The organism is Bradyrhizobium sp. SZCCHNS30572, assembly GCF_032484415.1.
Lineage (GTDB): Bacteria > Pseudomonadota > Alphaproteobacteria > Rhizobiales > Xanthobacteraceae > Bradyrhizobium.
Genome location: NZ_JAUESY010000010.1, coordinates 115,344 through 226,622, shown reverse-complemented (window position 1 = coordinate 226,622; position 111,279 = coordinate 115,344). Strand labels below are relative to the sequence as shown.

The following is a 111,279-nucleotide window of genomic DNA, read 5'->3' as shown; positions in this document are numbered from 1 at the left end:
CGCCGCGCGCCGCGATGCGCTGCGGCCAGGAGACGATGAAGGGATCGCGGATGCCGCCGCCATGGGTGTTCTGCTTGTAGCGGCGCAGCGGCGTGTTCGACGCCATCGCCCAGCCATGCGGGAAGTTCGAGTGCGTATCCGGCCCGCCGATGTCGTCGATCCGCGCGAGCTTCTCGGCGATCGGCTCCGGCTTGAAGTTGAACGGTCCCATCGCGTTGACGAAGCCGAGCGGCCCGCCCTCCTGGCTGGCGCCATTGTCCGACATGACGATCACGAGCGTATTGTCGCGCTGGCCGGTCTTGTCGAGAAAAGCGAGCAGCCGGGCCAGATGCAGGTCGGCATGATCGAGCATACCGGCGAAGGCCGATTGCAGCCGGGTGAAGACGCGCCGCTCATCCTCGGAATGGGCCTCCCAGGGCTTCACGCCATCATTGCGCGGCGGCAGGTCCGTGCTCTCCGGCACCAGCCCCATCGCCTTCTGCCGCGCCAGCCGCTGCGCGCGCTCGGCGTCCCAGCCATGGGCGAAGACCGCGTCGTAGCTCTCGATGATGTCGTGCGGCGCCTGATGCGGCGCGTGGCAGGCGCCGAGCGCGAGCCAGGTCAACCATGGCAGCTCGGGCCGGTCGGCCGTGTGGTCGGCGATGAAGCGGATCGCCTGATCGACCAGGTCGGCAGTCAGGTGATAGCCGTCGGCGTAGCTGCCGGGCGGGCTGACATGGGTGTTGTCGAGCACCAGCTCCGGCGCATATTGATCGGTCTCGGCGTCGAGGAAGCCATAGAAGCGGTCGAAGCCGCGCCCCAGCGGCCAGCCGTCGAACGGCCCGGTCGCGCCGCTCTCGGTCAAGGGCGTGACGTGCCATTTGCCGACCATGTAGTTGCGATAGGCATGGGCGCGCAGCATCTCGGCCAGCGTCCCCGCCTCGCGCGCGATCTTGCCGCGATAGCCGGGATAGCCCGAGTCGAAATTGGCAAGGCAGCCGACGCCGACTGAATGATGGTTGCGACCGGTCAGGAGTGCCGCCCGTGTGGTCGAGCACATCGCTGTGGTGTGGAAGCCCGAATAGCGCAGGCCCTGCGCGGCCAGCCCGTCGATCGCGGGGGTGCGGATCCGCGAGCCGTAGCAGCCGAAATCGGAGAAGCCGACATCGTCGAACAGCACCACCAGGATGTTGGGCGCGCCCTTCGGCGGCTGCTGCGGCGCCGGCCACCAGGGTCTGGAGCCTGCGATGGTCCTGCCGATCCTACCGCCGAATGCGGGCTCGCTCATGCCTCGTCCTCCCTCTCGCTCGCGTCCCGGCTGCGCCTCGCAGCCCGTACGAGTTTATCGTTGTGATTGCTCTGGGATCCGCGACGCCCCGGGGCTGGGTGGCACGGCCAGGCTTGCCTCGGATCATAATCATAATTATTATTATTATTCCAGATGGAGCCAGCGACATGCCGCAGCGGATCGCGCCGGACCACCTGCCCGGCGTGACCCCGTCGCGGCAGCAGCGCAGCCGCGAGACGACGCTTGCCCTGCTGATGGCCGGCGAGGAGCTGCTGCGCACGCGCAGCCTCGCGGAGCTGTCGATCAGCGACCTCTGTGCGCATATCGGGGCAACGGTCGGCGCCTTCTACAGCCGGTTCGACAGCAAGGAGGCCTACTTCAACGCCCTGCTCGCGCTCACTTTGGCGGACGGGCGGAAACAGCTCTTGAGACTCCCGCCGCCCGATCCCGTCCGCGCGGGCGACCCGCAATGCCACCTGCTGGTGCGCGGCACCGTGCTGTGGATGCGCCGTCACAAGGGCGTGCTACGCGCAGCGCTCGTGCGCAGCGAGCCCGGACCGAACCACTGGAGCGGCTTCAAGGAGCTGGCACAGGCACTGTCGGAGCGCGCGGCGCTGCTCCTGCTGCCTGCGGGCCGGCGCGCCGGCCCGGCCTCGCGCACGCGGTCGCGAACAGCGGAGGCGCGAAAGACGGTCGCGTTCGGCGTCCAGGTCGTGCTCGGCACCCTGGTGAACGCCGTCCTCAACGATCCCGGCCCGCTGTCGATCGACGATGACGAGATCGCGGAACGGCTCGGCGCCTGCCTGGTCCTGCTGCTGCGCGCCGGCCCGGACGGCGCGCCGCGAAAGCCGCAGGCCGCGAGAGGCAAGCGCTAGACCCTGCCGGCCCGTGGCGCGGCGGGGCGGCAGAGCACGTTGGAAATCCGTCATCCAGCGGCTTGCCAAAGCCTGAGACATGCGGGTAGAAGGACCCGTCGTCGCCGCCCTGCTTTGCCGGCCGGCGCGCAAAACGGTGCCAGACAGTGCGGCAATTGCTTGAAACTGCAGGGCATTCCGGTGGGGAATGGTGTAACGGTAGCACAACAGACTCTGACTCTGTTTGTCTTGGTTCGAATCCAGGTTCCCCAGCCAGCTTGATCACTGCCGCGACGGCCTGAAGCACGACAGCCTCATCCTCGTGATCTGAGAAGCATCGGGGTCGTTTTTGCCTCGGGCACGAGATCCATCTTCAAGGCGCGGACACGCTGCGGCCTCCACCACCCCTTCGGCACGCGTCCCTCGCGTTAACGTCTGCTCATTGCGAATCGGCGAGAACGGAACAACCATTGCGGGCAATGGACCGGTTCTGTGGAGGAAAACACTTGCAAAGCAGCGTCGGCTCCCGTGCCTTCCAGAACGCAAGGCTGCAAAAGCGGGCCAAGAAACAGGCGGACGTGCTGTTGCCGGCGGCGGTCAAGGCCTACCGCGAAGGCCGGCATCCGGAGGCTCAGGCCCTGTGCCGGCAGATCCTGCAGGACCTGCCGCAGCATTTCGGCGCTCTGCATCTGCTCGGCGTGTCCGAACGGGACTGCGGCCGTTTCGACCAAGCCGTGCTCGTCCTGGCACGCGCGATCGAGGTCGACCCGCGCTCGGCCGAAGCCCAGTCCGATCTCGGCCTGTCGCTGTTCCGGCTCGGCCGCTACGACGAGGCTCGCACCCGTTACGAACGCGCCATCGGACTCCAGCCGAACTTCCCGACTGCGCTCACCAATCTCGGCAATGCGCTGATGAGCCTGTCGCGTTTCGACGAGGCGATATCAGCGCACGACCGCGCCATCGCGCTGAAGCCCGGCTATGCCGACGCCCACGCCAATCGCGGGATGGCGCTACTGCTCACGGGCCGGTACGAAGACGCCGGTCAGAGCTTCGATCGCGCGCTCGCGCTGCAGCCGCGGCTGCTGACGGCCCTGTTCGGCAAGGGCCTGGTCAGCATGAACCTGCGGAACTTCGATACTGCAGTGGCCGCGCTGACGTCGGCGCTGGCGATCAATCCGACTGCGGCCCCTGCCCTCGCCCAGCGCGGGCGAGCCTATCAGGAGCAGGGCAAGTTCGACGAGGCGGAAGCCGATTTTGACGCGGCATTGGCCCTCGAACCGCTGCTGGAAGACGCCCTGCGCGGCAAGGCCACGGTTTCGCTCGTCCGCGGCAACATCGCCCTGGCGACCTCGCTCATCGACAAGATGCTGGCGCAGAACCCGAAGCAGGAGAGCGCCTGGACCCTGCTCGGGGTCTGCTCCGCGATGCAAGGCGACATCGCCACGGCGATTGCGGACTACGACCGCGCGCTCGCGATCAACCCGGACTACGAGGACGCGATCACCAAGAAGATCTTCGCGCTGGATTTCCTGCCCGACGTCGCGGTCGAACGTCTCCAGGCAGAACGGAGACACTGGTGGGAGGCGATCGGCGCGCGGTTGCCACGTCTGCCGCTCGGCGAGCGGAATCTGGACCCGGACCGGCGCCTTGTCGTCGGCTACGTGTCGTCCGATTTCCGCGAGCATTCGGCGGCGCTCGGCTTCCTGCCGATCCTTCGCCATCACGATCGCGCCAGGTTCGAAATCGTCGGCTATTCGTGTTCACCGACGAGGGACGCCAAGACGGAGCTGTGCCGTTCGCTGGTCGATCGCTGGGTCGAGGCCTGGCAGTTGACCGACGACAAGCTCGCCGAGCAGATCCGGGCCGACAAGATCGACATCCTCGTCGACCTCTCGGGACATTCCGCCGGCCACCGGCTCACGCTGTTTGCGCGCAAGCCTGCCCCGATCCAGATCTCGGCCGTCGGCAGCGTCACCGGCACCGGACTGCCCGTGATGGATTATCTGCTGGCCGATGCGGTGACGATTCCGGCCGCGGTCCGGCATCTGTTTGCCGAAAAGATCTACGATCTGCCGTCGCTGATCACGATCGAACCGCCGCCTCCAATTCCGCCGTCGGCGCTGCCGATGCTTCGCAACGGCCACGTCACCTTCGGCTCGTTCAATCGCGCCGACAAGTTTTCGGAGCCGACTCTGGCTCTATGGTCGAAGCTGATGGCTGCGACGCCGGGCTCGATGATCGTCGTCAAGAACCATGCGATGAACGATCCCCTGCTGCGCGACGGCTTGATCGCCCGCTTCGTCGCCCACGGCATCGCCGCGGAACGCGTCCGTTGCGTCGGAAAGACGTCGCGCGAGGAGCATCTTGCGATGTTCGCCGATATCGACATCGCACTCGATCCGTTCCCCCAAAATGGCGGCATCTCGACGTGGGAGGCACTGCAGATGGGCGTGCCTGTCGTCGCCAAGCTCGGCAGCACCCCCTCGGCACGGGCGGGCGGCGCGATCGTCAAGGCGGTCGGCCTCGACGCGTGGGTCGCCGATGACGACGAAGGCTATCTCGCGACAGCGCTGAAATTCTGCTCGCGGCCCGGCGAGCTTGCCGCGCTCCGTGCCGAGCTGCCCGCCAGGGTGTTGAATTCAGCCGCCGGAAACGGCGCGCTCTACACGCAGCATGTGGAACAGGGATACCGGACGTTCTGGCGTGACTATTGCGCACGAGCGACGACCGGCTAGCGCTTGAATCAGATCTCGTCCGGCCGGCACAGCGTCGCGCCCGTGCGCCGTTCGACCCATGCCGACGCTTGCGATGCATCGACGACGCAGTCCCGCCGGTCCATCGTCGGCTCGCCGGGACGATCCTTCCAGCGTGCGCCCGATCACGGAATTAACCCGTCATTCACCACGATCCTCATCCGGCCGGAACGATGCAATTTGCTTCAAATTGTCTGGCCAGGGAGACGGGACATGACCAAGCTGATGGACCTCGACGATCAGATCGAGCGGGCCGAGCGGCTCGAGCGGAGCATCACCGACGCGCTGACGATCGAGCGGCTGCGCCAATTCGCGGCCGGGTGCCGGCGCGAGCGCGAGCGGCTGTCGCAGCACCAGCAGCGCGCGGCCTGAGCAGGCGCGACGACCTGCAACGCAGCCGTGGTCAACGGGCTGCCCGCGACGGAGCTCGGCGAGCGCACGCTGTCACGAGCAGGTCGTCACCATGTTGGTGCAGAGCTGCCGGGTCCAGCCGATGCCCTTCTTGACGCGGATCTTGGCGAAGTCGCCAAAGCAGCCGAGCAGCTCGACCGACTGGTCACCGCTCGCATGCGGGTCGAGCTTCGCGCTCGACGTGGCGTGATCGCGGTAGATCGCCGCGCCGTTCTGCAGGCCGCCGGCGCCGACGATGCTCCGATGCAGGAAGCCCCTGCCCTGAAAGATCACGGTCTCCTTGCCCTGATCGACGTCGTTCAGCATGGCCCGGTCGATCTCGAACCAGTCGCCCTGCTGCGCGACGAGATGCACGACGATCCAGCCATCGCTGGTCGGATTTTTCAGGACCTTGACGATGCTGCCGCCAGGCTCGGCACGGACATTGGCACCATTCGGATCGCGGTCGGTGACGTCGGCCTCGACGTTGCAGGCTTCGCGATGCGGCGCCTGCGCAGTGGCAATGCCCGGCGCGATGAGCATTGCGGTCAGCAGCAGAATTCTCGTCAGCATTGAACGGTCACCGGCCTCCGATCCGTCCCGCATTGGTCGCGCCGCCGACGCCGCGGTTCAACACCGAGCAAATGGCGGCGACCAGCCGAGCTCACGGCGACCGCCGATCAAGTCTATCCCGAGGACATCATCGAGATGCTCGGGCATGCGGAGGTCTGGTGAGAGGCGCTACAGCCGACCGCCCGCGAGTGCGGCGGCGCGCGGCCGGCCGACGTCGTCCAGCGCCTGCGGCATCGGCGAGACCGGAAACACCGCGTTGATCTGGCCCGTCCCCGATGAGGGGAAGAACGGCGTCACCACCTCGACGCCGCGGTCGTAGTGGTTCCAGCCGAGCGCGCCCAGCAGCATGGCGGTATCGTGCATGAAGCCCTCGCCATGTCCCTTGCTGGCATATTCCGGCAGCATGTCGCAGAAATCCGGCCACTCGCCGTGCTCCCACATCTGGATCACCTCGTGGTCGAGCCGCTCCAGGAACGGGCTGAACATCCGGTCGCGATACTCGTCGGCGGTGCCGTTCTGGGCAAAGCGATGGCTCAGCGAGCCCGAGGCGAAGAAGGCCACCGTGCCGTCGTAATGATCCTCGACCGCGCGGCGGAACGCCCAGCCGAGCTTGGCGCTGTCGGCGAGATAATGCGAGGTGCACAGCGCCGAGACGGAGACGACCTTGAAGTGGCGGTCGGGGTTCATGTAGCGCATCGGCACCAAGGTGCCGTATTCCAGCGCCAGCGACGTCGCATCGTGGGCCATGGTGGCGACGCCATGGGCGTTGGCGCCCTCGGCGAGGATGTGGCCCAGCTCCGGGTTGCCGTCGTATTCATAGGTCATGTTGGCGATGAAGTGCGGCAGCTCGTTCGAGGTGTAGAGCCCCTCGAAATGCGGCGCGCAATTGATGTGGTAGCCGGCGTTGACCAGCCAATGGGTGTCGAACACGACGATGGTGTCGACGCCGGCCTCGCGGCAGCGCCGGCCGATCTCGATATGACCGTCGATCGCCGACTGTCGCTTGCCCTTGGCCGGACCATCCAGCTCGCTGAGATACATCGACGGCACGTGCGTGATCTTGGCCGCCAGTGCGAGCTTGCCCATCCTCTCGTCTCCCTTCCGGTCGTTCCCCCGGCCGGCATCGCCGACCGTTTGCTTGGAAGGCAGATTACCCCTGCAGCTCCGCGAAAAAAAGGGCCGCACGCGCGGCCCTTCCTTGGTGTCCGATCCATCGTCTGTCCCATGATCATGGGACGGACAGCCACGAGATGCGGTCACGCCGCCTTGATGTCGATGGTCTTGGCGGCCTTCTGTACCTCGGGCTTCTTCGGCAGGGTGACCTTGAGCACGCCCTGCTTGAACACAGCCTCGATCTTGTCGGTGTCGACGCCGTCGGGGATCTGGAAGGAGCGTTCGAACGAGCCGAAGCTGCGCTCACGGACGTAATAGTCCTTCTTCTTCTCCTCCTTGTCCTCCTGCTTCTCGCCCTTGATCGAGAGCACGCCGCTCGCAACCTTCACCTCGACGTTCTTCTCGTCGAGGCCGGGCAGCTCAGCGGTGACCTCGTAGGCATTGTCGTGCTCGGCGACGTCGACCGCCGGCGCCACGGCAAAGGACCGTGCGCGGGCCAGGCCCGGCAGTTGGTCGAACAGCGACGGCGTGCGCCAGATCCCGCCATGGAAGTCCTCGAACACGCGATCGATCTCGCGGCGCAGGTTCTCGAACGGCCGCCACCCCTGCATGGATGGCGCACCTGCCTTCTCGGTGTTGACGGGCAGCTTGGTAGGTTCAGCCATAACATCATCCTCCTGCTTCACGCGAGGATCGGGTCCGCAACGGCATGGGCGCGACCGATTTCGTTGATCGGCCGGCATCCGCTCCCTCGCGCTTGACGGGAAAAATATAGCCGGCACGCCCGGGTTCCAGATTGATTGCGATCAAATCGCTGAGCGGCTGGAGGTTCGGATCGGCGCGGCAGCCCCTCCAGGTTTCTTTCGGCGCCGGGGCCTCCACAGCCGAAGAGCCGTTCAGGAAGAGCCTTGGAGATGGTGAACCGGACGTTAACCCGAACGGTTCGCGCGACGCTTGAGGAAAGGATGGAGAAATCCTTACAGTGCAAGGCCTTAGGTCCCATTGAGGAGGTGCGATCGCAACGCCCCGCGCGACCCTCCGACCACCGGGCTGGGCGGGCGGCGCAGTCACAAACGTTGCCCGCTTAACAAATTTTCCAGTCCCAGCAGAGAAGGTGTCAATTCAACAATTCACCACAGGTTTCATGACCGTGACATCCTTCGGACGCGTGATCTCGGTGCGGGGCTCCCAGGCCCGCGTCGGCATTCTGTCGACACAGCAGATGAACGTCTCCGATATCCGCGCGACAGTCGGCCGTTTCATCAGCATTCGCTGCCCGAGCGCCACGATCATTGCGATCATCACCGAGGTGACCAGCGAGGACCTCTCGCGTGCCAACGAATACGTCGCGACGGCTTCGGTAGACCTGCTCGGCGAGATTCTCGGACCGGCCGAGCGGCCCAAGTTCCAGCGCGGCGTCACCCACTACCCGACCATCGGCGACGCCGTCGACATGATCACGAGCGAGGAGCTCCGCACGATCTACACGCCGACCGCCGGTGACCACATCGACATCGGCGCGCTGCAGCAGGACACCTCCGTGCGCGCCTGTGTCAATGTCGAGGAAATGCTATCGAAGCACTTCGCCGTGCTCGGTTCGACCGGCGTCGGCAAATCGACCGGCGTGTCGTTGCTGCTCAACGAGATCCTGAAGGCGCGGCCGAACCTGCGCATCTTCCTGCTCGACGTCCACAACGAATATGGCCGCTGCTTTGGTGAAAAGGCGCTGGTGCTGAACCCGCGCAACCTGAAGCTGCCGTTTTGGCTGTTCAATTTCGAGGAGATCGTCGACGTCCTGTTCGGCGGCCGACCGGGCGTGCCGGAAGAGCTCGACATCCTGGCCGAAGTGATCCCGCTGGCGAAGGGCATCTACACCCAATACCAGAACACGGACCGCATCGGGCTCAAGCGCATCGACCCGAAGACCGTCGGCTACACCGTCGATACGCCGGTGCCCTACCGCCTCGTCGACCTGATCAACCTGATCGACGAGCGCATGGGCAAGCTCGAGAACCGCTCCTCGCGCATCATCTATCACAAGCTGATCTCGCGGATCGAGACGGTACGCAACGACCCGCGCTACGCCTTCATGTTCGACAACGCCAATGTCGGCGGCGACACCATGGCCGAGGTCATCAGCCACCTGTTCCGCCTGCCGGCCAACGGCCGGCCGATGACGGTCATGCAGCTCGCCGGCTTCCCGGCCGAGGTGGTCGATTCCGTGGTCTCGGTCGTGTGCCGCATGGCGTTCGATTTCGGCCTGTGGAGCGACGGCGTCTCGCCGCTGCTGTTCGTCTGCGAGGAAGCGCACCGTTACGCCTCGGCCGACCGCTCGATCGGCTTCGGCCCGACCCGCAAGGCGATCTCGCGCATCGCCAAGGAAGGCCGGAAATACGGCGTCTATCTCGGCCTGATCACCCAGCGGCCGGCCGAGCTCGACGCCACCATCATCTCCCAGTGCAACACGCTGTTCACGATGCGGCTCGCCAACGAGCGCGACCAGTCGCTGCTGCGTTCGGCGGTGTCGGATGCCGCCGCCAACCTGCTCTCCTTCGTTCCCTCGCTCGGCACCCGCGAGGTGCTGGCGTTCGGCGAAGGCGTCGCGCTGCCGACCCGGCTGCGCTTCAAGGAGGTGCCGCTGCATCAATTGCCGCGCAGCGAGGCGACGATCGCCACCGTCCGCTCGGTCAATGCCGGACACGACATGCATTTCGTCAGTGCCGTGCTGGAGCGCTGGCGCGGAGCGACCTCGAGCCGGGACGCGTCGAGCGGCGACAGCGGCGCCGGCAACCTCGGAGACCGCGGCAGCCTGTCCGCCTCGCTGGACGCGCCAATGCTGCAGCCGTCGATGGGTCTCGACCCGGACCGCTTCTCCCTGCTGAAGAAGCCGCTGCGCTAAAGCCGGCGGCGGCCCCTCTCTAATCCCGATCGACGACGGCTGCCGAGGAGGCGTTGCGCGCACTCCGCCACTGGCGGGTGATGGACCGAGCTGGACCGTTGCGCCTGCGCCGCGATCGACTAAGGTTCGCCCCCTGCCACGCATGCCGGACCCGTTGCCATGACCCAGCCCGCCATCAGCCGCTTCCCCGTCCCCGCAATCGATGCGCTGCCGGACGACATCCGCAGCCGGCTGCTCGGCGTGCAGGAGAAGAGCGGCTTCGTGCCCAACGTGTTCCTGACACTTGCGCACCGGCCGGACGAGTTCCGCGCGTTCTTTGCGTATCACGACGCGCTGATGGAGAAGGACGGCGGGCTGACCAAGGCCGAGCGCGAGATGATCGTGGTCGCGACCTCGAGCGCCAACCAGTGCCAATATTGCGTGATCGCGCACGGCGCGATCCTGCGCATCCGCGCCAAGAATCCCCTGATCGCCGACCAGATCGCGATCAACTACCGCAAGGCCGACATCACGCCACGGCAGCGGGCGATGCTCGATTTCGCGATGAAGGTGGCGCTCGAGGCGCAAACGGTCGGGGATGCCGATTTCAAGGCGCTGGCCGGCCACGGCTTCGGCGACGACGACATCTGGGACATCGCCGCGATCGCGGCGTTCTTCGCGCTGTCGAACCGGATCGCGAATGTCACGGGCATGCGGCCCAACGACGAGTTCTACCTGATGGGGCGGCTGCCGAAGACCAAGTGAGACGATCAGTCGTCCGACGCCGGCCCGCACCAGCCGGGCAGATACACCGCGTCGTGGCTCTTTGCGGCCGCCAGCGCGTGCTCCATGGCAGCGGCGAAATGAGTCTCGACCGTCTTGCGCTTGACCTTGCGGCGCAGGAAGTCGGCCCATAGGAACTCGCTGAACGGCGTCGTGTCCTTGGCAAAGCCGCCGGCGCGGCGCAGCTCGCCGGCCAGGCTGCGGAACGGATCGTCCTTCAGATTCGCGACGGACTTCGGCAGGTCCTTGAAATGCCGCCGCTCGCCCTTGGCGTCGTAAGGATAGACCCAGCGCTTGTTGTCCATCACGCCCCAGAACGCCTCGCGATCAACCATCGAGAGGTCGCCGATCACCGTGACCAGCACGTCCTTGACGCCCTCGTCATGGAGCGCGCGGGCGAGGTGATGGTGGTCGACGACGTAGTGCCGCTCATCGGGACCAAGCACCACCGGGATCATGTGCTTGCCGAGCAGCTCGGCCTGCTTCCTCTTCGACTTGTGCTCGCGCCAGCGCTCGCGTTTCTCCTTCACCTCGCGCATGCCCACGGTCATCTGCGTCGGGCGCAGGGACAGGATCGGCACGGGATGAAGCAGCGGCTCGCGGGTATTGGCCATGGCTGGGCTCCGGGGGATGATCAGCATTATGCCACGCCTGCCGAGCCGTTCCAGCGCATCTGCCCGTAGCTGCGACGCCGTTCGGACCGGGCCGCGGCAGGTTCCAATCACCCGCGGAGCGGGCGCCGATTGGATGCATCCGAGGAGCGAGATGCTTTGCTGATGCAGCTCAATTATGGCAAAGTTTCTTTGTGAGAGGTCGGGCCCGCGTGCTAGAAAGGACCATCGGAGTCGAGGCATGAAGTCCCAGCGCCCCATTGCAGCGGAGGAAGAGCATCGCGTGGTGCCGTTCCGGCCGCGCAGCAGTCCGGTGCGGCGCGTCACCGAGGGCGGCAGTCCGCCGATTCAGCTGCATCGGGGCGAGCGGCCGACACTCGATCTCTCCCGGTATGAGCAGCCCCGCGAGGAGCCCGATGACTTCCGTCACCGCATCCTGGCCAACATCGCCGCCATCGCCTTCACGGTCGCGTTGACCGCGATCGGCATCTGGCTGGCGATGAGCATTGCCGACCTGCGCAAGACCCAGGACTGCCTGCTGACCGGACGGCGCGACTGCGCCCGCATCATCACCGAGACCTACACGCCCTGATCCCCCTGCTGGACGCGGCTGCCGCGGCCGACGGGGCATCACAATCCCGCCACAACCGCCGTGTCCGGCTCCATTGAACTCACCGCGTCGCTCCGATATACGGGCACACGACTCCCGGGCGACGGGGGTAGAAGGGCTCGCATCAGACGGCCCCGGGGGCGCGGTGTCCTCCCGTCGCCACCTACCGGATTAGCTCCAAAATATCAAAGGCTTAGTGATGTCCTCAACATTCGATCAGGTCGCCACGATCATCGCTGAAACCTGCGACATCCCGCGCGACACGATCACGCCGGATAGCCATGCCATCGACGATCTGGGCATCGACAGCCTCGATTTCCTCGACATCGCATTTGCGATCGACAAGGCCTTCGGGATCAAGCTGCCGCTCGAGAAGTGGACGCAGGAAGTCAACGACGGCAAAGCCAGCACCGAGCAGTATTTCGTGCTGAAGAACCTGTGCGCCCGCATCGACGAGCTGGTCGCCGCCAAGGGCGCGTGAGCGCCCGCCATGCAGATCGAATACTTCCTGCTCATCGACCGCATTCTCGATCTTCGGCTGGACGAGAAGACCATCACCGTCGAAGCCAAGGTCCCCACCGAAAGCACGATCTTCGAAGGACATTTCCCGGGCTATCCGATCATGCCCGGCGTTCTCCTGATCGAATCGATGGCGCAGACATCGGGCTGGCTGCTGCTCGCGCTGATGAAGTTCGAGCGGATGCCGTTCCTTGCCGCAGTCAAGGAGGCCAAGATGCGCGGCTTCGTGTCGCCGGGCGAGGTGCTGACCGTCGAGGCCAACGTGCTGCACGAGGGCTCCGGTTACGCCATGACCGAAGCGCGCGTGAAGGTCGGTGGCAAACTGCGTTCGAATGCGACCATCACTTTCAGTCACGTCCCCTTCCCCAATCCGGAGCTGCGCGGGCACATGGACGCCGTCGCCGAGCGCGTCGGCTTTCCGCAACAGGTCCTGCAGCGATGAGTGAGACGACAGCCGTGACCTCCGAACCCGTCGAAGTCTGGATCACCGGTATCGGTCTTGCGACCTCGCTTGGCGAGGGACTCGATGCGAACTGGGACGCCCTCAACTCCGGCCGGATCAACGTCGATGAGCAGGGTTTCGCGCCCTACATCGTGCATCCCTGGGCCAAGGTGAATCTGGAAGCGCAGATCCCGAAGAAGGAGCAGCGCCAGATGGAGGCGTGGCAGCGCATCGGCACCTATGCCGCCGGGCTTGCGCTGGATTCCGCCGGCCTCAAGGGCAACAAGGACATCCTGTCGCGGATGGACATGATCGTCGCCGCGGGCGGCGGTGAGCGCGACATCTCCGTCGACACCGCGATCCTCAACGCGGAAGCCCAGGGCAATTGCACGCCCGGCTTCCTGAACGATCGGCTGATGAGCGACCTGCGCCCGACCCTGTTCCTGGCGCAGTTGTCCAACCTGCTCGCCGGCAACATCGCGATCTCGCACGGCGTCTGCGGCACCTCGCGCACCTTCATGGGCGAGGAGGTTGCGGGCGTCGACGCGTTCAAGATCGCTTTGGCCCGCATCGCCGGCGGCCAGAGCGACATCGCGCTGGTCGGCGGCTCGCACAATGGCGAGCGCAAGGATCTGCTCGTGCTGTACGAGTTCGGCGACTACAATCTGAAGAACGAATTCAAGCCGGTCTGGTCCCGCAAGGACCATCCGGGCTTCGCGCTCGGATCGGCCGGCGCGTTCCTGGTGCTGGAATCCAGGCCGCATGCCGAGGCCCGCGGCGCCAAGCCGCTGGCCCGGCTCAGCAAGGTCGTCGCCGACCGCGCCCGCCGCAAGGAGGCAGGCGCGGTGACGGGAACGCTGGACCGTCTGTGGTCGGCGCTCGACGTCCACGAGGCCCCCGGCGCCATCATCACCGGCGCGACCGGCGCCGAGCCGGTGACGTCGGAGGAGCGCGCATTCCTCGACCATCACAAGGCGTTCGCGGTGCGCTCGAGCGGGACCCGCTTCGGCCATTCGATGGAGGCACAGTTCGCGCTCGGTCTCGCGCTCGCTGCGCTCTCGATCTCGCGCGGCGCCCTGTTCGCGCCGGGTGACGCCTCGGGCGTGGAGACCGACATGAAGGATGCTCCGGCCCAGATCGTGGTGGTCGGCGCCGGCCACTACCGCGGCGAAGGCATGGCCTTGGTCGAAGCAGTCAAGTGAACGCGGCACGGCCTTAAGAAGACACGACGGGGGACATCATGAGTGTACGCGACAAGTTTGGACGCCCCATCGTGGTCGTGACCGGGATGGGCATCGTCACCTCCCTTGGGGCCGGCAAGTCCGATAACTGGAACAAGCTCGTGGCCGGCGAGTCCGGAATCCGCACCATCACGCGGTTTCCGATCGACGGCTTGAAGACGACCATGGCCGGCACGGTCGATTTCGTCCCCGTGGCGCCGTTCACGTCGACGGGACTGTCCGAGCGGCTCGGTCACATGGCTGTCGAGGAAGCCATCGCGCAGGCTGGAATCGGCAGCAAGGGCGATTTTCCGGGCCCGCTGTTTCTCGCCGTGGCGCCCGTCGAGATCGAGTGGCCCCAGCGTCTGGAGCTCGCGCATGAGGTTGGCGGCACTCAGTTCACCTATGACGACCTGCTGAAGGTCTGCGGCGGCGGCAAGTTCGTCAACTATCACCACCGCTTCCTGTTCGGCTCGGTCGCCGATTCGCTGTCCGACACCTTCGGCACCAAGGGCTCGCCGATCTCGCTGTCGACCGCCTGCGCCTCCGGCGCGACCGCGATCCAGCTCGGCGTCGAAGCCATCCGACGCGGTGAGACTGACGTCGCGCTATGCGCCGCCACCGAAGGCTCGGTCAATCCGGAAGGGCTCGTGCGCTTCTCGCTGCTGTCGGCGCTGTCGACCCAGAACGACCCGCCGCAGGCCGCCTCCAAGCCGTTTTCCAAGAACCGCGATGGCTTCGTGATGGCCGAGGGCGCCGGCGCGCTGGTGCTGGAAAGCTACCACGCGGCCGTGGCGCGCGGCGCCAAGATCCTCGGCGTCGTCGCTGGCTGCGGCGAGCTGACCGACTCCTTCCACCGCACCCGTTCCTCGCCGGACGGCAAGCCGATCATCGGCTGCATCCGCAAGGCGCTCGCCGATGCCGGCATGGCCCCTGAGCAGATCGACCATATCAATGCCCACGGCACCGCCACGCCCGAGAACGACAAGATGGAATATGTCGGCGTCTCCGCCGTGTTCGGCGAGCACACCAGCAAGATTCCAGTGTCGTCGAACAAGTCGATGGTCGGCCACACGATCTCGGCAGCCGGCGCGGTCGAGGCGATCTTCTCGCTGCAGACGCTCGAGCATCAGCGCATTCCGCCGACCATCAACTACGACATTCCGGATCCCGCGATCCTGTTCGACGTCGTCGGCAACAAGGCCCGCGATGCGCGCGTCACCACCGTGATGTCGAATTCGTTCGGCTTCGGCGGCCAGAACGCCTCGCTGATCCTGACGCGCGAACCGGCCTGATCCGCCGCTGCCATCGATGAGTCTCCTGCCCCTCCGGACCAAGCTCGTGATCCGCCGAGCCGTGAAGTCGGCCGGGGCTTCCGCCGTCGGCGCGCTGACGGTCGGCATGCTCAGGACCACGCGCTATTTCGACCCGCAGAAGACGGCCGACCGCTTCGCGCGCATTGCGCAGATGATCGGGCCACGCCTGCGCGAGCAGCGCATTGGTCGCGACAATCTCACCGCGGCCTTCCCGGAGAAATCGCCCGAGGAGATCGAGAGAATCCTCGCCGGCGTGTGGGACAATCTCGGCCGCGTCGGCGCCGAGTTCGCCCATCTCGACAAGATCTGGGATTACGACGAGGCGCATCCCGAGCGCAGCCGGATCGAGCTGTCGCCGCGCACCCATGAGCTGTTTCATCAGCTCCGTCTCGACGGCAAGCCAGCCCTGATCTTTGCCAGCCATCTCGCCAATTGGGAGATGCCGGCGCTGGCGGCGGTCGCCCATAAGCTCGATACGGCGATCCTTTATCGTCGACCCAACATCGCCGCCGCCGACCGCATCATCCAGGAGATACGGCAGGTCAAGATGGGCACACTCGTCCCGGCCGGCCGCGATGCGCCGCTGCGGCTGGCACAGGCGCTCAAGAACGGCCAGCACGTCGCGATGCTGGTCGATCAGTACCTGACCGGCGGCGTGGAGGTCACCTTCTTCGGCCGCAAGACCCGCGCCAATCCGATGCTGGCCCGTCTGTTACGCCAGGTCGAATGCCCCGTGCACGGCGTCCGCATCATCCGCCTTCCCGGCAATCGCTTCCGCGCCGAAGTATCGGAGGAAGTGACGCCGGTCCGGACGGCCGACGGTCAGATCGACATCCAGGGCACGACGCAGGCGGTCACCGACGTCGTCGAGAGTTGGGTCCGCGAATATCCCGAGCAATGGCTCTGGCTGCACCGGCGCTGGCGGTAGTCGGCGCCCGGGCAAATTCCACCACGAGGAAGTGGGACTGCAGCATCTTCTACCGCTGACGGGCCATTCGAAGAAAACTCTTACCTCTTCCATCGCCGCTCGCTACCTTGGCCGCGTATCCGACGGCTGTTCGGAAGCTCCAGGGAGGACAAGCGCGAATGTTTTCGCACGTGATGATCGGCACCAACGACCTCGACAAGGCCAAGGCCTTCTACGACAAGCTGCTGGGGACGCTGGGCGTGCGCCCCGCCAGGGTCGACGGCCACCGCATTTTCTACATCACACCGACCGGCATCTTCTCGGTGTCGAAGCCGATCAACGGCCAGCCCGCGACCCCTGCCAATGGCGGCACCATCGGCTTCGCCTGCAGCTCGCCCGAACAGGCCGACGCCTGGCATGCGGCGGGGCTCGAAGCCGGCGGCACCACCTGCGAAAACCCGCCCGGTGTTCGTGAAGGTTCGGCCGGCAAGCTGTATCTCGCCTACCTGCGCGACCTCGACGGCAACAAGCTCTGCGCGATGCACCGGATGACGTGATCGATCTCAACCGATTTGTCAGATCAAATCAAGCGATCAAGTCTCGTCATTCCGGGGCGATGCGCAGCATCGAACCCGGAATCTCGAGATTCCGGGTCTGGTGCTTGCGCACCATCCCGGAATGACGGGAGTCATCACCTGCCCGTCTTCACCTTGGTCCAGAGCCGGTTGATGATCCGCTGCGTCGCCGGCTCACGTGCGGTGATGACGAACAGCTTCTTCAAGGTCGCGTCGTCCGGATAGATGTTCTTGTCGCCAAGGACCTTCGGGTCGATCAGCTTCTGGCTGGCCAGGTTGCCGTTGGCATAGGACAGGAAGTCCGAGTTCTTGGCGGCGACCTCCGGGCGGTAGAGGTAGTTGATCAGCGCATACGCCTCAGCCACGTGCGGGGCGTCGGCGGGAATCGCAAAATTGTCGAAGAACATCTGCGCCCCCTCTTTCGGGATCGCATAGCCGATCTCGGCGCCGTTCTTCGCTTCCTCGGCACGGCTCCTCGCCTGCATGATATCGCCGGACCAACCGACGACGAGGCAGATCTCGCCGGTGGCGAGCGCGCTCAGATATTCCGACGAATGAAACTTGCGCACCGATGGCGCGACCTTGCCGACCGCCTCGGCCGCCTTCTCCAGGTCGGCCTGCCTGGTCGAGTTCGGGTCGATGCCGAGATAGTTCAGCGCCGCCGGAAAGATGTCGTCGGCGGAATCCAGCATGTGGACTCCGCAATCCTTGAACTTGGCGAGGTTCTCCGGCTTGAACACCATGTCCCAGCTGTCGATCCGCGCGCCGGGACCCAGGATCTTCTCGACCGCCTTGACGTTGTAGCCGATCCCGGTCGTGCCCCACATGTAGTTGACGGCGAACTGATTGCCGGGATCGTAGGTGGCGAGACGCTCGGTCACGACAGGCCAGGCATTGGCGAGATTCGGCAGCTTCGACTTGTCGAGCGGCTGGAAGATTTTTGCCTTGATCTGGCGCTGTAGGAAGTACGCGGTCGGCACCACGACGTCGTAGCCGGATTTGCCGGCGAGCAGCCGCGTCTCCAGGGTCTCGTTGGCGTCGAACGTGTCGTAGACCACCTTGATGCCGGTCTCCTTGGTGAAGTCGTCAAGGACACCGGGCGCCATGTAGTTCGACCAGTTGTAGAAGTTGACGACGCGCTCCTCGGCGCGCCCCGCCGGTACGGAAAGCGTCAACGCCGCGACGGCCAGCGCCAGAGCCGAACCCATGCAGCCGCGCGTCATCACTTGTCTCCTAGCGCCGGTGGATGGCGTCCGACAGGCGCTCCAGCGCCGTATCCAGGGTTGCGTCCTTCTTGGCAAAGCAGAACCGCACCACGGAGGTCACGGCATCCGTCTCGTAGAACGCCGACACCGGGATGGCGGCCACCTTGTAGTCGTGGACGATACGGCGGCAGAACTGCTCGTCGGTCTCGTTGAGGCCGAGCGGCGAAAGGTCGACGGTCAGGAAGTAGGTTCCCTGCGCCTTCAGCACGGGAAAGCCCAGGCTTTCGAGACCGGCCGTGAGCCGGTCGCGGCTGCGCGCAAGCTCGCTGCGCATGTTGACGAAATAGTCGTCCGACTTGCCGAGGCCGTAGGCGACCGCGACCTGCAGGTTCGGCGCGGTCGTGAAGGTCAGGAATTGATGCACCTTGGCGGCCACGCGCAACAGATGCGGCGCGGCGCAGACGAAGCCGATCTTCCAGCCCGTCAACGAGAAGATCTTGCCTGCCGAGCCGACCTTGATGGTGCGGTCGCGCATCCCGGGAATCGCGATCAGCGGAATGTGCGCGCGGCCGTCGAACACGACGTGCTCCCACACCTCGTCGCAGATCGCGACCGCGTCGAACTCCTGGCAGAAGCGTGCCAACAGCTCGAGGTCCTCGCGCGGGTAGACCACCGCGGCCGGGTTGAGCGGGTTGTTGAACAGCACCGCCTTGGTCTTTGGCGAGAACGCCTGCCGCAGCATCTCCTCCGAGAGCCGCCAATGCGGCGGCTCGAGGCGGACGAGGCGCGGAATGCCGCCGGCCTGGCGGATGATCGGCAGATAGGAATCATAGACCGGCTGAAAGCAGATCACCTCGTCGCCCGGCTCGACCACCGACAGGATCGCCGACGTCAGCGCTTCGGTGCCGCCGGAGGTGACCATGACCTCGCTCATCGGATCGAGATCGAGCTTGTGCCAGTGCTTGTAGTGCGCGGCGATGGCCTGGCGCAGCTCCGGCAGGCCCATCATCGACGGATACTGATTGTAGCCGTTGAGGACCGCGTCGGCTGCGGCGCGGCGGATATCCTCCGGACCCGGATCGTCGGGAAAGCCCTGCCCCAGATTGATGGCGTCGTTGTCGCGCGCGAGCTGCGACATCTGCTCGAAAATGGTGACGGGCAGGTCGGCGAAGACCTTGTTCTGCGAGATCATGATCGCCTGTCAGCCGCCGGTCCTGGTCGGCAGGCCGGCCGCCTTCCAGCCGAGCATACCGCCCTGGAGATGCTTGTCGTAGGGCAGCCCGGCGGCCTGCGCGGCGAGCGATGCCGTCACCGAGCGCTTGCCGGAGCGGCAGGCGAACACGACGTCCTTGCCTTGGGGGGCCGGGATCAGCTTCGGGTCGAAGCCCGACAGCGGGACGACGACGCCGTCGGGATAGGCTTCCGCGGAAACTTCATTCGGCTCGCGCACGTCAACCAGAAGAATTCGCCCTTCCGCGATCCCCTGGGCCACGTCCTGCGGGGTCAAATCGTGCACAACAGCCACGCCCATCCTCCAAGCCTTCAGCCGGGCCGTATCGGCCCTGATCCGGCCGCCAAACTCACCCCAGACGCTACGAAAATCAAGCGCTTCGGCACGCTGACGGGATGGGTCTCGAGCTCAGATCGTGACCTGGGTGCCGACCTCCACCACCCGCCCGCTCGGGATCTGGAAATAGTCGGTCGCATCGTTGGCGGAGCGGCTCATCGAGATGAACAGGTGATCCTGCCAGCGCGGCATGCCTGAATGCGCAGCCGGCTTCAGTGCACGGCGCGACAGGAAGAACGAGGTCGACATGATGTCGAACTGCCAGCCGAGCTTGCGCGCGATCGCCAGGGCGCGCGGCACGTTGGGCGATTCCATGAAGCCGAAGCGCAACGTCACCTTGGAAAACGTCGGACTGATCTGCTCGAGGCGAACGCGTTCGGACGGCTCGATGCGCGGCGTCGGCGCGGTCTCGATCGTCAGGATCACGTTCTTTTCGTGCAGCACCTTGTAGTGCTTGAGGCTGTGCATCAGCGCGGTCGGCGCGCTCAAGGGATCGCTGGTCAGGAACACGGCCGTGCCGGCCACCCGCTGCGGCGGACGCTTCTCAAGCATGGTCACGAGATCGGCGAGCGGGAATTCGAGCTTGCGCGACTTGTCGAACAAGAGCCGGCTGCCGCGCCGCCACGTGTACATCAGCGTCATCACGAAGCCGCCCAGCGCCAGCGGCACCCAGCCGCCTTCGAACACCTTCAGGAGGTTCGCCGCCAGGAAGGTCAGGTCCAGGAACAGGAACGGCGCAATCAGCGCGGCGGCCGCGAACGGCGACCACCGCCAGACCTTCCAGATCACGACGAAGCCCATCATGGCCGTCACGACCATGGTGCCGGTGACCGAGATGCCGTAGGCCGAGGCCAGCGCGCTGGACGACTTGAACATCAGCACGAGCAGCATGACCGAGATCAGCAGCAGCTTGTTGATGCGCGGAATGTAGATCTGGCCCGAATGCGCCTCGGAGGTGTGACGGATCTCGAAGCGCGGCAGCAGGCCGAGCTGGATCGCCTGCCGGGTCAGCGAATAGGCACCGGTGATGACGGCCTGGCTCGCGATGACGGTCGCCATGGTGGCGAGCGCGACCATCGGGATCAGCGCCCAATCCGGGAACATCAGGAAGAACGGGTTCTCGATCGCCTTCGCGTCGGCGATCACCAGCGCCCCCTGCCCCAGATAGTTGAGCGCCAGCGACGGCAGCACGATGAACAGCCAGGCGGTCTGGATCGGCCGCTTGCCGAAATGGCCGAGGTCGGCATACAGCGCCTCGGCGCCGGTGACGGCCAGGAACACCGCGCCGAGCGTGATGAAGCCGATGATCCCGTGATGCAGCATGAAGGTCACGGCATGCAGCGGGTTGATCGCCCACAGCACCTCCGGATGGTGCAGGATCGGCGGCAACGCCGCGATCCCGATCACCAGGAACCAGATCAGCATGATCGGGCCGAAGAACGCCGCCACCTTGGCCGTGCCGCGCACCTGGACCGCGAACAGCATGACCAGGATGATGACCGTGAGCGGCACGACGTAGGGATCGAACGCCGCCGTCACCAGCTTGATGCCCTCGATCGCCGACAGGACGGACAGGGCCGGCGTGATCACCGCGTCGCCATAGAACAGCGCGCCGCTGACGATACCGAGCAGAACGATGACGCTGGCGCCGCGCGTGACCGCGCGCTGGGCGAGCGCCATCAGCGCCAGCGTTCCGCCCTCGCCGTGGTTGTCGGCGCGCAGCAGGATCACGACGTATTTGAGGGTCACGACGACGATGAGAGCCCACAGGATGAGCGAGATCACCCCCATCACGGCGTGAGGCGCAGGTTCGCCGCTGCTGCTCGCAGCCATGACCGCTTCGCGCAACGCGTACAGCGGGCTGGTGCCGATGTCGCCATAGACGACACCGATGCTTCCCAGTGTCAGCGCCGCGAAGCTCGCCGTGGAATGGGCGTTGCCATGCCCGTTGGTCGCCGGCGCTTCCGCGGGCGTAGCTGCGACGTCGACTGTCATGGGGTAGCCCCCTCGAGGACTCGTTAATGCTTCACTGCACAACGCGGCAGAGCGCGCGGCTTATAGCGGCAGCGCGTTGCGACGGACCTGTCGGGAATGCGCCTCAGCCATGCATTTAGGCATACATGAGACATCAGGGAAGACCAACCGATCAAATCGTTACCTGGGTACCCACCTCGACGACCCGGCCCGTGGGAATCTGGAAATAGTCCGTGGCGTCGTTGGCCGACCGGCTCAGACCAATGAAGAGATGGTCCTGCCAGGTCGGCATGCCCGACTGGGACGATGGCTTCAACGAGCGGCGCGAGACGAAGAACGACGTGGACATGATGTCGAACTGCCAGCCGAGCTTGCGCGCCACCGCGAGCGCGCGCGGCACGTTCGGGGATTCCATGAATCCGAAGCGCAGCCGCACCTTGGAAAACTTCTCGCTGATCTTCTCCATGCGCACGCGCTCCGAGACATCGACCCGCGGCGTCTGCGCGGTCTCGATGGTCAGGATCACGTTGTGCTCGTGCAGCACCTTGTTGTGCTTGAGATTGTGCAGCAATGCGGTCGGCACCGAGGTCGGATCGCTCGTGAGAAACACCGCCGTGCCCTTGACGATGTGAGGAGGCCTCTTCTCCAGGCTGGTGATCAGGTCATCCAGCGGAACCTCGATTTTGCGCGTCTTGAGCACCAAGATCGCCGAACCACGACGCCAGGTCCAGATCGTCACGACCATCGCGGCACCGAACAGCAGCGGAACCCAGGCTCCTTCGAGGAGCTTCAGCAGGTTGGCGCTGAAGAAGGTCATATCGACGATGACGAAGGGAGCGATCACGGCAGCCGCCACGGCCGCACGCAAGTTCCACAGCTTCCAGATCACCACGAAGCCCATGATGCCGTCGGCGACCATGGTGGTGGACACTGCGATGCCGTAGGCGGAGGCGAGATTGCTCGAGGTCCGGAACAGCAGGACCAGCAGCAGCACGCCGATCAGCAACAGCCGGTTGACCCGCGGCAGATAGATCTGGCCGGCATGGCTCTCCGACGTATAGCGCACCTCGAAACGCGGCAGCAGGCCGAGCTGGACCGCCTGGCTGACCAGCGAATAGGCGCCCGTGATCACGGCCTGGCTCGCGATGACAGTCGCGGCGGTGGCCAGCACCACCAGCGGCAGCAGCAACAGTTCAGGCACCATCCGGTAGAACGAATTCTCGATCGCGGCGGGATCGGACAGCACCAGGGCGCCCTGCCCGAAATAGTTGATCAGCAGCGCCGGAAGCACGAAGAACAGCCAGGCCGACTGGATCGGCTTGCGGCCGAAATGACCGAGATCTGCGTAGAGCGCCTCGCCGCCGGTGACCGCGAGGAACACCGCGCCCAGGGTGACCAGGCCGATCGTGCCGTGCGAGAGCAGGAACTGCACCGCATAATAGGGATTGATGGCCGCGAGCACCGAGGGGTCGTCGCGGATGTGGACCAGTCCCATCACGGCGAGGGCGGTGAACCACGTGACCATGACCGGGCCGAAGGCGGAGGCGACGCGCGCCGTCCCCTTGCTCTGGACCGCGAACAGCACGACCAGGATGAACACGGTCAGCGGCACGACATAATGCTCGAGCGCAGGCGCGGCGAGCTTGAGGCCTTCGACCGCCGACAACACCGAGATCGCCGGCGTGATCATCGAGTCTCCGATGAACATCGAAGCGCCGATCACGCCCAGCGACATCAGGAACAGGCTGCGCCGACCCAAAGCCCGCTGTCCGAGCGCCATCAGCGACAGCGTTCCGCCCTCGCCGTTATTGTCGGCGCGGAGCAGCAGCAGGACGTATTTGGCTGTCACCACGATGAACAGCGACCAGAGGATCAGCGAGAGCACGCCGAGCACGATGATCCGCGACACCGGGTGCCCCTGAGCAGCGCCGTGCGCGGCCTCGCGAAAGGCGTAGAGGGGCGAGGTGCCGATGTCTCCGAACACCACGCCGATGCTGCCTAGCGTCAGCCCCCAAAACCCCGACGTGCTCGCGGTGTCTTGTCCTTCGGTCGATGTCGCGCTGGCCGTCATGTGCTCGGAACGCATCTTCCCTGTTTGGCCCGGCGCGTGTGAACGTAGACCGTTCGCAGGTCAAGTCTCTACCGTAAGCAGACCTATGTTCCCAGCCCGCAACCAAACGGCACGGCTGACACAGATGTCGCATGCCGCATCGCGGCAAGTGCCTTTAGCCCAAGCACCCTGAGGCAGATGTCGGATCTGCCTCAGGCGAATCAAGTGCCTGCTGATGCTCCTCGTTGCCGTTCGCAGTCGCCCGTGCGGCAATATGATGCGGGAAGCGAAGCGTCCCGGCTACGGCTTCAGATCGGGCGGCAATGGCGGGTCTTCCCGCATCAAGGTGATCGTCACGCGGCGGTTGGCGGCCAGCGAGGGATCGTCCGGGAACAGTGGCTGGCTATCCGCCTTGCCGGAGACCGCGTAGATGTGGCTCGCCGGCAGCCCTTCCCGCTCCAGGATCTGGCGTACTGCGTTGGCGCGGTCCGCCGACAGGTCGAAACCATCATAATCGCTCCGGGCGGGAACGAAGCCGGCGGCCGTGTGCCCGGTGATCTGGACCCGAAGCGGTGTCGCCTTGAGCGGTGCGGCCAGCTTCTCGATCAGGCGTCGCGTGCGGTCGAAGGGCACCTTCGAGCCATCCGCGAACATCGACCGCCCGTCCTGGTCGACGATCTCCAGGTTGAGCCCCTGCTTGGTCTCTTCGAACATGATGTGCTTGGAGATCTCGGTCATCTCCGGCATGTCCTGCAGCGCCTGACGCAGCGAGGCAGACGCCAGCGCGAACTGGCGATCGATCTTCAGCTTGGCGCCATTGGTATGCTGGCGCTCCTCCTGCTCGGGGCTGGGCTCGCGCGCGGTCTCCTCCGGCGAGATGTGGGCGGCGTTCTTGAGCTTCGGCCGGGTCGGCAGGCCGTCGGATTCCACGATGCCCGAATAGCGCGACTCGGACTGCACGCCGAAGGCGTCGCGCATCGAGCCTGCGACGACTTTCAGCTTGTTGTTGTCCATGGTCGAGAACGCGACCAGCATCACGAAGAAGCTGACCAGAAGTCCCATCAGGTCGGCAAAGGTCACGAACCAGCCGTGACCGCCGCCATGCGCATCGCCCCTCTTCTTCTTGGCCATTGCCTACCCCACCCCGGATCGCCCCGCCGCAGCCGATCAGGCCGGCACGGGCTCGCCTTCGGCGTGGCGATGCTTCTCAGGCAGATAGGCCAGGAGCATTTCGCGGACCAGGGCGGGGCTCTTGGAGTCGCGGATCATCAGGATTCCGTCGATGATCAGCGTCCGGTTGGTTTCCTCGTCCAGCAGCTTGCCATGCAGCTTGTCGGCGATCGGCAGACAGATCAGGTTCGACACCAACGCGCCGTACAGGGTCGCGAGCAGCGCGGTCGCCATGAACGGGCCGAGCTTCGAGGGGTCGGTCATGTTGGCGAACATCTGCACCATGCCGATCAGCGTGCCGACCATGCCGAACGCCGGGGCGCAGTCGCCGATGGCGCGATAGATCTTGCTGCCTTCGTCGAGGTGCATCAGGAAATTGTCGCGGTCACGCTCGAGATTGTCGCGGATGAATTCGAGGTCGTAGCCGTCGGCCACGTAGCGGATTCCCTTGGCGAGGAACGGCTCGTCGGTCTCGACCTTTTCCAGGCCGACCGGGCCCTGCTTGCGCGCGATCTCGGCAATGCGGGCGAGCTCGTCGACGAGCTCGCGGGCCGACAGGCGGCTCATGGTGAAAGCGTACTTCATTCCAAGCGGAACGCCGTGCAGCATAACGCCCAGCGGGAAGCGAATCATGGTGGCTGCGATCGAACCGCCGAAGATGATGATTGCGGCGTGCTCGCTGACGAACATCTCGAGATCGCCGCCCAGCAGCATCATCGTCGCGATGACGATCACGCCAGCCACGAGCCCCGCACTCGTCATAATATCCATGAGTCAACTCCACCCGCGTACGCAAACCACGACCCTGCCGGACCGACGCGGTGCTTCTGGACCGCATGTCACGAGACTAGATGTCCGCCATTAAGGACGAGTTACTGAATTCGGTAGGCATAATGAAAGGTAAACAGCAGCGCCGCAGACCACGCCGACTCGCTCAAGCGGCTGAGGATCCGGACTTGAGCAGGTTCGCCGCGGCGAAGACGGCCGACTGATCGAATGATCGCTGCATCTTGTGGACCATCTCCAGCATCTGCGCCGGCTCCATCGTCGCCGATCCCACCTCGAGTTCGCGCGACAGGCGCGACAGCGCCGAGAAACCGAACGTCGCCGACGAGCTCTTGATCGAATGCGCCTCACGCCTCAGTTCGAGGCGATCCTCGAACTTGGCCGCAAGCGTGCCGAACTTTCCGGACGTATCGTCGAGGAACGTGCGCAGGACCTCCAGCGCATCCTCTTCGCCGAGCTCGGAGACCAGGATCTGATAGACGGATTCGTCGAATTGCACCCAGTCGGTCATGCGACAAGCCTTTCCTTGTGTGTAGCAGCGGCCGCGCGAAGCAGAGCGGCATTCAGTCGATCGCGCGTGACCGGCTTGGTCACGAAGTCGTTCATGCCGGCGTCCGTGCAAGCCAGATGATCCTGGCTGGTGGCGTTGGCCGTCAGGGCAACAATGTAGATGTCCTGGGCGGGCGGCGGCAGCGAGCGGATCATCCGCGTCGCCGTCAGCCCGTCCATCTCGGGCATCATCATGTCCATCAGCACGAGATCGTAGGCCTGCCTCTGCACGGCCGCGATCGCCTGGGTTCCGTTCTCGACGATGTCGTAGCGGTGACCGAGCTTGTCCAGGAGCTTCTTGATGACGAACTGATTGGTCAGATTGTCCTCGGCAACGAGGATCTTCAGCGGCTCGAGGCTGCCCGGACGTTCCTCGGCGATCGTCTCACCGACCGGCACGATGGTCGCCTCGGGCGCGCTCACCTGCTCGACGTCCGGCTGCGTCTGGACCTGGATCGAGAAGGTGAAGGTGCTTCCCTCCCCCACCTTGCTCTGCACCGTGATGTCGCCGCCCATGCAGGTGACGAGGCGCTTGCAGATTGCGAGCCCCAGACCGGTGCCGCCAAAGCGGCGCGAGATGGAATTGTCGACCTGCGAGAACTGCTTGAACAGCCGGCTGACGGCGTCTGCGGGAATGCCGACGCCGGTATCGGCGATCGAGAACACCAGCGTCAGGTGCGGCCCGGCAAGGTTCTCGGCACGGACATCGATATGGACGCCGCCCGATTCGGTGAATTTGAGCGCATTGCCGACCAGGTTGAACAGCACCTGGCGCAATCGCGCGGGATCGCCGACCACGTAGTTCGGCACTTCCGGCGCGATCGAGGTCGTCAGCTGCAGACCCTTTTCCTTGGCGCGGGACACCAGCAGCTCGGCGGTCGCCGTCACCGACCGGTGCAGGTCGAACTCGATGTGCTCGATCTCCAGACGATCGGCATCGAGCTTGGAGAAATCGAGGACGTCGTTGAGCAGCTGCAACAGATAGTCGGCCGACTCGCGCAAGGTGGTCGCGATCTTGCGCTGCTCCGGCGCGAGGTCCGCCGACAGCAAGAGATCGGCAAGGCCGATGACGCCGTTCATCGGCGTGCGTATCTCATGGCTCATCATCGCCAGGAATTCGGAGCGCGCCCGCGTACCTGCCTCGGCGGCATCACGCGAGGCGGCAAGCCCCGCCTGATAGCGCGCAATCAGGATCGTGATGATGCCGATGACCACCGTCAGCAACGCTCCGACCAGCAGATCACGATCGCGGTTGAGCTTGAAGGCGCTGAAGATCTCCTCGGAGGCCTGACCGACGATGACCACCAGCGGCAGATCCTTGATGCGCTGGAACGAGTAGATGCGCGTGACGCCGTCGATCAGACTTTTGAAGGTGTAGAAGCCGCTGCTTCTGTGCTGAATGGCGCTCATCACCGGGCTGCCGGCGAGCGAGGATCCGACGCCCCCCGGACCCGCAGAGGCCCGTGCGCGCACGATGCCGTCGAGACCGAGCAGTGTGACATTGCCCTTCTTGCCGAGATCGACCGAATTGTAGAAGCTCGACAGATATTCGGGGTCGAGCGAGACCACCACGACGCCGCCGAACGAACCGTCCGGCATGATGATGCGGCGGGTCAACTGGATCGACCATTTGTTGGAGACACGGCCGAAGATCGGCTTGCTGATGAAGAGAAAATCATCCTTGCCGTCGGCATGAACGCGGAAGTGCTCGCGGTCGCGCAGGTCGAGGCCCCGCATCTTCGGATCGATGTTGCTGGACAGCATGATGCCGTCCTTGCCGATCACGACGACCTGAAACGAGAAGTCGGACAGGAACTGGCTGTTCTTCGACCATAGCGACATGTCGAAGTTGTGCGGGTCCCTGGCATAGGAGTCGCGGACGTAGAGCAAGGTCTGATCTGCCGCGCGGATCGAGCGGATGATCTGCTCCTCGAACGCGCGGGCCAGATTGGCGCCGTTCTTAAGCGCCGACTGCTCGGTGCGCGTATACTCTTCGGAGATCGTGTAGAAGATGCCGGCCCACACCAGGGCGATCGCCGAGAGGCCGATCGCGGCGCTGCCGAAATGTCCGATCAGCCGAACCATCTTGTCGACGGTCCGGTCGAGCCGCCCGAACAACGGCCCGGATTTCGATATCAGCCTGCGCATGTCCATCGCCCTCGGGCGACATGCCTATCGGGACAGGCTAGCCATCAGGTAAAGCTTGATGGATAAAATCTTCTCAACGAGCGACGGCCGCTTAACCTTCGGCGAATTCCGGCCTGTTTGCGGGTAATTCGTCACCGTGTGCGATATTTTCGGCGGAAGGTCAGCCGTCACCCCGTAGTCATCCGGATGCGGTTGCAGCGTCGCAGTTCGGCGAGCGCCCTGCGCAAGGCCGGCGGGCCGCACCGCCGCGCGGCACGGCTCGCCCATTGGGACCGGAGCGAAGCGGCGCTCAATGAATCTCCGCCGACCGCTTCAAGGCGGCCTTGAGCTTCTCGAGCGAGAAATCCGCAGACCGCGCAATCTCCAGGATCGGCGTTTCACGGCGCGCGCACAACTCGGCCGCCTCGGGAAGCTTCGCCGCGATGTCGGCCGGGATGACGATCGCACCATGGCGATCGGAGTGGATCAGGTCGTCCGAGCGCACGGTCATCCCGGCGACGCGGACCTCGCCGCCGAAGCTCTCGGCATGCACCCACGCATGCGACGGACCGATCGAGCCCGCCAGTGCCTGGAAGCCGGCAGCCCATTGCGGGATGTCGCGGATCGATCCATCGGTGATCACGCCGAGGCAGCCGAGCGCCTTGTGGACGTTGCTCTGTACCTCGCCCCAGAATGCGCCGTAGCCGATGTCGGGGCCGTCGATATCCTGGATCACGACGATGCGGGGACCATGACCGGTGCCGACATATTCGTAGTAGTCGGTGCGCCGCCTCGCCTGCTCCTCCGCCGGCAATCCCGATTTGACGACGGACCGGATCGTCGCCGTCCGCGCGTAGCCGACCATGGGCGGCAGATCGGGAAACGGACACACCAGCGGCTTGGTCGTGTAGCCGATCAGGCGCCGCTCGGGCGCCACGATCTCCATCGCGTTGCAGATGGTCGGCGTATCGTAGCGCGCGAGCGCCTCGAGGACGGAAGCAGCGAGGGGCGCGGCGGCAATGCTTGTCACGGGCGTTTTCTCCGGATGATGCGGACGGCATTCGCGGCCGTCCTTGGCCATCCGGTATAACTGAGGCGCCCAAGCCGGCAAAGCGCGCGCCGGGTCTTGGGCCCTGCGCTCAGTGCAGCCGTTCCGGCGGCCGCTGCCCCTGCTCCACCGCTGGCGCGCCGGTCGGCGCAAAAGCCGTCGCGGATGAAGACGAGGCGTGCGACGCTGCAGCCGCGGCACCAAGGACCGCGGCGTGCCGCGCCGCCTGGTGCCGATACAGCCGCCAGCCGAACGGAAGGCTCAGGATGTAGAGGATCGATCCGGCCGACAGGATGTGCCAGGGATAGACCACCAGCAGCGCCACGAAGAACACCACCGAGGCGAACACTGGCAGTACGAGTTCGGGCGAGACGCGCATCCGCGTGGTCTTGCCGGAGAACACCGGCAGCCGCGACACCATCAGGAAGGCGATCAGCAGGGTGTAGAACGCCGTCACCAGCGCCGGCGGCCTCGGCAGGTCCAGGAACGCCAGATAGACGGGCAGCAGCACGGTGATGGCGCCGAGCGGTGCCGGCACGCCGGTGAAGAAATTGGCGGCGAAGGGCGGTTTGTTGGGATCGTCGATGCTGGCATTGAAGCGCGCCAGCCGCAGGCCACCGCTGATGGCGTACATCATGGCGGCGATCCAGCCGCCGTCGCGCAGCTCATGGAGCTGCCAGAAATACAGGATCAGGCCCGGCGCCACGCCGAAATTGACGAAATCGGCCAGGCTGTCGAGCTCGGCGCCGAACTTCGACTGGCCCTTGATCATGCGGGCGATGCGGCCATCGATGCCGTCCAGGAAGGCGGCAAAGACGATGGCGCCGACCGCGAGCTCCATCCGTCCCTCGGTCGACAGCCGGATCGCGGTCAGGCCGGCGCAGATCGCCAGCAGGGTGATCATGTTCGGCACCAGCAGCCGCACCGGGATCGGGCGGAAACGGCGGCGGCGCAGTTCGGGAGAGTTCACGTCGAAGCTCATGATCATACCACGTGTGGTTTGGGCCGGAACCTTGTGCCTGAACACAGCTCAAGGTCCCCTTAATGGGTCACCAGCGGGCAGCGACGGTTCACTGGCTCCGGAACGTCAGGCCGGGCACGGGGACGTCGAAATCGGCCAGGATCGTCTCGCCGGCAATGGCCGTCTGCCCCTCCGAGACCAGAACGTCCGTGCCGTCGGGGAGATAGACGTCGAGCCGCGAGCCGAAGCGGATCAGGCCGAAGCGCTCGCCAGCCCCAATGGTCTGCCCCTCGCGCACGAACGACACGATCCGGCGCGCCACGAGGCCTGCGATCTGGACCACGCCGATGCGGCCATGCGGCGTCGAGATCGCGAGCGAGTTGCGCTCGTTGTCCTCGCTCGCCTTGTCGAGCTCGGCATTGATGAAGGCGCCCGGACGGTAGGCGATCTTCTCGATCCGGCCGGCCACCGGGCTGCGGTTCACATGCACGTTGAACACGCTCATGAAGATCGAGACCCGCAGCAGCGGCCGGTCGCCGAGGCCGAGCTCGGCCGGCGGCAGGGCGCGCGTGATCATGGAGATGCGCCCGTCGGCCGGCGCCACCACCAGCCCTTCCCGCTGCGGCGTGACCCGGATCGGGTCGCGGAAGAACAGCGCGCACCAGACGGTGAGCAGCGTGCCGATCCAGCCGAGCGGGGTGAATATCCAGAACAGGATCAGGCTGACGAGGGCAAATCCCCCGATGAAAGGATAACCTTCCGGGTGGATCGGCGGGATCTGAGCGCGGATGGAATTGCTGATCGACATGGCCTGCTTCGTTGAGTGTTGTCGCTCTGACCTCAGAGCGGACCGCCGCCTTGACTAGGTCGATGGCCGGCGAAGGTCAAAATGAATCCTTAATGCATTCTTGAGTTCAGATCAGGGCGGTTCGCGGCATCATTCGGCGGCACTCGCCACCTGTCCGGTCCGATCGGGCCCGGCCGCGTCCGGCTCGCTCCGATCCGGCGGATTGCGGTTCGGCGCCCCCGCATCGTCGCCGATCTGCGCCAGTTTTTCGCGCGCCTCCTCAGCCTCGCGCTGCCGGTTCCACATGCCGGCATACAGCCCGCCTTTGGCCAGCAGCTCGGCATGGGTGCCGCGCTCGGCAATTCGCCCCCGGTCGAGCACGATGATCTCGTCGGCCGCCACGATGGTCGAAAGCCGGTGCGCGATCACGAGCGAGGTACGATTGCGCGACACACCATCGAGCGCCTCCTGGATCTCGTGCTCGGTATGGCTGTCCAGCGCCGAGGTCGCCTCGTCCAGCACGAGGATCGGCGGCCCCTTCAGGATGGTGCGGGCAATCGCAACGCGCTGCTTCTCGCCACCGGAGAGCTTGAGGCCGCGCTCGCCCACCTGGGTCTCGTAGCCCTTCGGCGCCATCCGGATCAGACCGTCGATCTGGGCCAGCCTCGCTGCCTCCTCGACGGCGGCGTCGTCCGCATCCCAGCGTCCGTAGCGGATGTTGTAGCGGATGGTGTCATTGAACAGCACGGTATCCTGCGGGACCATCCCGATCTGGGCGCGCAGCGACACCTGGGTAACGTCGCGGATGTCCTGGCCGTCGATCAAGATGCGGCCGCCGGAGACGTCGTAGAGCCGAAACAGCAGCCGCGAGATGGTCGACTTGCCAGCACCGGACGGCCCCACGATCGCGACCGTCTTGCCCGCCGGCACCTCGAAGCTCAGCCCCTGCAGGATCGGCCGCTCCGGCTCATAGGCGAAGCGGACATCGTCGAAGCGGACATTGCCAGAGGTGACCACCAAAGGCGTCGCTCCGGCCGCGTCCTTCACCTCGGCATCGCGCGTGAGCACGCCGAACATCTTCTCGATGTCGATGATCGCCTGCTTGATCTCGCGATAGACCATGCCCATGAAGTTCAGCGGCTGGTAGAGCTGGATCATCATGCTGTTGATCATGACGAAGTCGCCGACCGTGTTGCGTCCCTGACGCACGCCCTGGGCGCACATCAGCATGGCCACCGTCAGCCCGATCGTGAAGATCACGGCCTGCCCGGCGTTGAGCACCGCGAGCGAGGTATAGGTCTTCACGCTGGCCCGCTCGTAGCGCTCCATGGAACGGTCATAACGCTCGGCCTCGCGCGCCTCGGCGCCGAAATACTTCACTGTCTCGTAGTTGAGCAGCGAGTCGATGGCCTTGGTATTGGCATCCGTATCCGAGTCGTTCATGCGGCGCCGGATCTCGATGCGCCACTCGGTCGCAATGTAGGTGTAATAGAGATAGGCCGCGACCATGGTGAGCGTGACCAGAACGTAGCGCCAGTCGAACTGCCACAGCAGCACCGCCGTCAGCAGCGAGACCTCGACGATGGTCGGGATCAGCTGCAGGATCACCATGCGCACGATGGTCTCGATCGCGTTGCGGCCGCGCTCGAGCACGCGGGTCAGGCCGCCGGTCTTGCGCTCGAGGTGAAAGCGCAGCGACAATTCATGCATGTGGACGAAGGTGATGGTCGCGAGCTTGCGCACGGCATGCATGGCGACGCGGGCAAAAATACCGTCGCGCCACTGCGTCAGCACCGCCATCAGCACCCGAATCCCGCCGTAGCTTGCCGTCATGACGATCGGCGAGGCCACCAGCCAGAACGCCCAGTTATCGGGCGCGATCGGCGCGGTATTGGCGCCGGTCAACGCGTCGATCGCCCATTTGAAGGTGAAGGGCAGGACCAGCGTCGCGACCTTGGCCACGATCAGCAGCACCACCGACCATAGCACGCGCATCTTCAGGTCGGCGCGATCGCGCGGCCAGATGAAGGGCCACAAGTGGCGCAGCGTGCCGGCCAGCGTTCCCTGCTCGAGGGACGAAGGCTGGTTGGCGGCTGGTTCGGAGGAGGAATCGGGCGGCATCAAACGTTCTGGAGCAGCGAGTGTTTTGGCATGTTGTGATGCCGGGCGTTGCCTGCGTCATATAGAGTGTCCGGGCGCCGGATGCACCGGTACGTCGACGGAATCCGTTGCCGCGGCGCAGTATTTGCATACTTGTTTTCGGACAAATGGACCCATTCAGCCTGCATCAATCCGTGAAAGCCCGCGAATCCACGTCCTCCGCCCTCGTCTTGACGCCTTTCAACTGCAGTGTCACACCGCTCCAATGACTGAAATCCGCACCGTTTGCGTCTATTGCGGCTCCGGCCCGGGGACGAATCCCAGCTTCATCGAATCGGCGAAAGCACTCGGCAAGGCGCTTGCCGAGAACGGCGTCAGGCTCGTCTATGGCGGCGGCTCCATCGGCATGATGGGCGCGGTTGCCAAGGCCGTGCTCGACCATGGCGGCGACGTCACCGGAATCATTCCGGACTTCCTGGTGAAGAAGGAAGTCATGATGCCGCTCAAGGATCTCATCATCACGCCCGACATGCACGAGCGCAAACGGCTGATGTTCGAGCACTCCGACGCGTTCGTGGCGCTGCCCGGCGGCATCGGCACGCTCGAGGAGCTCGTCGAGCAGCTGACCTGGAAGCAGCTCGGACGCCACGCCAAGCCGGTGCTGATGGCCAATATCGACGGCTTCTGGGAACCGCTGTTCGGGCTGCTCGCGCACATGCGCGAGACCGAGTTCATCCGCCCCGGCTTCCAGATCGAGCTGCTCAGGGCCGAACGCGTCGAGGACATCCTGCCGCGCCTGCGCGAGGCCGCCGCCCGCGTCGCCAAGGAAGAGACCGAGATGGCGCCTGAGATCGCCAAACGGCTCTGAGCCCCTACTCGCTCGGGAATGTGACCGCCTCGATCCGGTTGCCATCGGGATCAAGCACAAAGGCCGCATAATAGCGCACGCGATCATGCGGCCGCAGTCCTGGCGCACCGTCGGAAACTCCGCCCGCCTCCAACGCCGCCGCGTGAAGCGCATCGACCTCCGCCGTGCTCCTGGCTCGCAGGCACACATGAGAGCCGGTGTCGGCCGGCACGCGCGCCATGGCGGGGCGTAGATTGATCCAGAATTCCGGATAGGCCTTGCCGAAGCCGATGGTCGTGGGACGCTCGATCAGCCGCGTCAGCCCGAGCGGCGCCAGCGCACGCTCATAGAACCGCGCGCTGCGGACGAGATCGCTGACACCGACGGAGACGTGGTCGATCATGCGTTTGCTCCTGGCCTCTCCAGGTCATTGCGAAGAGCGAAGCGACGAAGCAATCCGGAATCGCGCATTCAGGCCTGGATTGCTTCGCTTCGCTCGCAACGACGGATGCATCATCTCACCCCTTCGCGCCGGACTTCACCAGCTTGTAGAATACCGAATCCATCAGCGCCTGGAACGAGGCGTCGATGATGTTCGGCGAGACGCCGACCGTGGTCCAGCGCTCTCCCTTTTCGTCCTCGCTCTCGATCAGCACGCGCGTGACCGCCTCGGTGCCGCCATTGAGGATACGGACGCGGTAGTCGATCAGCTTGAGGCCGTCGATGAAGCCCTGGTACTTGCCGAGATCCTTGCGCAAGGCGACGTCGAGCGCATTGACCGGGCCGTTGCCTTCCGCCGCCGAGATCAGCCGCTCGCCAGCGACGTCCACCTTGACCACGGCCAGCGCCACCGTGACGCGTTCACCGAGCGCGTTGTAGCGCTGCTCGACATTGACGTCGAACTGCTCGACCCGGAAATACTCCGGCACCGAGCCCAGCGTACGCCGCGCCAGCAGCTCGAACGAGGCGTCGGCGGACTCGTAGGCGTAGCCCGCGGCCTCGCGCTCCTTCAGCTCCTCGACGAGGCGCGTCAACTTCGGATCGCTCTTGCTGAAGGGAATGCCGCCGCGCTCCAGCGCCGCGATGACGTTGGATCGTCCGGCCTGGTCGGAGACCAGCACCTTGCGATGATTGCCGACGCGCTCGGGCAGGACGTGCTCATAGGTCTGCGGATCCTTCAGCACGGCCGAGGCATGAATACCGGTCTTGGTGACGAAGGCGCTCTCGCCGACATAAGGCGCGTGCCGGTTCGGCGCACGGTTCAGCATGTCGTCGAGCGTGCGCGAGACCTTCATCAGGCCGGCGAGCTGCCGGTCCGATACGGCGATCTCGAACCGATCCGAGAACTCCGTCTTCAGCTTCAAGGTCGGGATCAGTGAGCACAGATTGGCATTGCCGCAGCGCTCACCGAGTCCGTTCAAGGTGCCCTGGATCTGCCGCACGCCAGCGCGGACCGCGGCAAGCGAGTTCGCCACCGCCTGCTCGGTGTCGTTATGGGCGTGGATGCCGAGGTGATCGCCCGGCACGTGCTTCACGACCTCGCCGACGATCAGCTCGATCTCGTGCGGCATGGTGCCGCCATTGGTGTCGCACAGCACGACCCAGCGCGCGCCGGCCTCATAGGCCGCGCGGGTGCAGGCCAGCGCGAACTCCGCATTCTCCTTGTAGCCGTCGAAGAAATGCTCGCAGTCGAGCATCACCTCGCGCCCCGCAGCCTTCGCGGCCGTCACGCTGTCGCGGATCGAGGCGAGATTCTCCTCGTTGGTGGTCTCCAGCGCGACGCGCACCTGGTAGGCGGATGACTTCGCGACGAAGCAGATCGCGTCCGCCTTGGCCTCCAGCAGCGCCGCCACGCCCGGATCGTTGGACACCGAGCGTCCCGCCCGGCGCGTCATCCCGAAGGCGGTGAAGCGGGCGTGGCCGAGCTTCGGCTTGGCGGCGAAGAACTCGGTGTCGAGCGGGTTGGCGCCGGGATAACCGCCCTCGACATAGTCGATGCCGAGATCGTCGAGCATGCGCGCGATGGCCTGCTTGTCGGCCAGCGTGAAATCGACACCGTTGGTCTGCGCGCCATCACGCAGGGTGGTGTCGAACAGATAAAGCCGTTCCCTGCTTGTGCCTGCCCTGCTCATGCCTGCGCTCCCCCGGAGCCGAGCGTCTTCTTCATCGTCGTGTTGGCGAGCCACTCGCCATTGATGGAGACGCTATTGCGCTGCTGCGCGACGTAGCCGCGCTTGCGAAAGAATTCGACCGCCGTGTCGCTAGCGTCGACCGACAGACCGGTCGTGCCGCGCGCGCCCGCCAACTTTTCCAGCGCGTCGCATAGCAGGGCCCCGACGCCCTGCCCGGCCGCATTCGGATGGACATAGAGCATGTCGATGTGATCGTTGCCCTTCAGCGCGGCGAAGCCGACCGGCGAGCCCTGCAGGGTCGCAATCAAGGTGAGCTCGGATGCCAGCCTCTTGCCAAAACCCGTCTCATCCTCAGCAGCGGACGCCCAGGCCTCCTGCTGCTCCTCGCTGTAGTCATCACCGGTCAATTGCTGGATGCTGGCGACGAAGATCGCGGCCAGCACCGGCGCATCAGCGGGAAGAAACGGCCGCAGCGCGGGCCTCGGGAGAGCCTGTCCCATGCGTCACCACATGCCATAGAGTTTCGTGACCAGCGCCACTGCGCCCGCGATCAGCACCAGCTTGAGCAGGATGTAGTACAGCCAGTGCCGCGGAAACGGGGTGTCGGGCTTGCTCATCGCGCAATCTCCCAGGTCGTGACCGGCTTGCCGTCGGCGCCCTTGCCGTCCTTCAATACGATACCCATCGCGGCGAGTGCGTCGCGGAGGCGATCGGACTCCTTGAAGTCCTTGCGCGCCCGGGCCGCGGTACGCTCGGCGATCAGGGTTTCGACCTTGGCGGCGTCGACGCCTTTGGCCTGCTGCTTTCGCGCTTCCCATCGCGCGACGGTGTCCGACAGGAAGCCCGCAAAGCGGAGCGAGCCGGCAAAGGCCGCGCGGTCCGTCTCGCCGCCGGACGCCGCACGGCTCCGCAACGCGTGCAGCTCTGCGATCATCAGCGGCGTGTTGAGGTCGTCGACGAGGGCGGCGATGATCTCGGGCCCCGGCTGCTCACCCGGCGCATCGGCCACGACGCGATACCAGTCGTCGAGCGTCTTCGCGCTCTCCTCCAGGCCCTTGACGGTCCAATCGGCCGGCGAGCGATAATGCATCTTGAGCATGTTGAGGCGCAGCACCTCGCCAGGCCAGTCCGCCAGCAGGTCGCGGATGGTGACGAAATTGCCGAGGCTCTTCGACATCTTCGCGCCCTCGACCTGGACGAACTCATTGTGCAGCCAGTAGTTCGCCATCACCGACGTGCCGTGCGCGCAGCGCGACTGCGCGATCTCGTTCTCATGATGCGGGAAGATCAGATCGAGTCCGCCGCCATGGATGTCGAAGACCTCGCCGAGATAGGCTGCGCTCATCGCCGAGCACTCGATGTGCCAGCCCGGCCGGCCGCGGCCCCACGGGCTGTCCCAGCCCGGCTCGTCCTCCGACGACTGCTTCCACAGCACGAAGTCGGCAGGATTCTTCTTGTGCGCATCGACGGCCACGCGCGCGCCGGCGAGTTGCTCGTCGAGCCTGCGGCCCGACAGCGCGCCGTAGTCCGGCATCGACCGGGTGTCGAACAACACCTCGCCGCCCGCCTCATAGGCGTGGCCACGCGCGATCAGTTGCTTGATCAGGCTCACCATATCCGCCTTGCCATCAGGGCGCGGCAGCACGAACTCGGTGGCGCGTGGCTCGAAGGTCGGCGGCAGGCTGCCGAGCGCAGCCGCGTCGCTGCGGAACTGATTGGCCGTCAGCTCCGTCACCTTCCGGATCGCCTCGTTCAGCGGCAGCCCGGGAAAGTCGCGCGCGGCGCGGGCGTTGATCTTGTCGTCGACGTCCGTGATGTTGCGGACATAAGTGACGTGATCCTTGCCATAGAGATGCCGCAGCAGCCGGAACAGCACGTCGAAGACGATCACGGGCCGCGCATTGCCGATATGGGCGAAGTCGTAGACCGTCGGTCCGCAGACATACATGCGGACATTGTTGGGATCGAGCGGCACGAAGGGGCGCTTCTCCCGCGACGCGGTGTCGTACAAACGCAAGTCCATGGTCCGTCCCCGAATGCCCTGTGCTCACCGCCCCGCCGGACCGACAGTCCATGACGAAGCGAAACGGGTGTCCTACGCCGCACGACCGCCCGCGAGCGGGCCGCCACGGCACGAATCACACTTCCGACCTGCCGGCCGGGCGTCCTGATCATCTCTGTTGAGAAAAGACGGCCTCAGCCAGCGAATCGCTAGCGCGTAATCTCGCGGCAAATGCAGCAGATGGCGAGGAAACCGTTCATGAAACTCACCATGCTGCAGCAGACTGTCTCCGTCAAGAGCCGCAAAACGGCCGTTTTCACTGCCCAAATGCTCGCGCCCCGCCTCATGGTTAATCATTTTTAAGCTTTTGGGCCTAACCATGAGTTGTCTCCTACACCCACCGGTGCACCATGCGAATCTCCCCGGCGCTGCTCGCCTGCTGTGTTCTCCTCGCCGCCGCGACCACCGCCACGGCGGAGAGCCGCATCTTCATCATCGCCAACGAAGCCGACGGCTACGGCGTCGACCAGTGCCTCGCCAAGGGCGACCGATGCGGCGCCTCGGCCGCGCGGTCGTACTGCCAATCACGGGATTTTGCACAGGCCTCCTCCTATCGCCGCGTCGACCCCGATGAAATCACCGGATCGGTGCCGAAAGCCGGCGCAAACTGCGCCCGTGGCGGCTGCAGCGACTTCGTCGCGATCACCTGCCAGCGCTGAGACGGCCGGGAACGGCGGTTCCCGCCACCCCGGCGCCCTGGAAACGACGTGACGATGCCCGACAAAGCGGCTATGGGATGCCCGCCGCTGCCGCGATTTTTCCGAATTCTGTGCTAGTCCCGCGGCTGCACCCATGGACCGGAATACCGCATCTTGATCGCATCCCTGTCTCCGCGCCTGCTGGCCGTGTCTGCGCTGCTCGGACTGACCCTGACCGGCTCGCTCGCCCTCGCGCAATCCAGCTCCGATTCCTATGCGCAGATGCCGCCGGGCCCGCCCGGACCGCAGGCCGGCGTCAATCCGATCTGTCCGCGCCTGGAGGCGCAGCTCGCCACGATCGATCGCGGTGGCGGCGATCCCGCGCGTGAGGACCAGATCCGGCGCTATCAGGATGCTGCCGCCAAGCAGCAAGGCGAGCTCGACCGCGTCAGCATGCAGGCCAAGCGCATGGGCTGCGACAGCCCGGGCTTCTTCTCGATCTTCAACGGCCGCTCGGCCGAATGCGCCCCGGTGAACAACCAGATCCAGCAGATGCGGTCCAACCTGGACCAGATCATGAGCAGCCTGGAGCGGCTCCGTGGCGGCGGGTTCGGCGGCGAGCGCGACAACCAGCGCCGCTCGGTGCTGGCAGCCCTCGGCCAGAACAATTGCGGCCCGCAATATCAGCAGTACGCTAACGCCAATCGCGGCGGCGGCGGCGGCAACTTCCTGACCAGCCTGTTCGGCGGCGGTGCCGACAGCAATCCCGCCGCATCGCTGCCGCCGCCGAGCGCCGATCTCGCGGCGCCGCAGGGCACCTACCGGACCGTGTGCGTGCGTAGCTGCGACGGCGCCTATTTCCCGATCTCGTTTGCCACCGTTCCCGGCCGCTTCGCCGACGACGAGCGCGCCTGCAAGGCGCAATGCCCCGCCGCCGACGCGACGCTGTTCACCTATCGCAATCCCGGCGAGGACATGAACCAGGCGGTCTCGGTCAACGGCCAGCCCTACACCGCGCTGCCGAACGCCTTCAAGTATCGCACCGAGTTCAACCCGAGCTGTTCCTGCAAGGCGCCCGGCCAGACCTGGGCCGATGCGCTGAAATCGATCGACGACCGGGCCACGGCCGCCGAGCAGGGCGACATCATCGTCACCGAGGAGAGCGCCAAGCGGATGCAGCAGCGCCAGACCGGCAAGCCGCCGGCGAACGCCGCCCGCAAAGGCGCTGCGCCGGCCGATGCGGCAGCGCCCGCGACCGCGGACGCCACGACGGGCGCCGGTGGCGACAAGCAGATCCGCACGGTCGGACCGACCTTCATTCCGGCGCGTTGAGCGAGATCGCCGGGCCATCGGGTCATCCTTCGAACGCATCTGAGGACGCGCGGCCAGCGAGATCGGGCGACATAACTTCGCCCGACGGTCCCAGCGCGTTCGCAGGCTTCCAACGATTGCGCAGCGCTGCGAGACGAACGATCTCGGCCTGGGACACGCCGTCGACGAGAGTGGCACCGCCAGTCGCGTCACCGATCTCGCAGCCATGCAGGTCCGACGTCTTGCGAGGCACGACCGCGAGCCCACCGGAGAGGCTCGCCAAGGCCAGCAGCAGCGAGCCGCGCACGCGCGCCAAAAGAGCGTGACGGGCGTTGCCCGCCAGCGGACCGGGCAGAACCGCCTCGAAGCCTGCCACTGCCGGTGCGATCGGCAACGTCTCGGCGGTGACGCCGAAGCGCGCCGCGACTGCAATAGCCGGCGATTCCTGCGGCAGGTCGAGCCCGGACAGCACCACGCCGCGTACCCTCGCAGCTCCGAGCGCATCGACGGCCATCGCCAATGACAGCGCGGATTCGATGCCTCCGGTCAGAGCCAGCACGATGCCGGTGAAGCCATGCTTCTCGACGTGGTCGCGCAGGCCGAGCACGCGGGCCGCGTAGTCCGCCTCATCGCCCTCGCTCGGCGTGGTGACCGGTCCCCGGCACTGCCAGCCGTCGTCTCCCCTGCTCCATGCCAAGGTCGTGACTTGATCGACGAAGCCCGGGAGCTGTGCCGCCACCGAGAGATCGGCGTTCAGCGCAAAGGACGCGCCATCGAACACCGCGCCATCCTGACCGCCGACCTGATTGAGCCAGACGAGCGGCAGATCGCTTTCGGTGACGCGGGCCACGGCGGCCGAGAGGCGCCGGTCGCCGCCGCTGCGCAGGTAGCATGAGCGGCTCGGCACGACGATGAGTTCGGCCCCGGTTTCCGCCAGCGTCTCGATGACGTTTTCGGAGTTCGAGGATTCTTCGGGCGAAATGTCTTCGCCGATCGCGACGCCGATGCGGACGCCCCGCACGCTGAGCGGGCCGGCCACCGGGCCGCGCATGAACACGCGCTTCTGATCACTATCGGCCAGGTTGGCCTTGAAGCGCGTCGCGACGATGCGGCCGGTGTCGAGCAGCACGCAGGCATTGTAGAGCTTGCCGTCGTCGATCCAGGGCGTGCCGATCAGCACAGCCGGCCCGCCATCGGCGGTCTCGCGCGCGAGAGCCTCGATCGCGGCCCGGCACGCGGCCTGAAATGCCGGCTTCAGCAACAGGTCCTGGGATGGATGCCCCGCCAGGAACAGCTCCGGCAGCACCACGAGATCAGCGCCGTCGGCCGCCGCCCTCGCCCGCGCCTCGCGCGCCTTCGCGGCATTTCCCGCGATGTCGCCGACCGTCGGGTTGAGCTGGGCCAGCGTGATCCTGAAGATGTCAGCGGCCATCGCTCAACTCATTCAAAGCAGCCCGAGCCGCTCGGCGATCGCGAACAGCCAGAAGCAGCCCGACATCAGCAGCGCGACGCCGACGGCGGCCGAGCCGAGATCCTTGACCCGGCCGATCTGCAGATCGTGCTCGGTGGTGAGGCGGTCGGCGAGCTTCTCGATCGCGGTGTTGAGCAGCTCGACGACCAGCACCAGCACCACCGCGCAGACCAGCTCGACGCTTCGCATCGGCGTGACGCCGATGACATAGGCCAGCGGCAGCGCCAGCAGGAATGCGACGACCTCCTCGCGCACCGCCTGCTCGGAGCGCAGCGCGAAGGCCAGGCCGTTGCGCGAGTTGACCGTCGCGCGCCACAGACGCAGCATCAGAAGCCCGCGACGGCCGGCATCGGTGCGGTCTTGCCGCCGCGCTGCTGCTTCAGCAGCTCGGCGATCAGGAACGCCATGTCGATCGACTGCTCGGCGTTCAGCCGGGGATCGCACACCGTGTGATAGCGGTCGTTGAGATCCTCGTCCGTGATCGCGCGCGCGCCGCCGATACATTCGGTGACGTCCTTGCCGGTCATCTCGAGATGGATGCCGCCGGCATGGGTGCCCTCCGCGGCATGCACCGCGAAGAACGCCCGCACCTCGGATACGATGCGATCGAACGGCCGCGTCTTGTAGCCCGAGGTCGAGGTGATGGTGTTGCCGTGCATCGGATCGCACGACCACACCACCTTGCGCCCTTCCCGCTGCACCGCGCGGATCAGTCCCGGCAGATGATCGCCGACCTTGTCGGCGCCGAAGCGGTTGATCAGGGTCAGCCGGCCCGGCTCGTTGTCGGGATTGAGGATGTCGATCAGCTTCAGCAGCTCGTCCGGCTTCAGCGACGGGCCGCATTTCAGGCCGATCGGGTTCTTGATGCCGCGGAAATATTCGACATGGCCGTGGTCGAGCTGGCGGGTGCGGTCGCCGATCCAGATGAAATGGCCCGAGGTCGCGTACCAGTCGCCGGTGGTGGAATCGACCCGGGTGAAGGCCTGCTCATAGCCGAGCAGCAGCGCCTCGTGGCTGGTGTAGAAGTCGGTGGCGCGCAGCTCCGGATGGCTCTCGAGGTCGAGGCCGCAGGCGCGCATGAAGTTGAGCGCGTCCGAGATGCGGTCGGCCAGCTCCTTGTAGCGCCGCGACTGCGGGGAATCCTTGACGAAGCCGAGCATCCACTGATGCACGCTGCCGAGATTGGCGAAGCCGCCGGTGGCGAACGCGCGCAGCAGGTTCAAGGTCGCCGCCGACTGCCGGTAGGCGTCGAGCTGGCGCTGCGGATTGGGGATGCGCGCCTCGGGCGTGAAGGCGGTGTCGTTGACGATGTCGCCGCGATAGCTCGGCAGCTCGACGCCATTGATCTTCTCCGTCGGCGACGAGCGTGGCTTGGCGAACTGGCCGGCGATGCGGCCGACCTTCACCACCGGCACCGCGCCGGCATAGGTCATGACCACGGCCATCTGCAGCAGTACGCGGAAGAAGTCGCGGATGTTGTTGGCGCCGTGCTCGGCGAAGCTCTCGGCGCAGTCGCCGCCCTGCAACAGGAATGCCTCGCCCGCCGCCACCCGCGCCAGCGCCTTCTTCAGGTTGCGCGCCTCGCCGGCGAACACCAGCGGAGGGAAGGTCGCAAGCTGCGCCTCGACCTCGGCGAGCGCCTTCTGGTCGGGATAGTCAGGCACCTGCTGCACCGGCTTGGACCGCCAGCTCTCCGGGCTCCAGCGCTCGGTCATGGCTCTCTACTCCCTCTCGGCAACTGCACGCCAAATTCCCCGCGCGGCGGCGCGCGCCTTATACACAGCCTGCCCCCGTGCCGCCACTTGGAATTTAGGGCGCCGACACAAGGGCTTGCACCACCACCCGAATTTGACTTTGCTGCGGAAGGGCAAGTGATGGGAGGACGAGGCGTGGGTGAGACGGGATCCGACGGTGTTTCGAGCGAGGATCTGACCCTTCCGGCCGTCGATGGCTTTGCGCTCGCGGGCACCCTGTTCATGCCGCGCGGCACGCCGGCGCATGCCGTGCTGATCAATTCCGGGGCAGCGATCCCGCGCCGGATCTATCGCGGCTTCGCTGCTCATCTTGCCCAGCAGGGTTGCGCGGTTCTGACTTACGACTATCGCGGGATCGGCGGCAGCCGTCCCCGCTCCCTGAAGGGCTTTGCGGCCTCGATGACCGACTGGGCCGCACTCGACATCACCGGCGCGGTCGGTTGGATGCGTGCGCGCTACGGTGCGCTGCCGCTGCGCTATGTCGGCCACTCCTTCGGCGGCCAGACGCTCGGCCTGCTCGCCAACAACACCGAGGTGTCGCGCGCCCTCTTCATCGCCTCGCAGGCCGGCTATTGGAAGCTGATGGCCCCGGGCGAACGCTGGCGCGTGGCGACGATGCTCAACGGCGTTGGCGTCCCGCTGACTCATGCGCTGGGTTACACGCCGGGCTGGAGTGGCGTCGGCGAGGACCTGCCGAAGGGTGTCTTCCTGCAATGGGTGCGCTGGATCATGAGCCCGCGCTATCTGTTCGATGACGCATCGCTGCCGCTTGCCAACTACGCCAACTTCAAGAGTCCCGTCCGGGCGCTGTGCCTCGCCGACGATCCCTGGGCCACGCGGCCCGCGGTTGAGCTGCTGTGCGCTGGTTATACGGGCACGACGCCGGAGCTGCTCGGCATCGCGCCGCAGGACGTCGGGGCGTCCGCAATCGGCCATATGGGCTTCTTCCGCGCGGCGCATCGCGACACGCTGTGGCGCAGCGCGACGGAGTGGCTGCTCGAAAGCTGACGCGATCGGTTCGTCATAGCCCATGAGCGAGCGCTCCCGCGGCAGATGCTGCCCGAGCTGTGCTGATGTCGTTCACCCTCATCACGTCGGAGGGCGCAGGGAAGGCCAGGCGTCGGCTGACGCCTGCGGCCCGCCTGCGAAAAAAATGCAGGCGGCAGGTACCACAGGTGCAGCCGAGAACGCCCGGCCTTCCCTGCGCGACGGTCTTAACGCTTATACGCAGTCTGCCTGGTGCGCCGTGCTTGTTGGCCACCATTCGCGACAATGCTTGCGCATTGCGCGGGACACCAGCATCGGGGTGTCAGCACGCTGCGACTTCACGTCCGCGCCATGCCGTTCGTCGGCGCGTCCGAAGACACGCTGCGGCACAAGCGCGGCCATCGCTCCCCGCCTCGCGTGTCGTGACGATCGCGCGCAACGCCCCTCCGAGTGAGGCGGGATGCGCGCATCAAAACACGATTTCTGAATTTCGTAAAGCAGATTCTGCCCGACGGGCCGTTTGCGCAAGGCACATCTGGGGGGGTCCTGCCTCGAGCCGGCGGGTGCAGAAGCCGGACCGATTGCGCTGGTCGAGCTCGGCCGGACCGCTCGGAGGTCGACCTACACCCCGACCATGCGTGCCAGGACGGCACGACGGAACGAACCGCGTGACCGGCCGTTGCCCCTGCGCTGCATCATTTCTCGGATCCTCCGGGTGTCGTGCACGCCTTTCCATGAGGGCAGATGATGACCGCAGCCCGGACCACAGCGCGCGCGCTCGCGGCGTCGACGCCCAGCCGCCTGACCAACTCGACACCCTCCCTCCAGCCGCTGGCGCGTCGCAGCCGGTCGCTGGCGAAGACTCATCCATTTCTTCTGGCGGCAGCGGCGGCCACGGCCGTTCTGGCCGTCACAGCACTGATCAATCGCCGCCTCGCCAAGTCTGCCGAGCGGGCCAATCCTCCTGCCGGCCAGTTCATGGACGTCGACGGCGTCCGGCTGCACTATGTCGAGCGCGGCACCGGCGTGCCGCTGGTGCTGCTGCACGGCAACGGCAGCATGATCCAGGACTTCGCCTCCAGCGGCCTGATCGATCTGGCGGCGCAGAACTACCGTGTCATTGCGTTCGACCGGCCGGGCTTCGGCCACAGCGACCGGCCGTGCAACGTCGTGTGGACGCCGACGGCGCAGGCCGGGCTGATCAAGAGCGCGCTCGATCGCCTGGGCGTCTCGGAGGCCTTCGTCCTGGGTCACTCCTGGGGCGCATCCGTCGCCGTCGCGCTCGCCCTCGAACATCCGGCCATGGTCAAGGGCATGGTGCTCGCCTCTGGCTATTACTATCCGACCTTCCGGTCCGACGTGGTGGCCGGATCGGCTCCGGCCATTCCCTTGCTGGGCGATATCCTGCGCTACACCATCTCCCCTCTGATCAACCGGATGATGTGGCCGCTGCTAATGGCCAAGCTGTTCGGCCCGCGATCGGTTCCGGCGAAGTTTGCCGGCTTCCCCAAGGAAATGGCGGTTCGCCCGTCGCAGATCCGCGCCTCCGCCGCGGAGGCCGCGCTGATGATTCCCGATGCTTTCCGCTTCAGGAGAGCGTACGGTGAGCTGAAGATGCCGGTCGTGATCGTTGCCGGTGATCAGGATCGCCTGATCGACATCGACGCCCAGTCCAGACGGCTTCATCACGACGTCAGCCACAGCACCTTTCGCCGCGTGCGCGGCGCCGGCCACATGGTGCATCAGACGGCGACCGAGGCCGTCATGTCCTCGATCGACGAAGTCGCAGCGGCGGCGTAGTCGGAGGGCGAACATGGCTGCGGCTGCCGGATTGCGGGATCCGTAGCCTGCAGAGCGGCGAAGAAAGCGGGGACCGAACTCATGGCGGCCGAGGACGCGTGCATGCCGATCTGGCACGAAAAGCATCTGCGCGCTGCCACCAAAGCTGCCGGCGTGGCCCTGTGGTCGTGGAACGTCGACACCGACGCGATCACGATGGACGAGCGCGCCTATGAGCTGTGGGAGGTGCCCAAGACCAAGAGCAGGATCACGTTCGAGGTGCTCTCCCAGAACATTCACCCCGCCGATCTCGAACGGGTGAGATCGGCGTTTTCAGCGACACGGGCGATCGTCGGCGCTTATGAGATCGATTTTCGCATTCTCGCGGATGGCGAAATCCGCTGGATCTCCGCCCGCGGCCAAGGTGACGATGCCGACATCGCCGAGCGGCTGATGTTCGGCATCTTCCTCGACGTGACCCAGCGCAAGCAGGCCGAAGAAGCCAACGAGCTGCTGGCGGGCGAGATGAGCCATCGGGTCAAGAACCTGCTGACGATCGCCACCGCGCTGACGCAGATGACGTCGCGCACGGCGGCGACAAAGGAGGACATGGCCCACGAGCTCGCCAGCCGGTTGATCGCGCTGGGCCGTGCCCAGGATCTGATACGTCCGCGGCCGGGCGGGACGAACCAAGCAGCCCTGCTCGGCGATCTCGTCTCGGTGCTGCTTGCCCCCTATGACGAGAAAGGCGCCAGCGTCCGCATCCGCGTGTCGGTGCCCAAGATGAATGTCGGAGAACGCTCGAGCACGACATTGGCACTGGTCATCCACGAGCTCGCGACCAACTCGGCGAAATACGGCTCGCTGTCGGTTTCGAGCGGCACGCTGGACGTGTCGTGCAGCGCGCATGACGACGAAGTGGTGATCATGTGGACCGAGCGCGGCGGGCCGCCGAAGTCGGCCGACACCACCGAAGGCTTCGGCAGCAAACTGATCCATCGCAGCATGAACGCCCAGCTCGGCGGCACCATCGCCTTCGACTGGTCCGCCGAAGGCCTGGTCGTGACGCTGCGCATGAGCCGGGAGCGGATGGCGAACTGACACGGCGGAGGCGGAAGCTGGCACCGATCGCATGATGGTGGGCACGGCGATTGCGTGCCTTTACGATGGCCGCCGGACTAGCGTGCGCAGAGGCCGGACCAATTGCCTTCCGTGAGATCGGGCTGGGCTGCCCGGATGTCGACCGGCGCGTCCGACGACCATGGAAAGTGTCCGTCGCGATCGGGATAGACCAATTGCAGACATTCGAAACCGTTACCGCCGTAGAACCAGCGGCTCCAGCCGAGATGATTGCGATAGTGCTGTTGCGCGACGGGTAGCAACACGGCGGGGATGTTCTTGAACACATCGCCGGACTCACTGCCGATGGGGATACGCCGTCCCGCTTCGAGTTCATGATACAGATGCCAGAAGACATCCTGAGCGATTTGTCCCCGCAGCGAGAAGACAATCAACTCGGGATGGCCAAACTTCAACCAGAAGCCGGTTGTGTAGGCGAAGCCAGGCCCTTCAGCGTCGGCTCCGACACGAACCGCGAACCAGCCGTGCTCACGAATATTGGCGACGAACTTCCGCTCATGCTCGTCAAGCTTCTCCGGATCAGCATCGAGCGCAGTGTGCATCGGTTGTGCCTCTTACGTTCGTCCAGACGATTCCATCCTGCGAGCTGTCCGTGAGCGCCGGCATTGCGAGCGAAGCGAAGCAATCCAAGGCATCACGCGGACTCTGGATTGCTTCGTCGCTCCGCTCCTCGCAATGACGGAGAGGCCAAGCCTTACTCCGCCGCCATCTGCCTTGGCGCGGGCGGTGGATTGGCGAGGTCGGCGGCGAGCTGGGCGTAGCGCGCCTTGGCGTCCTGCACCGCCTTCTCCTTGACCGGGCCGTAGCCGCGGATCTTGTCCGGCAGCGACAGGAATTCGACGGCGATGTCGACGTTGGCAGGCGACAGCAGGTTCAGCACGGTGGCGACGTCTTTCTCATAGCCGGCGATCAGGTCGCGCTCCATCTTGCGTTCGGCCGCGTAGCCGAAGACGTCCAGTGGTGTGCCGCGCAGGCCCTTCAGTTTTGCCAGCAGGCGGAACATCTTCATCATGCCCGGCCCGAAGCTGCGCTTCTTCGGCCTCCCTTGCGGATCGAGGCCGGAATTGAGGATGGGCGGTGCGAGGTTGAAGCTGATCTTGTAGTCGCCCTCGAACGCGTCATGGAGCTGCTTCTCGAAGCTGCCGTCGGAGAACAACCGCGCCACCTCGTACTCATCCTTGTAGGCGAGCAGCTTGGCATAGTTGATCGCCACTGCGCGCGGCAGCGCCTCGCCGTAGCCGCCCTTGTCGGCGGCTTCGCGCACCTGATCGACCAGCTTGCGGTAGCGCTTGGCGAGCCGCGCATTCTGATAGCCGGTAAGGTACGCCATGCGGTGGGCGATGATCTCGTCGAGCGTCATCGCCTCAAGCGATTTCGGCGGCACCGCCTCGTCCTTGCCGGTCATCATGTCGGCGAGCCGCTCCGGGTTGACCACCGCGAGGCGGCCGAGCCGGAACGCCTCGGTGTTCATCTTGACCGCGACGCCGTTGATCGCGATCGCCTTCTCGATCGCCTCGGCCGACAGCGGCAGCAGGCCCTTCTGGTAAGCGTAGCCCATCATCATCATGTTGGTGGCGATGCTGTCGCCAAGCAGCGCCTCGGCCGGCTTGGTGAAATCGAGGAAGGTCGAGTCCTTGTGCAGCGCCGTTTCCAGCAGGCTCGTCACCTTGCGGTTCTGGAAATTGAAGTCGCGGTTGAGCACGAAATCGGCGGTCGGAATCAGATGGCTGTTGATGACGCCATGGGTGCGCTCGGCATCGCACAGCGTGATCGTCTCCTTGGCACCCGCCACCACCTCGTCGGCGGCGATGACGAGGTCGGCGGTCCCCGTGACGATGCGCGAGCAGGTCACGTCAGCCGTATTCTCGGAGAGGCGCACATGGCTGAGCACCGCGCCGCCTTTCTGCGCGAGGCCCGACATGTCGAGGATCATCGAGGCCTTGCCCTCGATGTGCGCGGCCATGCCGAGCAGCGCGCCGATCGTCAGCACGCCGGTGCCGCCGACGCCGCCGACGGCGACGTTGTAGGGCCGCTCCAGTGACGGCTTGGTCAGCGGTTCCGGCATCTCGCCGATGTCGCCGAGCTCAGCTGGCGCGCGGCTGCGCGGCTTGCCGCCATCGATGGTGACGAAGGACGGGCAGAAGCCCTTCACGCAGGAATAGTCCTTGTTGCAGGACGACTGGTTGATGACGCGCTTGCGGCCGAGCTCGGTCTCCAGCGGCTCGACCGAGATGCAGTTCGACTGCACCGAGCAGTCACCGCAGCCTTCGCAGACGGCCGGATTGATGAAGACGCGGCGCTGCGGATCCTCCATCGTGCCGCGCTTGCGGCGGCGGCGCTTCTCGGCGGCGCAGGTCTGCACGAACACGATGGCCGAGGCGCCCTTGGTCTCGCGCAGCGTCTTCATGACGTTTTCGAGCTCGTCGCGGTGCGCGAGCTTGACGCCGGGCGCGATCGTTTCGGCCGGATAGGCGTCTGGATTCTCCGAGACCAGGTAGATCTCGCGGATGCCCTCGGCATGGAGCTGGAAGGTGATCTGCTGCGGCGACAAATCGCCGTCATGGCGCTGGCCGCCGGTCATCGCGACCGCGTCGTTGTAGAGGATCTTGTAGGTGATGTTGGCCTTGGAGGCGATCGACTGGCGGATCGCGAGGCTGCCGGAATGGAAATAGGTGCCGTCGCCGAGATTGGCGAAGATGTGCTTCTCGTCGGTGAACGGCGCGATGCCGACCCACGGCACGCCCTCGCCGCCCATATGGGTGAAGGTCTCGGTGTTGCGGTTCATCCACAACGACATGAAGTGGCAGCCGATGCCGGCCAGTGCGCGGCTGCCCTCGGGCACCTTGGTCGAGGTGTTGTGCGGGCAGCCCGAGCAGAAATACGGCGTGCGCGCCACCGGCGAGACCAGTTGCATCTGCGAGGCGTCGCGGCCGTTGAACCAGTCGGCCTTGGCGCGCAGCATCGCCTTGATCTCGGGGTTGAGGTCGAGGCGGAGAAGACGCTCGGTGAGCGATGTCGCGAGCGAGGCGACGGAGAGCTCGGTGGCAAACGGCAGGAAGCGCTTGTCGTGGTCGTCCATCTTGCCGACGATGCGCGGGCGGACGTCGTCGCGCCAGTTGAACAGCTCCTGCTTGACCTGGTTCTCGACGATCTCGCGACGCTCCTCGATGATGAAGATCTCCTCGAGGCCGACCGCGAACTGCCGCACGCCTTCCGGCTCCAGTGGCCAGGGCATGCCGATCTTGTAGAGGCGAAGCCCGATCCTGGCGGCGACCTCCTCGGTGATCCCGAGCTCGCGTAGCGCCTGGCGGATGTCCTCGTAGCTCTTGCCCGACGCCATGATGCCGTAGCGGGCGTTCGGTGAGTCCATCGTGATGCGGTTGACCTTGTTGGCGCGGGCAAAGGCGATCGCGGCAAAGCCCTTGTAGTCCTGCAGCCGCCGGTCCTGCTCGAAGCGGTCATCCGGCCAGCGCAGATTGAGGCCGCCCGGCGGCATCTCGAAATCGGCGGGGATGACGAACGGCGTCATCTCGTCGTTGAGGTTGATCTCGGCGGTCGTCTCCACCGTCTCGGTGATCACCTTCATTCCGACCCAGCAGCCGGAATAGCGCGACATCGCGATGCCGAGCAGGCCCATCTCGATCATCTCGTGGATCGAGGACGGATAGAGATAGGGCATCAGCGCCGAGATGAAGGCATGGTCGGACTGATGCGGCACGGTCGAGGATTTGGCGCCGTGGTCATCGCCGGCGAGACAGAGCACGCCGCCGTTCTTGGCGGAGCCGGCGGCATTGCCGTGGCGAAACACGTCGCCGCAGCGGTCGACGCCGGGGCCCTTGCCGTACCAGATGCCGACGACACCGTCATACCTGCCGCCGGGCGACAGTGCGAGTTGCTGCGAGCCCCAGATCGCGGTCGCCGCGAGGTCCTCATTCACGCCGGGCTGGAACTTGATGTTGTACTGCTCGAGATGCTTGCGGGCCGAGAACAGCTGCTGGTCGTAGCCGCCGAGCGGCGAGCCGCGATAGCCGGAGATGAAGCCGGCGGTATGGAGGCCGGCGGCGCGGTCGCGCCGGATCTGGGCCATCGGCAGCCGCACCAGCGCCTGGATGCCGGTCAGGAAGATGTGGCCGGAGCTTGCGGTGTATTTCTGGTCGAGATTGATCTCGCTCTCGTTGAGTCCCATTCCGCCCTCTTGCCGTGCCTTGTCGGGGTGCGCGGCTGCCGCCGGCCGGCGGAAGCGCGCGTTCTGCCAATCATTTATGTCTGCTTTTGAAGAATGCGCATCACAAATCTCGTCTGCGCAGGGCAGCCAACCGAAATCGCAATTTCGTGGCGGGAGCCGGCTGCGGCTTTTGCGGTTTGTGTCGAAAACGGCCACTGCCGCGAAATGGGATGATGCGCACCATGGCTTTGGCGGCTCGGCGGACGGTTAGTGAACCGTTGTGGCCGGCACGATTCTGGCCCGAAACGAATTGTGCGATGCGACAAGACCGCGGTCGTTCATCCCCGATCGTCGCCCGCGAATACGAAGCGCGGCATGTTCCATTTGTAGCGGATCGCGAGCAGCCGGAACGACAGTCCGAGCGCGAAGGTCAGCGCCGTCCACCATCCGCTGGCGATGCCGAGCGACAAGCCGGTCGCATAGACCAGGCCCGTGACGAGGGACACGCTGGCGTAGAGCTCGGCGCGAAACAGCAATGGCACGTCATTGCACAGGATGTCGCGCAGCACGCCGCCGGCGCAGCCCGTGATCATCCCGGCGACGATGACGATGCCGATCGGCACGTTCATCTGCCAGGCGATGTCGCAGCCCGTCATCGTGAACACGACGAGGCCGACCGCATCGAGAACGAGGAACGCCATGGTCAGCCTGTGAACCAGGCGCGCCATGGCGATCGTCACGAACGGCGCCAGCACGGTCAGCAGCAGCAAGGACGGCTGCTCGACCCAGGCAAGCGGATAGTGGCCGAGCAGCACGTCGCGCAAGGTGCCGCCGCCGAGCGCGGTGATCGCCCCCAACAAGCAGACGCCCATCCAGTCCATACTGCGGCGTCCCGCCGCCAGCGCGGCCGTCATCGCCTGCGCCGCCAGCGCCACCCAGGTCAACAGATGCAACACGCTGTCACCGGGCGGCAGGTTCCACATCGAAGGCTCCAACAACAGGACGGAGAATCGCAGTGCACGCGAGGCACCTTAGCGCGCGGTGCAACGGATCGACTGGGGAATTCGTAAGGTTTCGCGGAACAGAGCCGGGGCCCGACTGGTTGTCGGGTGACAATCGCAAGGAGGACATCATGGCCAACGAACGGCTCCCGAACGAACGCTATCCCGACGGCATGAACCGGCCGGACATGACGACGCGGCCCGGCATGCCCGGTGCCGACATGACCGGCGCCGACTACGAGCGCGCGGCGCGGACGGACAGCCAGCTGCAGCCCGATCCCGAGTTGAGGGAAGGCTCCGCCTCGACCGGCCGGATCGCAGCGTACGCCCTGGGCATCGCGATCCTGCTCGGCGCCGTGTTCTACGGGCTGAACAACATGTCGATGCGCAACGATCAGGCGAGCACTACGCCGGCCTCGCAATCCGCCTCGACCACCAAAGATAACACCTCGCCCGGCGTGACGACCGGCGCCGCGGGAGATCGCACCACACCGCCGCCGGCGGCCCCGAGCGACAAGCCCAACGCCGTCAAATAATCTCGCGGACGGCAATCAGCGGTCCCACTCCTGGGCGGCGGGTGAACAATCGCCCGCCGCCGTTTTTTGGCGAGTCCTCCAACAAATTACGCGGCGCGTGCGAGGGCCGCCATGGAACCATAGCAGCGCGAACCGATTGGCTCATTGACACTCTCACCCAGGAGATACGTAATGAAAGCTCTCTCCATAGCTATCGCAGCCGCGGCAAGCACGCTGGCCGTGACCGCCGCTTCGGCGGCACCGATCTCTCCCGTAGCCTCGGCGGTCCCGCAACGAGACATCCAGAACGTCCGGATGGTCTGTAACGAGGAAGGCCGCTGTTGGCGCGAGCGCAGTGAACGCCGCGTCATCATTCAAGGCGAAGATCGCGATTCCTACGCGTACGCTCCGCGTGAGCGCTACATCGAACGGCGCGGCTACGAAGACCGCGGCGGCATCGGCTTCCGCGCCCCGGGCGTCAGCGTCGGCATCGGAACGGATCGCTACTAAGCGATTTCAGCAAATCAGACTGAAAAGCCGCGGCAGAGTCCGCGGCTTTTCTACAGGCGGATGAGATCAGAATCTGCGGGAGGACGGGCGCGCAGCCTGATCTCAACCGAAGAGCTTGTTCAGCTCGCCCCCGGGATAGCCATTGGCCAGTTCGGTGAAGGTGCCCTGCTCGGCCATCTCCTTGGCCGCCCGGACGAAGCCGGCCCAGGCCACCCGCGCCAGCGAACCGCCGACGCTGATGCGGCGCACGCCGAGCTCGGCGGCCTGGCTCAATGACAGACCCGACGCGCCGATCAGCAGGTTCACAGGCTTGGGCGCCACCGCGTTGACGACAGCCGTGATCTCCTCGACCGTCTTGATCCCCGGAGCGTACAGACAATCCGCGCCGGCCTCGGCATAGGCCGCGAGGCGGTCGGTCACGAGCTTGAGGTCGGGCTTGCCCCAGAGAAACGCCTCGCAGCGGCCGGTCAGCAGCACGTCCCCACCGCTTGCATCGATCGCCTGACGTGCGGCGCGGATGCGCGTAACCGCCAGTTCGCGCGCGTAGAGCGGATCATCCTTGTCACCCGTGGAGTCCTCGATCGACAGACCGGCGACGCCGGTGGCGACCGCGCGCGTGACGTTGGCGGCCACGCCCTCGGGGGCATCGGCGAAGCCGCCCTCGAAATCGGCGTTGACGGGAATGTCGACCGCCGCGGACAGCGCCGCCAGATGCGCGAGCATCTCGTCGAGCGTCGTGCCGGTGTCGGCCTTGCCGATCGACCACGCGAAGCCGGCGCTGGTCGAGGCGACCGCGTTGAAGCCGAGATGTTGCAGCATTTTGGCCGTGCCGGCATCGAACGGGTTCGGCAGCACGAAGCAGCCGGCCTCGTGCAGCTTGCGAAAGGCCGCGCGCTTGTCCGCCGTGTTGATCAACGTCATGTCATCCTCCCATGCATCCTCGCGTTGCGGCAGCATAGAGCCGCGATCATTGCGCCGCCAAGACGTTGCGCAAGAATGTTCGCTCTTCGCCCAGAATGAGCTTGTGCTCCTCGGCCAGCGCAAAGTTCGCCCGGCCCTCAGCATCGCCGCGCAAGGCTGTACGATAGCGCTCGTAAGCTGCGAGACTGTCGAATGAAATCAGGCCGTAGGCGATGTCGTTGGTGCCTTCATGAGGCATGAAATAGCCGATCAGGTCGCCGCCGCAACGGGGGATGATCGACAGCCAGCGCCTGGCATAGGCCTCGAACACGTCGCGCTTGAACGGATCGATGCGATAGCGGATGAAGACGGTGATGGTCATGACAACCTCCGGTGAGTTCTGTATCGTCGACACTATCCGCTTGCCGGGCGAGAATGCTTCGGCTAGCATCGAAGTATGAAATCAGGTCCGGACATTGCGATGGTGGCGGCGCTGGTCGGCGATCCCGCCCGCGCCAACATGCTGACTGCGCTGCTCTCGGGCCGTGCGCTGACCGCGACCGAGCTCGCCCAGGAAGCGGGCGTGACGCCGCAGACGGCGAGCTCGCATCTTGCCAAGCTCGAAGGCGGCGGCCTGGTCGAGCCGGAGAAGCAGGGCCGCCACCGCTACTACCGGCTCGCCGATCCCGATGTCGCCGACGTGCTGGAGAAGCTCGCCGGCCTTGCCGCGCGCGCCGGCCACATGCGGGTGCGCACCGGGCCGAAGGAGCCGGAGCTGCGGCGAGCACGCATCTGCTACGACCATCTCGCCGGCGATCTCGGCGTGCAGATGCTCGACAGCATGACGCGGCAGAAGCTGGTCCGCCGGCGCAAGCAGGAGATCGTGCTGACCGAGGACGGCAAACATTTCCTGTCGCAGCATTTGCGGATCTCGCCGGAAATGCTGGCGCATCCGCGCCGGCCCGTGTGCAAGGCCTGCCTCGACTGGAGCGCGCGGCGGCATCATCTCGCCGGCACGCTCGGCGCAGCGTTGATGAAGCGCTTCACCGAGCTGAAATGGGCGGCGCGCGATGCCACCCCAGGCAGTCGCGTGGTCAATTTCAGCCGCGCCGGCGAAAAGCATTTCGCGGCGCTGTTCGGTCCGGCCGAAGACTGACGATCACGCGCTCTTTATCGCAGCGTGGCCCTCGTGCCTTGCGGCCAAGGCGAACGCGGGGCACGGCGTGACGGTTGACGACCATCTCGTCACGTCCGTCGTGGAGTGTTCATGTCGCGTTTCGCTGTCGCCTTCTGTGCCGCCCTGCTCGCCCTCGCCCCGACTGTCGCCCCGGCGGCGGAGGCACCGCGCGAGCCCTATGGCATCAATCTCGAAGGTTTCCCCTATCCGTATCCGGTCGGCCTGCTGCCCCTGGTCAATGACGGCGAGCAGCTGCGCATGGCCTATATGGATGTGGCGCCGGCGCAGCCGAACGGCCGCGTTGCCCTGCTGCTGCACGGCCGCAACTTCCCCTCGAGCTACTGGGCGCCCGTGATCAAGACACTGACCGACGCCGGCTTCCGCGTCGTGGTGCCCGACCAGGTCGGCTTCGGCAAATCATCCAAGCCTGCAGGCGAGCTGCATTTCGACACGCTGGCGCGCAACACCATGACGCTGCTCGATCACCTCGGCATCGCCAAGGCGGATATCGTCGCGCATTCGATGGGCGGCATGCTGGCCGTGCGCATCGCCCGCGCCTATCCCGACCGCGTCGCACATCTCGTGCTGACCGCGCCGATCGGGCTCGAGGACTATCGCGTCTACGTGCCGCCGATCCCGTCGGAAAAGATCATCGAGAGTGAGGACCGGCTGACGGCGGACGGCTATCGCAAGCAGTTGGAGACCAACTACGCGCTGAAGCTGCCGCCGGAGCAGGTCACGCCGTTCATCGATGCACGCTTCAACCTGAAGCAAAGCGCCGACTATTCGCGCTGGCTGAAGAGCTTCGTCAGCTCCTATCAGATGATCTACCGCGAGCCGGTGGTGCACGAGATCCCGCTGCTGACGCAGCCGACGCTGTTCATCATGGGCGCGGACGATCACAACGCGCCGGGACGGCCCAACGCGCCCGAGGCCTCGAGAGCGAAGATGGGCCAGAACGCCGAGCTGGCAAAGGGCCTAGCCAGCCGGATGGGCGATGCGCGCGCCGAGGTGGTCGCCAATGCCGGCCACCTCGTCTTCCTCGATGCGCCGCAGACGTACGACCGGCTGCTGCTGGACTTCCTCGGCAGGTGAAAGCAAACAATGAGCGACAGGGATCGCGCCACGCCGACCCCTGCCGTGTTGCGGTCACACGCCAGAAACTGCGCTTTCTCGCAATGCGGCTGCGCCGATCACCAATGGTGGCGGCGATGCCAATGGCGGTGCCAGTGCCGATGATGGTGGCGCCAGCCCCAATGACGGCGCCGCCAACCCCAATGCCGCCGGCGCCAGCCCCAATGGTGGCCGTGACCATGGTGTCCGTGATGATGACCGTGATGCCCCCAGCGAACCTGCTCCGGCGCGAGCCGGTCGGCCTCATCCTGCGAACCGACCGCGGGCTCGACGTGCTGATCCCTGGCTGAAGGCGCCGCCTCGTTCAGCGGCAATGGCGAGAGCGGCGCAGCGACTGCATCGGTGGTGCGGAGCACGGCGCCGGCCGCCGCCGCGCAGCCGAACCCCAATGCCAGCTTGAGGAAGTTCCGTCGTTCCATCGCACGCCTCCATGATGCACGAGCCAGGGCATGAAGGGAGTATTCGACCGATCACCTGAACGTGAGCTGAACTTAGTCGATCACGGCCAAATGGCGCGCACATGATACCATCGACACGTCGTCCCCGTGATCCGAAAGGGCCTCTACCGGCGGCACCGATCATGGGTCGACCGTCTGCGCCAGCACGACCTCGCGCGCATACGCATCGCACCCGGCCGATCGCGATTGAAGTCCGCGATCAGCCGCGACATCTCGCGCCGCCGATCGCGCGCTCCACCGCGGCGCCATCGTCGAGCGGCGCGGCTGACGGCGGTGCAGCGGCCGACGGGGTTGCAACGAGTGCGACGCTTGCGGCGACCATACACCCCAATGCCATAGCCACGTGCAGCAAGCCCCGACGTTCAATGTTGCCGACTACGATTCAGGACGACGCTTGTGAGTGAACGCTTGAATAGGCGGAGAACTACGCGTTCGGATGACCAGCACGTAACGATCGGACATGGCGCAGCAATAGTGATCCGGCCTCGGGAGAAGCGTACGCGGTCCAGGTCGAGTATGGCTTGATCAGCCGCTGGCGAGCGGATTAGACTGAGCACCCGAATTGAAGAAACATTCAGAGCAAGCAGTGTTTTATCGTGCCATTACCTTGGTATTGTTGAGCTCCCTAGCCTCAGCCGTCGGCGCTCAGGCGCAGGGCGATCCAACCCAGATTTTCAACGGCGTGTGGGTGGCAGTTAACCCGCCGGGACCGCACGTCGTGTTTAATACGATCAGCCTGGGTCAAAGAGAGGCTAGTTTGCCGATACTAGGCCAAGCCACGATAGGTCCATCCAATGGAGAAGACGGATCAAATTTCCGAATCTCGGGCCCAGGGTTCACCTGCTTCTACCTAATACTCACCACCAACCAGCGGACAAGAATGGTCTGGGAGCTGAAGAGCGGTGGGGACATCTGTTTCAAATCAGCTGCTTTCGAGCAAGCCGATAGCCCGGTACCAGTACCGGTACCGGCACCGGCACCGACACCGTTACCGCCACCTCCACCGCCTCGCACCCCCGTCTCTCCGAGCTTCTCCTGCTCCGCGCGCTTGAATGAGGCGGAACGAACTGTCTGTTCAGACAGCGGCCTAGCTCAGCTCGATCAAAATCTTGACGCTTTGTATACATCGGCTCAGGCTTACGCTCGCAGCAACGGTGACGCAGCCAGCTCTTCACGACTGGCTGCAACCGAGAAGAGTTGGTTGTCCAACGATCGAAATGCCTGTGCTACGAATATAACTTGCTTGGCGAGCGCCTACTCGAGGCGGATTTCCCAGTTGAAAGCCTGCTTATCTCGGCTTCGCAGTGGTGACGGCTGCTAACAGTTCCCTCGAACAACCGTATGATTGATCGGATCGGTCTCCATCGGCAAGTGCATTAGAAGCGGTGCTTTGGACCGGGGCCTCCATGCGAGCATTATCTTGCCTTCGAGCTGTCCTTCTCGCGAGCAGCCTTAGCAGTATCGCTCCGATACCGACCGCAGCATCACAGTCAGCGTCTGTGCCGCACTGCACATCGATCGCGAAGGTTATGCTGGACGTCGGCCACACGCCTGAGCAACCCGGAGCGACTAGCGCGCGCGGCGTGCCGGAGTTTGAGTTCAACCTCAACCTCGCTCGCAGGGTTTCATTGGAACTTGCAAGGTCGGGGTACCTTGTGAGCGTGCTGGTCATACACGGCATAGGTCAAGAACAGCTACTCAACCGCGTCGCCCAGGCAAAACGCTATTCTCCAACTCTATTTATCTCCATTCATCACGATTCAGTTCAGCCGTTATTCATCCATGAATGGAGCTTCGCCGGACGAGCAAACCATTACAGCGACGAATTTTCCGGCTTTTCGATCTTCCTGTCCGAGCTCACTCCTAAGTTTTCCGAAAGCTTAGCGGCTGCCCAGATTTTGGCAGATGAACTGATCAGGCAAGGACTGCGGCCTTCGTTGCACCATGCGATGAAGATTCCCGGTGAAGGGCGAAAACTCATTGATCGGCAGCGCGGGATCTATCTGAATGATCGGTTAGCCGTACTGAAGGAAGCTTTCTATCCGGCTCTGCTCCTTGAGGCGGGCGTGATCGTCAACCGAGCGGACGAAATCAATCTTCAAACGGAGACAATGCAGGCTCAAATAGCTCAAGCAATCACTCAAACCGTCAGCAGACGTTTTTGCGGGACCAGTGGATCAAAAGCCCCGCCGGGACTGCTCGATGGACACGATTCAGAACGGAAGTAGCCCCGGTCGCTTAGGGCTCCACCCGCCGGTAATCGCCTGCCGCGGCTCTACAGGCCACGTCCGGCCCACCTGTACGGAACGAGAGATTTAGTCCTTCACCGGCAAAAGCATACCGGTAGGCACACCTAAAGCGCGGCCCGACCAGGCAAATATTCGCGCCGCCATCGGCACACCTCTCGACCGATCCGACTCCGTTGAAAACGGTTGCCGCCCCGGAAAACGAAATGTTCAAATCACCATTTGACAGAAAGCGAATATTGTCTCCGGATCCACTCTTGAGCCAGTTGCCGAGCAACCGACCATCGAGAAGGCCTTGAGTTTGCGCTTGGGCTTGAGGCAGGAAAAAGGCTGCGCAGAGGCCGGCCACCAGAAGCTTCGAAGAGAAATCACTCTTCCATACCCTAACTATCAACATACTATCCCCCTCTGCCCTTATTCCGTGCTCAGTCCGGGCCTCGTCAAAACACTGGAAATCCTAATGCAGTGGTTGTAGCCTTGGCAATGCCGCGCATACGGCTTTTTGACCTTAGTATATTAACCTGAAGGGGAAGCGCAATGCGCTGTTTTTTGATAGCTCTTGGGTACCTCCTTGTTTTTGCAACCGCTAACGCTCGGGCGGACGCGCTGGACATTTTCAACGGCGTTTGGGTTTCGGTCAATCCGCCCGGTCCGCACTTCATCTTCAACAAGGTGGGCCTCAACTCTCGTGAAGCCAGCCTTCCTGTCTTAGGACAGGCGGCCATCCGAGTTTCAAACGGCGAGAACGGGTCGAACTTCCTAGTCTCCGGCGAGGGCTTTTCGTGTCAATACTTCGTCGGCAAGATAAACAATAGCGAGATGACCTGGGAACTCAAAGGTGGCTCCTCGGTGTGTTTCCCATCTGCGCATTTCAAGAAAGATCCTCCCTAGCGCGGAGCAGTGAGCGATGCGCGTTCCCGTCTTTCTCGTTGCCGGGGTGACGAGCGTATCATTGGCTTTCTCGACAAATGCGCTCGCCGACGATGCCTTACAAATGTTCGATGGCGTGTGGGTTTCGATCAGTCCGCCTGGACCGCACATCGTCTTCAACAAGATTGGTCAGACGCGCGAAGCTAGCTTACCCAATCTCGGTCAGGCCTCCATCACGAGTTCAAGGGGCGAGAGCGGATCGAACTATCAGATCGCTGGCGCTGGATTTACCTGTTACTACCTCATTCTTACTACGAATGCTCAAGCCAAGATGGTATGGGAGTTGAAGAGTGGCTCAAGCCCTTGCTTCGCAAATGCCGTCTTTGAAAGGGCCGACTCTGAAAATGAGAAGGCCAACTCGAGTGCCCGACCTGCAACGGCGATGGCACCCGCTGCTCTTCAGGCGCCCAACGCAGCTTTAGCACCCAGCCCTACGCAGCCGAACCCGCCCTCAGAAGGGGGCCGCAGGTGCGGCTACTACGCGATAGCATATTGTTCCGAAGATCTGAGTGTCGCCCGCGGAATCAGCGGTGCGCTTCAAGCACAACTCATCGACACAAATGCTCGTAATTACTATCCTAACTTCCGCGCCGGCTGGTACTGTGTCGGAGTCGGCCCGCTGAACAGGGACACAGCCCAGAGCGCCGCACAAGGATACAAGCAGCGCGGCTATCCAACAGCATACTTTAAGAATAGCTGCTGAAGCGCGCCTAACTTTGGTGCCGATCGTCCAGCTTGGGCCGCCCTGACCATTTTCTAGGCACTCCTAATAGCATCCGGATACGCTCTATTCGACTTCAGACCCGAAGGAATGGCCATGGGGAAGCAGCTCGTTTTGTTACTCGCCCTCGCTGCAACCCTTTCGAATTGCAGCGCGACCAGTACCGAGCGGTCCTTTGCTGACCGAAACCCCGATGTTCAGGGCGCGCAGCCGGAGATCGTGCCGCGCGAACAATGGGGAGCGAAACCGGCAAATGGTGGAATGACAGCCCAGACTGTCATTGGCATAATTATACATCATACGGGCGTTCGCAGTAACATCTCGACGAGCATCGAGGCGAAGATGCGCGGCTTGCAGGCATTCTCGCAATCGCCAGGTCGAGTCTCACCATCAAAGTCAAAACCATCCTGGCCCGATGTACCTTATCATTTCTACATCGACGCAAGGGGCTCCATCGCTGAGGGACGGGATGTAAGGTTCGCCGGTGACACTAATACGGGCTACGATCCTAGAGGTTACATTCAGATTGCTGTCGAGGGTGACTTCGAACATGAAGTGGTACGCCCAGGGCAAAGAGAAGCATTGCGAGGCCTAGTGAAGTGGCTCTTAATTCGTTGGAATCTTCCAACGTCCAGCGTCACCATCCACAAACTTCATGCCCCTACCGACTGTCCCGGGCGGAACTTGATACCCGAAATAGAAGCAATCCTGAAGGAGATATAGACCGGTTGAAGATTTTGCCGGCGGGCCTCGACCGCGTGAGACCATCATTTCCGAAAGCGCCGAGAGCATCCAGCACCGGCCTTACGAGTTGGGTGAAATACGCTATTGTCCAAGTGCGCATTGTCCGATTGCTTAGGAACTGCGCAAAATGCGTTTCTTCGTCTTGGCTGAATTGTGCTTAGCTGCTCTTCTGGCCTCAGCCAAAGTGACGCCGTACGAGCGACACCTGCTCGGCCATTGTGCGGATGCTGAAGAAAATTCATCTCCGATTGCGAGCATTTGGTGGCCACTTGCGAATTGATGGCTACCCCAGCTCGATGAGAATGCACCCAAAGTCAAGAATCAACTGGAAATCCGTCCGCCAGTACGAAGCTCTCGCGCGTCCGCGTCACGTCGGGCCAGTCGCGATTGAAGTCGGCGATCAGGCGCTTCATCTCGTCGCCGCCGACGGCGCGCTCCATCGCGTCGATGGCATCGAACTGATACACCGCCTGATGCACCGCCGGATCAGCGAGGCTCCAGACCCGCCACGCCTTGCGCACGCCAAAACTCCTGATCGCGTCGGGCAGATGAACGTCGCGATACCAGCGATCGAACTCATCGCGCCGGGCGGGATCAGGCAGGGTCGCGCGAACGACGAAGATGGCTGACGGCATCGAGTTTCCTCCGAACCATGTTGGTGTTGCCGCGGAGTCTACCTGCAATCGGCCGCTCAGCGAAACCCTGCGGCCAGGCCGACCACCTCCCCGTCGAGCCCGTTGAAGCCGTGATGGCCGCGCGCCTGACAGGGATCCCCCGCCTCCGCGCCGCCCGACAGCCACTTCACCCGCGCGCGGCCGCCCGACCATCTGATGAATGGATCGACGCCCGCCGGCAGCGTGAACTTGCAGCCGTCACTGGTGTGATGAATGACCAGCGTCCGCGGCAAGGCGGAGGGCGAGCCAAGGATCGACATCACGTTCGAGGAGCTGCCGGACTCCGGGCTGAGGAAGCCCGAAGTCAGCACCAGCGCATCCGGCCGGGCACCGCGGGCAATACCTTCCGCGGCGCGCAACGTGCCTCGGCTGGTCCCGATCACCGTCACCGGCCGCTTGATCGCGGCCATGTAGTCCACCGCGGCCTTCAAATCGGTGCTGGCGTCCGCGACCATGACGGCGAGCCCGCGGGCGGCATAGGCGTTGCGCGTGCGCACCAGCTGGTTGCCGAGCAGGCCGTGAATGTCGCCGCGATCGCCGACATTGATGGCGCCGTCGCCGCCGGGCAGCAGGATCACGCTGGCGCGCACCAAGGCCGGCCTGATCAGGGCGACGCGGGAGCCGCCGATCGTCACGGTCTCATCGGCGCCGGCGGCTTGAGCGGCGGCGGCCGATATCATCAGCGCCATGCAGATGCGCACGATCAAAAAACGCGACCTCGCCGTCGTCTCGATCATTGGAGCCTCCCCCGCGCCGACTCGCGCGATGACGGGAGACTATCAGAATCAACGAGGCCCGGAGTGCCTAGGAGTCCGGGCCTCGTCACCTCGCGACCTCGCGCGAGCGAGGCCGGTCGGTATTTGATGAAATCTAGCGCCGGTTCACACGGGTCGCATTGAGCTGGCTCAAAACGTCAGTAGCAGCGGGTGATCGTGACGGAGTGATCGCCGCCGCGGCGTCCCGGCACCGTCACGGTCTGCATCGGGCAGCTCGACACATAGGGGCGATCCGACGGCACGACGTTCGGCGGAAAGCGGTGGACCCAGTCCCACGGGACGTCGTAGGTATAGGTGTAGCGCACATCGGCCGATGTGTGCTCGGGGATCTGCTGCGGCACGGGCTCGCCATAGCCGCCATAGGCGAACGCGCCGGCAGCCGGCAGATAGGAACGATAGCCGCGGTGGTGGTGACGGACGAAGGGCCGCACGCCAGGCGCCGGCGGGACGACTTGGCTTGCCCCCGCCTGACCGGCGGCCACGGGCGCAGCCACGGCAACGCCAGACCGGGCCGACGCGGCCTCGGAGGAGAACACCAGCGCGGCGGCGGCCGCGCAGACGACCAGAACTCTGGAATTCCGATATGCCGATGTTCTAACAGCCATGATACGCGACCCTACTCTTCTGACCCATCAGCGATCGACAAAGGCTAGGCCAGCGGCCCAGTTCCCGCAAACCCTTCGTTAAAGGTTAGTTAAGCCGTAAGCTTAACGCCAGGGGCGAAAACGGCGCAGATTGCCGCGCCGATCCGGCGGAAGCGCGCGGCGGCCGCCAGACTTCGTCAAATACGACGGCGACCCGCCGGTGCGCCGCCCTCCCTGCTCTTCAACCGCCGCTCACAGCGGCAGATTGTCGTGCTTCTTGGCCGGCATCTCCATCTTCTTGTCACGCAGCATGGCGAGCGCACGGGCGATGCGGCGGCGGGTGGAGTGGGGCATGATGACGTCGTCGATGTAGCCACGCTCGGCAGCGATGAACGGCGACAGGAAGCGGTCCTCGTATTCCTTGGTGCGCGCGGCGATCTTCTCCGGATCCGCCATGTCGGCGCGGAAGATGATCTCGACGGCGCCCTTGGCGCCCATCACCGCAATCTGCGCCGTCGGCCAGGCGTAGTTCATGTCGGCGCCGATCTCCTTGGACGCCATGACGTCGAAGGCGCCGCCATAGGCCTTGCGGGTGATCACGGTGACGAGCGGCACCGTGCATTGCGAGTACGCGAACAACAGCTTGGCGCCATGCTTGATCAGGCCGCCATATTCCTGCGCGGTGCCCGGCAGGAAGCCCGGCACGTCGACGAAGGTGACGATCGGGATGTTGAAGGCGTCGCAGAAGCGGACGAAGCGCGCGGCCTTGCGCGAGGCGTCGCTGTCGAGCACGCCGGCCAGCACCATCGGCTGGTTGGCGACGAAGCCCACGGTGCGGCCGGCAATGCGGCCGAAGCCGGTGACGATGTTCTTGGCGAAGCCTTCCGCGATCTCGAAGAAGTCGCCCTCGTCGACGACCTTCAGGATCAGCTCCTTCATGTCGTAGGGCTTGTTCGGATTGTCCGGGATCAGCGTGTCGAGCGACATGTCGACACGCTCGATGTCGTCGAAGCTCGGCCATTCCGGCACCCCGTCGGAGTTGTTCGACGGCAGGAAGTCGATGAGGCGGCGCATCTGCAGCAGCGTCTCGACGTCGTTGTCGAAGGCGCCGTCGGCGATCGAGGAGCGCGTCGCATGCACCGAGGCGCCGCCGAGCTCCTCCGCGGTCACGACCTCGTTGGTGACGGTCTTCACGACATCCGGGCCGGTCACGAACATGTAGCTGGTGTTCTTCACCATGAAGATGAAGTCGGTCATCGCCGGCGAATACACGTCGCCCCCGGCGCACGGGCCCATGATCACCGAGATCTGCGGGATCACGCCGGACGCCAGCACGTTGCGGCGGAACACGTAGGAATAGCCCGCGAGCGCCGCGACGCCCTCCTGGATGCGGGCGCCGCCGGCGTCATAGAGGCCGATGATCGGCGCCCTCGCCTTCATCGCCATGTCCTGCAGCTTGGTGATCTTCAGCGCGTGGGTCTCGGACAAAGAGCCGCCGAACACGGTGAAGTCCTTGGCGAACACAAAAGTCTTGCGGCCGTTGACGGTGCCCCAGCCGGTGACGACGCCATCGCCCGGGACCTTGGTCTTCTCCATGCCGAACTCGGTCGAACGGTGCTCGACGAACATGTCGAACTCCTCGAACGAGCCCTTGTCGAGCAGCAGCTCGATGCGCTCCCGCGCCGTCAGCTTGCCGCGTGCGTGCTGCGCCTCGATGCGCTTCTCGCCGCCGCCGAGCTTGGCGCCTTTGCGGCGCTCCTCGAGGGTGTCCAGGATGTCCTTCATGCGCTTCCCGCCCGTTCCCGATGTCGTGACTGTTGGCGGCCTTCTATCACGGCTATTTCGGAGCCGGAAAGCCGCTTTCGGCCGTGCCGCCCCTCCTCCCACAGTTCGGAATTGGAAGCAGAATCATGGATATGGCCGCTCAACCGGATCTGGTCACTGAGCCTTCCGGCACATCCCATGGCGCCGTCCATGGCGGCCCGCGCCTGCTGCTGCGGCTCGAAGGGCTGGCGCTGGCCGCCGGCGCAGCCGCCTTCTATGCCCACCAGGGCGGGTCGTGGTGGCTGTTCGCGGCGCTGTTTCTGGCTCCGGACACCAGCTTCGCGGCCTATCTCGGCGGACCGCGCGTCGGCGCGGTCGTCTACAATGCCGTCCACAGCACGCTGGCGCCCGCCGCCCTGCTCGCCCTCGGACTGCTGGCCGGACAACCGCTGGTCACGGCGATCGCGACCGTCTGGCTTGCCCATGTCGGCGTCGACCGCCTCGCCGGCTACGGTTTGAAATACGCCGACGGCTTCGGCTTCACCCATCTCGGCCGGATCGGCCGGGCCGCAGCCTGATCGGACGGCGCGTCCCCTGCACGCCCCGGATCAGTGCGCGGCCGACGGCAGCTCCCGGTTCGGCGTCGCCGCGGCCGGCTTGTCGCGGGTGAAGAACCGGATCACCACGACGAAGAACACCGGTACCCAGAGCACCGCGAGGAAGGTCGCCGTGATCATGCCGCCGAGCACGCCCGTGCCCAGCGCCTGCTGGCTCGCGCCACTCGCCCCCGTGGCGATCACCAGCGGCACGACACCGAGGATGAAGGCCAGCGACGTCATGATGATCGGCCGGAAGCGCAGCTCGCAGGCGGTGACGGTCGCCTCGATCAGGGGCATCCCGCGCGCCCGCAGGTCCTTGGCGAACTCGATGATCAGGATCGCGTTCTTCGCCGACAGGCCGATGATGGTGATGACGCCGACGGTGAAATAGACGTCGTTCGGCAGGCCGCGCAGCCAGGCCGCGGCGACCGAGCCGATCAGGCCGAGCGGCACGGCGAGCATGACCGCGAACGGGATCGCCCAGCTCTCGTACAGCGCGGCGAGGCAGAGGAAGACGAACAGGATCGACAGCCCGAGCAGGAACGCGGCCTGCGATCCCGCAAGCTTCTCCTGCAGCGACTGGCCGGTCCAGGCGTAGCCGAAGCCCTTCGGCAAGGTGCCCATCAGCCGCTCCATCTCGGCGATCGCGTCGCCGGAGGTGTAGCCCGGCTTGGGATTGCCGGTGACGCGGACCGACGGGTAGCCGTCGAAGCCGACGACCTGGGTCGGCCCGACCACCCATGACAGGCGGGCGAAGGAGGAGAACGGCACCATCTCGCCGGCCGTGTTGCGCACGCTGTAGGTCAGCAGGTCCTCCGGCTTGAGGCGCTTGTCCTCATTGGCTTGCACGATCACGCGCTGCATGCGGCCGAGATTGAGGAAGTCGTTGATGTAGCTCGAGCCGAGGCTCGTCGACAGCGCGCCGTTGATGGCCGCGAAGGTGACGCCGAGCGCGGCCGCCTTGGGACGGTCGATCTCGAGACGGACCGAGGGCGCTGGCGGCAGCCCCTCGACGCTCAGCTTGCCGAGCACGGGCGAGTTCGCCGCAGCCGCAAACAGCGTATCCTTGGCCGCCATCAGCGCATCATAGCCGCGCTGCGAGCGATCCTGCAGGCGGAAACTGAAGCCGGAGGTGTTGCCGAGATTGTCGATCGGCGGCGGCGCCAGCACCGACACCTCGGCATCACGGATTTTCGCGAACTCCGGATTGAGCTTGGCGATCAGGGCGTCCGCGCTCTGGGCCTTGTTGCGCTCCGACCAGTCCTTCAGCGTCACGAAGGCCTGCGCGGTGTTGGCGCCCTGGCCGTAGAAGCTGAAGCCGGCGACGAACGACACCGTGTCGATGCCGGGCGTCGCGACCAGCTTCTCGTTGACCTCCTGCAAGATGTCGAGGGTCCGGTTGGCGCTGGCATCGGCGGGCGCCAGCACGTCGACCATGACGAAGCCCTGGTCGTCTACCGGCAGGAAGCCGCCGGGCATGCGCCAGAACGAATAGCCGAGCCCCGCCAGGATCAGTGCATAAACGATCATGAAGCGTCCGGCGCGCGCCACGATCCAGCGCGTCGCCTGGCTGTAGCGGTTGGTCGCCGCGGCAAAGCGGCGGTTGAACCAGCCGAAGAAGCCGCGTGCGGCGTGGCCGTGCCCCTTCTCGATCGGCTTCAGCAGGGTCGCGCACAGCGCGGGCGTCAGCGACAGCGCGAGGAACGCCGAGAAGCCGATCGACACCACCATGGCGGCGGAGAACTGCTGATACATGATGCCGACCGAGCCCGGGAAGAAGGCCATCGGCACGAACACGGCCATCAGCACCAGCGTGATGCCGATCACCGCGCCGGTGATCTGATCCATCGCCTTGTCCGTCGCCTCGCGCGGCGGCAGCCCCTCTTCCGCCATGATGCGTTCGACGTTCTCGACCACGACGATGGCGTCGTCCACGAGGATGCCGATCGCGAGCACCATGCCGAACATCGTCAGCACGTTGATGGAGAAGCCGAGCGCGAGCAGCACGCCGCAGGTGCCGAGCAGCGCAATCGGCACCACGATGGTCGGGATCAACGTGTAGCGGATGTTCTGCAGGAACAGGAACATCACCAGGAACACCAGCACGACGGCCTCGCCCAGCGTCATCAGCACCTTCTTGACGGAGGCCGCGATCACCGGGGTCACGTCGTAGGAGACTTCGTACTTCACGCCCGGGGGAAAGAACGCGGCAAGCTCCTCCATCCGCGCCTTGACCGCCTTGGAGGTGGCGAGCGCATTGCCGGCCGGCGCCAGTTGCACCGCGACCGAGGCGGCGGGCTTCCCGTTGAGCCAGGACGAGAACGCATAGGAGAGACCGCCGACCTCGATGCGCGCGACGTCCGCAAGCCGCACGGCCGAGCCATTCAGGTTGGCGCGCAGCACAATGTTGCCGAACTCCTCCGGCGACTCGAGCTGGCCCTTCACCAGCACGGTGTTCTGCACCCGCTGGCGGGTCGGCGACGGCTGCACGCCGAGCTGGCCGGAGGCGACCTGCGCGTTCTGCGCCGCGATCGCCTGATCGACGTCCTGCGGCGTGAGGCCGAGGCCGAGCAGCTTGTCGGGATCGAGCCAGATGCGCATCGCGCGCTCGGTGGCGAACAGCCGCGCACGGCCGACGCCGGGCAGCCGGCGCAGCTCGGGCAGCACGTAGCGCGTCGCGACGTCGCCGAGCCCGATCTCGTCGAGACTGCCGTCGGTCGAGGTCAAGGTGACGAATTGCAGGATGGCGCTGCTCGCCTCGAGAATGACGATGCCCTGCTGCCGCACCGCCTCGGGCAGGCGCGGCTCGATGCGCTTGATGCGGTTCTGGACGTCGACGGAGGCGAGGTCGATGTCGGTCCCCGGCTTGAACGAAGCGAGGATCTCGACCTCGCCGGTGGTGTCGCTGGTCGATTCGTAGTTCAGGATGCCGGCGGCGCCGTTCAGCTCCTCCTCGATCAGGCGCGTGACACTGTAATACAGGTTCTCGGTCGACGCGCCGGGATAGGCGGTCGAAATCGAGATCGAGGGCGGCGCGATGATCGGATACTGCGCCACGGGCAGGAACGGAATCGACAGCACGCCGGCCAGGCAGATGAAGATCGCCACGACCCAGGCAAAGATCGGACGTGCGATGAAGAAGCGCGACATGACAACCTCCGGGCCGTGACTGCGTCAGTTCGAGGCGGACGGCTTGTCGGAGCCGGAAACCTTCCAGGGCACGGCTGTGACGGCACTGCCGGGCGCCACCTTCTGGACGCCGTCGACGACGACGCGCCAGCCGGGCTTGAGGCCATCCTCGATCAGGACGCCGGAGGCGAGCGTGCGCCCGGAACGTACCGGCTGAAGGGTGGCGCGGCCTTCGTCATTGACGACATAGACGGCGCTGCTGCCCGACGTCGTGCGCTGCACAGCCTGCGCCGGGACCACGATGCCGTTGGTATCGATCGCCTCCTCGATCTGCACCCGGACATACATACCGGGCAGCAGCTCGCCTTCGGGATTCGGAAACTCGCCGCGCAACGTCACCTTGGCGGTGCCCGGATCGACGCTGACGTCGGAGAACAGCAGGCGCCCTGCATGCTTGTAGATTGAGCCGTCGTCCAACACGAGGCGGACGCGCGCCGCGTCAGGCGCAACGCTCTTCAGCCGCCCTTCCGCGAGATCGCGCCGCAGTTCGTTCAGCTCGGCAACCGACTGGGTGAAGTCGGCATAGACCGGATCGAGCTGCTGGATGGTGGCGAGATGAGTCGTCTCGTTGGGATTGACCAGCGCGCCTTCGGTGACCAGCGCACGGCCGATGCGGCCGCTGATCGGCGCGCGCACCGTCGCCCAATCAAGATTGAGCTGCGCCTGCGCGACCGCGGCCTTCTGGGCCGCAACGTCGGCCTCGGCCTGGCGCTCGGAGGCAACCGCGAGCTCGTACTGCGCCTGGGACGTGGCCTGGCCGGTCAACAAGGTCTTGAGGCGGTCTTCCTGGCGATCGGCCTGATAGAGCACGGCCTCCGCCTTGGCGAGCGCAGCGCGAGCCTTGTCGAGCTCGACTTGGAACGGCGCCGGATCGATCCGGTACAGCACGGCGCCTGCCTCGACGAGCGCACCCTGCTCGAAGCTGCGCTCGACCACGATGCCGCTGACGCGCGGCCGCACCTCGGCGATCCGCATCGACGTGATCCGCCCCGGCAGGTTCTTGGTCAACGTCACCGGCGCCGCTTCGACCGTGATCACGCCGACCTCGGGCGGGCTCGACGCTTGGGAGGCACCGGAGCCGTCACGGTCGATGCATGCTGCAAGCGTGAGAAACGAGACCGCACAGATCGTCGCGCCCGCCGAACGGATCAATTGCTCTCTCAGCATGAAGTCCATCTTGTTACGTCGCCGGCGCGCATGGATGCTGGACGATTATCGAGGACATCGGATCGCCGAGGATCCGCCGCCCGTCTTCCAGATCGTCGCTCACCAACTCGGCGCGTCGTATGCCACCGTCGCGAGCCGGCGAACGTTCGTGCGCTCCTCATAGGCGAACTGATAGCTGCAATCCAGAATTTTTCCGCAACATGCGGCGACTGCGACAACTGCGCACCATGTATCATCGCAGAAGTCTGCAAGGATGCTGGGCGATATGTCGCGCTTTGCTTCCCGGGCGTTGATGCGGAGTCCGAAAGGCACGAAGAATCCGCAACGACACCGAAAGGATAATGGATCACCCGCAAGTCGGATCACGCGACGCTGACGGTCGATGATCGCCTCGTCCTGATCACGTTACCGGGCGCAGAGGCCGCGATCGCCAAACGGTCGCACCAGCGCCGCGTGATCAGCATACCGCTCTCCGCCGGGCTGCCCGCCCGAGCAACGCACATGCCCCCTCGATCCGTTGTCCACCATGCATCTCACGGGATGGTTTGACAGCGCCATGATCGCTCGTTCTACTTGGTTGCAAAGCCGCGCCACAAGCGGCGAGCCAGGAGGACGGTCATGGAGCGACACCATGGTAGCGCGCCGTTGGTGCTTGCCGCGCGCGCCTGTTTCTGTCTCAGACGCGTATCGCAGACCACCGCTGGACCAGCGCGGCGTTCGGCAGCAACGGCGGTGGTCATGATGCTGCTCGCTGCACTCGGTCCTGGGCTCGGCGGCAGCGCAAGCGCGCAAGGCATCACCAAGGACGTGCCGGCCCGGGTCGAGATGTATCCGATCCCCTCGCTCACGCTATCTGACCGGCAGTTCCTCTCCGGCGACGACGGCGGCAAGCCGGTCACCGTCGTCGGCGAAATGCGCGTGGCGCAGGGCAGCGGCAGGCTGCCGGTGGTGGTGCTGATGCACGGCTCGGGCGGCGTCGGCGCCAACATCGCAGCCTGGAGCCGCACCTTCAATGCAATGGGGATCTCGACCTTCGCGATCGACGGCTTCACCGGGCGCGGCATCACCGCGACCAGCACCAACCAGGCCCAGCTCGGCCGGCTGAACCTGATCATGGACATCTATCGTGCGCTGGACGTGCTGGCGAAGCATCCGCGCGTCGATCCCGAGCGCATCGTGCTGATGGGCTTTTCACGCGGCGGACAGGCGGCGCTGTATGCGAGCCTCCAGCGCTTCCACAAGCGCTGGAACAATTCCGGGCTGCAATTTGCCGCCTACATCCCGTTCTATCCGGACTGCTCGACGACCTATCTCGGTGAGACCGACGTCGTGGCGCGGCCGATCCGGATCTTTCACGGCGGACCGGACGACTACAATCCGGTGCGGACCTGCAAGGCCTATGTCGAGCGGCTGAAGGCAGCGGGCCGCGACGTCGCGCTGACCGAATATCCGGACTCGCCGCACGGCTTCGATCTCGGCCTGCTCGGCGCCAACATGCTCGCCGTCGCGCCGAAGGCGCAGACCGTGCGCAACTGCCGCATCAAGGAGAGCGATGGCGGGATGCTGATCAATGCCGACACGCAGCAGCCCTTCACCTATCAGGACGCCTGCGTCGAGTTCGATCCGCATGTCGGCGGCAATCCGGCCACGGCCGAGGCGGCCCGCCAGGCGGTGACGGATTTCCTGCGCGCACTGTTCAAACTGTCGTGAGCAAAAATAGAACGATTTGGATCAATTCTTGAGGTGACAGGTCGAACGCATCGGGTCTTGCTGCGTTGTCGCTCACTTTTCGACGATGAAACGGAGCCCGATGATGCGCGCCTCTCGCCTTGCGATCCCAACTTTGCTGACCGCCCTCGCCTTGGGCGGCGCGGCCCATGCGGCGCCTGCCGCGCCGTTCCGGGGGCTGGAGGGCTCCTGGACCGGCGGCGGCGTGATCAGCATGTCCGACGGCAACCAGGAGCGGCTGCGCTGCCGCGCGGCCTATGACGTCGGCGGCGCCGGCGAGCAGCTCCGGCTCAACATCCGCTGCGCGAGCGACAGCTACAACATCGACCTCTCCAGCGACGTCGCCTATCGCGGCGGCGAGATCTCGGGGCAATGGAGCGAATCGAGCCACAACGCATCCGGCACGATCGAGGGCCGCGCGGTCGGCAACCGCATCGAAGCCCAGGCGCGCGGGCAGACGTTTTCCGCCGGGCTGTCGCTGACGACGCAGGGACGCCGGCAGACCGTGTCGATCCGCCCGGCGGGCACGGAGATCAGGGGCGTCGACCTGGAGCTGGCGCGGAGATAGGCCACCAACATTTCCGCGTCATTGCGCGCGAAGCGGCGAAGCGAAGCGATCCCGAGTCCCTCGATGACTCTGGATTGCTTCGTCGCTTCGCTCTTCGCAATGACGACAGTGTCCTGGTCTTCGAGGAACTCACGTTCGCTGGTCCCGGATATCGCTGCGCCCATCCGGGCTACGCCACGACACCACGGCAGTTCGATTCACACCGCGCCGATGTCCTTCAGGCACGCCTGCGCCAGCGTCATCCGAGCCTCGACGTGGCGCGGCTCCGGACAGTCCATGTTGAGCGCGAACACGGTCGGCTGGTCTCCCTTGTCGACCCAGCCGACCATCCAGCCGAGCGCCCCCTGTTCCTTGCCGAGCAGTCCGGACTTGAAGTGAATGACGGCATCGCCGACCTTGGTCACGGGGATGATGTCGCGGGTCAGATCCTGGCTGCGCTTGGAGACCTGAAGCGCGCCACGCCTGAGGCGATCGATGAAATCGACCTGCTCGACGGGATCGATGCGAAGCGCGCCTGTCAGCCAGAACTGGTCGATGCCGCCGCCGATGTCGTGATTGCCGTAGTCGAGCTCCTCGAGATATTTCTGCATCCGCTCAGCGCCGATGCGGCGCGCGATCTCCTGATAGACCGGCACGGCGGAGACCGCGATCGCGCTGCGCAAGGTGTGATCCTTGTTCCAGGCCTCGATCGATCTCGTGACGCCATCCCATTTGAACACATCCTTGTCGGGATCCTCGACAACGCCCGTCTCCAGCGCGATCAGCGAGTTCGCGATCTTGAAGGTCGAGGCCGGCAGCCTTGCCTCGCCGGAGCGATCGGTGTCGCTGGCGATGACGAGATATTCCTCGACCTTGTAGGCCAGGAAAGTCCCCTTGGTGCCTTCGTCGGTGAAGCGCTTGGCGAGATCGCCGCGGATCTCGTTGCGCGGCGGCGCGACATGCGCGAATGAACGTGTGGGCAGCAGGCTGGCGCCGGTCATCAGGGCGAGCACGTGGCGGCGACTCATCATGGGCATCGCGAATTTCTCCGTCGTCGTCGGCTCCTCCCTATCACAGGGCGGTGACGACCGACGCATGACGGAGATCACAAATGCGACGCGCTCAGCGCATCGGCCGCGACAGGTTGAGCACGAACACCAGCACCTCGGCGACGGCCTTGTAGAGCTCCTCCGGGATCTCGTCGCCGAGTTCGACGTTGGAGAGCGCGCCGGCCAGCACCTCGTTCTCCTCGATCGGGATGTCGTGCGCCTTCGCGACCTCGATGATCTTGGCGCCGATCGTGCCCTTGCCCTTGGCGACGACGCGCGGCGCGCCCTGGCCCTTGTCATAGTGCAAGGCGACGGCGAGCTGGGTCTTGTTGGCGGCCTTCACCTCGATGCTCATAGCGCGCGATCCAGGAAATGGCCGGCCCTGGGCGGCATCGCCGCCGGCGGCGCGCCGTCCTGCACCACGAGATCGCCCGGCGAGAGCTCGGCACGGCTGAGGGCCTGGCTCAGTTCGGAGAGACCGGCGCGCAAGCGCGCGGCGGTGACCGGACGCTCGGCCCACATCCGCACGGAGGTGCGCTCGGCGCTGAAGCTGATCATCGCATGCACCGGGCCGGCCGGCTCGACGTCGAGCGAGAAGCGCGCCCGCCAGACGCGCTTGGCGGCGTCCGGCGATTGCGTGCCGCCGTCGCGCGAGATCTCGAACTGCGCCATGGCCGTGCCCTGCGGGGTAGCGAAGGGAATCTCGAAGTTCCAGCGCGGCGGCGCGGGATCGGTGCGCGCGGTCGAGGCGTCCGGACGATCCGGCAGCGAGGCGACCTGCAGCAGGGTCTGGCGCGACAGCGCCTGGTCGGTCTCGTCGAGCAGGCGGTGCGCGATCGCCGGCAGCGGCGTGTCCGGGCCGAGCGTCGGCGCCGCCACGGCCTGCGGCATCGGTGCAGCCCCGCGGAACGGCGGCGGCGGCGTGTTGGTGCGCACGACCATATCGGCGCGACCATTGGCGTTGCGTCCGGGAACGAGGCCGGCGGCGCGCGGAATCTGCTGCTGCGCTTCCTGCAGCACGGCCAGCACCGTGCCGGGCGTGAGCGACTGCGCCTTGGCGCCCGTCAGGGCCTCGATCAGCGCCGAGCCGGTGAAGCCGGCAGACGCGGCGTCGGGCCGCCCCATTCCCGTGGCCCAGGGCTGGGGCGGCAGCTCGATCTCGATGTCGGGCACCAGCGGGGGTGCGCCGCTCTGTTGCTGCGCGGCGGCGGCGCGGCCGGCCTCGGACAGCACCGAGGCGTAGGAGCCACCGGGCGACGGCTGCGTGGACGCCGCCATGCCGGGCTCGGCGGTCTGCAGCACCGTCGCCAGCGTCTGGCGCAGCACGATCAGCGCCGCCTTCAGGTCGGGCGTGCCGGCACCGGCGGCGCCATTGGCGAGCGAGGATTCCAGGAACAGGCCGGAATGCTGCACGGCGCTCTGCACATCCTCCGCGGTCAGCGCCGGCGATAGCTGGGTCTGCTGTGCCAGCACCTGGGCCACGGCGGCGCGCAAGGCCGGTGGAAGGTTCGGCGAGTCGGCGACGGCCTGGAGATCGGCGAACAATTGGCCCTGGCTGCCCTGACGGGTCGCCGCCTCCTCGCTGGCAATCGACAATGCGAGCCGCTCCAGCCCGGTCAGCGGATCCGGCGGCGGAGGCAACGCCGGCGCCAGCCGGCCGGTGACGTCGACGACGGTGGCGGCCGGCGTCGGGGTGCCGGTGGTGCCAGCGGCAGCGCTGCCGCCTTGCCCGACGATGGCGAGCTGCAGCCCTTGCGCGGTCTGCGACACGGCGACCTGCACCGTCTGGCCGGCCTGCAGCGGCAGCTCGCTCGCGAGCTCCATCGACAGGTTTCCGATCGCGACTTGGACCAGATTCTCGGCGAGCACCTGCTGCACCCTGGCGCTGACCAGTGCGCCGGCCTGCAGCGTGGTTGCTGCCGCCACCGTGGATCCGGCCGGCGAGCTGCCGACGCCGCGGACGGCGCTCACGGAAGGCGGCGGGGTGACACTCTGGACCATGCGCGTACTCGGGTTACGCGCACAGCCTAGCGGTTGCCCCTAAACCCGGCGTTAACCGGCCTCAGAGCGCGGCGTCGACCGCCTGGAGGATGCGGACGGCGGCCTCGTAGTCGATCTGCTTGGCGGCGCGGCGGCTCATCGCCTCCTCGTCGGCCCCCCATTGCGCGACGTTCCAGTCCTCGTCGACATGGGCTGCCGCCCAGATCTGGCCAGGGTCGCGCACCCCATGAACCAGCGCCAGCGCCAGCAGCGCCGAGCCGGTCAGTGTGGTGACGACATGCGCCGCCGCCACCGTCCACGGGCCGGTCGGCAGCGCACCGCGCGCCGCCTGCACCGCAGCCTCCGGTTGGGTCACATGCATGATGCCTTCGGACAGGATGAAATGCGCGCCGAGACTATCGCGGGCCCAGTCCAGCACCGGGTCCCAATGCTCGGCCTCGCGCGCGACCAGCCCCTCAGGATGACCGGCCCGGTAGAACAACAGGTCGGATTGGAGATATTTGGCAATGTCCTCGCGCACGTCATCGGTGCGGTCGACCACCGACTGCACGACGCTGTTGGCGAACCGCGTCAGCGGCATCGTGGCGGGATCGATGTTCTCACCCTGGGCCTGCCACTCGGCGGCCACGGCCGCCGCCAGCTCCCCGGCGGGAACGATGACGACGCGCCCCGACGGCGTGCGGATCGGCCGGCCGTCGAGGGTCACGTTGAAGCCGCCCTCGGCGGCGGCGGTCCCGGCCTCCTTGTAGAAGCGCTTGCGCAGCGGCGTCCGCATCGCCTGGCGCGCCGATTCCTGCGGATCGAGCGGCGACCGGCCGACGACGTCGTCAAACAGTTCACGCATCAGAATTCCAGCCCTCTCGCGGGATGATCACACGGGATCCGTTGTTTTCGCGGTAGATAAGCCCTGTCCGCCCGAAATGCGAGCTGCCGATGCGTCCCCTGCTCTCCGCTCTCGTCCTGCTCGGCAGCACCGTCCCAGCCGCGGCCGGCTTCCGCACGCCGGAATCGCTGGTGCGCAACGTCTATGCGCATTACGGCCGGGGCGCGCCGGAGCTCTCCGCCGGGCTGCCGCGGACGGCCGAGGTCGCACGGCAGTTCTTCGATCCGAGCCTCGCCAGGGCCTGGACGGCGCCGCGGCGTGAGCCCTACGATTTCCTGGTGCAGAGCCCGCGCTGGAAGCTCGGCCCGGTCGCGATCTCGATTGTGCGCAGGCAGTTCGACAAGACCTATGTCGCCGCCAGCTTCGACAACCAGGGCCACCGCGTGACGATGAACTTCATCGTGGTCAAGGGGCCGGACGGCTGGGTCATCCTCGATGTCGAAACCCCGCACGATTCGCTCACACTGTTCCTGGAGCAGTTCCGGAACTGAAGGCCGCAGCGGAAACCGATTCTCCTCCCCTTAAGCAGAGGCTGCAAAGAGGAGGACGACCATGAACATGCCGGAGATCGTTCGCCGGCTGATCGCGATGAGCGAGCAGGATGGCAAGATCACCTTCGACGAGTTGAACGCGCTGTGCGGATGGGACATGCCGCCCGAGGATATCGAAAACATCTTCTGCGCGCTGCGGGACGCGGGCATTCAACTCGTCGAACAGAGAGGCTGAGCGCTCCGGAGCCGCTCACTCCTCCGGCGCGTTCTCGATCGGGTCGAAGCGGTCATGCTCGAGGCCGAGCAGGTTCCACGACTGCAGCATGTGCGGCGGCAGCGGCGCGGTGGCGTCGATGAACCCGCCGCGCGGATGCGGGATGACGATGCGGCGCGCCAAGAGATGCAGCCGGTTCTGCAGGCCGCCGGGCAGCGCCCAGTTCTCGATGTTGAAATATTTGGGATCGCCGACGATGGGGTGGCCGATATGGGCCATGTGCGCGCGCAACTGATGGGTGCGCCCCGTCACCGGCTTCAAGGAAACCCAGGCGAGCTTGTTGGCCGAGGCCTCGACCACGGCGTAGTAGGTCACGGCGTGGCTGGCGCCCTCGTCGCCATGCGCGGCGACGCGCATGATGGTGTCGTCCTCGCTCTCCTCCTTGGCAAGATACGTGGAGATGCGGCCCTGCTTGGGCTTGGGCACGCCCGCCACCAGCGCCCAGTAGATCTTGCGCGCGGAACGGCTGCGAAAGGCGCCGGTCAGATGCGTGGCGGCGAAGCGGGTCTTGGCGATCAGGAGGCAGCCGGAGGTCTCGCGGTCGATGCGGTGCACGAGCCGCGGCTTCTGGCCCTTGGCGTCGCGCATCACCTCCAGCATCTGGTCGATGTGGCGGGTCATGCCGGAGCCGCCCTGCACCGCGAGTCCCGCGGGCTTGTTGAGGACGAGCACGTCGTCATCCTCATACAGCGTCATCGCCTTGAGGCTCTCCAGCGTCTTTCGCTCGCCCTCGGAGAGGCCGGCGCGCTCCTTCGGCGCATCGAGCTTGAGCGGCGGAATGCGGACGCTCTGGCCTTCCTTCAGGCGGTCCTTGGAGTCGGCGCGCTTGCCATCGACGCGTAGCTCGCCTTTGCGGACGATGCGCTGGATGTGGGAGAACGACAGACCGGGGAAGCGCGCCTCGAGGAAGCGGTCGACGCGCATGTTGTTCTCGTCGGCGGTGACGACGACGGTCTGCACCTTCGTCGGCAGCAGCGGCGTCTCCGGCTCGACCTTCTTCGGCGGCGGCGCCGCAGGCCTGCGCTCGGCATGCTCCGAGCTGAACCGCGCCGGCTTGCCGGCGCCGGCGCGCTTGGCCGGCGGCTGTTTGCGCGGCGCGAAGCTGTCGCGGCGATCCTCTCCCTCGGCGCGCGGCGCACGGCTGCGCTCGGCTTTACCGCGCCCGAAATCGCCGCGCGGTGCCGCCTCGCGGTCACCGGCAAAACGGTCGCGCCGCGGCCGCTCGGCATCGGGACGCTTCGCAGACTCACGCTTGGCCGCGGCGCCTTGGCTGCGGGCCGCCTCGGCCTTCGGCCGCTCGTTGCGGCGATCGGTCGGGCGATCGGATCGGGTCTGGGTTCGCTTGATACGGCGGCTCATGGCAGGTTGCGTATCTCAAAAGCCACTGCCAGTCACGGCGAAATCGCGATAAATCCGCTTGTGAGTCGGCCCCTTGGGCCATCGATACTGATCGGAGCGAATCGAATGACGCTCACGCGACTGGGCCTGGCGATCCTGGCAGCCACGCTGGCGACGACCGCCACGCAGGCGCAGCAGAGCCCGATGCCCGACGACATCGCCTGGAAGCTGATCGAGATCGGCCGGGTCATCGCCCCGCCGAAGACCGCCGCGATCTACGCACCGCTGCAGGCCAAGGAACCCTACACCGGCGTCAAGGTGCAGCGCGATGTGAGATACGGCACGGCCGAACGCAATCTGCTCGACGTCTTCACACCGGATGCCGCGGCCCCGCCCCGGCCCATGCTGATCTTCGTGCATGGCGGCGCCTTCATCGGTGGCAACAAGCGCACCACGCCGGACGGCCCGTTCTACGACAACATCATGCTATGGGCGGTGAAGAGCGGCTTCGTCGGCGTCGACATCACCTACCGCCTCGCGCCGAAATTCCCCTGGCCTGCCGGCGTCGAGGACGTCGCCAGCGCGGTGCAATGGGTGGTCGCCCACGCCGCCGAGAACGGCGGCGATCCCGCGCGCATCTATCTGATGGGCCATTCGGCCGGCGCGGTGCACGTCGCGACCTATGTGGCGCATCCCGAATTCCACAAGGTCGCCGGCGGCGGCCTTGCGGGCGCGATCATGGCCTCGGGCGTCTACGACCTCACCGCGACGCCGCTCGGCGACCAGGAGATGGCCTATTTCGGCACCGATCCCTCGCGCTTCAAGGAGCGCTCGTCGCTATCAGGCCTGCAAGCCTCGAGTCTGCCGCTGATGATCGTCTCCGCCGAGCTCGACCCGCCGCGCTTCGTCGAGCAGTTCGACCTGTTGAAGCAGGCCGCCTGCAAACGGCCATCCGGCTGCGCCCGCGCGGTGATGCTGCCGCAGCACAGCCACATGTCCGAGGTGTATGCGATCAATACCGAGGACGACCGACTGACGCGGGAGATCGCGGAGTTCGTACAGACGGGCAAGTAGTTGATGGTCACTTGGCATAGCGGTCTCCGAGTCAGGCGTCCGCAGGAGAGCTCGGTGTTTCCCGGCAAGCGGGCCGAGGTGAACCGAGCAAGCCGCAAGGTCAGCGATGCTACCCGCCCCGCTCCTTCCTCAGCTTCGCCCAATAATCCAGCCGTTTCCTGATCTCGCGCTCGAAGCCGCGCTCGGGGGGATCGTAGAACTGCTGGCGGCCGAGGGCGTCGGGGAAGTAGTCCTGCCCCGAAAACGCGTCGGGCGTGTCGTGGTCGTACTGATAGCCGGTGCCGTAGCCTTCGCTCTGCATCAGCTTGGTCGGGGCATTCAAGATGTGCTTGGGCGGCAGCAGCGAGCCGCCCTCCTTCGCCACGCGCTTGGCGGCGCCGAACGCCTTGTAGGCGGCGTTGGATTTCGGCGCGGTCGCCACATAGATCACGGCCTGCGCGATCGCGAGCTCGCCTTCGGGCGAGCCCAGGAAATCATAGGCGTCCTTGGCGGCGTTGGCGATGACCAGCGCCTGGGGATCGGCGAGGCCGATGTCCTCCACGGCCATGCGCACGATGCGGCGGGCGAGGAACAGCGGGTCCTCGCCGGCGTCGAGCATGCGGGCGAAGTAGTACAGCGCGGCATCGGGATCCGAGCCGCGCACCGATTTGTGCATGGCCGAGATCAGGTTGTAGTGGCCGTCGGCGGACTTGTCGTAGATCGGCGCGCGGCGCTGCAGGATGTCCTGCAGCTGCACCGCGTTGAAGATCTCGTCCTTGCGCGCCGAGCGCCAGACCTCCTCGGCGAGCGTCAGCGCGGCGCGGCCGTCGCCGTCGGCCATGCGGATCAGCACGGCGCGCGCCTCGTCATCGAGCGGCAGCTTGCGGCCCTCGACCGCCTCTGCGTTGCTGTAGAGCTTCTCGATCGCGGCGGCATCGAGCGAGTGGAACACCAGCACGCGCGAACGCGACAGCAGAGCGGCGTTGAGCTCGAAGGACGGGTTCTCCGTGGTCGCGCCGACCAGCACGACGGTGCCATCCTCCATCACCGGCAGGAAGGAATCCTGCTGAGCGCGGTTGAAGCGATGCACCTCGTCGACGAACAGCAGCGTGCCCTGCCCGGTCTCGCGCCGCGCGCGCGCCGCGTCGAACACCTTCTTCAAATCGGCGACGCCGGAGAACACCGCCGAGATCTGCTCGAAATGCAACTCCGTGGCGTCGGCCAACAGCCGCGCCACGGTGGTCTTGCCGGTGCCGGGCGGGCCCCAGAAGATCAGCGAGCCTAGCGTGCGCGTCTCCAGCATGCGCGTCAGCGCGCCGTCCGGCCCGAGGATATGATCCTGCCCGACGACGTCGGACAGCTTGTGCGGGCGCAGCCGCTCCGGCAGCGGCCGTGGCGCATCGTGCTCCATCCCCGCCGCAGCGAAGAGGCTCGGGCCTCCCTGCTGGGGACGCTTCGGGCTCATCCGCCGAGCGTGACGTTGATCTGCTGGCCGCCGCGCAGCACGGTGATGCGCCAGATGCGGGCGGCCTCGCGCGAGGCCTTGTCGAGATCGGCGGTCTTGGCGATCTTCTGGTTGTTCACGGCCATGATGACGTCGCCCTTCTGGAAGCCGACATTGGCGGCGGTGGTGCCGTCGCCCGGCTCGAGCACCACCACGCCCTCGGTGTCGGCATCGAGGTGCAGCTCGTCGGCGACCGCCGGCGAGATGTTGGCGACCTTCGCGCCCTGGAATGGCGAGCGGCCGTTGATGACCATCTCGTTGCGCCCGGTGTCCGGTGCGGTCTCCAGCGCGACCGCGACCTTCACCGGCTTGCCGCCGCGTTGCACCTCGATCTGCGCAGTGCCGCCGAGCGGACGGGTCGCAAAACGGTAGTCGAACGCGTTGGGATCATCGACGGGCTGGCCGTCGATCGACACGATCAGGTCCGACGACTTGATGCCCGCCTTCGCCGCCGGGCTGTTCGCGACCACCGAGGCGACCAGCGCGCCGGTCGGCGAGCGCAGGCCGAGGCTCTCGGCGATCTCGGGCGTCACCGCCTGCAGCCGCGCGCCGAGCCAGGGGCGCTTCACCGCCTTGCCGCCGCTCTTGGCCGAGGCCACGACGACGCGCACCATGTTCGCAGGAATGGCAAAGCCGATGCCCTGCGAGCCGCCGGATTTGGAATAGATCGCGGTGTTGATGCCGACGAGACGGCCGTTGATATCGACCAACGCACCGCCCGAATTACCGGGATTGATCGCGGCATCGGTCTGGATGAAGAACTGATAGTCGGTGATGCCGACCTGTGTGCGCGCCAGCGCCGAGACGATGCCGTGCGTCACGGTCTGGCCGACGCCGAACGGATTGCCGATCGCCAGCACGATGTCGCCGACCAGCAGATCGTCGGAATTGGCGAGGTCGAGCGTCGGAAACTGCTCCTTGGTGCCCTTCAGCTTGAGCACGGCGAGATCGGTACGGCTGTCCTTCAGCACGATCTCGGCCTCGAACTCGCGCTTGTCGGCGAGCGAAACCTTCACCTCGTCGGCGCCCTCGATCACATGCACGTTGGTGACGACGAGACCCGACGCATCGATCATCACGCCCGAGCCGAGCGAGCGCTGCATCTGCTCCTGCGGCCCGCCCTGCAGACCGAAGAAGCGACGGAAGATCGGATCGTCGAGAAAGGGATTGCGGTTCTGCACCACCTTGGCGGCGTAGACGTTGACGACCGCCGGCTGCACGCGCTGCACGATCGGCGCATACGACAGCCGCAGCTCGGCCTGGGACTGCGGCACGCGCCGGTCCTGCGCCGCGAGCGGGGACGCGGCCAGCAGGGACAGCAGCAGGACCAGTGTGGAGCGAATCAACGACATGCGAACAATCCTGAAAAATGGCGGTTTCGATATAAGCGGAACGGCCGGTGCGGCCAAGCTCAGGCGGTCTGATGCGGCGTTTTGATGGTCTCTGCAACATCAGCGCAGGACAGCCGTTCCTGGTGCCGCTCGCCCCAGCTTCTGAGAACCTCGATCACCGGCCGCAGGCTCTCGCCGACCTCGGACAGGCTGTATTCGACGCGCGGCGGCACCTCGGCATAGACCTTGCGAACCACCAGCCCGTCGTCCTCGAGCGCCCGCAGCTGCTTGGTCAACATGCGCTGAGTGATTCCGGGCATCAGCCGGCGCAGCTCGCCGAAGCGCTGGCTGCCACCCTGCAGGTGGTAGAGGATCACGCCCTTCCACTTGCCGTCGATCAGATCGAGCGTGGCTTCGACCGCGCAGCCGGGACGGCGGGTGAAATTCTTCCGTTTCATCGCGTTTTGGTCCAATAGTATCCAAACGGGGACTAGTTCCCCATTTTTACAGTACTTGCTGAAGTGACGCCAGCAGGACAAACAGATCCTATTGCCAAGCCAACCAGGAGGCTGTTCATGAAGGCCGTCGGATACCAGCAGTCGCTGCCCATCACCGAGGACCGCGCGCTGTTCGATTTCGAGACCGCCAAACCCGAGCCGAAGGGACGCGACATCCGCGTCGCCGTGAAAGCGGTCTCGGTCAATCCAGTCGACACCAAGGTGCGCAAGCGCGCCGCACCGCCCGCCGGCGAAACCAAGATCCTGGGCTATGACGCCGCTGGCGTGGTCGAGGCTATCGGCCCGGACGTGAGCCTGTTCAAGCCCGGTGACGAGGTGTTCTACGCCGGCTCGATCCTGCGCCAGGGCACCAATGCCGAATTCCATCTGGTCGACGAGCGCATCGTCGGCCGCAAACCGAAGAGCCTGTCGTTCGCCGAAGCCGCCGCCCTGCCCCTGACCTCGATCACGGCCTGGGAGCTCTTGTTCGACAGGCTCGGCGCAATCCCCGGCAGGAGCCTCGACGACCGCACTTTGCTGATCACCGGCGCGGCCGGCGGCGTCGGCTCGATCCTGATTCAGCTCGCGCGCCGGCTCACCGGGCTGACCGTGCTCGCCACCGCGACGCGACCGGAGTCGCGCGACTGGTGCCTGAAGCTCGGCGCCCATGCCGTGATCGATCATGGCAAGCCGATGAAAGAGCAGATCGACGCGCTGAAGCTGCCGCCGGTCAGCCTCATCGCCAGCCTCACCCACACCGAGCAGCACTACAAGGCGATCGCCGACTTCATGACGCCGCAGGGCAAGTTCGGCCTGATCGACGATCCCGCCGAGTTCTCGCTCGCCGCCTTCAAGGGCAAGGCGATCTCGATCCACTGGGAGTCGATGTTCACGCGCTCATCTTTCACGACACCCGACATGATCGCGCAGCACCATCTGCTCAACGACGTGTCCGACCTGATCGACAAGGGCGTGATCCGCACCACCCTCGGCGACAATTACGGCACCATCAACGCGGCCAACCTCAAGCGCGCGCACGCGTTGATAGAGAGCAACACCTCCCGCGGCAAGATCGTGCTGGAGGGATGGAGCTAACTAACAGGCAACAATGGGCAAAGGCGTACCCGCGGTCTCCCCGCGCGCGAGATCGCGGTGGCGCCGTGCCCCACCATCCCGCCGATCGAAAGCATGAGATGGCCGGCAGCCGACGCGCGGTCCGATCAGCGGCCATGAGCGACTGAGACTGGCCGACGGTCCCGTTTCCCCTTAACGAAAGCCGATAGGAACCTCCTCGCGACTGGAACGAACGTCCGTGAGCAGCCTGAAGTCCGCGACCAACCCGCCCGCCGATCACGGCGGGCGCTCCGGATCTCCGCTCGAGGTTCTGCGGATCTTCTTCACGCTCGGCCTGACCTGCTTCGGCGGTCCGATCGCCCATATCGGCTATTTCCGCGACGAGTTCGTCGTCAGGCGGAAGTGGATCGACGAGCATGCCTATGCCGATCTGGTCGGGCTGTGCCAGTTCCTCCCCGGCCCCGCCAGCAGCCAGGTCGGCTTCTCCATCGGGCTGATGCGGGCCGGCTATCTCGGCGCGCTCGCCGCCTGGACCGGCTTCACCCTGCCGTCGGCCGCCATGCTCGTCCTGTTCGCCTATGGTGCGGGCCGATTGAGCGGACCGATCGGCAGCGGCCTGCTGCACGGGCTGAAGCTGACCGCGGTCGCCATCGTCGCGCAGGCGGTCTGGGGCATGGCGCGCTCGCTGTGTCCGGATCGTGCGCGCGCCTCGATCGCGGTCGCCGCAACGCTCATCATCCTGTCGAGTACGGCCTCGGTCGTGCAGATCGGAGCGATCGTCCTCGGCGGGCTGGCCGGCCTCTGGCTCTGCCGCGGCGAGGCGGCGCCGTCGGGACACGTCGCGATCCCCGTCTCGCGGAGCGTGGGGCTGATCGCGCTCGCGCTGTTCGTCATCCTGTTGGCGGGACTTCCGCTGCTGCGCGGCGTGACGGGATCGACCGGCGTCGCCTTGTTCGATGCCTTCTATCGCTCCGGCGCGCTCGTGTTCGGCGGTGGACATGTCGTGCTGCCGCTGCTGCGCGAGGCCTTCGTCGGACCTGGCTGGCTGAGCGACGACGCCTTTCTCGCCGGCTACGGTGCGGCGCAGGCCGTCCCGGGCCCGCTCTTCACCTTCGCCGCCTATCTCGGCACCGTCGTCGCTCCGGAGCCGCATGGGATCGTCGGGGTCGCGCTCGGTCTCCTCGGCATCTTCCTGCCGGGCATGCTGGTCCTGCTCGCCGCGCTACCGTTCTGGGACTCGTTCCGCAAACGCGCCGGCGCCCAGGCGATGATGCGGGGTGTCAACGCTGCGGTCGTCGGTGTGCTGGGAGCGGCCCTATACGACCCGGTCTGGACGACCACCGTCCACAACGCCGCGGATTTTGGCATCGCGCTGGTCGGTTTTGTCCTCTTGGTCGCCTGGCGCGCGCCGCCGCTCGTCGTGGTCACGTTCAGCGCCCTAGCCGGCGTCGCAGCCGCGCTGGTGTGAGCGGCGGCGGCGCCGCATCACGTGGTGGCAAAGCGCCGCCGAAGCGGCGCTTTGCCACCAGCGAGCTGCCGTGCGCGGCTAATTGTGCTTCTTCCAGAAGATGCGCGCGCCCTGCACGGATTGCGCGACGTTGATGCGGGCACGCTCGAACGGCGTCACCACGCCGTCCGCCTTGGCCTTGTTTTCCAGCTTCTGGACGTGGATCTGACCGCGGACGAGTTGCTGCGCCTCCGGATAGGTCAGCCGTCCGCTCGCGATGCCGTTGTAGATGCGATGTGACTGGTTGTGCTGCCGTGCATCGATCAGCGGCGTGCCCGCAAGGCTTGCGCCCGACGTCAACGCGAGCAGCAACGCAGCGGCCATGATGGACTTCATTTCACTCTCCTGTGGTTGCTGTCCACTGGCGTGAAGACCTCATTGTCCGCACTTCTCCAGCGAACGGCCGCCAGGATGCACGCGATCCGTGGTGTCAACCGTGCCTGCGCTCACACTGCAGCCCGTGTCGGCTGGTGAAGACGAATGCTGCCGCGAGCCGCATTCCACTGCCGCGAGGGGCGTCCGAAAAAAATTGCGGACTGCGTGAGCTGCCGATCTTGCAAATCTCACCTTTGGGTGCATGTTCGCCGCGCACTACTTTTGAATGAATCATTTTTAACAATCATTTGCGACGCATGGCGGCGACCATCGGCCCGCCCCAGCGCGCACATCAATGGAGACCGGCCATGAAGACGATTCAGTGGCTCATGCTCACTTTCGCGACGACCGTCACCGCGAGCGGCCTTGCCGGCGCTCTCAACCCCGCCAGCGCTGCTCCGCCGCCGCCGGCGAAGAACTGCCCGGCCTTCGGCTGGTCGGAGGGACTGGGCAATTATCTCAAGCCGGACGCCGCCTTCCCCACCTCCGACACCAAGACCATCCCGACGCCGGACTGCAATTTCCATCAATGGTCGTGGGAGGCGTTCGTCTGGGCGACAGCGCTGGTGAAGGACTCGGGCTCCGGCGCCGCCGTGCCGCGGTTCATGACCTTGGCGACGCCCGACGAGCTGCTCGGCAACGCCGAGAATGCCGGCGCACCACGGCCGCGCCCGCTGACGCTGGCGGCCCGTGCCCAGGTCTTCCACGGCACGGCCGGCTTCACCGAAGGCGCCGGCGCCATCGTCGAAGCCGACGGCAACATGCTGGTCGCGCAGAACGGCTATCCCGTCTACGCCTCGGTCCACATGAACCAGGGCTATTTCAACACGGCGCGCAAGAACCTGATCGCGACCGGCGGCTACCAGAGCCAGCCGGCGGATTCATCCTTCGCCGTGGGCGATGCGGTGTTCAAGGCGACGTGGCTGCGGCTCGACCCCGGGCAGGCACCGCCTGCGGGCGCCTATACGACCCAGGCACAGGTGCCGGTGCTGGAGAACAACGTCACCCCCGGCCTGATCACGATCCGCCCGACGCCCGGCAAGTTCGTCACGGTGACCGTGGCCCTGATCGGCTTGCACGTGGTCGGCTACACCGAGAACCACCCCGAATTCCTGTGGGGCACGTTCGAGCTGAAGAACAACTCGCCGCAGACGCCGGACAACACCTTTGCGCCATCGGCGAGCCGCTCGGATCCGAAGAGCTACACGCTCTACAAGGGCCGTACACCGTTCTCGCAGGTCAACATCGCGGCGCTGCCCGGCGCCAACCGGCCGCAACTGCGGCTCGATCCGGCGACCCAGAAGCTGACGCCGGTGACCAACGTCGTGCTCGAGAACCAGACCGGCGGCGAGAACCAGCCCAACGGCGTCGGCAACATCTTCGCGATCACGGCGCAAGCCCAGGGCTTTCTCTCCGGCCTGAAGGGCCCGCAATCGACCTTCGCGAGCTACAGCCTCGACGGCACCGTCTGGATGCTCCCCAACTCGTACAATCTGAACAGCAACCAGACCAGCGCAGTCGGATCGGTCAATCTCGCCAACGCCACCGCCGAGACCTTCGTGCAGAACGCCGACAACACGCCGATCAAGAACGTGCTGAACTGCTTCCTGTGCCACAACCCGACGTCCTATTCGTTCCAAACACCGCCGCCGGCCAAGCTGCCGAACCGGCTGATCGCGCTGAGCCACGTGCTGTCGATCGGCTCGCCCTACGAGGTGCCGAACTCGATCTCCGGCCGGCTCCTGATGCGGCCGGATCCGTTCAGGAAGTAGGCCGACGAACCTTGCGCGGCGGCGCCGGCAACGGGGCCGCCGGCAGCCCTTTCGAGCCGATGGCAGATCTCAGGATCTGCCATCAAGCGATTGAACCGACAGCCGTTATCGGCGCGCTCCGAACATGGTGGATGAGCGCTTGGTCAGGACGGCGCTGTGGCCTGCTTCGACTCCTGCGCGGCCTCAGCCTTGGTCTCAGCTCGGGCGACGAAGCCCTTGGCGAGAGCGTGATAGAGCCCCTCCTCGCAGATCAGACGCGAGGTGCCGTAGGCGATCAGCGAGGCCATCATCAGCGGCACCACCATGGCGTGGTTGTCGGTCATCTCGGTGACGATGACGAAGGCGGTGATCGGCGCCTGCACCACGCCGGCGAAATAGGCGACCATGCCGAGCAGCATGATCGGCGCCAGTAGCGACTGCTGGAACAGGCTGGCGACGTTGGCGCCGATCCCCGCCCCGACTGCGAGCGACGGCGCGAAGATGCCGCCAGGAATGCCGCTGATCGCGGCAAAGGTGGTGGCGAGGAATTTCAGCACGCCGAAATCGCCCGGCAGCGGCGTGCCGGTCTCCAGCGCCCCTTTCACCTGGGCATAGCCGGTGCCGTAGATGGTATCGCCTGACGCCAGCCCGCACAGCGCGACGGCAAAGCCGCAGGCGAGCGCGAACGGCAGCGGGTGGCGCTTGAGGAGCCGGCCGGATGCCCCGGGCAGCCCGCGCGCCATCGTGATCAGGATGCGGCTGAACAGGCCGCCGGCGGCGCCGCCCAAGACCCCGCAGACGGGCACCGCCAGCCAGTCGATGCCCTTGCCGAGCGCGATCGGCGTCGTGCCGAAATAGGCGTAATTGCCCATCAGGGCTAGCGAGGTCAGGCCAGCGGCGATCACGGTGGCGATGACGAGGCTCGAGGTCCGCGTCTCGAAGGCACGGCTCATCTCCTCGATGCCGAACACGATGCCGGCCAGCGGCGTGTTGAAGGCGGCCGCGACCCCGGCGGCGGCGCCGGCCAGGATCAAGCCCGGCTGCCGCCGCGGCGACAGCCGGCCGAGCGCGAACATGATGGAGGCGCCGACCTGCACGGTCGGCCCCTCGCGGCCGACCGAGCCGCCGCACAGCAGCCCGAGCAGGGTCAGCAGCACCTTGCCGATGGCGATGCGGATCGACACCAGCGGGCTGCGCGCGCTCGTGTCCGTCAGGTGGCGCGCGGCGATGGCCTGCGGGATGCCGCTGCCTTGCGCGTTCGGGAAGAAGCGCTGGGTCAGATAGACCGACAGCGCGAAGCCGGCGGGCGTCACGATCAGTGAGGCGTAGCGTGATTTCGACAACAGCCAGTTGAAGGCGAGCTGGGCCAGGTCGGCGAGCTCCGCCAGCGCCACCGCCGCCGCGCCCACCACCAGGCCGCCGGCCACGAACAGCACCCGCCGCTGCCACCGCGCCGAGGTCAGCTTGAGCCAACGCCTGCGGCGGGGGGTGATGGTCAGCATGGGCGCAACAGAGTCCGTTCTCTACGCAGGTGCAGCACCCTCGACGAAAATCAGCCGGCGGTCCAGCACCTTCCAGCGCTCGCCCAGGGCGTCGGCGTATTCGGCCGACGCATACCATTCTCGCAGCCGGGCCATCGACGGGAACTCGACGATAATGAGGGTCTTGGCCGGCGGGCCGCCTTCGACCGTCTCGGAGGTCCCGCCGCGGACCAGATAGCGCCCGCCATATTGCGCGATCGAGTGCGCCGCGCGGGTGCGATAGCGTTCCATCGCCTCGATGTCGCGCACCTCGACCTCGGAGATGACGTAAGCCGCCATGGCCGGCCTCAGGCGATAGTGTCGAGGATGCCGCCCTCGGCGCGCAGCGCGGCGCCGTTCGTGGCGGAGGCCTGCTTGGAGGCGGCGTAGACGACCATGTTGGCGATCTCGTCAACGCCGGCGAAGCGCTGCAGCAGCGAGGCCGGCCGGTGCTGCTTGACGAAAGACGAGGCCGCCTCCTCCTCCGACTGGCCGTTCTGACGGGCGAGATCCTTGACGAAGGTCTCGACGCCTTCCGACATCGTCGGTCCCGGCAGCACTGCATTGACGGTCACGCCGGTGCCGCGGGTCAGTTTGGCGAGGCCGCGGGAGACCGCGAGCTGCGCGGTCTTGGTCATGCCGTAATGGATCATCTCGGTCGGGATGTTGACCGCCGACTCCGAGGAGATGAAGATGATGCGCCCCCAGTTGCGCTTCAGCATGCCCTGCATGTAGGCGCGCGCCATGCGCACGCCGGACATGACGTTGATCTCGAAGAAGCGGCTCCAGTCCTCGTCGGGAATGTCGAAGAACTCCTTCGGCTCGAAGATGCCGGCATTGTTGACGAGGATGTCGACCTCGGGCAGCGCGGTGACGATGGCGTTGCAGCCGCCGATCTGAGCGACATCGCCGGCGACGCCGCGCAGCTTCGCCGCCGGAACCGCCTGCTTCAGCTTCGCGACGGCCGCATCGACACGGGCCTGGCTGCGACCATTGACGACGACCTCCGCGCCGGACGCAGCAAGCCCCTTGGCGATGGCAAAACCGATGCCGGCGGTCGAACCGGTGACGAGCGCGGTCTTTCCCGAGAGGTCGATGTGCATGAGCAGCTCTCCGTTGTGCTGGAGGAAAGGATGTGGGGCGTCATCGCGCCAACGCAACGCGCGGCATGCAGCGCTGATCCCTTATGATCAATCGTAGCCCGGATGAGCGAAGCGATATCCGGTGCCACACCGGCTGTGCAAGGCGAACCCGGATGTCGCTTCGGTCATCCGGGTTGCAGAACCTCAAAATGAAAACGGCGCCCGAAGGCGCCGTTTTGAACGTCGGGTCGGAGCTGCGCTTACGCGGCTTCCGAGGTCTCCTGGACCGGACCCGAGTCCAGGCCCTTGGCATCGACGTCGCGATCGACGAACTCGATCACGGCCATCGCGGCGTTGTCGCCGTAGCGGAAGCCGGCCTTGATGATGCGGGTGTAGCCGCCGTTGCGGTCCTTGTAGCGGGGTGCCAGGACGTCGAACAGCTTCTTGACCTGGTCGACATCGCGCATCTCGGCGATCGCCTGCCGACGCAAAGCGAGACCGCCCTTCTTGCCGAGGGTGACGAGCTTCTCGACGATCGGCCGCAGCTCCTTGGCCTTCGGCAGCGTGGTGACGATCTGCTCGTGCTTGATCAGCGCGGCGCACATGTTGGCGAACATCGCCTTGCGATGCTCGGCGGTGCGGTTGAGCTTCCGATGAACCTTGCCGTGACGCATTGTCTTAGTCCTTCATTTCTATCTGCCGCGACGGTTCGTCGGACATGTTGCTCAGGTGGGCTGCCTGCGTTCGCCCGAGTGGTGGACGTCATTCCGGGGCGATGCGCAGCATCGAACCCGGAATGACGAATGCTCAGTAATGATCCTCGAAGCGCTTGGCCAGCTCGTCGATGTTCTCCGGCGGCCAGCCCGGCACTTCCATGCCGAGATGCAGACCCATCTGGGCCAGCACTTCCTTGATCTCGTTCAGCGACTTGCGGCCGAAGTTCGGGGTGCGCAGCATTTCCGCTTCCGACTTCTGCACGAGGTCGCCGATGTAGACGATGTTGTCGTTCTTCAGGCAGTTCGCCGAACGTACCGACAGCTCGAGCTCGTCCACCTTCTTGAGGAAGGCTGGGTTGAAGGCGAGGTCCGGGATGATCTCCTGGGCGACTTCCTTGCGCGGCTCTTCGAAGTTGACGAAGACGTTGAGCTGGTCCTGCAGGATGCGGGCGGCATAGGCCACCGCGTCCTCCGGCGTGATCGCGCCGTTGGTCTCGATCGTCATGGTCAGCTTGTCGTAGTCGAGGATCTGGCCCTCGCGGGTGTTCTCGACCTTGTAGGAGACCTTGCGGACCGGAGAGAACAGGCTGTCGACCGGGATCAGGCCGATCGGGGCGTCCTCGGGGCGGTTGCGGTCGGCGGCGACGTAGCCCTTGCCGGTGGCGACCGTGAACTCCATGCGGATCTCTGCGCCCTCGTCCAGCGTGCAGAGCTGCAGGTCAGGGTTGAGCACCACGATGTCGCCGACGGTCTGGATATCGCCGGCGGTGACGGCGCCCGGGCCCTGCTTCTTCACGACCATCCGCTTCGGGCCTTCGCCCTGCATCTTGATCGCGATGTCCTTGATGTTCAGCACGATGTCGGTGACGTCCTCGCGGACACCAGCGATCGAGGAGAACTCGTGCAGCACGCCGTCGATATGCACCGACTGCACGGCGGCGCCCTGCAGCGACGACAGCAGGATGCGGCGCAGCGCATTGCCGAGCGTCTGCCCGAAACCGCGCTCCAGCGGCTCGGCAACCACGGTGGCGAAACGGGTCGCGTCGGAGCCCGGCGTGACCTGGAGCTTGTTCGGCCGAATCAATTCTTGCCAATTCTTCTGGATCGTCACTGTTTCACCCATGGGCCAGTCATGGGATCTGACTGACTGGCGTTGGAGAACCGCGCTTCAGATCGCGGCAGTCGAAATGTCTCAAAAGCACGACGAGGCGGACATGCTGTCCGCCTCTTTCAGATTAGACGCGCCGACGCTTGCGTGGGCGGCAACCATTGTGCGGGATCGTCGTCACGTCGCGGATCGAGGTGACGGTGAAACCCGCAGCCTGCAGCGCACGGAGCGCCGATTCACGGCCGGAACCCGGGCCGGCAACCTCGACCTCGAGGGTGCGCATGCCGTGTTCCTGAGCCTTCTTGGACACGTCCTCCGCCGCGACCTGCGCGGCATACGGGGTCGACTTGCGCGATCCCTTGAACCCCATCGTGCCGGCCGACGACCAGGCAATGGTGTTGCCCTGCGCGTCGGTGATGGTGATGGTGGTGTTGTTGAACGACGAATTCACGTGGGCGACGCCGGAGGCGATGTTCTTGCGCTCACGACGGCGGACACGTGCGGCTTCCTTGGCCATATAAGTACCTTTCTCGAGATCTCAACGCCGCCGTAGTGCCAGCGGCTACACCAGAAAGGCGAATGGTGAATAGCGAGTAGCGAATAGGGATTGCCCCTACTCGCCACCCGCTATCAGCAATTCGCCAAATTACTTCTTCTTGCCGGCGATCGCCTTGGCCGGCCCCTTGCGCGTGCGCGCATTGGTGTGGGTGCGCTGGCCGCGCACCGGCAGGCCACGACGATGGCGCAGGCCGCGATAGCAGCCGAGGTCCATCAGACGCTTGATGTTGATGCCGGTCTCGCGCCGCAGGTCGCCCTCGACAACATAGTCGCGGTCGATGATTTCGCGGATCTGCAGGACTTCCTGGTCGCTCAGCTGGTTGACGCGGCGATCCTCGGCAATCTTGACCTTGTCAATGATCTCGCCCGCGATCTTCGGGCCGATGCCATGGATATACTGGAGCGCGATCAGGACGCGCTTGTTGGTCGGGATGTTGACACCGGCAATACGGGCCACGGACTTCTCTCCTGTCACCGATCCCAGGATGGACCGGCCTTCGTTCTCGCTATCTCGGGCAGGTGTCCGCAAACGCGAACAAGACGCCCACCCCTCGATTCGTGGGGCCCGGCATCTTTGGAAAACCATCCGACTTGGATGCGGGCTTATTAATGGATTCACACGGCGGTCGTCAACCGCCCCTACAAGATTCGGTCACCTCTTGGCGCGCTTTTTTGCAGCCTTTGCAGAGGTTTTCCGGGTTCCCCGGGTCGCCTTGGCAGCGGGCTTGGGGGCCTTCTTCGCAGCCTTGGAGGCTTTCTTGGGGGCCGCTTTTGCTCCCTTTTTCGCAGTCTTTGCGGCCTTTTTTGCTGTCTTTGCGGCCTTTTTCGCCGGTGCAGGCGCCCTCGGAGCCTTTTTGGCCGATTTTGCCGGCGCGGTCTTGCCCCGAGCCTTGGCACTGCGCTTGGCCGGGTTCGCCTTTTTGGCCGCCCGGCTCCCGCTGGACTTGCCAACGGCGGCCAGGATCCGTCCGATCTCCTCGGTGACCTGCTCGATCGGCATCATGCCGTCGACGGTCGCCAGCATCCGATGGTCCGAATAATAGTGGATCAGGGGCTCGGTCTGGTCGCGGTAGCTGGCCAGGCGCTTGGTCAGGACCTCCGGCGTATCATCGGCCCGCACAGCCTCGCCGCGCGCGCGGGTCTCGGCGGCCCGGCGCTCGACGCGCTCAAGCAGCACGCCTTCATTGACCCGGAGTTCGATCACCGCGTCGAGCTTCATCTGCTTCTGCTTCAGCAGCGCATCCAGCGCCTCCGCCTGCGGCACCGTGCGCGGGAAGCCATCGAGGATGAAACCATTGGCGGCGTCCGGCTGCTCGATCCGGTCGGCAATGATGCCGACCACGACCTCGTCCGGGACAAGGCCACCCGCCGCCATGATGTCCTTGGCCTTCAGCCCGATCGGCGTCTGCGCCGCCACCGCGGCACGCAGCATGTCGCCGGTCGACAGCTGAACGATGCCATATTGCTGCACCAGGCGCTGCGCCTGCGTTCCCTTGCCCGAACCGGGCGGCCCCAGAAGAATGAGTCTCATCGAATTTCGCCCCCCGGCACACGGTGAGCGACCCTCCCGCACACCTTGTTCTTGGCTTGGTGGTTCCCGGGCCGCGATCCGCCGCTATCCGCGGCGGCGCCCCCGCAGCTTCGACTTCCTGATCAGCCCCTCATACTGATGGGCGAGCAGATAACCCTGAACCTGCGCCACGGTATCCATCGTAACGCTGACCACGATCAGAAGCGAAGTGCCACCAAAGTAGAACGGGACGGAAGCGTAGGAAATCAGAATTTCCGGGATCAGACACACGATCGCCAGATAGATGGCGCCGAGCACGGTGATCCGCGACAGCACGTAATCGATATATTCCGCGGTGCGCTCGCCCGGCCTGATGCCGGGGATGAATCCGCCATGCTTCTTCAGGTTGTCGGCGGTCTCGGTCGGGTTGAACACGATCGCGGTGTAGAAGAAGGCAAAGAACAGAATCAGCGCCAGATACAGCACCAGGAACAGCGGCCGGCCATGACCGAGCTGCGTCGTGATCCACTGGAACCACTCGGGTCCCTTGCCGGCGTTGAAATTGGCGACCGTGGTCGGCAGCAGCAGCAGCGACGAGGCAAAGATCGGCGGGATCACGCCCGAGGTGTTCAGCTTCAGCGGCAGATGCGAGGACTGGCCCTCGAACATCTTGTTGCCGACCTGGCGCTTCGGATACTGGATCAGGAGCCGGCGCTGGGCGCGCTCCACGAACACGATGAAGGCGATCACGGCGACGGCCATCACGATGACGATCAGGATCAGGCCGGTCGACAGCGCGCCCTGACGGCCGAGCTCGAGCATGTTGGCAAGCGCCGAGGGCAGCTCGGCCACGATGCCGGACAGGATGATCAGCGAGATGCCGTTGCCGATGCCGCGCGAGGTGATCTGCTCACCGAGCCACATCAGGAACATGGTGCCGCCGGTCAGCGTGATCGCGGTGGAGAGGCGGAAGAACAGGCCGGGATCGGCGACGACGTTGCCCGCGCCTTCGAGGCCGACGGCGATGCCGTAGGACTGCACGGCAGCAAGAATCACCGTCAGATAGCGGGTGTATTGATTCAACATCTTGCGGCCAGCCTCACCCTCTTTCTTGAGGGCTTCGAGCTGGGGCGAGACGGTGGTGAGCAGCTGAATGATGATCGATGCCGAGATGTACGGCATGATATTCAGCGCGAAGATCGCCATGCGGTGGATGCCGCCGCCGGCGAACATGTTGAACATGCCGAGAATGCCGCCGGCCTGCGTGCGGAACACCGAGTCCCAGATGTTCGGGTCGATGCCCGGCAGCGGAATGTAGGTGCCGAGGCGGTAGACCAGCAGCGCGCCGAGGGTGAACCAGATGCGCTTCTTCAGCTCATCGGCCTTCGCAAGCGCGCCGAAATTGAGGTTTGCCGCCAGTTGTTCCGCTGCTGAGGCCATATCTAGCTTTCTCCCGCCGCCCTTCTTCACCGCACTGGGCCCCACGAGGGCTCGCAGGGCTGGGCAGACGCCGGATATTATCTGGTGCGCGGGCGCGTTCTGTCCATTGCCCTGCCCTCTCCGGCATGCGCCGGCGGCAGGGCAATGACGCAGATGTTACGCCGCCTCGCCTTCGTCCTTGGCTGGCGCCAGGAGCTTGACGGTGCCGCCGGCCTTCTCGACCGCCGCAATCGCCGACTTCGAGGCGCCATGCACCTCGATGTTGATCTTGGCCTTGAGCTCGCCGCGGCCGAGCAGGCGCACGCCGTCCTTGGCGCGGCGCAGCGCACCGGACTTCACGAGGGACTCGGCGTTGATCACGCTGCCGGCGTCCAGCTTCTTGGCATCGATCGCCTGCTGGATCCGGTCGAGATTGATCTCGACGAAATCGAGCGCGAAGATGTTGTTGAAGCCGCGCTTCGGCAGGCGGCGATGCATCGGCATCTGACCGCCCTCGAAGCCCTTGATGCGCACGCCGGAGCGCGCGGTCTGGCCCTTGCCGCCACGGCCCGAGGTCTTGCCCTTGCCGGAGCCGATGCCGCGGCCGACGCGCATGCGCTTCTTGCGCGCGCCGGCGTTGTCGGCGATATCGCTGAGCTTCATCGCCCTTCTCCTTACTTCTCGTCGACGATGCGGACGAGATGATGAACCTTGGTGATCATGCCGCGGACCGCCGGCGTATCCGGCAGCTCGGTCACGCGGCCGATCTTGTTGAGCTTCAACCCGATCAGCGTCTCGCGCTGCGAGTGATGCCGGCGGATCGGGCTGCCGATCTGCTCGATCTTGATCGTCTTGGCGCTAGCCATCGTGTTCACTCCGAGTTGCGCCATCCAGCGGACGGCGCGCGTTCGTTAGTCGGCCCAACCTTAGTCGGCGGCGGCTTCGGCATCGCCACCGACGCGGCGGGCCTGCAGGGTCGACACCTTGATGTTGCGGCGCGCGGCGACCGAGCGCGGGCTATCCTGGTGCTTCAGCGCGTTGAAGGTCGCGCGCACCATGTTGTACGGGTTGGACGAGCCGATCGACTTCGCCACCACGTCCTGGATGCCCAGCGTCTCGAACACGGCGCGCATCGGGCCGCCGGCGATGATGCCGGTACCGGCCGGAGCCGCACGCAGATAGACGCGACCTGCGCCGTGACGACCGAAGATGTCGTGGTGCAGGGTGCGGCCCTCACGCAGCGCGACCCGGGTCAGGTTGCGCTTGGCGGAGTCGGTCGCCTTGCGGATCGCCTCCGGAACCTCACGTGCCTTGCCGTGGCCGAACCCGACCCGGCCCTTCTGATCGCCGATCACGACGAGCGCCGCAAAGCCAAAGCGCTTACCGCCCTTCACGACCTTCGCGACTCGGTTGATGTGGACGAGCTTGTCGACGAACTCGCTGTCGCGCTCCTCGCGCTCCTTGCGATCGCGACCGCCTCGTTCCCGTTCACCTGCCATGGTGCTATCCAATCTTCTGAGGGGCTCTGACGCCCATATCCATTGATGTTAGAAGCTCAGCCCGCTCTCGCGCGCCGCGTCGGCCAGCGCCTTGACGCGCCCGTGATAGAGATAGCCGCCGCGATCGAACACGACTTCCTTGATCCCCGCCTTCACCGCGCGCTCGGCGAGCAGCTTGCCCACCGCCTTCGCCGCGTCGATGTCGGCACCGGTGTTGCCGGCCGAGCGCATCTCCTTCTCCATCGACGACGCGGAGGCGAGCGTCTCGCCCTTCTGATCGTCGATGACCTGAGCGTAGATGTGCTTCGACGAGCGGAACACCGACAGACGCGGACGGCCGCCGGCGGAGCGGCGCAGCGACAGCCTCACGCGCTGCTTGCGCCGGGCATTCGTAACCTTGGCTCTCGACATGTCCGGCTCCGTTACTTCTTCTTGCCTTCCTTGCGGAAGATGAATTCACCCGCGTACTTCACGCCCTTGCCCTTATAGGGCTCCGGCGGCCGGTAGGCGCGGATTTCAGCGGCCACCTGGCCGACGCGCTGCGGGTCGATGCCCGTGACCGTGATCTCGGTCGGCTTCGGCACCGCGATGGTGATGCCCTCCGGGATCTGGTAGACGACATCGTGGCTGTAGCCGAGCGCTAGCTGCAGGTTCTTGCCCTGCATCGCGGCGCGGTAGCCGACGCCGGTGATCTCGAGCTTCTTCTCGAAGCCCTTGGTCACGCCTTCGACCAGGTTGGCGATCTGGGCGCGCGCGGTGCCGTACAGCGACCGGGCGCGCTTGGTCTCGGAACGCGGGGCAACCTTGACCTGGCCGTTCTCGAACTTCACGTCCACGTCGTCATGAACGATGAACTGAAGCTGGCCCTTCGGCCCCTTCATCTTGACGGTCTGTCCGTCGACGGAGGCCGTCACTCCGGACGGCACCGCCACAGGCTTCTTGCCAATACGTGACATGGCTCAATCCTTCTCAGAACACCGTGAAGAGAACTTCACCGCCGACATTCGCGTCACGCGCGCTGTGGTCGGCCATGATTCCCTTCGGCGTCGACAAAACAGAAATTCCGAGCCCGTTGTTCACACGCGGCAGATTCTTCACCGAGGTGTAGACGCGGCGGCCGGGCTTGGAGACGCGCTCGATCTCGCGGATCACGGGCTCGCCGTCGAAATATTTCAGCTCGATCTCGATCTCGCTCCGGCCCGACGGATGCTCCAGCGTGGCATAGCCACGGATGTAGCCTTCGGACTTCAGCACCTCGAGCACGCTGGCGCGCATCTTCGAGCCAGGCGTCGAGACCTTCGACTTCGAGCGCATCTGCGCGTTGCGGATGCGGGTGATCAGATCGCTGATGGGATCGTGCGTTGACATGGTGCGACCCTCCTTACCAGCTCGACTTCACGAGGCCCGGAACCAGGCCCTTGGACCCGAGCTCGCGCAGCGCGATGCGGCTCAGCTTGTTCTTGCGGTAGTTCGACCGCGGCCGGCCCGTCAGCTCGCACCGGTTGCGGATGCGAGTCGCCGACGAATTGCGCGGCATCTCGGCCAGCTTCAGGGTCGCGGCAAAGCGCTCCTCCATCGGCTTGGACTTGTCGGCGATGATCGCCTTCAACCGGGCGCGCTTCGGGGCGGCGTTCTTCGCCATCCGCTTGCGCCGGTTGTTCTTCTCGATTGAACTCTTCTTTGCCATGCTTGGCTCCTGGGTATCCGCGTTTGAGAAGCTTGAAGTCAGCTGCTCACTGCCGGAACGGGAAATTGAATGCGGTCAGAAGGGCACGGGCCTCGTCGTCGGTCGTCGCGGTGGTGCACACCGTGATGTCCATGCCCCAGCTCTCCCCGGCCTTGTCGAAGTCGATCTCGGGGAAAATGATGTGCTCCTTGATGCCGAGCGAATAGTTGCCGCGGCCGTCGAAGCTCTTCGGGTTCAGGCCGCGGAAGTCGCGGACGCGCGGCAGCGCGACGTTGATCAGGCGGTCGATGAACTCGTACATCTTCGTCTTGCGCAAGGTGACCTTGCAGCCGATCGGCTGGTTCTCGCGCAGCTTGAAGGTCGCGATGGCGACGCGCGAGTAGGTCACGACCGCCTTCTGGCCGGCGATCAGCGACAGGTCGGCCGCGGCGGTTTCCGCCTTCTTACGGTCGTTCACGGCCTCGCCGATGCCCATGTTGAGCACGACCTTGTCGAGCCGCGGCACCTGCATGACGTTGGCGTAGCCGAACTTCTCGGTCAGCTGGCTCTTGATCGTGCGGTCGTATTCCGTGCGGAGGCGCGGGGTGTAAGCAGTCTCAGCCATCGATCTCAACTCCCGAGCTCTTGGCAACGCGGACCTTCTTGCCGTCCGCCTGAATCTTGAATCCGATGCGCGTCGGCTTGCCGTCCTTGCCGACATAAGCGACGTTCGACAGCTGGATCGGCGACTCCTTGCTGATGATGCCGCCCTCCTGGTTCTGGGTCTGCTTCTGGTGACGCTTCACCAGGTTGATGCCCCGCACCAGCGCCGTCCCCTCGTCGGGACGCACCTCGAACACCTCGCCGGTGCGACCCTTGTCGCGACCGGTCAGGACGATCACCTTGTCGCCCTTGCGGATCTTGGCAGCCATCACAGCACCTCCGGCGCAAGCGAAATGATCTTCATGTGGTTCTTGGCGCGCAGCTCGCGCGGCACCGGCCCGAAGATACGGGTGCCGACCGGCTCCGACTGGTTGTTGATCAGGACGGCCGCATTGCGGTCGAAGCGGATCACCGAGCCGTCGGCGCGGCGGATGTCCTTGCGGACGCGCACCACGACGGCTTTCATGACGTCGCCCTTCTTCACCTTGCCACGCGGAATGGCTTCCTTGATCGACACCACGATGATGTCGCCGACGGTGGCATAGCGGCGCTTCGAGCCGCCCAGCACCTTGATACACATGACACGGCGTGCGCCGGAATTATCGGCCACGTCGAGGTTGGTCTGCATCTGAATCATTGATGCACCTCGTCCTCTTCATCTGCTGCGCAGGAAAGCTGCGCCTTGTTTGATCCCGAAAGCGAAACGGGCCCTCTTCGACGAGGGCCGCGGTCCGCGCCTCAGGCGGTTTTCTTGTGCTCGCCCCGGACCACGGTCCAGCGCTTGAGCTTCGAGATCGGCTTGCTCTCCTCGATCCACACCATGTCGCCCGGCTTGAACTCGTTGTTCTCGTCGTGGGCGTGGTAGTTCTTCGAGCGGCGGATGGTCTTCTTGTAGATCGGGTGGGTGAAGCGCCGGTCGACGCGCACAACGATCGTCTTGGCCTGCTTGTCGCTGACGACGACGCCCTGAAGGGTCCGTTTCGGCATGTCGAGCCTCTTACTTCGTCTTGGCGCGCTGCTGCGCGGCGATGGTCTTGATACGGGCGATGTCGCGGCGCGCCTCACGCAGCCGCGCGGTGTTCTCCAGCTGCCCGGTGGCACGCTGGAAGCGCAGGTTGAAGCGCTCCTTCTTCAGGTTGACGATCGCATCGTCCATCTGATCGGGGCTCATCGCGCGAATGTCGGCAATCTTCATCTCGGCCATGACCATTACTCCGCAATGCGCTCGACGAAGCGCGTCTTGATCGGCAGCTTGGCGGCCGCCAGCAGCAGCGCCTCGCGCGCGATCTGGTTGCTCACGCCGTCGATCTCGAACATCACCCGGCCCGGCTTGACGCGGGCCACCCACAATTCAGGCGAGCCCTTGCCGGAGCCCATGCGGACTTCAGCCGGCTTCTTCGACACCGGGAGATCCGGGAACACGCGGATCCAGACGCGGCCGGCGCGCTTCATGTGACGGGTCAAGGCACGACGGGCGGCCTCGATCTGGCGCGCGGTGACGCGATCCGGCTCCATCGCCTTCAGCCCGAACTGGCCGAAGGCCAGCGTCGCGCCCGAGGACGCAACGCCGTGAATACGGCCCTTATGCGCCTTTCGGAACTTGGTCTTCTTTGGTTGCATCATGGCTTTGAGCCCTCAAACCTGTCTTGTCGCGGCTGATCGATCAGGCCGCGTCGCGGCGCGACCGGGGCTGCGAGCTCTCGCCGCCGCCTTCGTTCATCCGCTTGTCCTGTGCCATCGGATCGTGCTCGAGGATCTCGCCCTTGAAGATCCAGACCTTCACGCCGCAAGTGCCGAAGGTGGTGAACGCGGTGGCCACACCGTAGTCGATGTCGGCGCGCAGCGTGTGCAGCGGCACCCGGCCCTCGCGATACCACTCCATGCGGGCGATTTCCGCGCCGCCCAGACGACCCGAGCAGTTGATGCGGATGCCCTCGGCACCGAGACGCATCGCCGACTGCACGGCGCGCTTCATGGCGCGGCGGAACGCGACGCGGCGCTCGAGCTGCTGGGCGATCGACTCGGCGACCAGGGTCGCATCGAGCTCCGGCTTGCGGATCTCGACGATGTTGATGACGACGTCCGACGAGGTGATGTCGGCGACGCGCTTGCGCAGCTTGTCGATGTCCGCGCCCTTCTTGCCGATCACGACGCCCGGACGCGCCGAGTGGATCGTGACGCGGCACTTCTTGTGCGGACGCTCGATCACGATGCGGGCGACGGCCGCCTGCTTGAGCTCCTTGTGCAGGATCTCGCGGATCTTGACGTCTTCATGCAGCAGCTTGCCGTACTCGGCCTTGCCAGCGAACCAGCGCGAATCCCAGGTCCGGTTGATGCCGAGACGCAGACCGATCGGATTGATCTTTTGACCCATCGTATTCTCCCAGCGCCTGCTTTAAGCGCTCGCCTCGACCTGACGCACAATGATCGTCAGCTGCGAAAACGGTTTGAAAACTCGGCCCGAACGGCCACGGCCGCGCGGCGAGAAACGCTTCATCACGATTCCCTTGCCGACGAAAGCCTGCGAGACGACGAGATCGTCGACCTCGAGCTCGTGATTGTTCTCGGCATTGGCGATCGCCGATTCCAGGCACTTCTTGACGTCGACCGCAATCCGCTTGCGCGAGAACTGCAGGTCGGCGAGGGCGGCCGACGCCTTGCGGCCGCGGATCATCTGCGCCACCAGGTTCAGCTTCTGCGGGCTCACCCGAAGCATCCGGGCCACAGCCTTGGCCTCGTTTTCGGGGAGGCTCCGTTCGCGCTTTGGTTTGCTCATCGCTTAATCCTCAAGCCTTCTTGGCTTTCTTATCGCCCGAATGGCCGTGGAAGGTGCGGGTCGGCGAGAACTCGCCGAACTTGTGGCCGACCATCTCTTCGTTGATCGCCACCGGCACGTGCTTCTGGCCGTTGTAGACGCCGAACGTCAGGCCGACGAACTGCGGCAGGATGGTCGAGCGGCGGCTCCAGATCTTGATGACGTCGTGACGGCCGGACGCGCGCGCCGCATCTGCCTTCTTGAGCAGCGACGCCTCGACGAACGGGCCTTTCCAGACTGAACGAACCATGTCCGTCGTTCCTTACTTCTTCCGCTTGTGGCGGCTCAAGAGAATGAATTTATCGGTCGACTTGTTGGTGCGGGTCTTCTTGCCCTTGGTAGGCTTGCCCCACGGAGTGACCGGGTGACGACCGCCCGAGGTACGGCCTTCGCCGCCGCCGTGCGGATGGTCGATCGGGTTCATCGCGACACCGCGGTTGTGAGGCCTGCGGCCCATCCAACGCTTGCGGCCGGCCTTGCCGATCGAGGTGTTCATGTGGTCCGGGTTCGACACCGCACCGATGGTGCCGCGGCAGCGGCCGTGCACCAGGCGCTGCTCGCCCGAGTTCAGGCGGACGATCACGTAGTCCTGGTCGCGGCCGACGATCTGGGCGTAGGTGCCGGCCGAACGCGCGAGCTGGCCGCCCTTCCCGATCTTGACCTCGATGTTGTGCACGATCGTGCCGACCGGCATGTTGCCCAGCGGCATGACGTTGCCCGGCTTCACGTCGACATAGTTGCCGGCGACGATGGTGTCGCCGACCGCCAGTCGCTGCGGCGCCAGGATGTAGGCGAGCTCGCCGTCCTGATACTTGACCAGCGCGATGAAGGCGGTCCGGTTCGGATCATACTCCAGGCGCTCGACGGTCGCGGGAACGTCGACCTTGTCGCGCTTGAAGTCGACCGTGCGGTACGACTGCTTGTGACCGCCGCCGAGGAAGCGAACGGTGATGCGGCCGGTGTTGTTGCGACCGCCGCTCGACTGCTTGCCTTCGGTCAGCGCCTTGACCGGCTTGCCCTTGTAGAGGGCCGAACGATCGACCATCACCAGCTGGCGCTGGCCGGGCGTCGTGGGATTGAATGTCTTCAGTGCCATGGCAGCTCAGCCTTACAGTCCGGTGGTCACGTCGATACGGTGGCCCTCTTCGAGGGTCACGATCGCGCGCTTGCTGTCCGATTGCGAACCGAAATTGCCGCGGAACACCTTGGTCTTGCCCTTGCGGACGAGCGTGTTGACGCTCTTGACCTTGACGTCGAACAGCTTCTCGATCGCTTCCTTGATCTGCGGCTTGGTCGCCTTGGCGGCCACCTTGAACAGAACCTTGTTGTGCTCCGAGGCGAAGGTCGCCTTCTCGGTCACGACCGGCGCGATGATGATGTCGTAGTGGCGCGGATCGATGGTCTTCATTTGAAGCGCGCCTCCAGCGCATCGATCGCCGCCTTGGTCAGCACGAGCTTCTGACGGCGCAGGATGTCGTAGACGTTGATGCCCTGGATCGGCAGCACGTCCATGTTCGGAATGTTGCGGGCGGCATTGGTGAAGCCGGTATGCAGCTCGGCGCCGTCGATGATCAGGGCGTTGGTCAGGCCGAGACCCGAGAAGTGACCGATCAGCGCCTTGGTCTTCGCCGCCTCCAGGGTGGCGTTCTCCAGCACGACCAGATCACCGTCTTTGGCCTTGGCCGACAGCGCATGCTTCAGCGCCAGCGCACGGACCTTCTTCGGCAGGTCGGTCGCATGCGAGCGCACGACCGGACCGAAGGCGCGGCCGCCGCCACGGAACTGCGGCACACGAGCCGAGCCATGACGAGCACCGCCGGTGCCCTTCTGCTTGTACATCTTCTTGCCGGTGCGCCAGATCTCGGCGCGGCCCTTGGCCTTGTGGGTGCCGGCCTGACGCTTGTTGAGCTGCCACTGGACGCAGCGCGCGATGATGTCGGCACGCGGCTCCAGACCGAAGATGGCGTCGGACAGCTGGACGGAGCCGGCTTCCTTGCCCTCGAGCGTAGTGACTTTCAGTTCCATTTATGCGCCCTCCTGCACGGCCGGCGCTTCGGCAGCCTGCTCACCCGCGACCTTGAACTTGCCGGGCTTCGGCGCTTCCTTCGGCAGCGGCTTCTTGACGGCGTCGCGCACCGAGATCCAGCCCCCCTTGGAGCCGGGCACCGCGCCTTCCACCAGGATCAGGCCGCGCTCGACGTCCGTCTGCACCACACGCAGGTTCAGCGTGGTGATGCGATCGACGCCCATGTGACCGGGCATCTTCTTGTTCTTCCAGGTCTTGCCGGGGTCCTGACGGCCACCGGTCGAACCGATCGAACGATGCGAGATCGACACACCGTGCGTGGCGCGCAGACCGCCGAAGTTCCAGCGCTTCATGCCGCCGGCGAAGCCCTTGCCGACCGAGGTGCCGGTGACGTCGACGAACTGGCCGACGACGAAATGGTCGGCCTGGATCTCGGCGCCGACCGGGATCAGCGAATCCTCGCTGACACGGAACTCGGCGAGCTTGCGCTTCGGCTCGACCTTGGCGACCGCGAACTGGCCGCGCTCCGCCTTCGGCATGTAGACCGTCTTGCGGCTGCCGCTGCCGAGCTGCAGCGCGACGTAGCCGTTCTTCTCGGTGGTGCGGTGACCGACCACCTGGCAATTGCCGAGCTTCAGCACGGTCACGGGGATATGTTCGCCGGTCTCCGTGAAGACCCGCGTCATCCCGACCTTTTGTGCGATCACTCCGGAGCGCATCGGCGTGCTTCCTGTTCTTCTCTATGTCCGCGTGAGGTGCGAACGTGAATCCAAAAACTTAGAGCTTGATCTCGACGTCGACGCCGGCGGCCAGATCGAGCTTCATGAGAGCATCGACGGTCTGCGGGGTCGGATCGACGATGTCGAGCAGGCGCTTGTGAGTGCGCATCTCGAACTGCTCGCGGCTCTTCTTGTCGACGTGCGGCGAACGGTTCACGGTGAACTTCTCGATGCGGGTCGGCAGCGGAATGGGTCCGCGAACCTGCGCGCCGGTCCGTTTCGCCGTGTTGACGATCTCGCGCGTCGACGTATCGAGGATACGATGGTCAAACGCCTTGAGACGGATGCGGATATTTTGGCCGTTCATTGCCGTATCTTTCTGTGAGTAGTGAGTGGCGAGTAGCGAACGGCGAATGGACAATCTCCATTCGCCACCCGCCATTCCCTATTCGCTGTTGTTACTCGATGATCGAGGCGACGACGCCGGCGCCGACGGTGCGGCCGCCCTCGCGGATGGCGAAGCGCAGCTTCTCCTCCATCGCGATCGGCACGATCAGGTGCACTTCCATCGCAATGTTGTCGCCCGGCATCACCATCTCGGTGCCTTCCGGCAGGTGAACGACGCCGGTCACGTCGGTCGTGCGGAAGTAGAACTGCGGCCGATAGTTGGTGAAGAACGGCGTGTGACGGCCACCCTCTTCCTTCGTGAGGATGTAGGCCTCAGCCTTGAACTTGGTGTGCGGCTTGACCGAACCCGGCTTGCACAGCACTTGGCCGCGCTCGACGTCCTCGCGCTTGGTGCCGCGGAGCAGCGCGCCGATGTTGTCACCGGCCTGGCCCTGATCGAGCAGCTTGCGGAACATTTCAACGCCGGTGACGGTGGTCTTCTGGGTCGGACGGATGCCGACGATCTCGATTTCCTCACCGACCTTGATGATGCCGCGCTCGACACGGCCGGTCACCACGGTGCCGCGGCCCGAGATCGAGAACACGTCTTCGACCGGCATCAGGAAGGGCTGGTCGATCGGACGCTCCGGCTGCGGAATGTACTCGTCGACATTGCGCATCAGCTCGAGGATGGCGTCGTGGCCGAGCTTCTTGTCCGAATCTTCCAGAGCGGCCAGCGCCGAGCCCTTGATGATCGGGATCTTGTCGCCCGGGAATTCGTACTTCGAGAGCAGCTCGCGGACCTCGAGCTCGACGAGCTCCAGCAGCTCGGGATCGTCGACCATGTCGCACTTGTTGAGGAACACGACCAGCGCCGGCACGCCGACCTGGCGAGCGAGCAGGATGTGCTCACGGGTCTGCGGCATCGGGCCGTCAGCGGCCGACACGACCAGGATCGCGCCGTCCATCTGGGCAGCGCCGGTGATCATGTTCTTCACGTAGTCGGCGTGGCCGGGGCAATCGACGTGGGCGTAGTGGCGGTTCTTGGTCTCGTACTCGACGTGCGCGGTCGAGATGGTGATGCCGCGCGCCTTCTCTTCCGGGGCCTTGTCGATCTGGTCGTAGGCAGTGAACGTCGCACCGCCCGTCTCGGCCAGGATCTTGGTGATTGCAGCCGTCAGCGAGGTCTTGCCGTGGTCGACGTGACCGATGGTGCCGATGTTGCAGTGGGGCTTGTTACGTTCAAACTTAGCTTTGGCCATTTGACTCTCCGTTCAGTCGCTAACTTGAGCTAACGACAATCAGGCAAACTTCTTCTGGACTTCGGCCGACACGTTGGCCGGCGCTTCAGCGTAGTGCGAGAACTGCATCGTGAAGGTCGCGCGCCCCTGGCTCATGGAGCGCAGGTTGTTCACGTAACCGAACATGTTCATGAGCGGCACCATCGCGTTGATGACGTTGGCATTGCCGCGCATGTCCTGGCCCTGGATCTGGCCACGACGCGAGTTCAGGTCGCCGATGACCGAGCCGGTGTAGTCTTCCGGGGTCACCACCTCGACCTTCATGATCGGCTCGAGCAGAACCGACTTGCCCTTCTGCAGCGCCTCGCGGAAAGCCGCACGAGAGGCGATTTCGAAGGCCAGCGCCGACGAGTCGACATCGTGATACTTGCCGTCGACCAGCGCCACCTTGACGTCGACCACCGGGAAGCCGGCGACGACGCCCGCGCCGAGCACGCTCTCGATGCCCTTCTCGACGCCCGGGATGTATTCCTTCGGAACCGCACCGCCGACGATCTTGGACTCGAACACGTAGCCGCCACCGGGCTCGTTCGGCTCGACCACGAGGCTCACGGCCGCGAACTGGCCGGTACCACCGGTCTGCTTCTTGTGGGTGTAGTCCACGTTGGCCGGCTTGGTGATACGCTCACGGAACGCCACCTGCGGCGCGCCGATGTTCGCATCGACCTTGTAGGTGCGCTTGAGGATGTCGACCTTGATGTCGAGATGGAGCTCGCCCATCCCCTTGAGGATGGTCTGGCCCGACTCGTGATCGGTCGACACGCGGAAGGACGGATCCTCAGCGGCCAGCTTCGCCAGCGCGACGCCGAGCTTCTCCTGGTCGGCCTTCGACTTCGGCTCGATCGCAATCTCGATGACCGGCTCCGGGAATTCCATCTTTTCCAGGATCACCTGGTTGGACGGATCGCACAGCGTGTCACCGGTGCGGGCTTCCTTGAGGCCTGCGAGGGCGACGATGTCGCCGGCATAGGCTTCCTTGATGTCCTCGCGGTTGTTCGCATGCATCAGCAGCATGCGGCCGATGCGCTCCTTCTTCTCGCGGGTCGAGTTCACCACGCCGGTGCCCGAGGTCAGGATGCCCGAATAGATGCGGCAGAACGTGATCGTGCCGACGAAGGGGTCGTCCATGATCTTGAACGCGAGCAGCGCCAGCGGCTCCTTGTCGTCCGCCTTGCGCACGACCTCGTTGCCCTTGTCGTCGGTGCCCTTGATCGCAGGCACGTCGAGCGGCGACGGCAGATAGTCGACGACGGCGTCGAGCAACGGCTGCACGCCCTTGTTCTTGAAGGCCGAGCCGCACAGCACCGGATAGAACGCGCCGGTCAGCACGGCCTTGCGGATCAGGCGCTTCAGAGTCGCCTCGTCCGGCTCCTTGCCGTCCAGGAACGCGGTGAGCGCGTCGTCGTCGAGCTCGACGGCGGCCTCCACCAGCTTCTCGCGATATTCCTTGGCCTGGTCGGCGAGATCAGCCGGGATCTCGACGTAGTCGAACTTCGCGCCGAGCGCCTCGTCGTTCCAGACGATCGCCTTCATCGTCACGAGATCGATGCAGCCCTTGAAATTGTTCTCGGCGCCGATCGGCAGCTGGATCGCAACAGGCTTCGCGCCCAGGCGATCGACGATGTCGGCCAGGCACTTGAAGAAGTCGGCACCGGTCTTGTCCATCTTGTTGGCGAAGACGATGCGCGGAACCTTGTACTTGTCGCCCTGGCGCCAGACGGTCTCGGTCTGCGGCTCGACGCCCTGGTTGGAGTCGAGAACGCACACGGCGCCGTCGAGCACCCGCAAGCTGCGCTCGACCTCGATGGTGAAGTCGACGTGGCCGGGGGTGTCGATGATGTTCAGGCGCTTGCCGTTCCAGAACGCAGTGGTCGCAGCCGAGGTGATCGTGATGCCACGCTCCTGCTCCTGCTCCATCCAGTCCATCGTCGCGGCACCTTCGTGCACTTCGCCGATCTTGTGGCTCTTGCCGGTATAATAGAGGATGCGCTCGGTCGTCGTGGTCTTGCCGGCGTCGATATGCGCCATGATGCCGAAGTTGCGATAGTCTTCGATGGCGTGTTGGCGGGGCATGGGTGTGTTCCCTGATTTCCGTTCGGGTCGCCGTTACCAGCGATAGTGCGAGAAGGCGCGGTTGGCTTCCGCCATCCGGTGCACGTCTTCACGCTTCTTCACGGCGTTACCCCGATTGTTCGAGGCGTCGAGCAGCTCCGCCGAAAGCCGCTCGGTCATCGTCTTCTCGTTGCGGTCGCGCGCGGCCGAGATCAGCCAGCGGATGCCCAGCGCCTGCCGGCGGGTCGAACGAACTTCGACCGGCACCTGGTAGGTCGCACCGCCGACGCGACGGGAGCGAACCTCGATGGTCGGCATGACGTTTTCGAGGGCCTGCTCGAACACCGTCAGCGGGCTCTGCTTGGTCTTGGCCTCGATGATGCCGAACGCGCCGTAGACGATACCTTCGGCGACCGACTTCTTGCCGGCGTACATCACCGAGTTCATGAACTTGGTGACAATGATGTTCCCGAACTTCGGATCCGGAAGCACTTCACGCTTTTCGGCTGAATGGCGACGCGACATGTGATCTTGTTCCCGCTTCTCTCGAACGTCTTACTTCGGACGCTTCGCGCCATACTTCGAACGGCGCTGCTTACGGTTCTTGACGCCCTGGGTATCCAGCACGCCGCGGAGGATGTGATAGCGCACGCCCGGCAAGTCCTTGACGCGGCCGCCGCGGATCATGACCACCGAGTGCTCCTGCAGGTTATGGCCTTCACCCGGAATGTAGCCGATCACCTCGAAGCCGTTGGTCAGGCGCACCTTGGCGACCTTACGAAGCGCCGAGTTCGGCTTCTTCGGGGTCGTGGTGTAGACGCGCGTGCAAACGCCACGCTTCTGCGGCGACTGCTGCAGCGCCGGCACCTTCTTGCGCGACTTCTGCACTTCGCGCGGATTTGCGATCAGCTGGTTGATCGTCGGCATCTTGGCCTTCACCCTTCTCAACGTTCGCACGGAGACCGCGACCGGCTTCCGCAAATTCTGTTCGAGGTTCCCCGCCTCACCGGGCCGTTTCGCGCGATCAAAACCCACGCAAAACGAAATCGCGCCAACCGTCCATCGCTGAACGGAAAGCGCTTGACGCCACAGAGGACCGCGATCACCACCAGTCAGCTTGCGCTGGCGGGCGGCCTACCGAGGTCATGCATCCGAAATTGGTCTCAGGAGAACGAGCTCGAGAGATCTAATATCGTTTTGGCATTGCCTAGCTATGATCGACAGCGTTTGAGCGGCATTCGTCGAGGGTGGTGCCCGTCCCGCCCGGTTTCGGGTGGTCTGGGTGATCCGTACCGACGCTGGCGAAGCTCACCGCCTGTCGTTGAGTGCCGGCCTTTTATAAGCGGTAAATATCCAAGTCAAGCAAAACGACGCCGCAGGACGCGCAAAGAAGCGCTTCTGGCCGCTGCGGTTTCCGGTCCCGACAGGGCCCCCGCCGTCCGAGGTATCTGCAGACCGCACAGCCCTGCGAGTGCAGGCGCCTCTCCAGCCCGGGACATGTCCAGAAACATCGAAGATAAGGCTTTTTTCGGCTTTGGCCGACAAGGATGGCGCCGCGACGAGGCGCCTGGTGACAGAATATACCGACATTGCGATCATTGGCGGCGGCCTGAGCGGCTCGATCACGGCCGCCATGCTCGGAATGGCCGGCATCCCCGCGATTCTCGTCGATCCCCACGCGGTCTCCCCGCCCGACTTTCGAATCGAGAAGATCTCCGGTGCCGAGCAGATCGGCCGATTCCGTCGCACCGGGATCGCCGACAAGGCGTTGACCCAAGCCACCCTGGCCCCGGAGAACTGGATCGCCCGATTCGGCTACGTGCTCGAACGGGCTCAGGTCCAGCAATACGGCATTCCGTATGATGCGCTCGTGACGGCGGTGCGCGACCAGATCCCAGGCGCTGTGACGCGAATCGTCGCCAAGGCCGTAGCGATCACGCCAACCGAGGATCGCCAGTCGGTCGTGCTGTCCAACGGGCAGACGATCTCCGCCCGCCTCGTCGTGCTCGCCAACGGGCTGAACGTCGGGCTGCGGCACATGCTGGGAATCACCCGCACGATCACCAGCCCCGCCCATTCGATCTCGATCGGGTTCGACCTGACGCCGGTCGGCCGTTCCGCCTTCCCATTCCCGGCCATGACCTATTTCCAGGAACGAGCCAAGGCGCGGGTGCCCTACATCACCCTGTTCCCGATCGGCGAGCGCATGCGGGCGAACCTGTTCGCCTACCGCGAGGTCGATGATCCCTGGCTTCGGGCGATCCGCCGCAACCCAGTCGAAACGCTGGCCGCCGCCCTGCCCGGCCTGCGGCGGATCACGGGCGA

At 65.3% G+C, this 111,279-nt stretch carries 116 protein-coding genes and 1 tRNA gene (2 of these 117 running past the window's edge); 37 read left to right on the top strand and 80 right to left on the bottom strand.

The features are described from left to right. Positions 1-1,267 carry the 5' portion of an arylsulfatase gene (locus QX048_RS28175; RefSeq protein WP_315827381.1) on the bottom strand. Its footprint begins 1,013 nt before the window's first position, so 1,267 of the gene's 2,280 nt are visible here — the first part of the coding sequence; the start codon lies at positions 1,265-1,267; the stop codon falls past the left edge of the window. A gap of 167 nt (positions 1,268-1,434) precedes the next feature. On the opposite strand from QX048_RS28175, the gene QX048_RS28170 reads away from it, so the two are divergent. From QX048_RS28170 to QX048_RS28155, 4 genes are all read left to right on the top strand, one after another. Further along, entirely contained in the window at positions 1,435-2,142 is a 708-nt protein-coding gene (locus tag QX048_RS28170) for a TetR/AcrR family transcriptional regulator (RefSeq protein ID WP_315714478.1), read from the top strand. A gap of 181 nt (positions 2,143-2,323) precedes the next feature. Continuing rightward, a tRNA-Gln gene (locus QX048_RS28165) sits at positions 2,324-2,397 on the top strand. 230 nt (positions 2,398-2,627) lie between these two features. After that, a complete protein-coding gene (locus tag QX048_RS28160) occupies positions 2,628-4,856 on the top strand; it encodes a tetratricopeptide repeat protein (protein ID WP_316200788.1) in 2,229 nt (742 codons plus the stop codon). 231 nt (positions 4,857-5,087) lie between these two features. After that, positions 5,088-5,246, top strand: coding sequence for a hypothetical protein (locus QX048_RS28155; RefSeq protein WP_315714481.1), 159 nt, complete (start codon positions 5,088-5,090; stop codon positions 5,244-5,246). Positions 5,247-5,318: 72 nt separating this feature from the next. On the opposite strand, the gene QX048_RS28150 is transcribed toward QX048_RS28155, so the two are convergent. The 3 genes from QX048_RS28150 to QX048_RS28140 all read right to left on the bottom strand — a co-directional run bounded on the left by QX048_RS28150 (position 5,319) and on the right by QX048_RS28140 (position 7,615). Then, positions 5,319-5,837 (bottom strand): hypothetical protein, encoded by a 519-nt coding sequence (locus QX048_RS28150; protein WP_315749704.1) that lies wholly within the window; start codon positions 5,835-5,837, stop codon positions 5,319-5,321. 168 nt (positions 5,838-6,005) lie between these two features. Then, positions 6,006-6,923, bottom strand: a complete 918-nt coding sequence (gene hpaD, locus QX048_RS28145; protein WP_315827378.1) for a 3,4-dihydroxyphenylacetate 2,3-dioxygenase — start codon at positions 6,921-6,923, stop codon at positions 6,006-6,008. A 170-nt stretch (positions 6,924-7,093) separates the two neighbouring features. Then, a complete protein-coding gene (locus QX048_RS28140; RefSeq protein WP_315714485.1) occupies positions 7,094-7,615 on the bottom strand; it encodes an Hsp20/alpha crystallin family protein in 522 nt (173 codons plus the stop codon). Positions 7,616-8,094: 479 nt separating this feature from the next. Here QX048_RS28140 and QX048_RS28135 point away from each other — a divergent pair, with 479 nt between their 5' ends. Further along, positions 8,095-9,849, top strand: a complete 1,755-nt coding sequence (locus QX048_RS28135) for an ATP-binding protein (protein WP_315827377.1) — start codon at positions 8,095-8,097, stop codon at positions 9,847-9,849. Positions 9,850-10,008: 159 nt separating this feature from the next. Next, positions 10,009-10,593, top strand: coding sequence for a peroxidase-related enzyme (locus tag QX048_RS28130; protein ID WP_316173957.1), 585 nt, complete (start codon positions 10,009-10,011; stop codon positions 10,591-10,593). Between the two features lie 5 nt (positions 10,594-10,598). Here the strand turns inward: QX048_RS28130 and QX048_RS28125 are convergent, their stop codons facing one another. Further along, complete coding sequence (locus QX048_RS28125) at positions 10,599-11,225, bottom strand: ParB-like protein (protein WP_316200787.1); 627 nt, start codon at positions 11,223-11,225, stop codon at positions 10,599-10,601. 238 nt (positions 11,226-11,463) lie between these two features. Between QX048_RS28125 and QX048_RS28120 the strand changes: the two genes are divergently transcribed. From QX048_RS28120 to QX048_RS28090, 7 genes are all read left to right on the top strand, one after another. Next, on the top strand, positions 11,464-11,814 hold the full coding sequence (locus QX048_RS28120) for a hypothetical protein (protein WP_315714489.1): 351 nt from the start codon (positions 11,464-11,466) through the stop codon (positions 11,812-11,814). A gap of 217 nt (positions 11,815-12,031) precedes the next feature. Then, a complete protein-coding gene (locus tag QX048_RS28115; RefSeq protein WP_006609130.1) occupies positions 12,032-12,313 on the top strand; it encodes an acyl carrier protein in 282 nt (93 codons plus the stop codon). Between the two features lie 9 nt (positions 12,314-12,322). Continuing rightward, positions 12,323-12,793, top strand: a complete 471-nt coding sequence (locus tag QX048_RS28110) for a 3-hydroxyacyl-ACP dehydratase FabZ family protein (RefSeq protein ID WP_315714490.1) — start codon at positions 12,323-12,325, stop codon at positions 12,791-12,793. Then, on the top strand, positions 12,790-13,995 hold the full coding sequence (locus tag QX048_RS28105; protein ID WP_315749698.1) for a beta-ketoacyl-ACP synthase: 1,206 nt from the start codon (positions 12,790-12,792) through the stop codon (positions 13,993-13,995). The genes QX048_RS28110 and QX048_RS28105 overlap by 4 nt, the downstream gene beginning before the upstream one ends. A gap of 38 nt (positions 13,996-14,033) precedes the next feature. Next, positions 14,034-15,308, top strand: coding sequence for a beta-ketoacyl-ACP synthase (locus tag QX048_RS28100; RefSeq protein ID WP_409999260.1), 1,275 nt, complete (start codon positions 14,034-14,036; stop codon positions 15,306-15,308). A gap of 16 nt (positions 15,309-15,324) precedes the next feature. Further along, positions 15,325-16,257 carry a lipid A biosynthesis lauroyl acyltransferase gene (locus QX048_RS28095; protein WP_315827374.1) on the top strand — a complete coding sequence of 311 codons (933 nt, stop codon included), beginning with the start codon at positions 15,325-15,327 and terminating at the stop codon, positions 16,255-16,257. A gap of 158 nt (positions 16,258-16,415) precedes the next feature. Then, complete coding sequence (locus QX048_RS28090) at positions 16,416-16,793, top strand: VOC family protein (RefSeq protein WP_315714493.1); 378 nt, start codon at positions 16,416-16,418, stop codon at positions 16,791-16,793. Between the two features lie 134 nt (positions 16,794-16,927). Here the strand turns inward: QX048_RS28090 and QX048_RS28085 are convergent, their stop codons facing one another. The 13 genes from QX048_RS28085 to QX048_RS28025 all read right to left on the bottom strand — a co-directional run bounded on the left by QX048_RS28085 (position 16,928) and on the right by QX048_RS28025 (position 33,156). Continuing rightward, the gene (locus QX048_RS28085) at positions 16,928-18,034 is read right to left on the bottom strand and encodes a polyamine ABC transporter substrate-binding protein (protein WP_315827373.1); all 1,107 of its coding nucleotides are present in this window, start codon (positions 18,032-18,034) and stop codon (positions 16,928-16,930) included. A gap of 10 nt (positions 18,035-18,044) precedes the next feature. Beyond that, entirely contained in the window at positions 18,045-19,208 is a 1,164-nt protein-coding gene (locus QX048_RS28080; protein ID WP_315714495.1) for an aminotransferase, read from the bottom strand. Positions 19,209-19,217: 9 nt separating this feature from the next. Further along, complete coding sequence (locus QX048_RS28075; RefSeq protein WP_315827372.1) at positions 19,218-19,547, bottom strand: rhodanese-like domain-containing protein; 330 nt, start codon at positions 19,545-19,547, stop codon at positions 19,218-19,220. Positions 19,548-19,655: 108 nt separating this feature from the next. Continuing rightward, entirely contained in the window at positions 19,656-21,578 is a 1,923-nt protein-coding gene (locus QX048_RS28070) for a potassium transporter Kup (protein ID WP_315749695.1), read from the bottom strand. 151 nt (positions 21,579-21,729) lie between these two features. Continuing rightward, positions 21,730-23,628, bottom strand: coding sequence for a potassium transporter Kup (locus QX048_RS28065; RefSeq protein WP_315827469.1), 1,899 nt, complete (start codon positions 23,626-23,628; stop codon positions 21,730-21,732). 279 nt (positions 23,629-23,907) lie between these two features. Continuing rightward, a complete protein-coding gene (locus tag QX048_RS28060; protein ID WP_315714498.1) occupies positions 23,908-24,738 on the bottom strand; it encodes a flagellar motor protein MotB in 831 nt (276 codons plus the stop codon). A gap of 36 nt (positions 24,739-24,774) precedes the next feature. Continuing rightward, positions 24,775-25,548 carry a motility protein A gene (locus QX048_RS28055; RefSeq protein ID WP_315714499.1) on the bottom strand — a complete coding sequence of 258 codons (774 nt, stop codon included), beginning with the start codon at positions 25,546-25,548 and terminating at the stop codon, positions 24,775-24,777. Positions 25,549-25,711: 163 nt separating this feature from the next. Next, positions 25,712-26,074, bottom strand: coding sequence for an Hpt domain-containing protein (locus QX048_RS28050; RefSeq protein WP_315749694.1), 363 nt, complete (start codon positions 26,072-26,074; stop codon positions 25,712-25,714). Then, a complete protein-coding gene (locus tag QX048_RS28045) occupies positions 26,071-28,260 on the bottom strand; it encodes a hybrid sensor histidine kinase/response regulator (RefSeq protein ID WP_315827371.1) in 2,190 nt (729 codons plus the stop codon). Before QX048_RS28045 ends, QX048_RS28050 begins: the two co-directional genes overlap by 4 nt. A 289-nt stretch (positions 28,261-28,549) precedes the next feature. Continuing rightward, on the bottom strand, positions 28,550-29,269 hold the full coding sequence (locus QX048_RS28040; RefSeq protein ID WP_315827370.1) for an RraA family protein: 720 nt from the start codon (positions 29,267-29,269) through the stop codon (positions 28,550-28,552). 109 nt (positions 29,270-29,378) lie between these two features. Next, a complete protein-coding gene (locus tag QX048_RS28035; RefSeq protein WP_315827369.1) occupies positions 29,379-30,269 on the bottom strand; it encodes a phosphatidylcholine/phosphatidylserine synthase in 891 nt (296 codons plus the stop codon). A gap of 88 nt (positions 30,270-30,357) precedes the next feature. Further along, positions 30,358-31,092, bottom strand: coding sequence for a phosphatidylserine decarboxylase (locus tag QX048_RS28030; protein ID WP_315827468.1), 735 nt, complete (start codon positions 31,090-31,092; stop codon positions 30,358-30,360). Positions 31,093-31,185: 93 nt separating this feature from the next. Further along, on the bottom strand, positions 31,186-33,156 hold the full coding sequence (locus tag QX048_RS28025; protein WP_315827368.1) for an ABC transporter ATP-binding protein/permease: 1,971 nt from the start codon (positions 33,154-33,156) through the stop codon (positions 31,186-31,188). A gap of 244 nt (positions 33,157-33,400) precedes the next feature. Between QX048_RS28025 and QX048_RS28020 the strand changes: the two genes are divergently transcribed. Beyond that, positions 33,401-34,003 (top strand): TIGR00730 family Rossman fold protein, encoded by a 603-nt coding sequence (locus QX048_RS28020; protein WP_315749687.1) that lies wholly within the window; start codon positions 33,401-33,403, stop codon positions 34,001-34,003. Between the two features lie 4 nt (positions 34,004-34,007). Here QX048_RS28020 and QX048_RS28015 read toward each other — a convergent pair whose 3' ends face one another. The 4 genes from QX048_RS28015 to cysS form a co-directional block, all read right to left on the bottom strand. Beyond that, positions 34,008-34,385: a VOC family protein gene (locus QX048_RS28015; RefSeq protein WP_315749685.1), complete on the bottom strand. Its 378-nt coding sequence runs from the start codon at positions 34,383-34,385 to the stop codon at positions 34,008-34,010. A gap of 115 nt (positions 34,386-34,500) precedes the next feature. Then, entirely contained in the window at positions 34,501-36,114 is a 1,614-nt protein-coding gene (gene cimA / locus QX048_RS28010; RefSeq protein WP_315827367.1) for a citramalate synthase, read from the bottom strand. After that, positions 36,111-36,614: a GNAT family N-acetyltransferase gene (locus QX048_RS28005; RefSeq protein ID WP_315714508.1), complete on the bottom strand. Its 504-nt coding sequence runs from the start codon at positions 36,612-36,614 to the stop codon at positions 36,111-36,113. The genes cimA and QX048_RS28005 overlap by 4 nt, the downstream gene beginning before the upstream one ends. A gap of 113 nt (positions 36,615-36,727) precedes the next feature. Then, positions 36,728-38,137, bottom strand: a complete 1,410-nt coding sequence (gene cysS, locus QX048_RS28000; RefSeq protein WP_315827366.1) for a cysteine--tRNA ligase — start codon at positions 38,135-38,137, stop codon at positions 36,728-36,730. A 389-nt stretch (positions 38,138-38,526) separates the two neighbouring features. Here cysS and QX048_RS27995 point away from each other — a divergent pair, with 389 nt between their 5' ends. Both QX048_RS27995 and QX048_RS27990 read left to right on the top strand, forming a co-directional pair. Continuing rightward, positions 38,527-38,835, top strand: a complete 309-nt coding sequence (locus QX048_RS27995; protein ID WP_315714511.1) for a hypothetical protein — start codon at positions 38,527-38,529, stop codon at positions 38,833-38,835. A gap of 153 nt (positions 38,836-38,988) precedes the next feature. Continuing rightward, entirely contained in the window at positions 38,989-40,146 is a 1,158-nt protein-coding gene (locus tag QX048_RS27990) for a DUF2865 domain-containing protein (protein WP_315827365.1), read from the top strand. Between the two features lie 22 nt (positions 40,147-40,168). On the opposite strand, the gene QX048_RS27985 is transcribed toward QX048_RS27990, so the two are convergent. From QX048_RS27985 to QX048_RS27975, 3 genes are read right to left on the bottom strand one after another with little or no spacing between them, the layout of a single operon-like run. Beyond that, complete coding sequence (locus QX048_RS27985) at positions 40,169-41,557, bottom strand: nitrilase-related carbon-nitrogen hydrolase (protein ID WP_316200786.1); 1,389 nt, start codon at positions 41,555-41,557, stop codon at positions 40,169-40,171. Positions 41,558-41,569: 12 nt separating this feature from the next. Continuing rightward, entirely contained in the window at positions 41,570-41,923 is a 354-nt protein-coding gene (locus tag QX048_RS27980) for a diacylglycerol kinase (RefSeq protein ID WP_316200785.1), read from the bottom strand. Next, complete coding sequence (locus QX048_RS27975; RefSeq protein WP_315714515.1) at positions 41,923-43,311, bottom strand: class II 3-deoxy-7-phosphoheptulonate synthase; 1,389 nt, start codon at positions 43,309-43,311, stop codon at positions 41,923-41,925. The genes QX048_RS27980 and QX048_RS27975 overlap by 1 nt, the downstream gene beginning before the upstream one ends. Before the next feature lie 174 nt (positions 43,312-43,485). Between QX048_RS27975 and QX048_RS27970 the strand changes: the two genes are divergently transcribed. The 3 genes from QX048_RS27970 to QX048_RS27960 all read left to right on the top strand — a co-directional run bounded on the left by QX048_RS27970 (position 43,486) and on the right by QX048_RS27960 (position 47,217). Next, complete coding sequence (locus tag QX048_RS27970) at positions 43,486-44,358, top strand: alpha/beta fold hydrolase (protein ID WP_315827362.1); 873 nt, start codon at positions 43,486-43,488, stop codon at positions 44,356-44,358. A gap of 726 nt (positions 44,359-45,084) precedes the next feature. After that, entirely contained in the window at positions 45,085-46,137 is a 1,053-nt protein-coding gene (locus tag QX048_RS27965; protein WP_315827467.1) for an alpha/beta hydrolase, read from the top strand. Between the two features lie 102 nt (positions 46,138-46,239). After that, complete coding sequence (locus QX048_RS27960) at positions 46,240-47,217, top strand: sensor histidine kinase (protein ID WP_315749676.1); 978 nt, start codon at positions 46,240-46,242, stop codon at positions 47,215-47,217. A gap of 77 nt (positions 47,218-47,294) precedes the next feature. Here QX048_RS27960 and QX048_RS27955 read toward each other — a convergent pair whose 3' ends face one another. From QX048_RS27955 to QX048_RS27945, 3 genes are all read right to left on the bottom strand, one after another. Next, the gene (locus tag QX048_RS27955) at positions 47,295-47,798 is read right to left on the bottom strand and encodes a DUF4262 domain-containing protein (RefSeq protein ID WP_315749674.1); all 504 of its coding nucleotides are present in this window, start codon (positions 47,796-47,798) and stop codon (positions 47,295-47,297) included. Positions 47,799-47,950: 152 nt separating this feature from the next. Next, the gene (locus QX048_RS27950; RefSeq protein WP_315827361.1) at positions 47,951-51,442 is read right to left on the bottom strand and encodes an indolepyruvate ferredoxin oxidoreductase family protein; all 3,492 of its coding nucleotides are present in this window, start codon (positions 51,440-51,442) and stop codon (positions 47,951-47,953) included. A gap of 317 nt (positions 51,443-51,759) precedes the next feature. After that, on the bottom strand, positions 51,760-52,404 hold the full coding sequence (locus QX048_RS27945; RefSeq protein ID WP_315749670.1) for a trimeric intracellular cation channel family protein: 645 nt from the start codon (positions 52,402-52,404) through the stop codon (positions 51,760-51,762). Between the two features lie 149 nt (positions 52,405-52,553). Here QX048_RS27945 and QX048_RS27940 point away from each other — a divergent pair, with 149 nt between their 5' ends. Beyond that, positions 52,554-52,958 (top strand): hypothetical protein, encoded by a 405-nt coding sequence (locus QX048_RS27940; protein ID WP_315827360.1) that lies wholly within the window; start codon positions 52,554-52,556, stop codon positions 52,956-52,958. Positions 52,959-53,129: 171 nt separating this feature from the next. Next, positions 53,130-53,447, top strand: coding sequence for a hypothetical protein (locus QX048_RS27935; RefSeq protein WP_315749667.1), 318 nt, complete (start codon positions 53,130-53,132; stop codon positions 53,445-53,447). A 102-nt stretch (positions 53,448-53,549) separates the two neighbouring features. Here QX048_RS27935 and QX048_RS27930 read toward each other — a convergent pair whose 3' ends face one another. Together QX048_RS27930 and QX048_RS27925 are read right to left on the bottom strand one after the other, a co-directional pair. Further along, positions 53,550-54,368, bottom strand: coding sequence for an isocitrate lyase/phosphoenolpyruvate mutase family protein (locus QX048_RS27930; RefSeq protein WP_315827359.1), 819 nt, complete (start codon positions 54,366-54,368; stop codon positions 53,550-53,552). A gap of 46 nt (positions 54,369-54,414) precedes the next feature. After that, positions 54,415-54,729: an NIPSNAP family protein gene (locus QX048_RS27925; RefSeq protein ID WP_315827358.1), complete on the bottom strand. Its 315-nt coding sequence runs from the start codon at positions 54,727-54,729 to the stop codon at positions 54,415-54,417. 75 nt (positions 54,730-54,804) lie between these two features. On the opposite strand from QX048_RS27925, the gene QX048_RS27920 reads away from it, so the two are divergent. Beyond that, a complete protein-coding gene (locus QX048_RS27920) occupies positions 54,805-55,503 on the top strand; it encodes a winged helix-turn-helix domain-containing protein (RefSeq protein WP_315749664.1) in 699 nt (232 codons plus the stop codon). 111 nt (positions 55,504-55,614) lie between these two features. After that, positions 55,615-56,619 (top strand): alpha/beta hydrolase, encoded by a 1,005-nt coding sequence (locus tag QX048_RS27915; RefSeq protein WP_315827357.1) that lies wholly within the window; start codon positions 55,615-55,617, stop codon positions 56,617-56,619. A 98-nt stretch (positions 56,620-56,717) separates the two neighbouring features. Here the strand turns inward: QX048_RS27915 and QX048_RS27910 are convergent, their stop codons facing one another. After that, complete coding sequence (locus QX048_RS27910; RefSeq protein WP_315827356.1) at positions 56,718-57,077, bottom strand: twin-arginine translocation signal domain-containing protein; 360 nt, start codon at positions 57,075-57,077, stop codon at positions 56,718-56,720. Positions 57,078-58,645: 1,568 nt separating this feature from the next. Here QX048_RS27910 and QX048_RS27905 point away from each other — a divergent pair. The 4 genes from QX048_RS27905 (at position 58,646) to QX048_RS27890 (ending at position 61,736) form a co-directional block, all read left to right on the top strand. Next, entirely contained in the window at positions 58,646-59,344 is a 699-nt protein-coding gene (locus QX048_RS27905; RefSeq protein WP_316200784.1) for an N-acetylmuramoyl-L-alanine amidase, read from the top strand. A gap of 555 nt (positions 59,345-59,899) precedes the next feature. Then, positions 59,900-60,253 (top strand): hypothetical protein, encoded by a 354-nt coding sequence (locus tag QX048_RS27900; protein WP_315749656.1) that lies wholly within the window; start codon positions 59,900-59,902, stop codon positions 60,251-60,253. A 16-nt stretch (positions 60,254-60,269) separates the two neighbouring features. Further along, positions 60,270-60,995 (top strand): hypothetical protein, encoded by a 726-nt coding sequence (locus QX048_RS27895; RefSeq protein ID WP_315749654.1) that lies wholly within the window; start codon positions 60,270-60,272, stop codon positions 60,993-60,995. Positions 60,996-61,109: 114 nt separating this feature from the next. Then, positions 61,110-61,736 (top strand): peptidoglycan recognition family protein, encoded by a 627-nt coding sequence (locus tag QX048_RS27890; RefSeq protein ID WP_316200783.1) that lies wholly within the window; start codon positions 61,110-61,112, stop codon positions 61,734-61,736. A 335-nt stretch (positions 61,737-62,071) separates the two neighbouring features. Here the strand turns inward: QX048_RS27890 and QX048_RS27885 are convergent, their stop codons facing one another. From QX048_RS27885 to QX048_RS27870, 4 genes are all read right to left on the bottom strand, one after another. Beyond that, on the bottom strand, positions 62,072-62,392 hold the full coding sequence (locus QX048_RS27885) for a hypothetical protein (protein WP_316187251.1): 321 nt from the start codon (positions 62,390-62,392) through the stop codon (positions 62,072-62,074). A 56-nt stretch (positions 62,393-62,448) separates the two neighbouring features. Then, positions 62,449-63,168, bottom strand: coding sequence for an alpha/beta hydrolase (locus tag QX048_RS27880; RefSeq protein WP_316200782.1), 720 nt, complete (start codon positions 63,166-63,168; stop codon positions 62,449-62,451). A gap of 176 nt (positions 63,169-63,344) precedes the next feature. Further along, a complete protein-coding gene (locus QX048_RS27875; protein ID WP_315714530.1) occupies positions 63,345-63,812 on the bottom strand; it encodes a hypothetical protein in 468 nt (155 codons plus the stop codon). A 231-nt stretch (positions 63,813-64,043) separates the two neighbouring features. Continuing rightward, positions 64,044-65,576: an acyl-CoA carboxylase subunit beta gene (locus QX048_RS27870; protein ID WP_009027335.1), complete on the bottom strand. Its 1,533-nt coding sequence runs from the start codon at positions 65,574-65,576 to the stop codon at positions 64,044-64,046. 125 nt (positions 65,577-65,701) lie between these two features. Here QX048_RS27870 and QX048_RS27865 point away from each other — a divergent pair, with 125 nt between their 5' ends. Next, positions 65,702-66,133, top strand: a complete 432-nt coding sequence (locus QX048_RS27865) for a DUF4260 domain-containing protein (protein WP_315827351.1) — start codon at positions 65,702-65,704, stop codon at positions 66,131-66,133. A 30-nt stretch (positions 66,134-66,163) separates the two neighbouring features. Here the strand turns inward: QX048_RS27865 and QX048_RS27860 are convergent, their stop codons facing one another. Then, positions 66,164-69,304, bottom strand: a complete 3,141-nt coding sequence (locus QX048_RS27860; protein ID WP_316200781.1) for an efflux RND transporter permease subunit — start codon at positions 69,302-69,304, stop codon at positions 66,164-66,166. Between the two features lie 24 nt (positions 69,305-69,328). Then, positions 69,329-70,510 (bottom strand): efflux RND transporter periplasmic adaptor subunit, encoded by a 1,182-nt coding sequence (locus QX048_RS27855; protein ID WP_316200780.1) that lies wholly within the window; start codon positions 70,508-70,510, stop codon positions 69,329-69,331. 738 nt (positions 70,511-71,248) lie between these two features. Here QX048_RS27855 and QX048_RS27850 point away from each other — a divergent pair. Both QX048_RS27850 and QX048_RS27845 read left to right on the top strand, forming a co-directional pair. Next, complete coding sequence (locus tag QX048_RS27850; protein WP_316187255.1) at positions 71,249-72,220, top strand: dienelactone hydrolase family protein; 972 nt, start codon at positions 71,249-71,251, stop codon at positions 72,218-72,220. A gap of 100 nt (positions 72,221-72,320) precedes the next feature. Further along, a complete protein-coding gene (locus QX048_RS27845) occupies positions 72,321-72,806 on the top strand; it encodes a hypothetical protein (protein WP_315714534.1) in 486 nt (161 codons plus the stop codon). Between the two features lie 197 nt (positions 72,807-73,003). On the opposite strand, the gene blaOXA is transcribed toward QX048_RS27845, so the two are convergent. The 4 genes from blaOXA to QX048_RS27825 form a co-directional block, all read right to left on the bottom strand. Next, positions 73,004-73,822 carry an OXA-1091 family oxacillin-hydrolyzing class D beta-lactamase gene (gene blaOXA, locus QX048_RS27840; protein ID WP_316200779.1) on the bottom strand — a complete coding sequence of 273 codons (819 nt, stop codon included), beginning with the start codon at positions 73,820-73,822 and terminating at the stop codon, positions 73,004-73,006. Positions 73,823-73,907: 85 nt separating this feature from the next. Next, positions 73,908-74,189 (bottom strand): EscU/YscU/HrcU family type III secretion system export apparatus switch protein, encoded by a 282-nt coding sequence (locus QX048_RS27835; RefSeq protein WP_315714536.1) that lies wholly within the window; start codon positions 74,187-74,189, stop codon positions 73,908-73,910. Next, on the bottom strand, positions 74,186-75,835 hold the full coding sequence (locus QX048_RS27830; protein WP_316164574.1) for a flagellar hook-length control protein FliK: 1,650 nt from the start codon (positions 75,833-75,835) through the stop codon (positions 74,186-74,188). The genes QX048_RS27835 and QX048_RS27830 overlap by 4 nt, the downstream gene beginning before the upstream one ends. 61 nt (positions 75,836-75,896) lie before the next feature. Continuing rightward, entirely contained in the window at positions 75,897-76,679 is a 783-nt protein-coding gene (locus tag QX048_RS27825; RefSeq protein ID WP_315749639.1) for an ATP12 family chaperone protein, read from the bottom strand. A gap of 89 nt (positions 76,680-76,768) precedes the next feature. Here QX048_RS27825 and QX048_RS27820 point away from each other — a divergent pair, with 89 nt between their 5' ends. Together QX048_RS27820 and QX048_RS27815 are read left to right on the top strand one after the other, a co-directional pair. Beyond that, positions 76,769-77,209: a hypothetical protein gene (locus tag QX048_RS27820; protein WP_315714539.1), complete on the top strand. Its 441-nt coding sequence runs from the start codon at positions 76,769-76,771 to the stop codon at positions 77,207-77,209. 67 nt (positions 77,210-77,276) lie between these two features. After that, positions 77,277-77,444 (top strand): RNA polymerase sigma factor region1.1 domain-containing protein, encoded by a 168-nt coding sequence (locus QX048_RS27815; protein ID WP_316164573.1) that lies wholly within the window; start codon positions 77,277-77,279, stop codon positions 77,442-77,444. A gap of 15 nt (positions 77,445-77,459) precedes the next feature. Here QX048_RS27815 and QX048_RS27810 read toward each other — a convergent pair whose 3' ends face one another. Next, positions 77,460-78,842, bottom strand: coding sequence for an RluA family pseudouridine synthase (locus QX048_RS27810; RefSeq protein ID WP_316164572.1), 1,383 nt, complete (start codon positions 78,840-78,842; stop codon positions 77,460-77,462). Between the two features lie 105 nt (positions 78,843-78,947). On the opposite strand from QX048_RS27810, the gene QX048_RS27805 reads away from it, so the two are divergent. Further along, complete coding sequence (locus tag QX048_RS27805; protein WP_316164571.1) at positions 78,948-79,895, top strand: alpha/beta hydrolase; 948 nt, start codon at positions 78,948-78,950, stop codon at positions 79,893-79,895. Positions 79,896-80,004: 109 nt separating this feature from the next. Here QX048_RS27805 and QX048_RS27800 read toward each other — a convergent pair whose 3' ends face one another. From QX048_RS27800 to QX048_RS27790, 3 genes are read right to left on the bottom strand one after another with little or no spacing between them, the layout of a single operon-like run. Next, positions 80,005-81,339: a replication-associated recombination protein A gene (locus tag QX048_RS27800; protein ID WP_315827341.1), complete on the bottom strand. Its 1,335-nt coding sequence runs from the start codon at positions 81,337-81,339 to the stop codon at positions 80,005-80,007. Then, positions 81,336-82,730, bottom strand: coding sequence for a DegQ family serine endoprotease (locus tag QX048_RS27795; RefSeq protein WP_315827340.1), 1,395 nt, complete (start codon positions 82,728-82,730; stop codon positions 81,336-81,338). Before QX048_RS27795 ends, QX048_RS27800 begins: the two co-directional genes overlap by 4 nt. Positions 82,731-82,789: 59 nt before the next feature. Beyond that, positions 82,790-83,167: a helix-turn-helix domain-containing protein gene (locus tag QX048_RS27790; protein WP_316191182.1), complete on the bottom strand. Its 378-nt coding sequence runs from the start codon at positions 83,165-83,167 to the stop codon at positions 82,790-82,792. 117 nt (positions 83,168-83,284) lie between these two features. Here QX048_RS27790 and QX048_RS27785 point away from each other — a divergent pair, with 117 nt between their 5' ends. Continuing rightward, positions 83,285-84,301 (top strand): zinc-binding alcohol dehydrogenase family protein, encoded by a 1,017-nt coding sequence (locus QX048_RS27785; RefSeq protein WP_315714546.1) that lies wholly within the window; start codon positions 83,285-83,287, stop codon positions 84,299-84,301. A 217-nt stretch (positions 84,302-84,518) separates the two neighbouring features. After that, a complete protein-coding gene (gene chrA, locus QX048_RS27780; protein WP_316200778.1) occupies positions 84,519-85,748 on the top strand; it encodes a chromate efflux transporter in 1,230 nt (409 codons plus the stop codon). A gap of 78 nt (positions 85,749-85,826) precedes the next feature. Here chrA and QX048_RS27775 read toward each other — a convergent pair whose 3' ends face one another. Beyond that, positions 85,827-86,123, bottom strand: coding sequence for a hypothetical protein (locus tag QX048_RS27775; protein ID WP_315749624.1), 297 nt, complete (start codon positions 86,121-86,123; stop codon positions 85,827-85,829). A 347-nt stretch (positions 86,124-86,470) separates the two neighbouring features. On the opposite strand from QX048_RS27775, the gene QX048_RS27770 reads away from it, so the two are divergent. Beyond that, positions 86,471-87,934, top strand: coding sequence for a hypothetical protein (locus tag QX048_RS27770; RefSeq protein ID WP_315714549.1), 1,464 nt, complete (start codon positions 86,471-86,473; stop codon positions 87,932-87,934). Positions 87,935-88,077: 143 nt separating this feature from the next. Here QX048_RS27770 and QX048_RS27765 read toward each other — a convergent pair whose 3' ends face one another. The 34 genes from QX048_RS27765 to rpsL all read right to left on the bottom strand — a co-directional run bounded on the left by QX048_RS27765 (position 88,078) and on the right by rpsL (position 109,881). Beyond that, positions 88,078-89,415 carry a chloride channel protein gene (locus tag QX048_RS27765; RefSeq protein WP_315827337.1) on the bottom strand — a complete coding sequence of 446 codons (1,338 nt, stop codon included), beginning with the start codon at positions 89,413-89,415 and terminating at the stop codon, positions 88,078-88,080. A 21-nt stretch (positions 89,416-89,436) separates the two neighbouring features. Then, the gene (locus QX048_RS27760) at positions 89,437-89,733 is read right to left on the bottom strand and encodes a DUF1330 domain-containing protein (RefSeq protein ID WP_315827336.1); all 297 of its coding nucleotides are present in this window, start codon (positions 89,731-89,733) and stop codon (positions 89,437-89,439) included. 8 nt (positions 89,734-89,741) lie between these two features. Next, positions 89,742-90,536 (bottom strand): SDR family oxidoreductase, encoded by a 795-nt coding sequence (locus QX048_RS27755; protein WP_315827335.1) that lies wholly within the window; start codon positions 90,534-90,536, stop codon positions 89,742-89,744. A gap of 239 nt (positions 90,537-90,775) precedes the next feature. Further along, positions 90,776-91,189, bottom strand: coding sequence for a 50S ribosomal protein L17 (rplQ, locus tag QX048_RS27750; RefSeq protein ID WP_315754213.1), 414 nt, complete (start codon positions 91,187-91,189; stop codon positions 90,776-90,778). Between the two features lie 133 nt (positions 91,190-91,322). After that, positions 91,323-92,354, bottom strand: coding sequence for a DNA-directed RNA polymerase subunit alpha (locus QX048_RS27745; protein ID WP_315714554.1), 1,032 nt, complete (start codon positions 92,352-92,354; stop codon positions 91,323-91,325). Between the two features lie 112 nt (positions 92,355-92,466). Then, positions 92,467-92,856 (bottom strand): 30S ribosomal protein S11, encoded by a 390-nt coding sequence (rpsK, locus tag QX048_RS27740; protein ID WP_006611861.1) that lies wholly within the window; start codon positions 92,854-92,856, stop codon positions 92,467-92,469. A gap of 129 nt (positions 92,857-92,985) precedes the next feature. Continuing rightward, positions 92,986-93,354, bottom strand: coding sequence for a 30S ribosomal protein S13 (gene rpsM, locus QX048_RS27735; protein WP_315714555.1), 369 nt, complete (start codon positions 93,352-93,354; stop codon positions 92,986-92,988). Positions 93,355-93,549: 195 nt separating this feature from the next. Continuing rightward, positions 93,550-94,428 (bottom strand): adenylate kinase, encoded by an 879-nt coding sequence (locus tag QX048_RS27730; RefSeq protein WP_315714556.1) that lies wholly within the window; start codon positions 94,426-94,428, stop codon positions 93,550-93,552. Between the two features lie 84 nt (positions 94,429-94,512). Beyond that, on the bottom strand, positions 94,513-95,847 hold the full coding sequence (gene secY / locus QX048_RS27725; protein ID WP_315714557.1) for a preprotein translocase subunit SecY: 1,335 nt from the start codon (positions 95,845-95,847) through the stop codon (positions 94,513-94,515). A 156-nt stretch (positions 95,848-96,003) separates the two neighbouring features. Then, positions 96,004-96,489, bottom strand: a complete 486-nt coding sequence (rplO, locus tag QX048_RS27720; protein WP_009031841.1) for a 50S ribosomal protein L15 — start codon at positions 96,487-96,489, stop codon at positions 96,004-96,006. Positions 96,490-96,500: 11 nt separating this feature from the next. Continuing rightward, positions 96,501-96,692, bottom strand: coding sequence for a 50S ribosomal protein L30 (gene rpmD, locus QX048_RS27715; RefSeq protein WP_006611856.1), 192 nt, complete (start codon positions 96,690-96,692; stop codon positions 96,501-96,503). 60 nt (positions 96,693-96,752) lie between these two features. Beyond that, positions 96,753-97,325: a 30S ribosomal protein S5 gene (rpsE, locus tag QX048_RS27710; RefSeq protein ID WP_006611855.1), complete on the bottom strand. Its 573-nt coding sequence runs from the start codon at positions 97,323-97,325 to the stop codon at positions 96,753-96,755. A gap of 48 nt (positions 97,326-97,373) precedes the next feature. Then, positions 97,374-97,736: a 50S ribosomal protein L18 gene (rplR, locus tag QX048_RS27705; RefSeq protein ID WP_006611854.1), complete on the bottom strand. Its 363-nt coding sequence runs from the start codon at positions 97,734-97,736 to the stop codon at positions 97,374-97,376. Positions 97,737-97,747: 11 nt separating this feature from the next. Beyond that, positions 97,748-98,281, bottom strand: coding sequence for a 50S ribosomal protein L6 (gene rplF, locus QX048_RS27700; RefSeq protein ID WP_315714558.1), 534 nt, complete (start codon positions 98,279-98,281; stop codon positions 97,748-97,750). A 13-nt stretch (positions 98,282-98,294) separates the two neighbouring features. Then, complete coding sequence (gene rpsH / locus QX048_RS27695; protein ID WP_315714559.1) at positions 98,295-98,693, bottom strand: 30S ribosomal protein S8; 399 nt, start codon at positions 98,691-98,693, stop codon at positions 98,295-98,297. Positions 98,694-98,706: 13 nt separating this feature from the next. Further along, positions 98,707-99,012 (bottom strand): 30S ribosomal protein S14, encoded by a 306-nt coding sequence (gene rpsN / locus QX048_RS27690; RefSeq protein WP_315714560.1) that lies wholly within the window; start codon positions 99,010-99,012, stop codon positions 98,707-98,709. Between the two features lie 46 nt (positions 99,013-99,058). Continuing rightward, complete coding sequence (gene rplE / locus QX048_RS27685) at positions 99,059-99,616, bottom strand: 50S ribosomal protein L5 (protein WP_172108070.1); 558 nt, start codon at positions 99,614-99,616, stop codon at positions 99,059-99,061. Next, positions 99,609-99,923, bottom strand: a complete 315-nt coding sequence (gene rplX, locus QX048_RS27680) for a 50S ribosomal protein L24 (protein WP_315714561.1) — start codon at positions 99,921-99,923, stop codon at positions 99,609-99,611. The genes rplE and rplX overlap by 8 nt, the downstream gene beginning before the upstream one ends. Then, complete coding sequence (rplN, locus tag QX048_RS27675) at positions 99,923-100,291, bottom strand: 50S ribosomal protein L14 (protein WP_006611848.1); 369 nt, start codon at positions 100,289-100,291, stop codon at positions 99,923-99,925. Before rplN ends, rplX begins: the two co-directional genes overlap by 1 nt. Before the next feature lie 101 nt (positions 100,292-100,392). Then, positions 100,393-100,641 carry a 30S ribosomal protein S17 gene (gene rpsQ, locus QX048_RS27670; protein ID WP_212358258.1) on the bottom strand — a complete coding sequence of 83 codons (249 nt, stop codon included), beginning with the start codon at positions 100,639-100,641 and terminating at the stop codon, positions 100,393-100,395. Between the two features lie 10 nt (positions 100,642-100,651). Beyond that, positions 100,652-100,858, bottom strand: coding sequence for a 50S ribosomal protein L29 (gene rpmC / locus QX048_RS27665; RefSeq protein WP_006611846.1), 207 nt, complete (start codon positions 100,856-100,858; stop codon positions 100,652-100,654). 5 nt (positions 100,859-100,863) lie between these two features. Next, positions 100,864-101,277, bottom strand: a complete 414-nt coding sequence (rplP, locus tag QX048_RS27660; protein WP_008963467.1) for a 50S ribosomal protein L16 — start codon at positions 101,275-101,277, stop codon at positions 100,864-100,866. A 40-nt stretch (positions 101,278-101,317) separates the two neighbouring features. Then, positions 101,318-102,028, bottom strand: a complete 711-nt coding sequence (rpsC, locus tag QX048_RS27655) for a 30S ribosomal protein S3 (RefSeq protein ID WP_012045041.1) — start codon at positions 102,026-102,028, stop codon at positions 101,318-101,320. Positions 102,029-102,049: 21 nt separating this feature from the next. Continuing rightward, positions 102,050-102,430 (bottom strand): 50S ribosomal protein L22, encoded by a 381-nt coding sequence (gene rplV / locus QX048_RS27650; protein ID WP_315714562.1) that lies wholly within the window; start codon positions 102,428-102,430, stop codon positions 102,050-102,052. Positions 102,431-102,440: 10 nt separating this feature from the next. Continuing rightward, the gene (gene rpsS / locus QX048_RS27645) at positions 102,441-102,719 is read right to left on the bottom strand and encodes a 30S ribosomal protein S19 (RefSeq protein WP_006611842.1); all 279 of its coding nucleotides are present in this window, start codon (positions 102,717-102,719) and stop codon (positions 102,441-102,443) included. Positions 102,720-102,731: 12 nt separating this feature from the next. Continuing rightward, positions 102,732-103,565 carry a 50S ribosomal protein L2 gene (gene rplB / locus QX048_RS27640; protein ID WP_006611841.1) on the bottom strand — a complete coding sequence of 278 codons (834 nt, stop codon included), beginning with the start codon at positions 103,563-103,565 and terminating at the stop codon, positions 102,732-102,734. Positions 103,566-103,577: 12 nt separating this feature from the next. Further along, entirely contained in the window at positions 103,578-103,877 is a 300-nt protein-coding gene (locus tag QX048_RS27635; RefSeq protein ID WP_172108066.1) for a 50S ribosomal protein L23, read from the bottom strand. Further along, entirely contained in the window at positions 103,874-104,494 is a 621-nt protein-coding gene (gene rplD / locus QX048_RS27630) for a 50S ribosomal protein L4 (RefSeq protein WP_315714563.1), read from the bottom strand. The genes QX048_RS27635 and rplD overlap by 4 nt, the downstream gene beginning before the upstream one ends. Beyond that, positions 104,495-105,214, bottom strand: a complete 720-nt coding sequence (gene rplC / locus QX048_RS27625; RefSeq protein WP_006611838.1) for a 50S ribosomal protein L3 — start codon at positions 105,212-105,214, stop codon at positions 104,495-104,497. Positions 105,215-105,272: 58 nt separating this feature from the next. Further along, on the bottom strand, positions 105,273-105,581 hold the full coding sequence (gene rpsJ, locus QX048_RS27620; protein ID WP_002712302.1) for a 30S ribosomal protein S10: 309 nt from the start codon (positions 105,579-105,581) through the stop codon (positions 105,273-105,275). 91 nt (positions 105,582-105,672) lie between these two features. After that, a complete protein-coding gene (gene tuf, locus QX048_RS27615; RefSeq protein WP_006611837.1) occupies positions 105,673-106,863 on the bottom strand; it encodes an elongation factor Tu in 1,191 nt (396 codons plus the stop codon). 39 nt (positions 106,864-106,902) lie between these two features. Beyond that, on the bottom strand, positions 106,903-108,975 hold the full coding sequence (fusA, locus tag QX048_RS27610) for an elongation factor G (protein ID WP_315714564.1): 2,073 nt from the start codon (positions 108,973-108,975) through the stop codon (positions 106,903-106,905). A 33-nt stretch (positions 108,976-109,008) separates the two neighbouring features. Then, positions 109,009-109,479, bottom strand: a complete 471-nt coding sequence (gene rpsG, locus QX048_RS27605; RefSeq protein WP_006611835.1) for a 30S ribosomal protein S7 — start codon at positions 109,477-109,479, stop codon at positions 109,009-109,011. 30 nt (positions 109,480-109,509) lie between these two features. After that, positions 109,510-109,881: a 30S ribosomal protein S12 gene (gene rpsL / locus QX048_RS27600; protein ID WP_006611834.1), complete on the bottom strand. Its 372-nt coding sequence runs from the start codon at positions 109,879-109,881 to the stop codon at positions 109,510-109,512. Between the two features lie 643 nt (positions 109,882-110,524). Between rpsL and QX048_RS27595 the strand changes: the two genes are divergently transcribed. Next, a protein-coding gene (locus tag QX048_RS27595; protein ID WP_315714565.1) for an NAD(P)/FAD-dependent oxidoreductase crosses the window boundary here: on the top strand, positions 110,525-111,279 show its 5' portion. 469 nt of this gene lie beyond the right edge of the window; 755 of the gene's 1,224 nt are visible here — the first part of the coding sequence; the start codon lies at positions 110,525-110,527; the stop codon falls past the right edge of the window.

Excerpts from the sequence above, each read along its gene's own strand:
- tuf (WP_006611837.1), bottom strand. The coding sequence starts at position 106,863 with ATGGCCAAAGCTAAGTTTGAACGTAACAAGCCCCACTGCAACATCGGC.
- secY (WP_315714557.1), bottom strand. The coding sequence starts at position 95,847 with ATGGCCTCAGCAGCGGAACAACTGGCGGCAAACCTCAATTTCGGCGCG.
- QX048_RS28130 (WP_316173957.1), top strand. The coding sequence starts at position 10,009 with ATGACCCAGCCCGCCATCAGCCGCTTCCCCGTCCCCGCAATCGATGCG.
- QX048_RS28015 (WP_315749685.1), bottom strand. The coding sequence starts at position 34,385 with ATGATCGACCACGTCTCCGTCGGTGTCAGCGATCTCGTCCGCAGCGCG.
- QX048_RS28055 (WP_315714499.1), bottom strand. The coding sequence starts at position 25,548 with ATGGATATTATGACGAGTGCGGGGCTCGTGGCTGGCGTGATCGTCATC.
- QX048_RS27875 (WP_315714530.1), bottom strand. The coding sequence starts at position 63,812 with ATGGCTGTTAGAACATCGGCATATCGGAATTCCAGAGTTCTGGTCGTC.
- QX048_RS27770 (WP_315714549.1), top strand. The coding sequence starts at position 86,471 with ATGAAGACGATTCAGTGGCTCATGCTCACTTTCGCGACGACCGTCACC.
- QX048_RS27775 (WP_315749624.1), bottom strand. The coding sequence starts at position 86,123 with ATGAAGTCCATCATGGCCGCTGCGTTGCTGCTCGCGTTGACGTCGGGC.
- QX048_RS28035 (WP_315827369.1), bottom strand. The coding sequence starts at position 30,269 with ATGAGCTTCGACGTGAACTCTCCCGAACTGCGCCGCCGCCGTTTCCGC.
- QX048_RS28045 (WP_315827371.1), bottom strand. The coding sequence starts at position 28,260 with ATGCGCAGGCTGATATCGAAATCCGGGCCGTTGTTCGGGCGGCTCGAC.
- rplF (WP_315714558.1), bottom strand. The coding sequence starts at position 98,281 with ATGTCACGTATTGGCAAGAAGCCTGTGGCGGTGCCGTCCGGAGTGACG.
- rplN (WP_006611848.1), bottom strand. The coding sequence starts at position 100,291 with ATGATTCAGATGCAGACCAACCTCGACGTGGCCGATAATTCCGGCGCA.
- rpsE (WP_006611855.1), bottom strand. The coding sequence starts at position 97,325 with ATGGCAGGTGAACGGGAACGAGGCGGTCGCGATCGCAAGGAGCGCGAG.
- rplC (WP_006611838.1), bottom strand. The coding sequence starts at position 105,214 with ATGCGCTCCGGAGTGATCGCACAAAAGGTCGGGATGACGCGGGTCTTC.
- QX048_RS27860 (WP_316200781.1), bottom strand. The coding sequence starts at position 69,304 with ATGTCGCGCTTCTTCATCGCACGTCCGATCTTTGCCTGGGTCGTGGCG.
- QX048_RS27760 (WP_315827336.1), bottom strand. The coding sequence starts at position 89,733 with ATGGCGGCTTACGTCATCTCCGAGGTCGAGGTGCGCGACATCGAGGCG.
- QX048_RS28135 (WP_315827377.1), top strand. The coding sequence starts at position 8,095 with ATGACCGTGACATCCTTCGGACGCGTGATCTCGGTGCGGGGCTCCCAG.
- QX048_RS27995 (WP_315714511.1), top strand. The coding sequence starts at position 38,527 with ATGCGAATCTCCCCGGCGCTGCTCGCCTGCTGTGTTCTCCTCGCCGCC.
- QX048_RS27635 (WP_172108066.1), bottom strand. The coding sequence starts at position 103,877 with ATGAAGACCATCGATCCGCGCCACTACGACATCATCATCGCGCCGGTC.
- QX048_RS27885 (WP_316187251.1), bottom strand. The coding sequence starts at position 62,392 with ATGCCGTCAGCCATCTTCGTCGTTCGCGCGACCCTGCCTGATCCCGCC.
- QX048_RS28050 (WP_315749694.1), bottom strand. The coding sequence starts at position 26,074 with ATGACCGACTGGGTGCAATTCGACGAATCCGTCTATCAGATCCTGGTC.
- rpsG (WP_006611835.1), bottom strand. The coding sequence starts at position 109,479 with ATGTCGCGTCGCCATTCAGCCGAAAAGCGTGAAGTGCTTCCGGATCCG.
- QX048_RS28020 (WP_315749687.1), top strand. The coding sequence starts at position 33,401 with ATGACTGAAATCCGCACCGTTTGCGTCTATTGCGGCTCCGGCCCGGGG.
- rpsK (WP_006611861.1), bottom strand. The coding sequence starts at position 92,856 with ATGGCCAAGGAAGCCGCACGTGTCCGCCGTCGTGAGCGCAAGAACATC.
- hpaD (WP_315827378.1), bottom strand. The coding sequence starts at position 6,923 with ATGGGCAAGCTCGCACTGGCGGCCAAGATCACGCACGTGCCGTCGATG.
- QX048_RS28170 (WP_315714478.1), top strand. The coding sequence starts at position 1,435 with ATGCCGCAGCGGATCGCGCCGGACCACCTGCCCGGCGTGACCCCGTCG.
- rplX (WP_315714561.1), bottom strand. The coding sequence starts at position 99,923 with ATGGCTGCCAAGATCCGCAAGGGCGACAAGGTGATCGTCCTGACCGGT.
- QX048_RS27850 (WP_316187255.1), top strand. The coding sequence starts at position 71,249 with ATGATGCTGCTCGCTGCACTCGGTCCTGGGCTCGGCGGCAGCGCAAGC.
- QX048_RS28120 (WP_315714489.1), top strand. The coding sequence starts at position 11,464 with ATGAAGTCCCAGCGCCCCATTGCAGCGGAGGAAGAGCATCGCGTGGTG.
- QX048_RS27920 (WP_315749664.1), top strand. The coding sequence starts at position 54,805 with ATGAAATCAGGTCCGGACATTGCGATGGTGGCGGCGCTGGTCGGCGAT.
- QX048_RS27955 (WP_315749674.1), bottom strand. The coding sequence starts at position 47,798 with ATGCACACTGCGCTCGATGCTGATCCGGAGAAGCTTGACGAGCATGAG.
- QX048_RS27945 (WP_315749670.1), bottom strand. The coding sequence starts at position 52,404 with ATGTGGAACCTGCCGCCCGGTGACAGCGTGTTGCATCTGTTGACCTGG.
- QX048_RS27865 (WP_315827351.1), top strand. The coding sequence starts at position 65,702 with ATGGATATGGCCGCTCAACCGGATCTGGTCACTGAGCCTTCCGGCACA.
- QX048_RS27730 (WP_315714556.1), bottom strand. The coding sequence starts at position 94,428 with ATGAGACTCATTCTTCTGGGGCCGCCCGGTTCGGGCAAGGGAACGCAG.
- QX048_RS27895 (WP_315749654.1), top strand. The coding sequence starts at position 60,270 with ATGCGCGTTCCCGTCTTTCTCGTTGCCGGGGTGACGAGCGTATCATTG.
- QX048_RS28085 (WP_315827373.1), bottom strand. The coding sequence starts at position 18,034 with ATGACGCGCGGCTGCATGGGTTCGGCTCTGGCGCTGGCCGTCGCGGCG.
- QX048_RS27950 (WP_315827361.1), bottom strand. The coding sequence starts at position 51,442 with ATGGGACTCAACGAGAGCGAGATCAATCTCGACCAGAAATACACCGCA.
- rpsH (WP_315714559.1), bottom strand. The coding sequence starts at position 98,693 with ATGTCAACGCACGATCCCATCAGCGATCTGATCACCCGCATCCGCAAC.
- QX048_RS27915 (WP_315827357.1), top strand. The coding sequence starts at position 55,615 with ATGTCGCGTTTCGCTGTCGCCTTCTGTGCCGCCCTGCTCGCCCTCGCC.
- QX048_RS27810 (WP_316164572.1), bottom strand. The coding sequence starts at position 78,842 with ATGAGCCGCCGTATCAAGCGAACCCAGACCCGATCCGATCGCCCGACC.
- QX048_RS28070 (WP_315749695.1), bottom strand. The coding sequence starts at position 21,578 with ATGACAGTCGACGTCGCAGCTACGCCCGCGGAAGCGCCGGCGACCAAC.
- rplD (WP_315714563.1), bottom strand. The coding sequence starts at position 104,494 with ATGGAACTGAAAGTCACTACGCTCGAGGGCAAGGAAGCCGGCTCCGTC.
- QX048_RS27855 (WP_316200780.1), bottom strand. The coding sequence starts at position 70,510 with ATGCTGAGAGAGCAATTGATCCGTTCGGCGGGCGCGACGATCTGTGCG.
- rplR (WP_006611854.1), bottom strand. The coding sequence starts at position 97,736 with ATGTCGAGAGCCAAGGTTACGAATGCCCGGCGCAAGCAGCGCGTGAGG.
- QX048_RS27890 (WP_316200783.1), top strand. The coding sequence starts at position 61,110 with ATGGGGAAGCAGCTCGTTTTGTTACTCGCCCTCGCTGCAACCCTTTCG.
- QX048_RS27980 (WP_316200785.1), bottom strand. The coding sequence starts at position 41,923 with ATGCTGCGTCTGTGGCGCGCGACGGTCAACTCGCGCAACGGCCTGGCC.
- QX048_RS28150 (WP_315749704.1), bottom strand. The coding sequence starts at position 5,837 with ATGCTGACGAGAATTCTGCTGCTGACCGCAATGCTCATCGCGCCGGGC.
- QX048_RS27800 (WP_315827341.1), bottom strand. The coding sequence starts at position 81,339 with ATGAGCCCGAAGCGTCCCCAGCAGGGAGGCCCGAGCCTCTTCGCTGCG.
- QX048_RS27745 (WP_315714554.1), bottom strand. The coding sequence starts at position 92,354 with ATGGGTGAAACAGTGACGATCCAGAAGAATTGGCAAGAATTGATTCGG.
- QX048_RS28095 (WP_315827374.1), top strand. The coding sequence starts at position 15,325 with ATGAGTCTCCTGCCCCTCCGGACCAAGCTCGTGATCCGCCGAGCCGTG.
- QX048_RS27845 (WP_315714534.1), top strand. The coding sequence starts at position 72,321 with ATGATGCGCGCCTCTCGCCTTGCGATCCCAACTTTGCTGACCGCCCTC.
- rpmD (WP_006611856.1), bottom strand. The coding sequence starts at position 96,692 with ATGGCTAGCGCCAAGACGATCAAGATCGAGCAGATCGGCAGCCCGATC.
- QX048_RS27975 (WP_315714515.1), bottom strand. The coding sequence starts at position 43,311 with ATGACCGAGCGCTGGAGCCCGGAGAGCTGGCGGTCCAAGCCGGTGCAG.
- rplV (WP_315714562.1), bottom strand. The coding sequence starts at position 102,430 with ATGAGCAAACCAAAGCGCGAACGGAGCCTCCCCGAAAACGAGGCCAAG.
- rpsC (WP_012045041.1), bottom strand. The coding sequence starts at position 102,028 with ATGGGTCAAAAGATCAATCCGATCGGTCTGCGTCTCGGCATCAACCGG.
- QX048_RS27925 (WP_315827358.1), bottom strand. The coding sequence starts at position 54,729 with ATGACCATCACCGTCTTCATCCGCTATCGCATCGATCCGTTCAAGCGC.
- rplB (WP_006611841.1), bottom strand. The coding sequence starts at position 103,565 with ATGGCACTGAAGACATTCAATCCCACGACGCCCGGCCAGCGCCAGCTG.
- QX048_RS28075 (WP_315827372.1), bottom strand. The coding sequence starts at position 19,547 with ATGGGCGTGGCTGTTGTGCACGATTTGACCCCGCAGGACGTGGCCCAG.
- cimA (WP_315827367.1), bottom strand. The coding sequence starts at position 36,114 with ATGAGCAGGGCAGGCACAAGCAGGGAACGGCTTTATCTGTTCGACACC.
- QX048_RS27830 (WP_316164574.1), bottom strand. The coding sequence starts at position 75,835 with ATGGTCCAGAGTGTCACCCCGCCGCCTTCCGTGAGCGCCGTCCGCGGC.
- QX048_RS28105 (WP_315749698.1), top strand. The coding sequence starts at position 12,790 with ATGAGTGAGACGACAGCCGTGACCTCCGAACCCGTCGAAGTCTGGATC.
- QX048_RS27825 (WP_315749639.1), bottom strand. The coding sequence starts at position 76,679 with ATGCGTGAACTGTTTGACGACGTCGTCGGCCGGTCGCCGCTCGATCCG.
- rpmC (WP_006611846.1), bottom strand. The coding sequence starts at position 100,858 with ATGGCCGAGATGAAGATTGCCGACATTCGCGCGATGAGCCCCGATCAG.
- QX048_RS27935 (WP_315749667.1), top strand. The coding sequence starts at position 53,130 with ATGAAAGCTCTCTCCATAGCTATCGCAGCCGCGGCAAGCACGCTGGCC.
- QX048_RS28100 (WP_409999260.1), top strand. The coding sequence starts at position 14,034 with ATGAGTGTACGCGACAAGTTTGGACGCCCCATCGTGGTCGTGACCGGG.
- QX048_RS28140 (WP_315714485.1), bottom strand. The coding sequence starts at position 7,615 with ATGGCTGAACCTACCAAGCTGCCCGTCAACACCGAGAAGGCAGGTGCG.
- rplP (WP_008963467.1), bottom strand. The coding sequence starts at position 101,277 with ATGATGCAACCAAAGAAGACCAAGTTCCGAAAGGCGCATAAGGGCCGT.
- QX048_RS28110 (WP_315714490.1), top strand. The coding sequence starts at position 12,323 with ATGCAGATCGAATACTTCCTGCTCATCGACCGCATTCTCGATCTTCGG.
- rpsS (WP_006611842.1), bottom strand. The coding sequence starts at position 102,719 with ATGGTTCGTTCAGTCTGGAAAGGCCCGTTCGTCGAGGCGTCGCTGCTC.
- QX048_RS27795 (WP_315827340.1), bottom strand. The coding sequence starts at position 82,730 with ATGTCGTTGATTCGCTCCACACTGGTCCTGCTGCTGTCCCTGCTGGCC.
- rplQ (WP_315754213.1), bottom strand. The coding sequence starts at position 91,189 with ATGCGTCACGGCAAGGTTCATCGGAAGCTCAACCGCACCGCCGAGCAT.
- QX048_RS28115 (WP_006609130.1), top strand. The coding sequence starts at position 12,032 with ATGTCCTCAACATTCGATCAGGTCGCCACGATCATCGCTGAAACCTGC.
- QX048_RS28155 (WP_315714481.1), top strand. The coding sequence starts at position 5,088 with ATGACCAAGCTGATGGACCTCGACGATCAGATCGAGCGGGCCGAGCGG.
- QX048_RS27880 (WP_316200782.1), bottom strand. The coding sequence starts at position 63,168 with ATGATCGAGACGACGGCGAGGTCGCGTTTTTTGATCGTGCGCATCTGC.
- QX048_RS28025 (WP_315827368.1), bottom strand. The coding sequence starts at position 33,156 with ATGCCGCCCGATTCCTCCTCCGAACCAGCCGCCAACCAGCCTTCGTCC.
- QX048_RS27985 (WP_316200786.1), bottom strand. The coding sequence starts at position 41,557 with ATGGCCGCTGACATCTTCAGGATCACGCTGGCCCAGCTCAACCCGACG.
- rpsL (WP_006611834.1), bottom strand. The coding sequence starts at position 109,881 with ATGCCGACGATCAACCAGCTGATCGCAAATCCGCGCGAAGTGCAGAAG.
- QX048_RS27815 (WP_316164573.1), top strand. The coding sequence starts at position 77,277 with ATGCCGGAGATCGTTCGCCGGCTGATCGCGATGAGCGAGCAGGATGGC.
- QX048_RS27835 (WP_315714536.1), bottom strand. The coding sequence starts at position 74,189 with ATGAGCATCGAGGTGAAGGCCGCCAACAAGACCCAGCTCGCCGTCGCC.
- QX048_RS27905 (WP_316200784.1), top strand. The coding sequence starts at position 58,646 with ATGCTGGACGTCGGCCACACGCCTGAGCAACCCGGAGCGACTAGCGCG.
- rpsN (WP_315714560.1), bottom strand. The coding sequence starts at position 99,012 with ATGGCAAAGAAGAGTTCAATCGAGAAGAACAACCGGCGCAAGCGGATG.
- rpsQ (WP_212358258.1), bottom strand. The coding sequence starts at position 100,641 with ATGCCGAAACGGACCCTTCAGGGCGTCGTCGTCAGCGACAAGCAGGCC.
- QX048_RS27930 (WP_315827359.1), bottom strand. The coding sequence starts at position 54,368 with ATGACGTTGATCAACACGGCGGACAAGCGCGCGGCCTTTCGCAAGCTG.
- QX048_RS28090 (WP_315714493.1), top strand. The coding sequence starts at position 16,416 with ATGTTTTCGCACGTGATGATCGGCACCAACGACCTCGACAAGGCCAAG.
- QX048_RS27805 (WP_316164571.1), top strand. The coding sequence starts at position 78,948 with ATGACGCTCACGCGACTGGGCCTGGCGATCCTGGCAGCCACGCTGGCG.
- QX048_RS28065 (WP_315827469.1), bottom strand. The coding sequence starts at position 23,628 with ATGACGGCCAGCGCGACATCGACCGAAGGACAAGACACCGCGAGCACG.
- QX048_RS28060 (WP_315714498.1), bottom strand. The coding sequence starts at position 24,738 with ATGGCCAAGAAGAAGAGGGGCGATGCGCATGGCGGCGGTCACGGCTGG.
- blaOXA (WP_316200779.1), bottom strand. The coding sequence starts at position 73,822 with ATGCCCATGATGAGTCGCCGCCACGTGCTCGCCCTGATGACCGGCGCC.
- QX048_RS27960 (WP_315749676.1), top strand. The coding sequence starts at position 46,240 with ATGCCGATCTGGCACGAAAAGCATCTGCGCGCTGCCACCAAAGCTGCC.
- QX048_RS27755 (WP_315827335.1), bottom strand. The coding sequence starts at position 90,536 with ATGCACATCGACCTCTCGGGAAAGACCGCGCTCGTCACCGGTTCGACC.
- QX048_RS27820 (WP_315714539.1), top strand. The coding sequence starts at position 76,769 with ATGCGTCCCCTGCTCTCCGCTCTCGTCCTGCTCGGCAGCACCGTCCCA.
- rplE (WP_172108070.1), bottom strand. The coding sequence starts at position 99,616 with ATGGCTGAGACTGCTTACACCCCGCGCCTCCGCACGGAATACGACCGC.
- QX048_RS27900 (WP_315749656.1), top strand. The coding sequence starts at position 59,900 with ATGCGCTGTTTTTTGATAGCTCTTGGGTACCTCCTTGTTTTTGCAACC.
- QX048_RS27910 (WP_315827356.1), bottom strand. The coding sequence starts at position 57,077 with ATGGAACGACGGAACTTCCTCAAGCTGGCATTGGGGTTCGGCTGCGCG.
- QX048_RS27790 (WP_316191182.1), bottom strand. The coding sequence starts at position 83,167 with ATGAAACGGAAGAATTTCACCCGCCGTCCCGGCTGCGCGGTCGAAGCC.
- QX048_RS28080 (WP_315714495.1), bottom strand. The coding sequence starts at position 19,208 with ATGATCTCGCAGAACAAGGTCTTCGCCGACCTGCCCGTCACCATTTTC.
- cysS (WP_315827366.1), bottom strand. The coding sequence starts at position 38,137 with ATGGACTTGCGTTTGTACGACACCGCGTCGCGGGAGAAGCGCCCCTTC.
- QX048_RS27965 (WP_315827467.1), top strand. The coding sequence starts at position 45,085 with ATGACCGCAGCCCGGACCACAGCGCGCGCGCTCGCGGCGTCGACGCCC.
- QX048_RS27785 (WP_315714546.1), top strand. The coding sequence starts at position 83,285 with ATGAAGGCCGTCGGATACCAGCAGTCGCTGCCCATCACCGAGGACCGC.
- rplO (WP_009031841.1), bottom strand. The coding sequence starts at position 96,489 with ATGAAGCTCAGCGATATCGCCGACAACGCCGGCGCGCGCAAGAAGCGC.
- QX048_RS28005 (WP_315714508.1), bottom strand. The coding sequence starts at position 36,614 with ATGGGACAGGCTCTCCCGAGGCCCGCGCTGCGGCCGTTTCTTCCCGCT.
- QX048_RS28125 (WP_316200787.1), bottom strand. The coding sequence starts at position 11,225 with ATGGCCAATACCCGCGAGCCGCTGCTTCATCCCGTGCCGATCCTGTCC.
- QX048_RS27940 (WP_315827360.1), top strand. The coding sequence starts at position 52,554 with ATGGCCAACGAACGGCTCCCGAACGAACGCTATCCCGACGGCATGAAC.
- QX048_RS27765 (WP_315827337.1), bottom strand. The coding sequence starts at position 89,415 with ATGCTGACCATCACCCCCCGCCGCAGGCGTTGGCTCAAGCTGACCTCG.
- QX048_RS27870 (WP_009027335.1), bottom strand. The coding sequence starts at position 65,576 with ATGAAGGACATCCTGGACACCCTCGAGGAGCGCCGCAAAGGCGCCAAG.
- fusA (WP_315714564.1), bottom strand. The coding sequence starts at position 108,975 with ATGCCCCGCCAACACGCCATCGAAGACTATCGCAACTTCGGCATCATG.
- rpsJ (WP_002712302.1), bottom strand. The coding sequence starts at position 105,581 with ATGAACGGCCAAAATATCCGCATCCGTCTCAAGGCGTTTGACCATCGT.